At 62.8% G+C, this 115,343-nt stretch carries 102 protein-coding genes, 1 tRNA gene and 3 pseudogenes (2 of these 106 only partly in view); 55 read left to right on the top strand and 51 right to left on the bottom strand.

Features of this window, described 5'->3' with window-relative positions; all coding sequences use genetic code 11:
• The 4 genes from IE071_RS03090 to IE071_RS03105 form a co-directional block, all read right to left on the bottom strand.
• Positions 1–454, bottom strand: the 5' portion of a protein-coding gene (locus IE071_RS03090) for a class I SAM-dependent methyltransferase (protein WP_189439698.1). Its footprint begins 668 nt before the window's first position; only the first 454 of its 1,122 coding nucleotides appear in the window; it begins with the start codon at positions 452–454; its stop codon lies off the left edge, out of view.
• A gap of 172 nt (positions 455–626) precedes the next feature.
• Entirely contained in the window at positions 627–2,009 is a 1,383-nt protein-coding gene (locus IE071_RS03095) for a PhoH family protein (RefSeq protein WP_189439699.1), read from the bottom strand.
• Positions 2,010–2,142: 133 nt separating this feature from the next.
• Positions 2,143–2,604, bottom strand: a complete 462-nt coding sequence (locus IE071_RS03100) for a peroxiredoxin (RefSeq protein ID WP_189439700.1) — start codon at positions 2,602–2,604, stop codon at positions 2,143–2,145.
• 219 nt (positions 2,605–2,823) lie between these two features.
• Entirely contained in the window at positions 2,824–3,420 is a 597-nt protein-coding gene (locus IE071_RS03105) for a glycine cleavage system transcriptional repressor (RefSeq protein WP_425503418.1), read from the bottom strand.
• A 104-nt stretch (positions 3,421–3,524) separates the two neighbouring features.
• Between IE071_RS03105 and dapA the strand changes: the two genes are divergently transcribed.
• A complete protein-coding gene (gene dapA, locus IE071_RS03110; RefSeq protein WP_189439701.1) occupies positions 3,525–4,421 on the top strand; it encodes a 4-hydroxy-tetrahydrodipicolinate synthase in 897 nt (298 codons plus the stop codon).
• 33 nt (positions 4,422–4,454) lie between these two features.
• Positions 4,455–5,054: a hypothetical protein gene (locus tag IE071_RS03115; RefSeq protein ID WP_189439702.1), complete on the top strand. Its 600-nt coding sequence runs from the start codon at positions 4,455–4,457 to the stop codon at positions 5,052–5,054.
• 104 nt (positions 5,055–5,158) lie between these two features.
• Here the strand turns inward: IE071_RS03115 and fdxA are convergent, their stop codons facing one another.
• Both fdxA and IE071_RS03125 read right to left on the bottom strand, forming a co-directional pair.
• Positions 5,159–5,482, bottom strand: coding sequence for a ferredoxin FdxA (gene fdxA, locus IE071_RS03120; protein WP_189439703.1), 324 nt, complete (start codon positions 5,480–5,482; stop codon positions 5,159–5,161).
• Positions 5,483–5,656: 174 nt separating this feature from the next.
• Positions 5,657–5,732 (bottom strand) — tRNA-Glu (locus IE071_RS03125).
• Between the two features lie 189 nt (positions 5,733–5,921).
• Here IE071_RS03125 and pcnB point away from each other — a divergent pair.
• The 5 genes from pcnB (at position 5,922) to panD (ending at position 9,974) form a co-directional block, all read left to right on the top strand.
• Positions 5,922–7,283 carry a polynucleotide adenylyltransferase PcnB gene (gene pcnB, locus IE071_RS03130; protein WP_189439704.1) on the top strand — a complete coding sequence of 454 codons (1,362 nt, stop codon included), beginning with the start codon at positions 5,922–5,924 and terminating at the stop codon, positions 7,281–7,283.
• Entirely contained in the window at positions 7,280–7,765 is a 486-nt protein-coding gene (gene folK, locus IE071_RS03135; protein ID WP_189439705.1) for a 2-amino-4-hydroxy-6-hydroxymethyldihydropteridine diphosphokinase, read from the top strand. Before pcnB ends, folK begins: the two co-directional genes overlap by 4 nt.
• Before the next feature lie 30 nt (positions 7,766–7,795).
• On the top strand, positions 7,796–8,626 hold the full coding sequence (gene panB, locus IE071_RS03140) for a 3-methyl-2-oxobutanoate hydroxymethyltransferase (protein ID WP_189439706.1): 831 nt from the start codon (positions 7,796–7,798) through the stop codon (positions 8,624–8,626).
• An 18-nt stretch (positions 8,627–8,644) separates the two neighbouring features.
• Positions 8,645–9,490 carry a pantoate--beta-alanine ligase gene (panC, locus tag IE071_RS03145; protein WP_189439707.1) on the top strand — a complete coding sequence of 282 codons (846 nt, stop codon included), beginning with the start codon at positions 8,645–8,647 and terminating at the stop codon, positions 9,488–9,490.
• 97 nt (positions 9,491–9,587) lie between these two features.
• On the top strand, positions 9,588–9,974 hold the full coding sequence (gene panD / locus IE071_RS03150; RefSeq protein ID WP_189439708.1) for an aspartate 1-decarboxylase: 387 nt from the start codon (positions 9,588–9,590) through the stop codon (positions 9,972–9,974).
• Between the two features lie 16 nt (positions 9,975–9,990).
• Here panD and queG read toward each other — a convergent pair whose 3' ends face one another.
• Entirely contained in the window at positions 9,991–11,088 is a 1,098-nt protein-coding gene (gene queG, locus IE071_RS03155) for a tRNA epoxyqueuosine(34) reductase QueG (protein WP_189439709.1), read from the bottom strand.
• Between the two features lie 15 nt (positions 11,089–11,103).
• Here queG and IE071_RS03160 point away from each other — a divergent pair, with 15 nt between their 5' ends.
• The 6 genes from IE071_RS03160 to IE071_RS03185 all read left to right on the top strand — a co-directional run bounded on the left by IE071_RS03160 (position 11,104) and on the right by IE071_RS03185 (position 18,512).
• Positions 11,104–12,600 (top strand): NAD(P)H-hydrate dehydratase, encoded by a 1,497-nt coding sequence (locus IE071_RS03160; RefSeq protein ID WP_189439710.1) that lies wholly within the window; start codon positions 11,104–11,106, stop codon positions 12,598–12,600.
• Complete coding sequence (tsaE, locus tag IE071_RS03165; protein WP_189439711.1) at positions 12,597–13,079, top strand: tRNA (adenosine(37)-N6)-threonylcarbamoyltransferase complex ATPase subunit type 1 TsaE; 483 nt, start codon at positions 12,597–12,599, stop codon at positions 13,077–13,079. Before IE071_RS03160 ends, tsaE begins: the two co-directional genes overlap by 4 nt.
• A 173-nt stretch (positions 13,080–13,252) precedes the next feature.
• Entirely contained in the window at positions 13,253–14,806 is a 1,554-nt protein-coding gene (locus IE071_RS03170; protein WP_189439712.1) for an N-acetylmuramoyl-L-alanine amidase, read from the top strand.
• A 62-nt stretch (positions 14,807–14,868) separates the two neighbouring features.
• Positions 14,869–16,677, top strand: coding sequence for a DNA mismatch repair endonuclease MutL (mutL, locus tag IE071_RS03175; RefSeq protein ID WP_189439713.1), 1,809 nt, complete (start codon positions 14,869–14,871; stop codon positions 16,675–16,677).
• A 34-nt stretch (positions 16,678–16,711) separates the two neighbouring features.
• Positions 16,712–17,617 (top strand): DUF1684 domain-containing protein, encoded by a 906-nt coding sequence (locus IE071_RS03180; protein ID WP_189439714.1) that lies wholly within the window; start codon positions 16,712–16,714, stop codon positions 17,615–17,617.
• A complete protein-coding gene (locus tag IE071_RS03185) occupies positions 17,601–18,512 on the top strand; it encodes a DUF1684 domain-containing protein (protein WP_189439715.1) in 912 nt (303 codons plus the stop codon). Before IE071_RS03180 ends, IE071_RS03185 begins: the two co-directional genes overlap by 17 nt.
• A 101-nt stretch (positions 18,513–18,613) precedes the next feature.
• Here the strand turns inward: IE071_RS03185 and IE071_RS03190 are convergent, their stop codons facing one another.
• Entirely contained in the window at positions 18,614–19,396 is a 783-nt protein-coding gene (locus tag IE071_RS03190; protein WP_189439716.1) for an enoyl-CoA hydratase-related protein, read from the bottom strand.
• Between the two features lie 166 nt (positions 19,397–19,562).
• On the opposite strand from IE071_RS03190, the gene bamJ reads away from it, so the two are divergent.
• From bamJ to IE071_RS03205, 3 genes and pseudogenes are all read left to right on the top strand, one after another.
• A complete protein-coding gene (gene bamJ / locus IE071_RS03195) occupies positions 19,563–20,300 on the top strand; it encodes a BamJ family beta-barrel-assembly machinery protein (protein WP_189439717.1) in 738 nt (245 codons plus the stop codon).
• A 27-nt stretch (positions 20,301–20,327) separates the two neighbouring features.
• Positions 20,328–21,109 (top strand): annotated as a pseudogene (locus IE071_RS03200) (NUDIX hydrolase).
• A complete protein-coding gene (locus IE071_RS03205; protein ID WP_189439718.1) occupies positions 21,106–21,954 on the top strand; it encodes a sulfurtransferase in 849 nt (282 codons plus the stop codon). The pseudogene IE071_RS03200 and the gene IE071_RS03205 overlap by 4 nt, the downstream one beginning before the upstream one ends.
• A 37-nt stretch (positions 21,955–21,991) precedes the next feature.
• Here the strand turns inward: IE071_RS03205 and IE071_RS03210 are convergent, their stop codons facing one another.
• The 3 genes from IE071_RS03210 to IE071_RS15965 all read right to left on the bottom strand — a co-directional run bounded on the left by IE071_RS03210 (position 21,992) and on the right by IE071_RS15965 (position 24,566).
• A complete protein-coding gene (locus IE071_RS03210) occupies positions 21,992–22,750 on the bottom strand; it encodes an enoyl-CoA hydratase/isomerase family protein (protein WP_189439719.1) in 759 nt (252 codons plus the stop codon).
• Between the two features lie 22 nt (positions 22,751–22,772).
• On the bottom strand, positions 22,773–24,245 hold the full coding sequence (locus IE071_RS03215) for a DUF4139 domain-containing protein (protein ID WP_189439720.1): 1,473 nt from the start codon (positions 24,243–24,245) through the stop codon (positions 22,773–22,775).
• Positions 24,246–24,350: 105 nt separating this feature from the next.
• Positions 24,351–24,566: an acyl-CoA thioesterase gene (locus IE071_RS15965; RefSeq protein WP_308427770.1), complete on the bottom strand. Its 216-nt coding sequence runs from the start codon at positions 24,564–24,566 to the stop codon at positions 24,351–24,353.
• A gap of 292 nt (positions 24,567–24,858) precedes the next feature.
• Here IE071_RS15965 and IE071_RS03225 point away from each other — a divergent pair, with 292 nt between their 5' ends.
• The 6 genes from IE071_RS03225 (at position 24,859) to IE071_RS03250 (ending at position 36,973) form a co-directional block, all read left to right on the top strand.
• A complete protein-coding gene (locus IE071_RS03225; protein ID WP_189439721.1) occupies positions 24,859–26,220 on the top strand; it encodes a LexA family protein in 1,362 nt (453 codons plus the stop codon).
• 771 nt (positions 26,221–26,991) lie between these two features.
• Positions 26,992–32,628, top strand: coding sequence for an autotransporter outer membrane beta-barrel domain-containing protein (locus IE071_RS03230; RefSeq protein ID WP_189439722.1), 5,637 nt, complete (start codon positions 26,992–26,994; stop codon positions 32,626–32,628).
• A 149-nt stretch (positions 32,629–32,777) separates the two neighbouring features.
• A complete protein-coding gene (locus tag IE071_RS03235) occupies positions 32,778–34,034 on the top strand; it encodes a TIGR03032 family protein (RefSeq protein ID WP_189439723.1) in 1,257 nt (418 codons plus the stop codon).
• On the top strand, positions 34,031–34,543 hold the full coding sequence (locus tag IE071_RS03240; RefSeq protein ID WP_189439724.1) for an EF-hand domain-containing protein: 513 nt from the start codon (positions 34,031–34,033) through the stop codon (positions 34,541–34,543). Before IE071_RS03235 ends, IE071_RS03240 begins: the two co-directional genes overlap by 4 nt.
• 47 nt (positions 34,544–34,590) lie before the next feature.
• Positions 34,591–35,124, top strand: coding sequence for a hypothetical protein (locus IE071_RS03245; RefSeq protein WP_189439725.1), 534 nt, complete (start codon positions 34,591–34,593; stop codon positions 35,122–35,124).
• 175 nt (positions 35,125–35,299) lie between these two features.
• The gene (locus IE071_RS03250; protein ID WP_189439726.1) at positions 35,300–36,973 is read left to right on the top strand and encodes a M4 family metallopeptidase; all 1,674 of its coding nucleotides are present in this window, start codon (positions 35,300–35,302) and stop codon (positions 36,971–36,973) included.
• A 105-nt stretch (positions 36,974–37,078) separates the two neighbouring features.
• Here the strand turns inward: IE071_RS03250 and IE071_RS03255 are convergent.
• From IE071_RS03255 to uvrA, 3 genes and pseudogenes are all read right to left on the bottom strand, one after another.
• A pseudogene (locus IE071_RS03255) lies at positions 37,079–37,264 on the bottom strand (cupin domain-containing protein); the annotation flags it as partial.
• A 45-nt stretch (positions 37,265–37,309) separates the two neighbouring features.
• A complete protein-coding gene (locus IE071_RS03260; protein ID WP_189439727.1) occupies positions 37,310–37,795 on the bottom strand; it encodes an acyl-CoA thioesterase in 486 nt (161 codons plus the stop codon).
• Positions 37,792–40,728, bottom strand: coding sequence for an excinuclease ABC subunit UvrA (gene uvrA, locus IE071_RS03265; RefSeq protein ID WP_189439728.1), 2,937 nt, complete (start codon positions 40,726–40,728; stop codon positions 37,792–37,794). Before uvrA ends, IE071_RS03260 begins: the two co-directional genes overlap by 4 nt.
• Before the next feature lie 145 nt (positions 40,729–40,873).
• On the opposite strand from uvrA, the gene IE071_RS03270 reads away from it, so the two are divergent.
• The 4 genes from IE071_RS03270 (at position 40,874) to cgtA (ending at position 43,324) form a co-directional block, all read left to right on the top strand.
• Positions 40,874–41,386: a DUF2059 domain-containing protein gene (locus tag IE071_RS03270; RefSeq protein ID WP_189439729.1), complete on the top strand. Its 513-nt coding sequence runs from the start codon at positions 40,874–40,876 to the stop codon at positions 41,384–41,386.
• A 158-nt stretch (positions 41,387–41,544) separates the two neighbouring features.
• Positions 41,545–41,859, top strand: coding sequence for a 50S ribosomal protein L21 (gene rplU / locus IE071_RS03275; protein WP_007806107.1), 315 nt, complete (start codon positions 41,545–41,547; stop codon positions 41,857–41,859).
• 18 nt (positions 41,860–41,877) lie between these two features.
• Positions 41,878–42,135 carry a 50S ribosomal protein L27 gene (rpmA, locus tag IE071_RS03280; RefSeq protein WP_189439730.1) on the top strand — a complete coding sequence of 86 codons (258 nt, stop codon included), beginning with the start codon at positions 41,878–41,880 and terminating at the stop codon, positions 42,133–42,135.
• A gap of 109 nt (positions 42,136–42,244) precedes the next feature.
• The gene (gene cgtA / locus IE071_RS03285; protein WP_189439731.1) at positions 42,245–43,324 is read left to right on the top strand and encodes an Obg family GTPase CgtA; all 1,080 of its coding nucleotides are present in this window, start codon (positions 42,245–42,247) and stop codon (positions 43,322–43,324) included.
• 42 nt (positions 43,325–43,366) lie between these two features.
• Here cgtA and IE071_RS03290 read toward each other — a convergent pair whose 3' ends face one another.
• The 3 genes from IE071_RS03290 to IE071_RS03300 all read right to left on the bottom strand — a co-directional run bounded on the left by IE071_RS03290 (position 43,367) and on the right by IE071_RS03300 (position 46,906).
• The gene (locus IE071_RS03290) at positions 43,367–44,974 is read right to left on the bottom strand and encodes a carboxyl transferase domain-containing protein (RefSeq protein ID WP_189439732.1); all 1,608 of its coding nucleotides are present in this window, start codon (positions 44,972–44,974) and stop codon (positions 43,367–43,369) included.
• Between the two features lie 156 nt (positions 44,975–45,130).
• Positions 45,131–45,559: a hypothetical protein gene (locus tag IE071_RS03295; RefSeq protein WP_189439733.1), complete on the bottom strand. Its 429-nt coding sequence runs from the start codon at positions 45,557–45,559 to the stop codon at positions 45,131–45,133.
• Between the two features lie 162 nt (positions 45,560–45,721).
• Positions 45,722–46,906 carry an acetyl-CoA C-acyltransferase gene (locus IE071_RS03300; protein WP_189439734.1) on the bottom strand — a complete coding sequence of 395 codons (1,185 nt, stop codon included), beginning with the start codon at positions 46,904–46,906 and terminating at the stop codon, positions 45,722–45,724.
• Positions 46,907–47,128: 222 nt separating this feature from the next.
• On the opposite strand from IE071_RS03300, the gene IE071_RS03305 reads away from it, so the two are divergent.
• Positions 47,129–49,972: a S8 family serine peptidase gene (locus tag IE071_RS03305; RefSeq protein ID WP_189440870.1), complete on the top strand. Its 2,844-nt coding sequence runs from the start codon at positions 47,129–47,131 to the stop codon at positions 49,970–49,972.
• Positions 49,973–50,046: 74 nt separating this feature from the next.
• Here IE071_RS03305 and agaR read toward each other — a convergent pair whose 3' ends face one another.
• The 3 genes from agaR to IE071_RS03320 form a co-directional block, all read right to left on the bottom strand.
• Entirely contained in the window at positions 50,047–50,844 is a 798-nt protein-coding gene (agaR, locus tag IE071_RS03310; RefSeq protein ID WP_189439735.1) for a transcriptional repressor AgaR, read from the bottom strand.
• A gap of 12 nt (positions 50,845–50,856) precedes the next feature.
• Positions 50,857–52,068: an amidohydrolase family protein gene (locus IE071_RS03315; RefSeq protein ID WP_189439736.1), complete on the bottom strand. Its 1,212-nt coding sequence runs from the start codon at positions 52,066–52,068 to the stop codon at positions 50,857–50,859.
• Between the two features lie 157 nt (positions 52,069–52,225).
• On the bottom strand, positions 52,226–53,131 hold the full coding sequence (locus tag IE071_RS03320; RefSeq protein ID WP_229792716.1) for a class I fructose-bisphosphate aldolase: 906 nt from the start codon (positions 53,129–53,131) through the stop codon (positions 52,226–52,228).
• Positions 53,132–53,236: 105 nt separating this feature from the next.
• On the opposite strand from IE071_RS03320, the gene IE071_RS03325 reads away from it, so the two are divergent.
• From IE071_RS03325 to IE071_RS03350, 6 genes are all read left to right on the top strand, one after another.
• The gene (locus tag IE071_RS03325; protein ID WP_229792717.1) at positions 53,237–54,400 is read left to right on the top strand and encodes an SIS domain-containing protein; all 1,164 of its coding nucleotides are present in this window, start codon (positions 53,237–53,239) and stop codon (positions 54,398–54,400) included.
• Positions 54,397–55,320 carry a carbohydrate kinase family protein gene (locus tag IE071_RS03330; RefSeq protein WP_189439738.1) on the top strand — a complete coding sequence of 308 codons (924 nt, stop codon included), beginning with the start codon at positions 54,397–54,399 and terminating at the stop codon, positions 55,318–55,320. The genes IE071_RS03325 and IE071_RS03330 overlap by 4 nt, the downstream gene beginning before the upstream one ends.
• Positions 55,317–56,246, top strand: a complete 930-nt coding sequence (locus IE071_RS03335) for a 1-phosphofructokinase family hexose kinase (protein WP_189439739.1) — start codon at positions 55,317–55,319, stop codon at positions 56,244–56,246. Before IE071_RS03330 ends, IE071_RS03335 begins: the two co-directional genes overlap by 4 nt.
• Positions 56,247–56,435: 189 nt before the next feature.
• Positions 56,436–59,489 (top strand): TonB-dependent receptor, encoded by a 3,054-nt coding sequence (locus IE071_RS03340; protein WP_189439740.1) that lies wholly within the window; start codon positions 56,436–56,438, stop codon positions 59,487–59,489.
• Between the two features lie 127 nt (positions 59,490–59,616).
• Entirely contained in the window at positions 59,617–61,680 is a 2,064-nt protein-coding gene (locus tag IE071_RS03345; RefSeq protein WP_189439741.1) for an alpha-galactosidase, read from the top strand.
• 167 nt (positions 61,681–61,847) lie between these two features.
• On the top strand, positions 61,848–63,710 hold the full coding sequence (locus IE071_RS03350; protein ID WP_189440872.1) for a beta-galactosidase: 1,863 nt from the start codon (positions 61,848–61,850) through the stop codon (positions 63,708–63,710).
• Positions 63,711–63,815: 105 nt separating this feature from the next.
• Here IE071_RS03350 and IE071_RS03355 read toward each other — a convergent pair whose 3' ends face one another.
• The 4 genes from IE071_RS03355 to IE071_RS03370 all read right to left on the bottom strand — a co-directional run bounded on the left by IE071_RS03355 (position 63,816) and on the right by IE071_RS03370 (position 67,451).
• Positions 63,816–64,973, bottom strand: coding sequence for an isovaleryl-CoA dehydrogenase (locus IE071_RS03355; RefSeq protein ID WP_189439742.1), 1,158 nt, complete (start codon positions 64,971–64,973; stop codon positions 63,816–63,818).
• A gap of 290 nt (positions 64,974–65,263) precedes the next feature.
• Positions 65,264–66,367 (bottom strand): Glu/Leu/Phe/Val dehydrogenase, encoded by a 1,104-nt coding sequence (locus tag IE071_RS03360; RefSeq protein WP_189439743.1) that lies wholly within the window; start codon positions 66,365–66,367, stop codon positions 65,264–65,266.
• A gap of 278 nt (positions 66,368–66,645) precedes the next feature.
• Positions 66,646–67,011: a YXWGXW repeat-containing protein gene (locus IE071_RS03365; RefSeq protein ID WP_189439744.1), complete on the bottom strand. Its 366-nt coding sequence runs from the start codon at positions 67,009–67,011 to the stop codon at positions 66,646–66,648.
• A gap of 113 nt (positions 67,012–67,124) precedes the next feature.
• Positions 67,125–67,451, bottom strand: coding sequence for a YXWGXW repeat-containing protein (locus IE071_RS03370; protein ID WP_189439745.1), 327 nt, complete (start codon positions 67,449–67,451; stop codon positions 67,125–67,127).
• A 144-nt stretch (positions 67,452–67,595) separates the two neighbouring features.
• On the opposite strand from IE071_RS03370, the gene IE071_RS03375 reads away from it, so the two are divergent.
• Entirely contained in the window at positions 67,596–68,198 is a 603-nt protein-coding gene (locus IE071_RS03375; protein ID WP_189439746.1) for a TetR/AcrR family transcriptional regulator, read from the top strand.
• 11 nt (positions 68,199–68,209) lie between these two features.
• On the top strand, positions 68,210–69,145 hold the full coding sequence (locus IE071_RS03380; protein ID WP_189439747.1) for an alpha/beta fold hydrolase: 936 nt from the start codon (positions 68,210–68,212) through the stop codon (positions 69,143–69,145).
• An 84-nt stretch (positions 69,146–69,229) separates the two neighbouring features.
• On the opposite strand, the gene IE071_RS03385 is transcribed toward IE071_RS03380, so the two are convergent.
• Positions 69,230–70,072, bottom strand: coding sequence for an energy transducer TonB (locus IE071_RS03385; RefSeq protein ID WP_189439748.1), 843 nt, complete (start codon positions 70,070–70,072; stop codon positions 69,230–69,232).
• A gap of 374 nt (positions 70,073–70,446) precedes the next feature.
• On the opposite strand from IE071_RS03385, the gene IE071_RS03390 reads away from it, so the two are divergent.
• The gene (locus tag IE071_RS03390; protein WP_189439749.1) at positions 70,447–73,908 is read left to right on the top strand and encodes a methylmalonyl-CoA mutase family protein; all 3,462 of its coding nucleotides are present in this window, start codon (positions 70,447–70,449) and stop codon (positions 73,906–73,908) included.
• A gap of 21 nt (positions 73,909–73,929) precedes the next feature.
• On the opposite strand, the gene IE071_RS03395 is transcribed toward IE071_RS03390, so the two are convergent.
• From IE071_RS03395 to IE071_RS03415, 5 genes are all read right to left on the bottom strand, one after another.
• Complete coding sequence (locus IE071_RS03395; protein WP_189439750.1) at positions 73,930–76,902, bottom strand: RNA-directed DNA polymerase; 2,973 nt, start codon at positions 76,900–76,902, stop codon at positions 73,930–73,932.
• 46 nt (positions 76,903–76,948) lie between these two features.
• Positions 76,949–77,779, bottom strand: a complete 831-nt coding sequence (locus tag IE071_RS03400) for a restriction endonuclease (protein ID WP_189439751.1) — start codon at positions 77,777–77,779, stop codon at positions 76,949–76,951.
• 182 nt (positions 77,780–77,961) lie between these two features.
• Entirely contained in the window at positions 77,962–78,459 is a 498-nt protein-coding gene (locus IE071_RS03405) for an SRPBCC family protein (RefSeq protein ID WP_189439752.1), read from the bottom strand.
• Positions 78,460–78,538: 79 nt separating this feature from the next.
• Positions 78,539–78,895: an ArsR/SmtB family transcription factor gene (locus tag IE071_RS03410; protein ID WP_077445046.1), complete on the bottom strand. Its 357-nt coding sequence runs from the start codon at positions 78,893–78,895 to the stop codon at positions 78,539–78,541.
• Between the two features lie 302 nt (positions 78,896–79,197).
• Positions 79,198–79,638, bottom strand: coding sequence for a winged helix-turn-helix domain-containing protein (locus IE071_RS03415; protein WP_189439753.1), 441 nt, complete (start codon positions 79,636–79,638; stop codon positions 79,198–79,200).
• A gap of 510 nt (positions 79,639–80,148) precedes the next feature.
• On the opposite strand from IE071_RS03415, the gene IE071_RS03420 reads away from it, so the two are divergent.
• On the top strand, positions 80,149–80,655 hold the full coding sequence (locus IE071_RS03420) for a hypothetical protein (RefSeq protein WP_189439754.1): 507 nt from the start codon (positions 80,149–80,151) through the stop codon (positions 80,653–80,655).
• Between the two features lie 192 nt (positions 80,656–80,847).
• On the top strand, positions 80,848–81,114 hold the full coding sequence (locus IE071_RS03425; RefSeq protein ID WP_189439755.1) for a hypothetical protein: 267 nt from the start codon (positions 80,848–80,850) through the stop codon (positions 81,112–81,114).
• 53 nt (positions 81,115–81,167) lie between these two features.
• Here IE071_RS03425 and IE071_RS03430 read toward each other — a convergent pair whose 3' ends face one another.
• The 4 genes from IE071_RS03430 to IE071_RS03445 form a co-directional block, all read right to left on the bottom strand.
• Positions 81,168–82,115 (bottom strand): M90 family metallopeptidase, encoded by a 948-nt coding sequence (locus IE071_RS03430; protein ID WP_229792718.1) that lies wholly within the window; start codon positions 82,113–82,115, stop codon positions 81,168–81,170.
• The gene (locus IE071_RS03435; protein ID WP_189439756.1) at positions 82,010–83,596 is read right to left on the bottom strand and encodes a peptidoglycan-binding domain-containing protein; all 1,587 of its coding nucleotides are present in this window, start codon (positions 83,594–83,596) and stop codon (positions 82,010–82,012) included. Before IE071_RS03435 ends, IE071_RS03430 begins: the two co-directional genes overlap by 106 nt.
• A 32-nt stretch (positions 83,597–83,628) precedes the next feature.
• Positions 83,629–84,072 carry a lysozyme inhibitor LprI family protein gene (locus tag IE071_RS03440; protein ID WP_189439757.1) on the bottom strand — a complete coding sequence of 148 codons (444 nt, stop codon included), beginning with the start codon at positions 84,070–84,072 and terminating at the stop codon, positions 83,629–83,631.
• Positions 84,073–84,236: 164 nt separating this feature from the next.
• Entirely contained in the window at positions 84,237–84,719 is a 483-nt protein-coding gene (locus IE071_RS03445) for a lysozyme inhibitor LprI family protein (RefSeq protein WP_189439758.1), read from the bottom strand.
• A 197-nt stretch (positions 84,720–84,916) separates the two neighbouring features.
• On the opposite strand from IE071_RS03445, the gene IE071_RS03450 reads away from it, so the two are divergent.
• Positions 84,917–85,198 (top strand): type II toxin-antitoxin system RelE/ParE family toxin, encoded by a 282-nt coding sequence (locus tag IE071_RS03450; RefSeq protein WP_189439759.1) that lies wholly within the window; start codon positions 84,917–84,919, stop codon positions 85,196–85,198.
• Between the two features lie 16 nt (positions 85,199–85,214).
• A complete protein-coding gene (locus IE071_RS03455) occupies positions 85,215–85,505 on the top strand; it encodes a HigA family addiction module antitoxin (RefSeq protein WP_189439760.1) in 291 nt (96 codons plus the stop codon).
• Between the two features lie 327 nt (positions 85,506–85,832).
• Here IE071_RS03455 and IE071_RS03460 read toward each other — a convergent pair whose 3' ends face one another.
• Both IE071_RS03460 and IE071_RS03465 read right to left on the bottom strand, forming a co-directional pair.
• Positions 85,833–87,167 (bottom strand): peptidoglycan-binding domain-containing protein, encoded by a 1,335-nt coding sequence (locus tag IE071_RS03460; RefSeq protein ID WP_189439761.1) that lies wholly within the window; start codon positions 87,165–87,167, stop codon positions 85,833–85,835.
• A 47-nt stretch (positions 87,168–87,214) separates the two neighbouring features.
• Positions 87,215–87,733 (bottom strand): lysozyme inhibitor LprI family protein, encoded by a 519-nt coding sequence (locus IE071_RS03465; RefSeq protein ID WP_189439762.1) that lies wholly within the window; start codon positions 87,731–87,733, stop codon positions 87,215–87,217.
• Positions 87,734–87,982: 249 nt separating this feature from the next.
• Here IE071_RS03465 and dsdA point away from each other — a divergent pair, with 249 nt between their 5' ends.
• Both dsdA and IE071_RS03475 read left to right on the top strand, forming a co-directional pair.
• Positions 87,983–89,344, top strand: a complete 1,362-nt coding sequence (gene dsdA / locus IE071_RS03470) for a D-serine ammonia-lyase (protein ID WP_189439763.1) — start codon at positions 87,983–87,985, stop codon at positions 89,342–89,344.
• A gap of 186 nt (positions 89,345–89,530) precedes the next feature.
• Positions 89,531–90,241 carry a hypothetical protein gene (locus IE071_RS03475; protein WP_229792719.1) on the top strand — a complete coding sequence of 237 codons (711 nt, stop codon included), beginning with the start codon at positions 89,531–89,533 and terminating at the stop codon, positions 90,239–90,241.
• A gap of 48 nt (positions 90,242–90,289) precedes the next feature.
• Here the strand turns inward: IE071_RS03475 and IE071_RS03480 are convergent, their stop codons facing one another.
• Together IE071_RS03480 and IE071_RS03485 are read right to left on the bottom strand one after the other, a co-directional pair.
• Positions 90,290–90,646: a hypothetical protein gene (locus IE071_RS03480; RefSeq protein ID WP_189439764.1), complete on the bottom strand. Its 357-nt coding sequence runs from the start codon at positions 90,644–90,646 to the stop codon at positions 90,290–90,292.
• A complete protein-coding gene (locus IE071_RS03485; protein WP_189439765.1) occupies positions 90,643–91,173 on the bottom strand; it encodes a bactofilin family protein in 531 nt (176 codons plus the stop codon). Before IE071_RS03485 ends, IE071_RS03480 begins: the two co-directional genes overlap by 4 nt.
• Positions 91,174–91,623: 450 nt before the next feature.
• Between IE071_RS03485 and IE071_RS03490 the strand changes: the two genes are divergently transcribed.
• The 5 genes from IE071_RS03490 (at position 91,624) to IE071_RS03510 (ending at position 94,958) form a co-directional block, all read left to right on the top strand.
• Positions 91,624–92,601 (top strand): VOC family protein, encoded by a 978-nt coding sequence (locus tag IE071_RS03490; protein WP_229792720.1) that lies wholly within the window; start codon positions 91,624–91,626, stop codon positions 92,599–92,601.
• Between the two features lie 13 nt (positions 92,602–92,614).
• On the top strand, positions 92,615–93,478 hold the full coding sequence (locus tag IE071_RS03495) for a helix-turn-helix domain-containing protein (protein ID WP_229792721.1): 864 nt from the start codon (positions 92,615–92,617) through the stop codon (positions 93,476–93,478).
• A gap of 61 nt (positions 93,479–93,539) precedes the next feature.
• A complete protein-coding gene (locus IE071_RS03500) occupies positions 93,540–94,004 on the top strand; it encodes a helix-turn-helix transcriptional regulator (RefSeq protein ID WP_189439767.1) in 465 nt (154 codons plus the stop codon).
• Complete coding sequence (locus tag IE071_RS03505) at positions 94,001–94,444, top strand: VOC family protein (RefSeq protein ID WP_229792722.1); 444 nt, start codon at positions 94,001–94,003, stop codon at positions 94,442–94,444. The genes IE071_RS03500 and IE071_RS03505 overlap by 4 nt, the downstream gene beginning before the upstream one ends.
• A 34-nt stretch (positions 94,445–94,478) precedes the next feature.
• Positions 94,479–94,958, top strand: a complete 480-nt coding sequence (locus IE071_RS03510; RefSeq protein WP_229792723.1) for an iron chaperone — start codon at positions 94,479–94,481, stop codon at positions 94,956–94,958.
• A 26-nt stretch (positions 94,959–94,984) separates the two neighbouring features.
• Here the strand turns inward: IE071_RS03510 and IE071_RS03515 are convergent, their stop codons facing one another.
• Both IE071_RS03515 and IE071_RS03520 read right to left on the bottom strand, forming a co-directional pair.
• Positions 94,985–96,310 carry an MFS transporter gene (locus IE071_RS03515; protein WP_229792724.1) on the bottom strand — a complete coding sequence of 442 codons (1,326 nt, stop codon included), beginning with the start codon at positions 96,308–96,310 and terminating at the stop codon, positions 94,985–94,987.
• A gap of 67 nt (positions 96,311–96,377) precedes the next feature.
• A complete protein-coding gene (locus IE071_RS03520; RefSeq protein ID WP_189439768.1) occupies positions 96,378–96,845 on the bottom strand; it encodes a hypothetical protein in 468 nt (155 codons plus the stop codon).
• A gap of 221 nt (positions 96,846–97,066) precedes the next feature.
• Here IE071_RS03520 and IE071_RS03525 point away from each other — a divergent pair, with 221 nt between their 5' ends.
• The 4 genes from IE071_RS03525 to IE071_RS03540 all read left to right on the top strand — a co-directional run bounded on the left by IE071_RS03525 (position 97,067) and on the right by IE071_RS03540 (position 102,397).
• Positions 97,067–97,414: a YciI family protein gene (locus IE071_RS03525; protein ID WP_189439769.1), complete on the top strand. Its 348-nt coding sequence runs from the start codon at positions 97,067–97,069 to the stop codon at positions 97,412–97,414.
• Positions 97,415–97,416: 2 nt separating this feature from the next.
• Positions 97,417–98,667, top strand: coding sequence for an RNA polymerase sigma factor (locus IE071_RS03530; RefSeq protein WP_189439770.1), 1,251 nt, complete (start codon positions 97,417–97,419; stop codon positions 98,665–98,667).
• Between the two features lie 93 nt (positions 98,668–98,760).
• Positions 98,761–99,219: a DUF3617 domain-containing protein gene (locus IE071_RS03535; RefSeq protein WP_189439771.1), complete on the top strand. Its 459-nt coding sequence runs from the start codon at positions 98,761–98,763 to the stop codon at positions 99,217–99,219.
• 265 nt (positions 99,220–99,484) lie between these two features.
• Positions 99,485–102,397, top strand: a complete 2,913-nt coding sequence (locus tag IE071_RS03540; protein ID WP_189439772.1) for a ligand-binding sensor domain-containing diguanylate cyclase — start codon at positions 99,485–99,487, stop codon at positions 102,395–102,397.
• Between the two features lie 47 nt (positions 102,398–102,444).
• Here the strand turns inward: IE071_RS03540 and IE071_RS03545 are convergent, their stop codons facing one another.
• The gene (locus IE071_RS03545) at positions 102,445–102,831 is read right to left on the bottom strand and encodes a hypothetical protein (RefSeq protein ID WP_189439773.1); all 387 of its coding nucleotides are present in this window, start codon (positions 102,829–102,831) and stop codon (positions 102,445–102,447) included.
• 208 nt (positions 102,832–103,039) lie between these two features.
• On the opposite strand from IE071_RS03545, the gene IE071_RS03550 reads away from it, so the two are divergent.
• From IE071_RS03550 to IE071_RS03560, 3 genes are all read left to right on the top strand, one after another.
• Positions 103,040–104,152 carry a sensor histidine kinase gene (locus IE071_RS03550; RefSeq protein ID WP_189439774.1) on the top strand — a complete coding sequence of 371 codons (1,113 nt, stop codon included), beginning with the start codon at positions 103,040–103,042 and terminating at the stop codon, positions 104,150–104,152.
• Positions 104,149–104,937, top strand: coding sequence for a LytR/AlgR family response regulator transcription factor (locus IE071_RS03555; RefSeq protein ID WP_189439775.1), 789 nt, complete (start codon positions 104,149–104,151; stop codon positions 104,935–104,937). Before IE071_RS03550 ends, IE071_RS03555 begins: the two co-directional genes overlap by 4 nt.
• Positions 104,938–105,162: 225 nt before the next feature.
• Positions 105,163–107,046: a M61 family metallopeptidase gene (locus IE071_RS03560; protein ID WP_229792726.1), complete on the top strand. Its 1,884-nt coding sequence runs from the start codon at positions 105,163–105,165 to the stop codon at positions 107,044–107,046.
• A 92-nt stretch (positions 107,047–107,138) separates the two neighbouring features.
• On the opposite strand, the gene IE071_RS03565 is transcribed toward IE071_RS03560, so the two are convergent.
• The 9 genes and pseudogenes from IE071_RS03565 to IE071_RS03605 form a co-directional block, all read right to left on the bottom strand.
• Positions 107,139–107,702 carry a peroxiredoxin gene (locus tag IE071_RS03565; RefSeq protein WP_189439777.1) on the bottom strand — a complete coding sequence of 188 codons (564 nt, stop codon included), beginning with the start codon at positions 107,700–107,702 and terminating at the stop codon, positions 107,139–107,141.
• An 81-nt stretch (positions 107,703–107,783) separates the two neighbouring features.
• A pseudogene (locus IE071_RS03570) lies at positions 107,784–108,071 on the bottom strand (GGDEF domain-containing protein); the annotation flags it as partial.
• A gap of 281 nt (positions 108,072–108,352) precedes the next feature.
• On the bottom strand, positions 108,353–108,571 hold the full coding sequence (locus tag IE071_RS03575; protein WP_189439778.1) for a hypothetical protein: 219 nt from the start codon (positions 108,569–108,571) through the stop codon (positions 108,353–108,355).
• A gap of 194 nt (positions 108,572–108,765) precedes the next feature.
• A complete protein-coding gene (locus IE071_RS03580; protein WP_189439779.1) occupies positions 108,766–109,593 on the bottom strand; it encodes an SAM-dependent methyltransferase in 828 nt (275 codons plus the stop codon).
• 222 nt (positions 109,594–109,815) lie between these two features.
• The gene (locus tag IE071_RS03585; RefSeq protein ID WP_229792727.1) at positions 109,816–111,531 is read right to left on the bottom strand and encodes a GGDEF domain-containing protein; all 1,716 of its coding nucleotides are present in this window, start codon (positions 111,529–111,531) and stop codon (positions 109,816–109,818) included.
• Between the two features lie 77 nt (positions 111,532–111,608).
• Positions 111,609–111,941: a hypothetical protein gene (locus IE071_RS03590; protein WP_229792728.1), complete on the bottom strand. Its 333-nt coding sequence runs from the start codon at positions 111,939–111,941 to the stop codon at positions 111,609–111,611.
• A gap of 169 nt (positions 111,942–112,110) precedes the next feature.
• Positions 112,111–112,938, bottom strand: a complete 828-nt coding sequence (locus tag IE071_RS03595) for an SAM-dependent methyltransferase (RefSeq protein WP_189439781.1) — start codon at positions 112,936–112,938, stop codon at positions 112,111–112,113.
• Between the two features lie 98 nt (positions 112,939–113,036).
• Entirely contained in the window at positions 113,037–113,258 is a 222-nt protein-coding gene (locus IE071_RS03600) for a helix-turn-helix transcriptional regulator (RefSeq protein WP_189439782.1), read from the bottom strand.
• A 4-nt stretch (positions 113,259–113,262) separates the two neighbouring features.
• Positions 113,263–113,733 (bottom strand): DUF2178 domain-containing protein, encoded by a 471-nt coding sequence (locus IE071_RS03605; protein WP_189439783.1) that lies wholly within the window; start codon positions 113,731–113,733, stop codon positions 113,263–113,265.
• 277 nt (positions 113,734–114,010) lie between these two features.
• On the opposite strand from IE071_RS03605, the gene IE071_RS03610 reads away from it, so the two are divergent.
• Positions 114,011–114,811, top strand: coding sequence for an SGNH/GDSL hydrolase family protein (locus IE071_RS03610; RefSeq protein ID WP_189439784.1), 801 nt, complete (start codon positions 114,011–114,013; stop codon positions 114,809–114,811).
• Positions 114,812–114,875: 64 nt separating this feature from the next.
• On the opposite strand, the gene IE071_RS03615 is transcribed toward IE071_RS03610, so the two are convergent.
• On the bottom strand, positions 114,876–115,343 hold the 3' portion of the coding sequence (locus IE071_RS03615) for a class I SAM-dependent methyltransferase (RefSeq protein WP_189439785.1). It continues 432 nt past the right edge of the window; the window shows 468 of its 900 coding nt (coding positions 433–900); the start codon falls outside the window, past its right edge; the stop codon is at positions 114,876–114,878.

A 115,343-nucleotide genomic window follows, 5' to 3' on the forward strand; every position in this document is an offset into this window, starting at 1 on the left:
TCATCAAGGCGCTGACCTGACGGGCCTGTGCTGTGATGGCTGCGCGACGCATCAGAGCCGGGTTGAAATCGATACAGATGATGTGTGCCTGCACTCCCGCAGCCTTAAGTTGTTCGGCCAGAGCCACCTCCATATTGCAGGCGCCGGCACCAACGCTCAGTACGCGTACGGGCGTGTCGCCATTCGACGCATTTCGCAGGATACGATTGAAGAAGAACGCTTCCGGCGAGTCAATGCCCAAGCGATGCGCGTCAGGCGCTAGAAAACGGCTCGACCAGTAGCCAAAGATCGGTGGCAGTGTCTCGCCCTGATATTGCGGGGTCATGTTGAACGCGGCGCGTTCTGCTAATGCGCGCAGTCTGCGGCTGGCTGCGGCCGGCAGCACCTTGGTAAGTGCGGCAATGATCTGTTTAGCGATAAGGCGATGGCGGTAGGCAAAGGTGTTCAGAGACATGGAGCAGACTTTATCTGATCACGGCCTGAGGCAGCATGAATCATGCAGTGGATCGAGTCGGTCAGTGCCTCGGTATGTATGCACGTAATGGTTTCGGGCGGGTCTGGACCCCTGCGCCACTGCCGGCATCGGAGCCGGCAGTGGATGCTGTATGCGTCGCATGCAGTCGGACTTAAAGCGCCTCTGCCGCGAAATCCGCCAGCCGCGAACGTTCGCCTCGTCGCAGTGTGATGTGCGCCGAATGCTCCCAGTTCTTGAAGCGATCGACCGCGTAGGTGAGACCGGAGGTGGTTTCGGTGAGGTAGGGCGTGTCGATCTGTTCGACGTTGCCGAGGCAGACGATCTTGGTGCCGGGGCCGGCACGGGTGATCAGGGTCTTCATCTGCTTCGGGGTGAGGTTCTGCGCCTCGTCGATGATCAGGTAACGCGACAGGAAGGTGCGTCCACGCATGAAGTTGAGCGAACGGATCTTGATGCGCGAGGCGAGCAGGTCGTTGGTCGCCTGACGTCCCCAGCTGCCGCCGTCCTCGGGATTGGCGAGCACCTCGAGGTTGTCGGTCAGCGCGCCCATCCATGGCGTCATCTTCTCTTCCTCGGTGCCGGGCAGGAAGCCGATGTCCTCACCCACCGAGACGGTGGCGCGGGTCATGATGATCTCGCGGTAGCGCTGCTGGTCCATCACCTGCGCCAGGCCGGCGGCGAGGGCCAGCAGGGTCTTGCCGGTGCCGGCGTTGCCAAGCAGGGTGACGAAATCGACGTCCGGGTCCATCAACGCGTTGAGCGCGAAGTTCTGCTCGCGGTTGCGCGCACCGATGCCCCATACGTGGTGGTTGGCATGCGAATGGTCGTCCAGCAGCACCAGCGTGGCGGTGGTGTCGTCGATGTGCAGCACGCGCAGTTCGATCTCGTTTTCGCCGGGCAGGAACAGGCACTCGTTCGGATACCAGGCGTCTTCCTCGCGTCGATCCACCTTGTAGAACGTGCGCCCGCGCTCGGTCCATGACTGCACTTCCGGATGCTTATCCCAGAAGTCCTCGGACAGTTCGGTCGAGCCGGTGTAGAGCAGAGAGAAATCGTCGAGCGCGCGATCGTTCTCGTAATCCTCGGCGACGATGCCGTTGATGCTGGCCTTGATCCGCAGGTTGATGTCTTTGGTGACCAGGATTACCGCGCGGTCGGGATTCTGGTCGCGCAACTCGATTACCGCGGACAGGATCTGGTTGTCGGCTTTGGTGTGGCCATTGCTGCTGGTGCGGTGCTGGAAATACAACCGTCCGACGGAGCCGCCGCGCTTGAGCTTGATGCCTTGCGGGTTGCTCAGCTCCAGTCCTTCGCCAAGGTCGTGCTGCTTGCCCAGCTCGACCAGCTCGTTGAGAAAGCGGCTGACCTGGCGGCCGTTGCGCGAAACTTCCGAGGCGCCCTTCTTTTTTTCGTCCAGTTCCTCCAGCACGGTCATCGGGATGAAGACGTCGTGTTCCTCGAAGCGGAACAGCGAGGTCGGGTCATGCAGCAGGACGTTGGTGTCGAGAGCGTAGATGCGCTTGCTTCCGGTCATGCGGAAGTGTCCTCGCTGGTGGGTGGATGAAAGAACCGCGGCGTACGGCGATCCGCGGGGAGGTGATGTCGGTGCGGATCGTCGGCAGGATGTCGGCAAGCGGCGCCGGTAAAAAGCATGACGGCCGGGATGGTCACTTGGCGGGGATGCTGTCGAGCACGGTCTGGGCGTGGCCAGGTACTTTCACGCCGCGCCACTCATGGACCAGTTTCCCGTCGGGGTCGATCAGGAAGGTGCTGCGCACGATGCCCAAGTGACGTTTTCCGTACAGCACCTTCTCGTGGATCACGTCGAATGCCTGGCACCAGGTCTCATCGGGATCGGAAACCAGTGGAAACGACAGTTCCTGCTTGGTGGCGAAATTGGCATGCGATTTTACGGAGTCGCGTGACACGCCGATGACTTGCGCGTTGCGTTGGCGGAATGCCGGATACAGGTCGCGAAAATCCTTCGCCTCGTTGGTGCAGCCGGGTGTGCTGTCCTTGGGGTAGAAATACACCACCACCCATTGCCCCTTCAGGGTGGCCAGCTTCAGCGTGCTGCCATCGCCGATGACGCCATTGAGTGCGAGGACTTTCTTGCCGACTTCGGGCATGACTACTCCTGCACAGCGAGTGGCCGCTGCGCATGCATGTGGAAAGAGGGATTCAGGGACCGGCTGACGGCAAGCATTGCGGGTGGTACGCAGAAAGCGATCGGATTGGATCGACACACTGACGGCAATGCAGCGTTCCTCGGTAGTCCTGGGAGCAAGACTAGCGCGTGCAGACCCGCCGATAACAGCCCTTGTCAGATGCGCCGGTTCGCGCGATGCTCAGAACTTCACCGGATCCATGATCGCATCCAGATTCAGGCCGTCGCACAGCTCGAGAAAATCGTCGCGCAGCGCGGCAATATGGATCTCCGCCGGAACGCCGATGGTGAACTGGGCCTGGAACATCTCCGCGCCGGTCTGCATCGCCTGATAACGGGTGGAATTAAGCTGCTCCACACTGATCTCGTGCTGCGTGAAGAACTCCACGATCCGCGCCACGATGCCCGGCCGGTCGGCCGCCACCACTTCCACCAGGTACGGCAGCAGGTGCGAGCTGTTTTCGCGCGGGCCGGTGCGGTAGTGCACCAGTCGCAGGCTCTCGTCACGGGCCAGTTTGGTCAGTGCGGTTTCCAGCTTGGCCAACGCGTCCCACGCGCCACTGGCCAGCAGCATCAGCGAGATTTCTGTGCCGATGGTCGACACGCGTGATTCGGAGAGGTTGCAGCCGGCGTCGGCAATACGCTTGGCCAGTGCCAGCAGCGGCGACTTGCTCGATGGCGTGAGTGCCTGGATCAGCAACTGATTGTCGTTGCCTGCACGTGCAGCCGCGGGAGAAGAGGCGGAAGTGGGTTTCAAAGGTTCTACCTGTGGCGGCATGCCGCGTGCTGCGGAAACGACGAGATTACTCCGATCGAGCTTACTTGCCCGTATCTCAAGGCGGCAAGTAACATGCAGGGCTTGATCTGGAGCGGAATCGAGTCTTGAACATTCGCGGAAGCATCTGCGCGCTGGTCACCCCGTTTGCAGCCGATGGGGGGCTCGACCTGTCGGCGTTCGGCCGCCTGCTTGACCATCAGTTGGCCGGCGGTACGCAGGCGCTGGTGGTGGCTGGTTCCACCGGCGAAGCACACATGCTGGAGCACGACGAGTTCGATCGGCTATTGGCATTTGCGGTCGAACACGTGGCCGGTCGCGTGCCGGTGATCGCCGGTACCGGTGAAGCCGGTACCGCCAAGACCGTTGCCTTGACCCGTCGCGCCAAGGCGCTGGGAGCTGATGCCGCACTAGTGGTGACGCCGTATTACGTGCGTCCGACCCAGGAAGGCTTGCGCCGCCATTTTCTTGAAGTGGCCGAGCACGGTGGCCTGCCGGTCGTGCTGTACAACGTGCCTACCCGAACGGGTTGCGACCTGCTGCCGGAGACGGTGGCCGGGTTGCGCGAGCATCCGGCGATCATCGGCCTCAAGGAGGCGCGTGGCGATCGCGAGCGGATTTCGGCGCTGGCGGAACTTGTGCGCGCGGATTTCGTCTATCTGTCCGGCGACGATGGCAGCGCCGGTGTGGCGATGCTGGCCGGTGCGGCCGGTACCATCTCGGTGGTGGCCAATCTGGTGCCGCAGGCATTTCGTGCGTTGTGTGACGCGGCTACCGGTGGCGATCAAGTCGCTACCGAGCGGTGTCATGCGGCGCTCGATCCGTTGGTGCAGGCGCTGAACTGTGCGCCAAACCCGATCGCGGTCAAGGCTGGTCTGCCCGTTCTGGGGCTGGGTCTGGCGCTGCCGAGGTTGCCGCTGGTGGAACTGAACGACGGTCCGGATCGCGCCCGATTGCACCAAGCGCTGTCCAGTCTGGCATCCTTGGCGACTGCGGCCGGTTGACGGTTGCCTGACTTACTCACGGAATCTGACTACATGAAGAAAACCTCGCTCCTCGTGGCCCTGCCGGCTGTGGCCCTCAGTGGCCTGCTGCTTACCGGCTGCGGCATGTTCCGCTCGCACAAGGCGTGGGACACCGCCCAGCAGCAATCGCCGCTGGAGATTCCGCCGAGCCTGGATCGTCCTTCGACCAGTGATGCGCTGGTGATTCCGCCGCCGGGTGCCAACCAGCCGACATCCAGCGGTGCGACGGCCAGCGTGGGCGGTGTTGCCGGCCAGATGGGCCAGGTTTCCGATGGTTTTGTGCATGCGGGCAGCGTTGACAGCGTCTACGCCAAGGTGGGTGAGGCGCTGGCAGGCGGCACGCTGGGGCAGTTGGTCAGCCATGACGATGCGGCGCATAGCTATGTGGTCGCCGTGACTGCCGCCGCCGGCCAGAAAAAGAAGGGTTTCTTTGGACGCATGTTCGGGCGTGACAAGAGCGATTCCGCCAGCACGGTGGGAACGCCGCATCAGGTTCAGATCAGTATCAACAGCAGTGGTGCGGACGGCAGCGAAATCCGCGCGCAAAGCGACTCCATCGCGGCGGTGGCGAAGGTGATCGACACCTTGAAGTCGAGCATCGGCAAAAAGTAACCAACGAAGTGAGCATGGAGCCTGTCGTCGCTGGTTTGGGCAGGCTCTAATGGAAACGCCGCCTTGATGGCGGCGTTCTTTTGTCTGGCTATCTGGGAGGCGGGTCAGCGCTGGAGCAATTCAAGCTTGCCCGGCTTGCCTTCCCAGTCCTTGGCGTCGGTCGGGCTGTCCTTGCGCTCAGTGATTACCGGCCAGCCCTTGGCCAGTTCGGCGTTGAGCGCCACGAAGGCTTCCTGGCCGGCCGGCACGTCGTCTTCCGGATAGATCGCGTTGATCGGGCACTCCGGCTCGCACAAGGTGCAGTCAATGCACTCGTCCGGATCGATCACGAGGAAATTGGGGCCTTCATGGAAGGCGTCGACCGGGCAGACCTCAACGCAATCGGTGTACTTGCACTTGATGCAGTTGTCGATGACGACGAAAGTCATGGGCGGCTTTGGCCTGCTTGTGAGAGGTATGCCAGGCGGCCCGGTAAATCGGCGCGTCGGCTCTTGTGAAAAGTGCGGCCATGGATGGCCGCTTTTGATCCAGCCAGTGGCGCCGAGCTGCAATATGACGCTAACCGACCCGACCGGAGCAATCACGGAAGATTGCAAAAGCAATGGTGCTCCCTACGAGACTCGAACTCGTGTTCCCGCCTTGAGAGGGCAGTGTCCTAGGCCACTAGACGAAGGGAGCGTTATGCTGTGAGGCGCGCTAGTATAACGGAATTGTTTCGTGCGGCAATGCTTGGCATGCATTGGCCTGCGCTGCTCGGAGCATGCCCCGTCGATGCACGTGCCATGCGTTCCACGGGATGATCCGCGGCGCCGCGCGCCGCGATATATTGCAACCAAGGGCAGCTTCGCCCGCAAGGATTCCGACCGCTTGAATCTCGAATCAAGGACCGACCTGACGCCAGCGCTGCGGATCATTCCGCGCGACCAGCACATCATCTCGCGCAAGAACGTCAGCAAGGCGGCGCTGCGGGTGCTGTATCGCCTGAACGAGGCCGGTTATGCGGCCTATCTGGTCGGCGGTGCGGTGCGTGATCTGCTGCTGGGCCTGCAGCCGAAGGACTTCGATGTCGCCACCGATGCGACGCCGGACGAGGTGAAGAAGCTGTTCCGCAACTGCCGCCTGATCGGTCGGCGCTTTCGGCTGGCACACGTGGTGTTCGGCCCGGAAATCATCGAGGTGGCGACGTTCCGCGGCCTCGGCGAAGAAGGCGGCGAGGGCGACCGGCATATCGTCGACGGTCGCATCGTGCGCGACAACATCTGGGGCACGATCGAGGAAGACGCGATCCGCCGCGACTTCCGCGTCAACGCGATGTATTACGACATCAGCGATTTTTCGGTGCGCGACTATGTCGGTGGCATGCAGGATCTGCAGGATCGCGCGTTGCGGCTGATCGGCGATCCGGATACCCGTTATCGCGAGGACCCGGTGCGCATGCTGCGTGCAGCGCGTCTGGCGGCCAAGCTCGATATGCGCATCGACGCGGCCGCGATGGCACCGTTCGAGACGCTCGGCCCATTGCTGGCCGATGCCGCACCGGCACGCTTGTTTGACGAATCGCTGAAGATGTTCCTCAGCGGCAACGGTCTGAAGAGTTTCCGCATGCTGGAACAGTGCGGTCTGCTGAAATTCCTGTTTCCGGCGACTGCGCGGGCGCTCAAGCGCGGCGACGAGGCGCTGCGCTCGCTGGTCGAGCACGGTCTGGCGAATACCGATGCACGCATTGCCGAAGGCAAGTCGGTCACCCCGGCGTTCCTGTTCGCGGTGCTGTTGTGGGGCGAGGTGCGCGATGTGGCGCATCACTGGATCGCCCGTGGCCAGGAAAGCACCGAGGCGTGGGCACGTGCTTCGGCCCAGGTGGTCGGCGAGCAGTGCCAGCGGGTGGCGATCCCGCGTCGGTTCACCTTCACCATGGAAGAGATCTGGTCGCTGCAGCCGCGTTTCGAGCAGATCCAGCGCAAGCGGGTATTCCGCCTGATGACGCATCCGCGCTTTCGCGCCGCGTTCGACTTCCTGCTGTTGCGCGCGGATGAATCGCCGGCGATGCGCGAGCTGGGTCAGTGGTGGGCGCACGCGCAGCAGTTGCCGCAGGATGTGCTGGCAGCGGCGCTGCCGGCTGGTGGTGGTAGCAGTGCCAGTGACCATGTCGTGGCGGCGCCGGTAGCCGGCAAGCCACCGCGCCCGCGCCGCCGCCGTCGCAAACCGGGCGGAAAATCGGGTTCCGCGTGACGCTGGCTTACGTCGCGCTGGGCAGCAACCTCGGCAATCCACAGCAACAGTTGCTCGACGCGATGGACGCGCTGGCAAACCTGCCCGATACCCATCTGCTGCAGCGTTCGCATCTGTATCGCACACCGCCATGGGGCATGCTGGAGCAGCCGCCGTTCGTCAACGCCGTGGTGCAGCTGGATACGATGCTGTCGCCACATGCGTTGCTGGATGCGCTGCTGGCGATCGAGCAGCAAGCCGGCCGGGTGCGCGCCGAGCGCAATGGTCCGCGCACGCTGGATCTGGACCTGCTGCACGTCGACGGCGTGCAGCTCGACGATCCGCAGCTGACCTTGCCGCACCCGCGCATGGCCGAGCGTGCATTCGTGCTGCTGCCCTTGCACGATGTCGCGCCGGCATTGCCGTTGCCCGGGTACGGCACGGTGGCAGAGCGGCTGATGCAACTCGATCTTGCCGGTTGCGTAAGGCTGCTTGAGCCATAATCGGCGCCCGCCATCCCATCAGGAATTGCCGTGTACGTGCAGAACGCGAATGTCCCCGAACGCAAGCCGGTTACCGTGCCGGGCCTGCATGCGATGAAAACGCAGGGGCAGCGCATTGTCATGCTCACCGCCTATGACGCCAGTTTCGCCTGGCAACTGGAGACGGCCGGGGTCGACATCGCGCTGGTCGGCGACTCGCTCGGCATGGTGGTGCAGGGACATCGCAGCACGCTGCCGGTGACGCTCGATCACATGGTCTATCACACCGCCGCGGTGGCCCGTGGACTCACGGCGACGCTGCTGGTCGCCGACATGCCGTTCATGGCCGATCGCGATCTCGCGCACGTGCTGGAAGCCGGCGCACGGCTGGTCGGCGAAGCTGGCGCGGCGATGGTGAAGATCGAAGGTGCCGCGCCGCATATTCTCGAGGCGATTGCCGCGCTGACCGCACGCGCGATTCCTGTCTGCGCGCATCTGGGGCTGACCCCGCAGTCGGTGCACAAATTCGGCGGTTTCCGTATCCAGGGCCGCGAGCAGGCGGCCGCCGATCGCGTGCTGGCCGAGGCATTGGCGGTGCAGGCGGCTGGTGCGGATCTGCTGGTGCTGGAGGGCGTGCCGGTCGAACTGGGTCGACGCGTGACCGAGGCATTGACCATTCCAGTCATTGGCATCGGCGCCGGCCCGCATTGCGACGGACAGGTGCTGGTGATCCATGACATGCTCGGCATCACGCCGGGCAAGCGACCCAAATTCAGCAAGGATTTTCTGGCCGGGCGCGACTCTGTTGGTGCGGCTATCACGGCATATGCCGCGGACGTGCGCAGCGGTGTGTTCCCGGCACCCGAGCATTGTTTCAACTGAGCAGCGAGTCGACGCACCATGCAGACCGTACAAGACGCCCCCGCCTTGCGCGCCGCGATTCGTGGCTGGCGCAGCAAGGGCCTGACGGTGGGCTTCGTGCCGACCATGGGCAACCTGCACGCCGGCCACCAGTCGCTGATCAAGCTGGCGCGGGCGCGTACCGACCGGGTGGTCGCCAGTGTGTTCGTCAATCCGACCCAGTTCGGCCCGAATGAGGATTTCGAGCGCTATCCGCGCACCTTGTTGCAGGATCAGACGGCGTTGACCGAGCAGGATTGCGACCTGCTGTTTGCGCCGGACGTGGCGACGATCTATCCGTTCGGGGCCGAACACAGTGTCAGCCTGCGCGTGCCGCAAATCACCGAGACACTGGAGGGCGCGCATCGGCCCGGGCATTTCGATGGCGTGGCCACCGTGGTATGCAAGCTGTTCAACCTGGTGCAGCCGGATCTGGCCGTGTTCGGCCAGAAGGATTTCCAGCAGCTGAAGGTGATCGAGCGGATGGTGCGTGACCTGTCGTTGCCGGTGATGGTAATGGCCGCGCCCACCTTGCGTGCTGATGACGGCCTGGCGCTGAGTTCGCGCAACCAGTACCTGTCCGCCGCCGAGCGTGCGCGGGCGCCGTTGATCCACGACACCTTGCTGAAGATGCGCGAGTTGCTGGGCAAGGGGCATCCCTGGCAGGCACTCGAGCAGACCGCCGCCGCACGCCTGATTCGTGCCGGATTTGTGCCCGATTACACGGTAATCCGCCGTGCCGAGGACCTGGCAGAGCCGGCCGAAGGCCAGCGCGACGGCCTGATCGCCCTGATTGCGGCACGCCTCGGCCAGACCCGCCTGATCGACAACTTGCTGTTCGACTGAGGCGCCCGCATATCGCGGACGAGGCCGCTGATGTTGCAGTGCAGCGTCATCGGTTCGATAATCGCCGACTTTGCAGAACCCTGCGGGACAGAACGTCATGCACCTGAACATGCTCAAGGCCAAGATCCACCGTGCCACGGTGACCCACGCCGAGCTGCACTACGAAGGCTCGATCGCGATCGACGGTCTGCTGCTGGATGCGTCGGGTATCCGCGAGTACGAGCAGATCCACGCCTGGAACGTCAACAGCGGCCAGCGCTTCGTCACCTACGCCCTGCGCGCCGAGGAAGGCTCCGGCATCATCTCGGTCAACGGCAGTGCCGCGCGCAGCGCCCAGGCGGGCGACATCATCATCATCGCCGCGTTCGTGCAGTTGAATGAAGCCGAGCTGGAGCACTATCAGCCGGTGCTGGTCTATGCCGATGCAAAAAATGGCATCTCGCACACCAACCGTTCGATTCCCAAGCAGATGGCCGCGGCCTGAGCTGATCCTGCCGCGTTCAGCGCCGCTGCTTCGCCAGCGCCCACGCCACATGCTCGCGCACGATCGCCGAAGGGTGATCGACGCGGGCTTCGAGTGATTCGCGTACGCCTGTTGACGGCGGCGCATTGCCCAGTGCCACCGCGATATTGCGCAGCCAGCCTTCGTAGCCGGTGCGGCGGATCGCCATGCCTTCGGTGCGCTTGAGGAATTCCTGTTCGCTCCATGCAAACAGCTCGACCAGCTTCGCGCCGTCGAGGCTATGTCGTGGCGCGAAATCCGGCTCGGCGGTTTCCTGCGCGAACTTGTTCCACGGACACACCAGCTGGCAGTCGTCGCAGCCGAAGATGCGGTTGCCCATCGGCACGCGCAACTCTTCCGGGATGCTGCCCTTGAGCTCGATCGTGAGATAGGAGATGCAACGTTTCGCATCCAGCCGGTACGGCCCGAGGATCGCCTGTGTCGGACAGATCTCGATGCAGCGGCTGCAACTGCCGCAGTGCGCGCTGGCTGGTGCGTCGACCGGCAACGGCAGGTCGGTGTACAGCTCGCCAAGAAAGAAATACGAGCCGGCGCGGCGGTTGATCAGCACGGTGTGCTTGCCGATCCAGCCCAGCCCCGCGTTGCGTGCCAAGGCCTTTTCCAGCACCGGCGCGGAGTCCACATAGGCGCGATAGCCGAAGTCGCCGACCACGGTGTGGATACGTTCGGCCAGCTTCTGCAGGCGGTTGCGCATCAGCTTGTGATAGTCGCGGCCCAGCGCGTAGCGCGACACGTAACCGGCTTCGGCATCCTCCAGTACGCCCCAGGCGTTGGCGGTGCCAGGCGGGATGTAATCCATGCGCACCGAGATGACCCGCTGCGTGCCGGGTTCCAGTTCGGCCGGCCGCGCGCGCCGGTTGCCGTGCCGGGCCATGTATTCCATCTCGCCGTGATGGCCATCTTCGAGCCAGCGCTCGAGATGCTGCTCGTCCTCGCCCAGATCGGTGCCGCTGATGCCGGCTTCGGCAAAGCCCAGTTCGATCGCCCAGCGTTTGATGTCGCGGGCGAGGGTGGCGTAATCGGGCGTGCTGCGGATGTCGGTGCTGGACATCCGACTATTGTAGAGGCGGCCCATGCCTATAATTCACGTATGCCAGCCCACCCGTACAGTCGCGATCTCCATACCGTTGCACAGCTGCGCGTGATGGAAGGCACCGCGCTCGCAGCCCTGGGAATTTCCGGCCATGAGCTGATGCGTCGCGCGGCGAATGCCGCGCTGAACAGCTTGCGCCGACATTGGCCGCAACTGCGACAGATCTGCATCCATTGCGGCCCTGGTAACAATGGCGGCGACGGCTTCCTGTTGGGCGTGCTGGCGCGTGAAGCCGGGCTGCAGGTCGAACTGGTGGCGCTGAGTGCGACGGCGCACGGTGAGGCGGCGCTGGCGCGTGCGGCGTGGGAGGCCGGCGGCGGCAAGGTGCAGCTGTGGGACACCAATGGCGTACTGCCTACGGCTGAACTGCATGTGGATGCGTTGTATGGCATCGGTCTCAATCGAGCGCCCGAGCCGGCGGCGGTGCGACTGATCGATCTGATCAATCACAGTGGCCGGCCGGTGCTGGCACTGGATGTACCCAGCGGCTTGAATACCGATAGCGGCGACTGTCCCGGTGCGGCGATCCGTGCCGATGTCACCGTCACCTTCATCGCCGGCAAACGCGGGCTGCATACGGGCCGCGCTGCCGATCAGGTCGGCGTGCTCGAACTGGCCACTCTGGGTGTGCCTGAAAGCGTATACGCGGATACGTCGCCCGACGCGCGGTTGTTGGTCGCCGAGGCGTTGCCGTCGCGCGCGCGCTACGCCAACAAGGGCGACAACGGTCATGTGCTGGTGATCGGCGGTGAGCACGGCATGGCCGGCGCGGCGCGGCTGGCGGGCGAATCGGCGTTGCGTGCCGGTGCCGGTCTGGTCAGCGTGGCGACACGCGCCGAGCATGTGTTTGTACTGAATGCTGCGCGGCCGGAACTGATGGTGCATGGCGTCGATGGTCCGCAGGCGCTGGCACCGCTGCTCGAACGTGCCAGTGTGCTGGCACTTGGGCCAGGTCTGGGGCAGGCCGCCTGGGGCCACGCGCTGTGGTTGACCGCGCTGGACGCGAACAAGCCGCTGGTACTCGATGCCGACGGTCTGAACCTGTTGGCACGCGAACCGCGTCAGTTCACGGCACCGACGGTATTGACGCCGCATCCGGGCGAGGCGGCGCGCTTGCTTGGTGTTTCCACCCGCGAGATCGAGCAGGATCGTTTTGCCGCGGTGCGCGAGTTGACCAGGCGATATGCCGCGATCGTCGTACTGAAAGGCGCCGGTAGCTTGATCGCCGATCCGAATGGACGTCTGGACGTCTGTCCGTGGGGCAACCCAGGCATGGCTTCCGGTGGCATGGGCGATCTGCTCACCGGCATCATCGCGGCGCTGCTTGCGCAGGGTTGCGGCGTATGGCAGGCCGCCTGCCTTGGCGTGGGTCTGCATGCGCGCGCCGGTGATCGTGCCGCGCAACAGGGCGAACGCGGGCTGCTGGCAAGTGACCTGCTGGCGCCACTGCATGCGTTGGGCAACGGCATATCGAACTGCGAGCGTGATGCATGACCGGGCATATCGAATCCGGACGGGAATGGTCATTGCCAGATGAGGCGGCTACTGCTGCGCTGGGTGCGCGGGTAGCGGACGTACTGGACGACGGGCTGGTGCTCTACCTGCATGGCTCGCTCGGCGCCGGCAAGACCAGCTTCGCGCGTGCCTTGCTGACCGCGTTGGGCGTGGGCGAACGGGTCAAGAGCCCCACCTACAGTCTGGTCGAGGGTTACATGGCAGAGGGGCGACCGGCGTGGCATCTGGACCTGTACCGGATCGCCGATCCCGGCGAGCTCGAATGGCTGGGTCTGGACGCGCTGGCCGATCCAGCCGCGTTGGTGCTGGTGGAATGGCCCGAGCGTGGCGCTGGCGCGTTGCCTGCAGCGGACCTTGAGTTGCGCCTGGACTACGCCGAGCAGGGCCGCCAAGCTTTGCTGCGAGCCTTCACTCCGCGCGGCGAAGAGCTGCTCGCGCGACTGGGTGAGCGCAGCTAAGTATTGATTTCTCCTTGAGAAATTGGCGATCCAGCCATTTTGGCAAGGATCTGTTCGGAATGCGCGACTTGCGGTCGATAACTTGATATCGCCTGATAAATAGTCCGCAGGTTATGGATATTCAAGGAAAAAGTCGCTTGCATTCAATGATTGACTGCGTTTCAATGCGGCTCATGAGGGGCTACCTGAACAATCTGGGTGGATTTGTCGCCGTCGCAATCATGGCGATCGCCCCATTGTGTGCGGCCCAGGCAGCCGATCTGAAGGACGCGCGCGTATGGGCCGGCCCGGATTACACCCGCGTGGTGCTCGATGCCTCCGGCCCGCTGCGCTACACGGTCAACCAGAAAGACGGCCAGATCGTGATCGATCTTCCCGACAGCGGCGTGAGCCATGATTTTTCCGATCCGGCTGCGCAAGGCCTTTTTCGGGGCATGAGCCATGCCCGTATCGGCGATCACCTGCAGCTGACCGCCAAGGTCGATCCGGCCAGTCGCCTGAAGAGCTTCGTGCTCAAGCCGGCCAGCGGCACGGATTATCGGCTGGTGCTGGATCTCTACCCCGGCAATGACGGCAAGAGTGACCGCGCCAGCGTTGCTGAAACTGCCCCGACTGCCCCGGCTGCACCTGCACCAGAGGCTCCTGCGCCGGTCTTGGTTCCCAAGTACAGCAATCCCAGCCACAGCAGCCGTGTCGCCACCGAGCAGGCCGCGGCCATGCTCAACGGCCAGCGCGCCGTGGTGGTAGCGATCGATGCCGGCCATGGCGGCAAGGATCCCGGTTCGCACGGTCCTGGCGGCACACTGGAGAAGGATGTCACCCTGGCTGTGGCGCGCAATCTCGCGGCGGAAATCAATCGCCAGCCGGGCATGAAGGCGGTGCTGACGCGTGATGGCGACTTTTTCATCCCACTCACGCAGCGCTATCGCATTGCCCGCGAAAACAATGCGGACCTGTTCGTGTCGATCCACGCCGACGCTTTCACCAGCGATGACGCCAAGGGCTCGTCGGTGTGGGTGCTGTCGCCGCGCGGCAAGACCAGCACGGCCGCGCGCTGGCTCGCCGATAGCGAGAATCGCGCCGACCTGATCGGCGGCATCACGCTGGACGACAAGGACGACGGCTTGGCCAAGGTCTTGCTGGATCTGCAGCAGGGTTGGGCGATGCAGGCCAGCGACATGGTCGCCGGCAACGTACTCAAGGCGCTGGGCATGCTCGGGCCGACCCATCGTGGCTATGTGGAACGGGCGAACTTCGTGGTGCTGCGTTCGCCGGACGTGCCGTCGATCCTGGTCGAGACCGCTTTCATCAGCAATCCGGCCGAGGAGCGCAAGCTGCGCGATCCGGCACACCAGAAACAGCTCGCCGAAGCGGTGATGGGCGGCGTGAAGAATTATTTCGAATCGACGCCGCCGCCTGGCACCTGGTTCGCGGCGCAAGCTGCGCGACGTAACGGCAACAGTGTCGAGCTGGCATCGGGCAAGCCGGCAAGTGTCGACAAGAGTCCTGCTGCGAAATCGGTCAGCACCAGCCGTGTCGCACAGACCAGCAATCCGGCACCACCTGCGGATGCCGGCGTACGTGATCTGCACCGGGTCGGCCCGGGTGAAAGCCTGCGCAGCATTGCCCGCCAGTACGGCATCAGTATCGGTGCGCTGAAGAGTGCCAACCAGCTGAGTACCGATACGGTGCGTGCTGGCACCATGCTGGCCATTCCCACCGGTTGATCTCATCCGGTCGGCATCGCGGTGACGACGGCTTCGCGGTCGTTCGCTGCTAAAGTTCGCGGATGACTGTGATCCGCCTGCTTCCCCCCGAACTCATCAACCAGATCGCCGCCGGCGAGGTCATCGAGCGACCGTCTTCGGTGGTCAAGGAGCTGGTCGAGAACAGCCTCGACGCCGGTGCCACCCGCATCGAAGTGGACATCGAGGCGGGCGGCACCCGCCTGATCCGCGTGCGCGACGACGGCGGCGGCATCCATGTCGATGAGCTGCCGCTGGCGGTCGCTTCGCACGCGACCAGCAAGATCGGCAGCTTCGATGATCTGGAGCATGTCGCCAGCATGGGTTTTCGTGGTGAGGCGCTGGCTTCGGTCTCGTCGGTATCGCGTTTCGCACTGACCTCGCGTGCACGCGATCAGGACGCTGCCTTCCGCATCGAAGTCGATGGCGGCAAGTTGCAGGCGGCACGCCCGGCGCAGCATCCGCAAGGCACCAGCGCCGAAGTGCGCGACCTGTTCTACAACGTGCCGGCGCGGCGGAAATTCATGCGCGCCGAGCGCACCGAATTCGCGCATATCGATGACCTGCTGAAATCGCTGGCACTGGCGCGCGGTTCGGTGGAATTTCGGCTCAGCCACAACGGCAAGCCGGTGCGTATCTGGAAAGCCGCCCGCGACGAGCAGGCTGCGCTGCAACGTGTGGCTGAAGTGCTCGGTGAGGAGTTTCCGGCGCAGAGCCTGCGTATCGATCACGCGATGGCCGGGCTGCATCTGTCAGGCTGGGTCGGTCTGCCGACCGCCTCGCGTGCGCAGGCCGACTCGCAATATTTCTACGTCAACGGCCGGCTGGTGCGCGACCGCATCGTTGCCCACGCGGTGCGTCAGGCCTATGCCGACGTGCTGTTCCACGGCCGTCACGCGGCATTCGTGCTGTATCTGGAGCTCGATCCGGCCGGCGTCGACGTGAACGTGCATCCGGCTAAGCACGAGGTGCGTTTCCGCGAGCAGCGGCTGGTACATGATTTTTTGTTCCGAACCCTGCATGAGGCATTGGCACAGACGCGAGCTGGAATGAGCAGCTTGCCGACGAGCGAACCGGCACTCGTGCCGGGTAGCTCGTATGTTGCACCCACATCATCCGCGGCAACGGCGTGGCCAAGCCAGTTCAGCCAGAACCGATTGAACCTGGGCGTGCGCGATGCACCCTTGGCGGGTTATGCCGCGTTGCTCGGCGAATCGTCGCCGGCAGCAACTTCATCCGTATCGATGCCGATGGCGGAAGAGGGGGAGACACCACCGCTCGGTTTCGCGATCGCGCAGCTGAAGAGCATCTTCGTGCTGGCGGAGAATGCGCACGGCATGGTGCTGGTCGACATGCACGCCGCGCACGAACGCATCACCTACGAGAAACTGAAATCCGGTCGCGCCTGCAGCAACCTGCGCTCGCAGATGCTGCTGGTGCCGCTCGGCATTGCGGTCAGCGCGAAGGAGGCGGCCGCAGCGGAGGAACACGCCGAGGCATTGGCCGAGTGGGGCCTGGAGCTGTCGCGCAGCGGCCCGGCGACAGTCGTGGTGCGGCGCATTCCGGCCTTGCTGGAAGGCGCCGATGTCAGCCAGCTCAGCCGCGACGTGCTGTCCGAACTGGCCCAGCACGGCAGCTCGCGGCGTCTGCAGGAGCTGGAGAACGAACTGCTCTCGACCATGGCCTGCCATGGCTCGGTGCGTGCCGGACGGCGACTGAGCATCCCCGAAATGAACTCGCTGTTGCGCGAGATGGAGGCGACCGAGCGCTCCGGACAATGCAATCATGGTCGTCCAACCTGGATTCAGCTGAGCCTGTCCGAGCTCGACAAGTTGTTCATGCGCGGCCGTTGACGCGCTATCTGTAGTTGTTTCGCTGGAGATACCGATGATTCGTACCAGCCTGTTTATTGCCGCCGCCATTCTGGGAGTTGCTACCGTGCATGCCACCGATACCGACAATTACAAGCAAAGCATCGAGCAATGGCACGCTGGTCGGGTCGAGCGGCTGACGGCGCCAAACGGGTGGCTGAGCCTGATCGGTCTGGAATGGTTGAAGGATGGCGCCAACCGCATCGGCAGCGCGGCCGACAACGACATCGTGCTGAAGGCTGGCCCTGCGCATCTCGGTGTGGCGAACCTGGCTGGCAATGGCGACGTGCATCTCGTGCTGGCCGGCGACAGTGGTGCGTTGATTGACGGCAAGCCAGTGCACGAGGCCACGCTGATCGATGACATGAAAGCCGGCACCGCCACGCCAACGACAGTGAGCTTCGGTACCGCGAGCTTCTACGTGATCAACCGCGATGGCCGCAAGGGGCTGCGCGTCAAGGACAGTGAAGCGCCCGGCCGCAAGCACTTCCTCGGCATCGATTCGTTCCCGATCGACCCATCGTGGCGGATCGAGGCGACCTGGGTGCCGGCCGCGCCGGGCGAGACGCTGGAAATGGGTTCGGTGATCGGCACCATCGACAAGTATCCGGTGCCGGGCAAGCTGGAGTTCACGCGTGATGGCAAGCACTTCGAGATCCTGCCGGTGATTGAGGAGCCGGGCGACACGCAGTACTTCATCGTGTTCGCCGATCGCACCAGCGGCAAGGAAACCTATGGTGCTGCGCGCTTCCTCTACATCGACCCGCCGAAGGACGGCAAGGTCGTGCTGGATTTCAACAAGGCGTACAACCCGCCGTGCGCGTTCACACCGTTTGCCACCTGCCCGCTGGCGCCGCCGGAAAACCGGCTGGACCTGCGCGTGACCGCGGGCGAGAAGAGCTACCGTGGCTCGCATCACTGAGTGGTGCGCGGTTATCGCGCTGACGCTGTTGGCATCATTCGATGCGTCCGCCGCCACGCCCGACGGCTATGCCAGTTCGGTGACGAAGGCGCGCGTCGCTCGCGTCGATGAGCTGAAACGTGCGGACGGTTATCTGGCGCTCACCGCCTCGGGCTGGTTGTTGCCTGGCGACAACACGGTGGGCAGCGCGGCGGACAACCGCTTCCAGGTTCCTGCTGCACCAGCGCATCTGGGCGTGCTGAATCTGGATGCGCATGCGCGGGTGCGCCTGCACCTGATCGAAACGCATGGCATCCGTGTGGATGACCAGCCGGCGACGGCGTCGATCAGCGAGCTGCGCACGCAGGGCGATGCGGGCAAACAGCAGCCTACCCGCGTGAGCTTTGGCAGCAGCTATCTGTATGTGGTCGAGAACGGCACGCAGCGTGGTCTTCGGGTGAAAGACAACGACACGCCGCTGCGTACGCATTTCCCGGGCTTCGATTATTTTCCGATCGATCCGTCATGGCGGATCGAAGCGGAGTGGGTGCCGTTCGCGCAGCCGCATGCGTTGAAGATGGCCTATGTCACCGGCACCGAAAGCGACACGCCGATCGCCGGCAAGGCGGTGTTCCAGCGTGACGGCCACACCTACGAGCTGTTGCCGATCGACGAGGATGGCCACTTGTTCTTCGTGTTCACCGATCGCACGGCCGGCAAACTGACCTACGGCGGCGCGCGGTTTTTGTATGCGGCGGCACCGAAGGACGGCAAGGTATTGCTGGATTTCAATCTCGCGCAGAATCCGCCATGCGCGATCACGCCGCATGTGGTGTGCCCGCTGGCGCCACCGGAGAATCGGTTGAAGCTGTCGGTGACGGCGGGCGAGAAGAAGTTTGATGAAGCCGGAAGATAGGGCGGGCACTGCCCGCCGCCATGCATGAAGCAGAAGTTGACTGCTGAACAAGCAAAGATCAAAGCTTGATGTCTGATTTTGATCGCTGCGAGACGCAGCGATCAGCGTCCCTTGAACTCCGCCTTGCGCTTTTCCAGAAACGCCGTGGTGCCTTCGCGCATGTCCTCGGTGGAGAACGCCAGCGCGAAGCCCTGCGTCTCGAACTCCAGACCCTGATCGATGCTGGTCTCGCCACCTTGCAGCACGGCGTCGAGAATGCCGGCGGCGGCCAGCGGCGCGGCGGCCGCGAGTTGGTCTGCCAGCGCGTTCACCGCGTCATCCAGCGTCTCCGGTGCGACCACGCGGGTGACGATACCCAGCTCGTATGCACGCTGCGCGTTGATCGGTGCGCCCATGAGGCACAGTTCCAGCGCCGCACCTCGGCCAGCCAGACGCAGCAGGCGCTGGGTGCCGCCAAAACCGGGGATCAGGCCGAGGTTGATTTCCGGCTGGCCGAACTTCGCCTTCTCGCTGGCCACGCGCAGGTGGCAGGCCATGGCGAGTTCCATCCCACCACCGAGCGCGAAGCCCTGGATGCGCGCGACCACCGGTTTGCCGAGCCGCTCGATCGAGCTCATCAGGCGCTGGCCGGTGCGCGAGAAACCCTGCGCCTGCACGGGCGTATAGCCGTTCATCTCGGCGATGTCGGCGCCGGCAACGAAGGCCTTCTCGCCCGCGCCGGCGAGTACCACCGCGCGCACGGCGTCATCCTGCGCGGCCTGTGCAAACGCGAGGGTCAGTTCGTTGAGGGTGTCGCGATTCAGCGCATTGAGCTTGTCGGGGCGATTGACAGTGATCGTGCGCACCGCGCCGCGGTTGCTGATTTCCAGGTTGCGATAAGCCATGAGCGACTCCCGATGGATGCAAAAGCGCGATGGTAGCAGCGGGAACCTTTGTCGCCGCGGGGTTTCTCAAGCCACAAGCGCCATCGCTGCACGAATCCGGCGAACCGCTTAGGATGATCCGTCAGGATCGATTGTCGCGATAGGGAAAGGCCCGGTGGAGAAAGGCATGACACATCTGCGTAGCGGGTTGCTCGGCATGCTGCTGTTGCTGGGCGGCGTGGCGCATGCGCAGAGTCAGGTGCCGGCGACCGTCACGCCGGCTGTGCCAGCGAAGCCCGACAAGGCGAAGCTGTCGTACGCGATCGGTTACCAGATCGGCAGCCAGTTTGCGGACGGCAAGCCGGACGTGGATATTCCCGTGCTGGTGCGCGCGATCCAGGACGCTTACGCCAAACGTCATCCGACGGTGTCGATGCAGGACATGCGCCTGCAACTGCAGCGCCTCGATCAGCAGATGCACGCCGATGCGCTGGCCGAGTTCAAACGCATCGCTGCCGCCAATGCGCGCAAGAGCGATGCCTACATGGCGCGCAACCGGCAGCGGCCCGGCGTGGTGCAGCTGCCGTCGGGCATCCAGTACGCCGTGTTGAGTCAAGGTTCCGGTACGGTCAGTCCCACGGTGACCAGCGTGGTTACCGTGAACTACCGCGGCATGCTGATCGACGGCACCGAATTCGACAGCACCTGGGCACATGGCGCGCCGGTGAGTTTTCCGGTGAACGGAGTCATTCGCGGCTGGCAGGACGTGATTCCGCGCATGCACATAGGCGATCGCTGGAAGGTGGTGATTCCGCCGCAACTGGCTTATGGCGGAGACGGCATGTTGCCGCGGATCGGTCCGAACGAGGCGTTGGTGTTCGAGATCGAATTGCTCGACATCAAGTCCGCTGTCGACAAGCCCTGATTCGCGCCAGTGGTAACATGGCGGGGCATGTCGAACGCTCCGAATCCCGCCGAAACGCTTCCATTGACCCCTTGCATCGGCATCTGCCGGCTGGACGAGCGCGGCTATTGCGTGGGCTGCCAACGCACCGGTGAGGAGATCGGCCGCTGGCGCGCGATGAGCGATGCGGAGCGGTTGTACGTCATGCAAGTGATCCTGCCGAGTCGCGACGTGCCGTGATGGAGGCGCTGACCAACGCGCTGCTGCCGCTGTCGGCACCACCGACGGGGCCGGGCTGGAATCACGCGGACATGACCGAGTTGCTGGGCAACACGCAGCGCAAGCCAGCGGCCGTGCTGCTTGGTTTTCGCGAGGGCGTGCAGCCGCGGCTGGTGCTCACCGTCCGCACCGATCATCTGCAGTCGCATGCCGGTCAAGTGGCGTTTCCCGGTGGCCGCAGTGAGCCGGCCGATGGCAATGCGCTGACCACCGCCTTGCGCGAGAGCGAGGAGGAGATCGGCCTGGATCGCACCCTGGTGACGCCGCTCGGTTACCTGGATTGCTTCGAGACGATCAGCGGTTTCTGCATCACGCCGGTGGTGGCGAAGATCGCTGCCGAGGCACAGCTGTATCCGGCGCCGGACGAGGTGGCCGAAGTATTCGAGGTACCGCTGGCCTTCCTGCTGGAACCGGCCAACCTGCGCCGCTACACAATGGAATTCCGCGGCCATCAGCGGTCGATGGTGGAGTTCGTCCATGGCGGCCATCGCATCTGGGGCGCCACCGCCGCGATGCTGCTCAATCTACTGCAGAGGATGGGACGCGCATGAGTCTGAAAACCACTCTGATCGATGTCGCCACGTTGGCGGCGTTGCCGACAGACGAGGTACTGATCGTCGATTGCCGCGTCGACCTGGCCGACCGCACGCAGGGCGAGCGCAGCTATCTGGCTGGACACATACCTGGCGCCCTATTCGCTGACCTGGAACGTGACCTTTCCGACCTGTCGCGGATCCCGGAGGGTTTGGGGCGGCATCCGTTGCCGTCGGCAGCGGCCTTCGGTGCCTTGCTCAGTCGCTGGGGCTGGGTTCCAGGATTACAGGTGGTGAGCTACGACGCCGGGTTGAGTGCCTTGGCCGCGGCACGGCTGTGGTGGCTGCTACGGCTGGCTGGCGTGCGGGAGGTGGCGGTGCTCGACGGTGGTTTTGCCGCATGGCAGGCGGCCGGGCATCCGGTTGAAACCATCACGCGACCACGCCCGCCCACCAAGGTGACGCTGGCTTACGATGCGCGGCAGGTGATCGTCGATCATGCAGCCCTGCATGCCGAGCCATCACCCTTGCTGGTCGATGCCCGCGCCGCTGTGCGCTACCGCGGCGAAGTCGAGCCGCTGGATCGCGCCGCCGGCCACGTGCCTGGAGCACGCAACCGGCCGTACGCCGACAACCTGCTTGCCGATGGGCACTTCAAGCCGCCGGCGCAATTGCGCGAGGAATTCGCCGCGGTGCTGGGCGACGCAACACCCGACCAGGTCGTGCACATGTGCGGCTCCGGTGTCACGGCTTGCTACAACCTGCTGGCGATGGAACATGCCGGCCTGCACGGCTCGCGGCTGTACGCCCCGTCGTGGAGCGGCTGGGTCAGCGACCCGGCGCGGCCAGTCGCCAAGGGCTGATCTTGCAGGAGCCCGTGAATGGACTCCTGCAATGCGATCATTTTTTCTCTTTCAGTCGCGCCACCAGCTGCTGCAGCACTGCCTGCGTCTGTGGATGGAAGAACGCATCGGTAAAGGCTTCCAGCGGCAGCGCATCGAGATCGGCGTAAGCCTCGGCGAGGTCCGCACGCGCCAGCGTGCGAGTGGCGAGCATCGCGTGCGCCGGCAGCGCCAGCAATTCACCCAGCCAGTGCAGTGAGCGCGTGGTGACCTGGTCGACACCGGTGAGTTCATCGACGAAGCCGCAGGCCAGCGCTTCGGTCGCATCGATCATGGCGCCGGAAACCAGCAACCGTTCGGCGCGGTAGGTACCGACTACGCGACGCAACGCCAGCTGGATCGCCTCGGGCACGATCAGCCCCACCTGCACTTCGTTCAAGCCGATGCGGTATGGACCTTCCGCCATCACCCGGTAATCGCAGAACAGCGCCAGCACTGCGCCGCCGGCCGGGCTGTGGCCGGTGATCGCTGCGACCAGCGGAATCGGTGCGCGGGCCAGGGTGCCGCACAACGAGAAAAATTCGCGCCAGTACTCGAGTACGCCAGCGCGGTCGCGCGCCAGCAGTGCCGGTACGTCGACGCCGGCGGAGAACAGCCCCTGTGCGCCGGATAGCACGATGCCATGCACGCCTTCGCGCACGCTGTCATCGATGGCGGCATGCAGTGCACGCAGCAGCTCCAGGTTCAGCGCATTGACCGGCGGTCGGGCCAGCTGGATCTCGCGGATGCCGTTGTCGTGGTTGGTGATGTTGAGCATGGGGAACTCCGGCTCGGATGATTTACGGTTGGGGATGGTCGGCGTCGGTCCAGCTGTAGCGCACGGCATAGTCCAGCGTGGCCTTGCCGTTGGCCGGCACCTCGATGCGGAACTCCAGCGTGTCCGGTGTTTGCTGGCTGGGTTTGCTGCTCGATGAAGTCAGCGTCCACTGCCGCCAGCGCGACGGATGTTCGCGTACGGTCACCGTGCGCGTGCTGTCGCCCGCATTGCTGAGGTTGATACGGAACGCTTCGTCCATGGTACGGCCGGCCTTGTCCGCGCTGAAGCTGGTACGTGTGCGCTCGGCACGCAGATCGAAGGCGGTACCCAGGGTAATCGTGGCGTCGCTGCCTTTCGGGGTGTCGTTGATGCGGCCTTCGCCGATGAACTGCGGTGTGCCGTTGCGGTCGGCAGTGAGCACGCGCAGATAGCCGGCCGGCAGGCTGTCGAACGCCTTCAACTTCAGGGTGCTGATGATCGCGCTGCCGCCGCCCTGGCTGAAATCCCGGCTCAGGATCGGCTGCTGCGGCTGGTAGCTGTTGCCGTTCTCGTACAGTGCAGTGCGCTCGCAATCCAGTGCGCGGCTCGCATACAGCGGCACCTGGCTGACGCTGCCGTCGGGCAGGTCGACGGCACCGGGCAAGGTGTAGCTGCGGTAGTCGCCGACACTGTCCTGTTGCGGCATGTCGGCACTCGCGGCCTTGGCGTTGAAGCCGCGCGCCATCGCCATCATCGGGCGTGGCGCCGATTCCTTGGCCATGTTCGGCTCGCCCGCAATCAGGGTCAGCTGCGCATCGCGCCAGTCGCGGCCGCTGCGGTTGGCGATGCTGGCGCGCGATTCGAATTGCATGCGGCAGGATGCGCCCGATTGCAGCGTCGCCACGTAGGCGGCGCGCCAGCCGAGGCCGGAGGTGGGGTAGCTGAGTACGGCCCTGGTCTGGCCTGCGCGTACGGCATCCACCCGCAGGTTCAGGCTGGCACCGGTCGGGAAGTCCGCGCCGCTGGTGCGCACGGCCGCATAGTTGCTGACCAGGGTGGTATTGCCGTTGTTGTCGCGCACCAGCAGGCCGTCGCCCGCCCGCAGCAAGGTGCCGCTGGCCAGCGACAGGCCGCCGGCGCCGAGCACGTCCACGGTGTGACCGGTCAATCCGGTCAAGGCCGCACTCGCGCCCTGCGCCAGCAGCAGCCGTTGCGAGACCACCTTCGCATCGCCACCAGGAAACCCCAGGGCCAGCGCTTCGGGATCGAGGAAGCCAGGCAGGTCACCGATCACCACGTCGTGCGTGCCCGCGGCCAGAGTCAAGGCACGCTGCTCGCGCACCACCGCATAGCCGTCATCCACATTGCCGCCACCATTGCTGGCGTACAGCGCGGCACTATCGCTGCGGTACAGGGTGAGTTCGGTGCCGTCGGCGGCATGGGCCGGGGACGTTCCAGCCAGGGCGGCGACACAGGCGGCGGCAAGGGTGAGGGCGGTGCGATGTGCTGTCGTCATCGGGCGAATTCCATCGTGAGACCGGATCACCATCATAGCGACGGCGTGTGCATGCCGTGCGTCGATTCTGTCATTCCGTACGAGGACTCCCGTGCCGGATGACGCTCAGCCGCCTACGTGACCTGCGGCCGCCGCGCGGATCGTCGCGGGCAGCGGCACCGGTTTGCCGGTGGCCGGGTTCATCCACACCATCACCACGTGGCCATCGCTGTACAGGCGGCTCGCGTCATCGGCATCGACGATGCGATGGGTGATCGTCATCGAGCTGTTGCCCAGCCGGGCGCAGCGCAACTCGATATGCAAGGAAGCGGGCCATTCGATCGGGCGCCGTTAGTGCAGTTCGTTGGCGGCCAGCACCGGCATTGCGTGATCATCGAACCACGGTCCGGGTACATGGCTCAGCCATCGGTTGGATTGCGCAGAAGGGAAGTGGCGGGTGATGGGAGCAGTGAATCGCGGAGCCATCTCATCCCGCGAAGTAGCTTCTCCGGATGCTGGGGCTGAAGTCGAAGCCGGATGCGTTCGCGCGCCAAACCCTTGATCTGTCTCAAGTGATTCGGCATGACTTTTCTCATCTTTCATTTTCACCCATTTAGGTGAAACCATGCGAACCATGACCATTCAGATCACCCACCGTCAATCGAACGTCCTCGCTTTCATCCGTGCTCGGATCGAGCGGGATGGGCAGGCACCTACGCTTGAAGAAATCGGCGAGGCCATGGGGATTGGCCACGTCAGTGCGGTCCTCAAACACGTCCGAGCACTGGAAGCGAAAGGGCGGCTGACGATCGAGGCCGGTCAGGCTCGCGGTATCCGGTTAGTGGACGAAGCGCGTGAGTTGCTGGTTTCCGGTGTTGACCTCAGTGAGCAGCGCAAGATGGCGAAATTGCCGCATGAGCCCGGCCCATTCTCGAGCGCGGAGGCCGCAGAAGCGTCACATGACAGGAACACGAGACCTGATGGCCGCGCCACATCCAACTCACTGGGTGCTCTGGGTGTCAGTGAATGGGAAGAGCAAGCCTACGGCGCCATTTTGGTCCATCACAAAGCGACTGCGGAGAAAGTGGCGGCGTTGCTTTCCTCGACCCTGGAAGAAACAACGCTCTTGCTGGAAAGCCTCGAGAACAAGGGGCTCGCCATCCATACACCGGAACAGCCGCGACGATACATAGCCACGCCTCCGGAATTTGCCGCTGAATTTTTGACCAAGCAGCGTCACGCTGATCTTGATCGGGCGCGTTTGAACATGCGCAATATGCAAAGGCTCCGTCCAAATGAGCAGGAGCCGCTGGAGCAATCGGTGGAAGTCATTTCCGACCCGACGATGCTCAATCAATTTATCCGCCATTTGGCTCGATGCGCCAAGGAGGAGGTCCTCGTCTTTCAGCGCGCACCCGTTTCATTCAACAGCACCAACGACGGAAAACGGGATGACTTGAAAGTACGGGTGGTTACGGATGCCACTCTGCTCGACCAATATGGTCCGGATTTTATCTGGCAAGGTGCGGAAGCTGGCGAGGAGATACGGTTTTTCCGTTCACTGCCGGCGAAACTCATCATTGTGGATCGGGAGATCGCCGTTATCCATGTGAGCACCAATAGTGCCCTTGAGGAGACTCGTTTGATTGTTCGGCGGCCCTCCGGGTTGCTCGACGCGCTGCTCGTGCTGTTTGAGCTGGTCTGGGACCGCGCATCCCCGATGGCGCCAGACGGAACGCCAGGGGTTGATGAGGAGATTCCTGAACCGCCCAAGTCCGTTGACCAAGTGATCACCTGGCTGTCCATGGGGCTTAACGACAAGGCGATCGCTCACGAAGCTGGAGTTTCGGCATCCACGATTACCCGGCGCATCGGTGATTTGATGGAGTCCTTTGGCACGCGGTCCCGCTTCCAGTTGGGCTGGCGCGCGGCGCTGGACGCGTTTTCGGACCGGCTGGATGCGAGTGGAAAAGATACAAGTGAAAAAGGCCGCTGACTGCAACAGGTTCTTTGAAGAATCTTTGGCTTGTTTCCATCGGCATCTGCTGTTGCTGGCTACGCCCGGCGCGAACGTGTAGTTGCAGCTGGGGATTGACGCTACTCGGAATCTGCGAAAGGCCAGAGTCCGAAGCAGGGCGTTGGGCGTTGCAAAGCCGGGCGGCGGAATCGCAGGCGCGTGCCTCTGGATAGAGCTTGGACAGGCTTGCTGACGAAATGGCATCAGCCGACCTGAAGAGGTCCGACTCTGCTCAACCCCTGCTCTCTCACTCTCACTCTCTCTCTAACGCTGACCGTGTTGGTAATGCAAAGAGCCGCGAGCCTGCAGTACACGCATCACACGCGTCCATGTGTTTGCGCGTCCGGCGCAGTGCGCACTTCACATACACGGCAGCAGTTCTGCATCTGCGAAAGCGCATGACGCATGACGCATTTTGCGCAATGACGTAAGAACGTCCGTTAACGCCATTGATTCAGTCTCCAGCCGAGGCCAAGCTCAGGGCGTTCCGTTTTTTCTTGCGGGCATACCACGGCTGGTTCGCCAACAGACGGTAAATCCGCGGGAAATAGCAAGCTGCTGCTCGTGGCATTCGGCCGTTGAGCACGCGACGGACGTCAATTTCGGGGGCTACTTCCAGTGGTTCACAGATCTCGGGTGCCGCCGATTTTGGCGTGACCCGCAAAGATCTGCGGACTGGGTGACGTTTTATTTTGCGACCGGGGGTCGCGTTTTCAGCCGGAGCGATCCGGCACTTGAGGGGACTTAAAGATGAGTGGATCGAAGACCAAGACGGGCGCCAACAAGACCCGGCAGGGGCAGGCGCGGACCTATCGAGTTTCACCTCTGGTGCGCGCCATGCGCATGACCTTTGCGGCCTCGCTGGCCCTCACGGGCACCGGCATGGCCTTTGCCGGTACGTGCACCGTGCCGTCACCCAGCAGTGTCGACTGCACCGGCGTTTTCAACGCCAGCATCGTCTACCCGAACGTCCCCGACCTCACCCTGGTGCTCGGCGCGGGCGGCGTGCCGACCAGCGTGGTCCCCGCAGCCGGCGCCATCGGCGTCGATGTCACCTCGCCCGGCAATATCGGCATCACCAGCTACGCTGGCATCAGCACCGATGGCGCCGCCGGAATCCATACATCGGGTTCCGATTCGGCCATGGTTCTCAACGCCGGCAATATCTACAGCCGCAACGCGATGGCGATCGACGCCAGCTCGGCCGGCGACGTGTCCGTCGTCAACACCGGCGCGGCCACGGTTTACGGCGTTTACGACGTGACCGCCGTGCGCGCCGAAACCACCGGCGCCGGCACCGTCGCCAGCATCGACAACCAGGCGACCGGCAGCGCCACGGCGACCAGCAACTACGGCAACGCGATCGGCCTGTACGGCTATGCGACCGCTGGCGACATCAAGATCAACAACGATGGCGCCGTCTCGGCGACGTCCACCTACGGCTTGGCCGACGGCATCTTCGCCTCGGGCGTGAATGTCGATGTGACCAATGGAGCCACCGGCAGCATCACGGCGAGCGGCTTCAACTGGGCGGCGGGCATCGAGGCGCAGAGCTACGACCTGAGCACGGTGACCAACAGCGGCGACATCAGTGCGACCGCGACGGCCAACGTCAATGCCGATCCCTACTACGGCACGGCCGGCGTCTACGGCCACGCCTTCGGCATCTATGCCACCGGCGGCGCCGCTGGCGTCAACGCGACCAACAGCGGCCATATCACGGCCGATGGCGTGTATGCGACCGGCGTGCTGGCCCAGGGCGGTGGTCCGATCACGGTCAGCAACAGCGGCGACATCACGATCGGCAGCAGCGGTGCGCTCACCACCTACTACGCGACCGGCATCCAGGCGTCGAACAACTACGAGAACAGTGCGATCGCGGTGAGCAACACCGGCAGCATCGCCGGCTATGGCGCGTTCGCTGCCACCGGCATCGCCGCCACCGCCACCGGCAACGGGTCGGCCGTCAGCGTCAGCAACGCCGGCGGGATCAGCGTGGCCTCGGCGGGGTCCAACTACAGCAAGGGCACCGGCATCTTTGCTTCCGGCGATGCAGGCGCTTATGTCCACAACGCCGCCAGCGGCACGATCGCCGCCAGTGGCAATGGCTTTGCTTATGGCGTGCAGGCGCTGACCTTCAACGGCGACGCCCACGTGGTCAACGACGGCAGCGTGACGGCTTCGGCCGACGGTGGCGCGAAGTACTCGGCCCACGCCGTCGGCGTGCTCGCCAGCTCGTTGAACGGCAATGCCACGGTGAGCAACACCGGCAGCATCTCCGCCCACGCCTACAGCCAGGGCGGCGCGACAACCCGTGGCATCTACGCCGCCGGCGTGGGCGCGGACGTGGTCAACAGCGGCACGATCACCACCGACGGTGGCAGCAGCCTCGGCATCGGTGCGGTCGGCAGCACCGGCGATGTCACGGTCCTCAACCAGGGATCGATCCATGCCTCCGGCAACAAGTATTCCAGCGGCACCGGCATTTCCGGCGCCTCCACCTACGGCGACGTGAGCCTGACCAACAGCAGCGGCGGCGATATCGTCGCCTTGGGCGTCTTCGGCGCCAACGGCATGCAAGGCCGATCGTTTTACGGCGACGCGAACGTCGTCAATGCCGGCACCATCGAGGTGGGTTCAAGCGACCTGTCGAAGTTCTCTCAGCCGAATGCCATCGGCATCTATGCGGCTTCCCGCACCGGTAATGTCTCGGTGGTCAACAGCGGCACGATCCTGGCGCAGACCAAGTCCAACCCGATCGGGATCGAGGCATTCACCACCGGCGACGGTACGACGACCGTCGACAACAGCGGCGTGATCCAGGCGATCGGTCAGAAAGTCAGCGTCTGGGGCATCTACACCGGCGGCAAGGGCGGTGGCGACATCAGCGTGCACAACAGTGGCGCGATCGAGGCCTCGACCGGAGCGTTCCATGCGACCGGCATCTGGGGCTACGCGGGCACGTACGACTACTACGGAAACAGCTCGGTGACGGGCGATATCAGCGTCGTCAACGACGGCACGATCACCGCCTTCAGCGGCAATCCCGTCGGCAAGCCGTCGTTCTACGGCCTGAAAGGCAGCCGGGCGAGCGGCATCTGGGTGTACGGCGACCATACCGACGTGGCCAATACGGGCAGTATCAAGGCGGACGGTTTCGCTTGGGCGTCGGGCATCGAGGCGAACGGCACCGACCAGGTCACCGTGACCAACAGCGGCGACATCAGCGTCATCGCGACGGCCGACGATGCCACCCGCCGGATCTACGGCCAGGCCTTCGGCATCAAGGCCACCGGCGGTGCCGGTGGCGTCAGCGTGACCAACAGCGGCGCGATCACCGCCACGGCGCCATTCAACGCGATCGGCATCTATGCTGCCGCAGTCGACGGCGACATCAGCGTCAGCAGCGCCGGCGCGGTCTCGGCGACGTCAACCTACGGGGTGGCCAACGGCATCCTCGCCTCGGGTGTAAACGTAGGTGTGACCGGCACGGGCAACATCACGACGAACGCGCTGGGCGATGCGTTCGGCATCAACGGTGCGGCGACGACAGGTGACATCAGCGTCAGCGGCGGCGCAGTCTCGGCGACGTCCACCAATGGCATGGCGAATGGCATCTTCGCCACGGGCGCGAACGTCAGTGTGACTGGCACAGGCAACATCACGGCGACCGCTCTGGGCGATGTGTTCGGTATCCACGGCGTCGCGACTGCCGGAAACATCAGTGTCAACAGCGACGGCACGATCTCGGTGACGTCGAGTGCCGGCAACGCCAACGGTATCCTCGCGTCGGGCGTGAACGTGGGAGTGACCAGCACGGGCAGCATCACGGCGAGCGCGCTGAACGATGCGTTCGGCATCAACGGTGCCGCGACGACAGGTGACATCAGCGTCAACAGCGCCGGCGTGGTCTCGGCGACGTCGAGCGCCGGCAAGGCCGACGGCATCCTCGCGTCGGGCGTGAATGTGGGCGTGACCAGCACGGGCAACATCACGGCGACCGCGCTGGGCGATGCGTTCGGTATCCACGGCGCCGCGACCACGGGCGACATCAGCGTCAGCAGCGCCGGCACGATCGCGGCGACGTCGAGTGCCGGCAACGCCGACGGCATCCTCGCGTCGGGCACGAACGTAGGTGTGAACAGCACCGGAAATATCACGACGACCGCGCTGGGCGATGCATTCGGTATCGACGGTTCCGCGACCGCCGGCGACATCAACGTCAGTAGCAGCGGTACGGTCTCGGCGACATCGAGCGCCGGCAAGGCCAACGGCCTCTTCGCCTCGGGCACAAACGTGGGTGTGACCAGCGCCGGCAGCCTCGCGGCGACCGGCTACAACTGGGCGGCGGGTATCGAGGCCCTGGGCAGCGGCGCGGCCTCGGTCAGCAACAGCGGCAACATCAGTACGTCCGCGACAAGCGCGACCGGCGGCCAGGCCTTTGGCGTGTATGCCAGCGGCGGCACCGGCGGTGCGACGGTCAAGAACACCGGCACGATCTCCGCATCGACCACGCAGGCCGGCGACACCGCGATCGGTGTGCTGGCCCAGGCGACGGGCCCGGTGCTGGTCAGCAACACCGGCACGATCTCGGCCTCGCAGCCGAATCAGGCCGTGGCGGTCAGCATGGCGTCGGCGGCCGGCTCGACGCTGATGAACACCGGCACGATCACGACGGTGTCGGCGCTGGAAGGCAACATCGCCGTCCAGGGCGGCGCCGGCGACACCACCATCCAGAACTTCGGCGACATCAACGGTGCGTTGGTGCTGGGCAGTGGCAACGACAGCTTCTACAACGGCAAGGGCGGCGTGTGGAACGTCGGCAACCATGCGACCGACTTCGGTGCGGGCGACGACACGATCAGCAATGCGGCCGGCGGCACGATCAATCTGGCCGATGCGGCGATCCGCCTGGGCAGCAGCGGCAGCGTCGGCAATGCGTTCAACAACGCCGGCACGATCAAGGTGACCGGTAACAGCCTGATCGACATGGGCGCCCGTGACAGCGCGGTGCCGCTGGCGGCAGCGTTCACGGCGACGGCGGTGCCTTCGCTCAATGCGCAGCCGCTGACCAACAACGGCGTGATCGACTTCCGTGACGGCCAGCCGAACGACATCCTGACCGTCAACGGCGATCTCGCCGGCAACGGTCAGATCAATCTGGATGTCAGCCTGCTCAACCACACCAGCGACCTGTTGTACGTCAATGGCAACATCGTCAACGGGGCGTCGCAGAAGGTGAACGTGTCTTTGGACGGCGGACTGCCGACCACGGAGCACACACCGATTCAGTTCGCGCACGTGAGCGGCGATGCGACCAGCAGTTCGTTCGTGAAGGGTCAGGTAACCGATCTGAGCCCGCGCAACTTCCTCGACATGCAGGTCAACGTGACCAGCAAGATCGACCCCAGCAACGCCAGCGCCGACGCGTTCTATGTGGATCTGGATGTGGCCGGCCTGAACGACTTCGGCACGCTGGCCGCGTCGATCGTCCCGGGCGCCACCAGCCTGATCAACAGCGAAGTCGGCACCTGGCGCCAGCGCATGGGCGTGGTGCCGCTGGCTGACGGTGACAAGGTCAGCGTGGCGCCGTGGGTGCGTGCGTTCGGCGACAGCGGTAGCGTCGACCCGCGGCACACCGCCGACAACTTCGGCCAGGGCGGCAACTTCGGCTACGACCAGTCCAACTCGGGTCAGGAGCTGGGTCTGAACCTCAACCTCCAGAGCGGTGTCAGCGTGGGTGCGTTGCTCGGGCAGTCCGAGGGTCATCAGAACCTCAATGGACAGGGCACCGGTTCGGATCGGATCAACGCCAACACCTACGGCCTCTACGGCACCTGGATGTCGCCGAAGGGTTTCTACGTGGACGCGTCGTACCGCCGGGTGGATTTCAAGGCCAACCTGCGCTCGGTCGGCGGTGAGCAGCGTGCCAACGGCGTCGGTGACGTGTTCAACCTGGAAGCGGGCTATACCGCCTGGACCATGCCCGGTGGCGTGGACCTGACCCCGCAGTTCCAGTACAGCTGGACCTCGATCCACAACATCGACACGCTCACCAGCGACCGCTTCAGCTTCACCTCGGACGGTGGCGTCTCCTGGCGCGCCCGCCTCGGTCTGGCCTTCAGCAAGACGATCAACGCGGCCGGCATCGTGTGGACGCCGTACGGCTCGGTCAACGCGATCCAGGAGATGGACGGCCAAAGCCGTTACCTGGTCGCCGATCAGTTCACCGGTACCACCAGCACCAAGGGCACCAGCGGCATGGTGGAACTGGGTCTGGGTGCGCAGAAGGGCAAGCTGTCGGTGACCGGTGGCGTGAACTGGACCGACGGTGGCGCGCAGCAGAACGTCTTCGGCGGTCAGGTGGTGCTGCGTTACACCTTCTAAGTGAAAAGGACGCCCGGTGCACGTTCGTGCACCGGGCCGATTGACCCGGCAGGACGTGCCGGGCACGGACGAGCCAACACTTCCCATGGATGGGCGCCCATCAACTTTTGGCCGGTGCGGTAAGCACCTCGCCATACAGGAGTAGCGACATGGCAAGAAAGAAGAATGACGACAAGACCACGCAGCCGCAGGACACCGCGGCACCGCAGGACAAGGCAGAGCTGGCTACCGGTCTGGATGTGGTGACGGCGGACACGTTGGCCGAAGCCGAAACAGGCACGCCGCCGGAGGCACCGGTGGAAGTGGCGCAGAACCCGGCACCGCCGCCGGCACCGACCGCGCCGCTGGACATCACCCAGCTCAAGGTCGACAAGAGCTGCTCGCGCAACCTGGCCACGTGGCTGGCCAGCAATCATCTTTCGCTGGCGATCTCGTCCTATCAATCCGGCCGGCTGTACCTGGTCGGCAGCGACAAGCAGGGACGCGTGTCGTTCTTCGAGCGCATTTTCGAGCGGGCCATGGGCATCGTCGGCAACGCCCAGCGCATCTACCTCGGCGGCCTGTATCAGCTGTGGCGCTTCGAGAACGTGTTGCGCTCCAACGAAGTCATCCATGGCCAGTTCGACAAGTGCTACGTGCCGCGCAACGCGCAGACCATCGGCGATGTCGACATCCACGAGCTGGGCATTTGCGCCGATGGCAAGGTGGTGTTCGTCAACACCAAGTATTCCTGTCTGGCGGAACTCAGCCAGACGCACAGCTTCAAGGCGATCTGGAAACCGAAATTCATCAGCAAGCTGGCGCCGGAAGATCGCTGTCACCTCAACGGCCTGGCGATGGTCGATGGCAAGCCCAAGTACGTGACCGCCGTCTGCAAGAGCGACACCGTCGACGGCTGGCGCGATCGCCGCCATGACGGCGGCGTGGTGATCGACGTGGAGACCGACGAGATCGTCTGCGAAGGCCTGTCGATGCCGCATTCGCCGCGCTGGGCCAACGGCAAGCTGTGGGTGCTCAACGCCGGCACCGGCTATCTGGGCTGGGTCGACTTCGCGACCAAAAAATTCGTGCCGCTGGCGTTCTGTCCGGGCTTTGCGCGCGGCCTGTCGATCATCGGCAACGTCGCCGCGGTCGGTTTGTCCAAGCCGCGCCATCAGCGCTTCGAGGGGCTGCAACTGGACGCGGAACTGCGCCAGCGCGACGCCGATGCGTGGTGCGGCGTGCAGATCATCTCGCTGACCAATGGCGATGTCCTGAACTGGATCCGCTTCGAGGGCGATGTCACCGAGTTGTTCGACATCAGCTTCCTGCCCAATGTGCGCAACCCGATGATGATCGGCCTGCGCACGACCGAGATCCGCGACCTGATCACCTTTGAATCCACCGTCGGGAGTGCAGCACCATGATGCCGACCAAGTCCGTTGCCATCCTGTTCACCGCGGCGCTCGCGCTGGCGGCCGCGTCGGTGGTGGGTGCACAGAGCGCCGGCGGTGTCGCCGCCACGCCCACGATCGCCGTCGGCGAGCCCGACCCCACGGCGCATCGCCTGCCTGTGCACCCGCAGCAGCAGGAGCAGCAGGTCGAGGCCACCTTCGACGCGTGGGATGTCGACCACAACGGGTCCCTCTCGAAGCAGGAGTTCATCAACGGCTGGCGGCAGCTGCGTCAGGAAGGTGCCGTGCTGCAACAGTTGCGCGCGCAGTTCAACGCGCTCGATGTCGACAAGAGCGGCTCGCTCGATGCGCATGAGTACGCCCAGATGGCACTGGTCAAACGCCTGGGAAAGTCGGCGCCGTCATTTTCCAGCTTTGATGCGAACAAGAACGGACGGCTGGAATTTGCCGAGTACGTGAATGCCGTGCGCCAGCTGACGGCGGCGAAGCCGGCCACGGCCACAACGGCGAAGCAGCCATGACCGCCGGCGCCTCGTCGCGACGGCGCGACACGCAAAAGGACACCCCCGTGGTCTTCAAAGTCATCCCGGTCTGGAAGCAGGTCACGCCGGAACTGAAGGCGGAGCTGGTCGATTTCTGGAAGAACAACAAGGCGATCGGCGATCCGGCGCGTGCCGCCGCGCGCACGGAGCAGGCGATCTGCATCGGCCGCGATGCCGACGGCGCGATCTGTGCGGTCGGCACCGCCCTGATTCGCGTGCTGCCGCGGCTGCTGCAGCCGATGTACTACTACCGCCTGTTCTTCGCCAAGAGCGTGCGCGGCCAGAAACAGATGCCGGCGTTCTTCAACCGCTGCCGGGAGGTGCTGCAGACCTACAACGCCTCGCTGCCGACGCCGGAAAGCCTGGGCGTGCTGATCGAGCTGGAGAGCGGTTTTCTCTCGACGTTCTACAAGCAGGCGCACGTGGCCGAAATGAATTCGACCTTCATCGGCTATTCGCCGCGTGGCTTGCAGTTGCGGGTGTCGTATTTCGACGGTGCGACGTTGCTGCCGCCGGTGACACCGGCGGGATTGCCGTTGACGCGCGTGAATCGGCCTTGACTGTCGGGGGATAGCAGGGCCAGTGGGGGAGGGTGAATCGGAACTCAACCTCGGTAAGCAAGCGATAGCGCGAGTGACGCGTGGCAGCACGGTCACTCGGCTATCGGGACACGGACGTGTTTTTCGCCTCAGCGGGTCTGGGGTCATTCATCACATACATTTCGGGGATATCGTTATGCCACTCCAGTCTCGCTTGTTGAGCTTCGCCATTGTTTCATCGCTCGCCGCCGTCTCCGCGCCGGCGTTTGCCTTCAACCCCAGCTTGGCAGGTCCGCCGGTCAGCGCCCTGCAGGCGCAGCTCGCGACGGCGCGTGCACGCACCTTGCTCGATGGTCCGGCCGCACCGGCCATCAAGCGCGCTGCTGCTGACGCGCTGGTTGCCGGTGACGTCAGCGTCGACAAGGACGGCACCGAGCACGTCCGCTTCAGCCGTACGTTCAACGGCCTGCCGGTCATCGGCGGCGACTTCGTGACGCACACCAAGGCCGGTCAGCTCAAGAGCATCAACCAGACGCTGTCGACCGTCGCACGTCCGGATGTGGTGCCGACGATCAGCGCTTATGAGGCGACCGTGCAGGCCGGCGCCCAGTTCGGTACCAAGTTCACGACCATGCCGGCCGCGAAGCTGGTGGTGTATGCGCTGGGCAACGCGAGCGCGAACCCGGTGCTGGCGTATGAGGTGACCTACTCCGGCATCAAGGCCGACCAGACGCCGACCGACATGCATTACTTCGTCGACGCCAAGACCGGCAAGATCCTGAACCAGTGGGACACCGTCGAGACGTTCCAGCCCGGTCCGGATCCCACCGGCGTATGCAAGGGCGCCGTGGCGTCGGTTGGCACCGGCAATTCGCTGACCGAAGGTGTCATCCCGGTCGACACCGTCCAGTGCGGCACCCAGTACCAGATGTACGACCTCACCCGTGGCAACGGCTTCGTCACCAACATGGCCCAGCTCACCAGCGGCAATGGCAGCATCTACGTCAGCACCACCGACGTCTGGGGCAACGGCGGCCTGACCAACTCGGCCACCGTGGCGGCGGACGCGCATTATGGCGTGTCGATGACCTGGGACTTCTACAAGACCAACTTTGGTCGCAACGGCATCGCCAATGACGGCAAGGGCGCGATGAGCCGCGTGCATTACGGCCGCAATTACGTCAATGCGTTCTGGTCGGATACCTGCTTCTGCATGACCTTCGGCGATGGCGACAACGGGGTGACCTACAACCCGCTAGTCGCGCTCGACGTGGCCGGCCACGAGATGTCGCACGGTGTGACCTCGCGCACCTCCCAGCTGGCCTACAGCGGCGAGGCCGGCGGCCTGAACGAGGCCAACTCGGACATCATGGGCACGATGGTGGAGTGGTTCGCCAACAACCCGAACGATCCGGGCGACTACATCATCGGCGAGAAGGTTTACGCGAAGAACCCCGATGGCACCAAGGGCCTGCGCTGGATGTTCAAGCCGTTCCTCGATGGTGCCTCGCCGGATTGCTACAGCAGCACCATCGGCCGCAAGGACGTGCATTACAGCTCCGGCGTGGCCAACCACTTCTACTACCTGCTGGCCGAAGGCGCGGTGGTGCCGGACAAGTTTGGGGCAGGCACGACCTTCAACCTCACCCCGGCGAGTCTGGTCTGTAACGGCAACACGGCGATCGTCGGCATCGGTCGCACCGACGCCGAGCAGATCTGGTACCGCGGCATGACCGTCTACATGACCACCAACACCAACTATGCCGGTGCCCGTGCGGCCACCTTGAGCGCGGCAACCGACCTGTTCGGCGCCACCTCGACGCAGTACGCCGCGGTGGCAGCGGCGTGGTCGGCAGTGCTGGTCAACTGAGTCACCGTTGACGTGAGCAACCCGAAGTGTCCCGCACAAGCGGGACACTTCATTGAAAAGAAAACCGCGCATGCAGCGCGGTTTTTTTATGGGGCATTCAATGCTTCAGGCGCGGCCGTAGACGTCGTCGAAACGCACGATATCGTCCTCCCCCAGATAACTGCCGGACTGCACCTCGATCAGTTCCAGTGGTGTCTTGCCGGGATTGCGCAGACGATGTTTGCTGCCGAGCGGGATGTAGGTGCTCTGGTTTTCGCCGAGCAGGAATACCTTGTCGTCGCAGGTGACTTCGTTTGCTGGCGCAAGGTACGGGCAGCCGGGACATGCATGAACCGGCTACGCGGTGGCGGCACGTATCGCTTCGGGCAATGGCACCGGCTTGCCGCTGGCCGGGTCCATCCACACCATCACCACGTGCCCGTCGCAATACAGCTGATCAGGATGTTCGGCGTCAATTACCCGATGCGCGATTGTCATCGAGCTGTTGCCCACCCGCTCGCAGAACAGCTGTACCTGCAACTGTGCAGGCCATGCGATGGGGTGGCGGTAGTTGATCTGGCTGGCGGCCATCACCGGCATCGCGTGATCGTCGAACCACGGTCCGGGCACGTGACTCAGCCACTGCAGCCGGGCCTCTTCCAGGTAGGTGAGGTAGTTGGAGTTGTTGACATGGTTGAACGCGTCGAGGTCACGCCAGCGCACGCCGAGTGAGGCGACATACAACGGAGTATCGGTGTCGGCTTTCGGCGCCATCCCGGTGGCATCGTGCGCAACCGGAGCATCGGCGGCCTTGGTCTGTGTGGTGGACTTGCGTGGACTCATGAACTTTTCTTCTTCTTCCCGCTTCCGCGCATAGGTTTGTACTTGTCGGCCGAGGCGATGTGTTTGGTGGCGGCCTTGACGCGCTTGGCGGTGCCGGGCTTTTTCGGCTTGGCCGGTTTCAGGTGCGGCGCCAGAAAATGACCGGTATGCGATTCGGTGCTGGCCGCCACGGTTTCCGGGGTGCCGGCGACCAGAATGCGACCGCCACCGGCGCCACCTTCGGGACCGAGATCGACGACCCAGTCGGCGGTCTTGATCACGTCGAGGTTGTGCTCGATCACCACCACGGTGTTGCCCTGATCGACCAACTGGTGCAGCACGTCGAGCAGCTGCTCGATGTCGTGGAAGTGCAGACCGGTGGTGGGTTCGTCGAGAATGTACAGAGTGCGGCCGGTGTCGCGTTTGGACAGTTCCTTGGACAGCTTCACGCGCTGCGCCTCGCCACCGGACAGCGTGGTCGCGCTCTGGCCGAGCTTGATGTAATCGAGGCCGACGGCTCGCAGTGTATCGAGCTTGCGTGCGATGGTCGGCACGTTCTCGAACAGCTTCAGCGCATCCTCCACCGTCATGTCGAGCACATCGGCAATCGTGTGGCCCTTGTACAGGATCTCCAGTGTCTCGCGGTTGTAGCGCTTGCCATGGCAGACGTCGCAGGGCACATAGACGTCTGGCAGGAAGTGCATCTCCACCTTGATCATGCCGTCGCCTTCGCACGCCTCGCAGCGGCCACCGCGCACGTTGAAGCTGAAGCGACCCGGCGTGTAGCCGCGTGAACGCGCTTCCGGCACCTGCGCGAACATCTCGCGCAGCGGGGTGAACAGGCCAGTGTAGGTGGCGGGGTTGGAGCGCGGCGTGCGGCCGATCGGCGACTGGTCGATGTCGACCACCTTGTCGAACAGATCCATGCCGGTGACCGACTTGTACGCAGCCGGCTGCGTGCTGGCGCCGTTCAACTCCGTCGCGGCGAGGCGGAACAAGGTGTCGTTGACCAGGGTCGACTTGCCCGAGCCGGAGACGCCGGTGACGCAGGTGAACAGGCCGGCCGGAATCGCCAGGTCGACATTTTTCAGGTTGTTGCCCTTGGCGCCTTTCAGATGCAGCCACGCATCGGCGTCGGCAGGCTGGCGGCGCACGGTCGGCACTTCGATCGCGCGTGCGCCGGACAGGAACTGACCGGTGACCGAGCGCGGCGAATCGAGCATGTCCTGCACGGTGCCCTGCGCCACGATCTCGCCACCGTGCACGCCGGCACCGGGGCCGATATCGAGCACGTGGTCGGCCATGCGGATCGCATCCTCATCGTGCTCGACCACGATCACCGTGTTGCCGAGATCACGCAGACGCGTGAGCGTGCCGAGCAGGCGTTCGTTGTCGCGCTGGTGCAGGCCGATCGAGGGTTCGTCCAGCACGTACATCACGCCGACCAGGCCGGCACCGATCTGCGAGGCGAGGCGGATGCGCTGCGCCTCGCCGCCGGAGAGCGAATCGGCCTGCCGATCCAGCGTGAGGTAGTTCAAGCCCACATCGTTGAGGAAGGTCAGTCGCTCGCGGATTTCCTTGACGATCTTCACCGCGATCTCGCCGCGCCAGCCGGCCAGCTTGAGATCGGCGAAAAACGCCAGTGCGTCGTCGATCGAGCGATGGGTCAGCGACGGCAGTGCGTGATCGGCGACGAACACGTTGCGCGCCGAGCGGTTCAGTCGCTGGCCTTCGCAGGCCGGGCAGGGCTGGTCGCTGATGTACTTCGCCAGCTCCTCGCGCACGGCGGCGGATTCGGTTTCCTTGTAGCGCCGTTCCAGGTTCGGCAGGATGCCCTCGAACGGATGCTCGCGGGTGACCTTGCCGCCGCGTTCGGTGATGTAGCGGAACGCGATCTTGTCCTTGCCGCTGCCGTACAGTATGGCCTTCTGGACGTCCGCGGGAAGCTTGTGCCACGGCGTGTCCACGTCGAAGCCGTAGTGCGCCGCCAGCGACAGGATCAGCTGGAAGTAGTGCGCATTGCGCCGGTCCCAGCCGCGCACGGCGCCGTTGGACAGCGGCAGTTCGGGGTGGCCGACCACGCGCGAGGCATCGAACACCTGGGTCACGCCGAGGCCATCGCAGGAAGGGCAGGCGCCCACCGGCGAGTTGAACGAGAACAGGCGTGGCTCCAGTTCGGGCAGCGAGTAGTCGCACACCGGGCAGGAGTAGCGCGAGGACAGCATCTGCTCGGTGCCACCATCCATGTCGGCCAGGATCACCAGGCCGTCGCCCAGCCGCAACGCAGTCTCGAACGATTCGGCCAGCCGTTGCTTGATGTCGTCGCGCGGACGGAAGCGGTCGATCACCACTTCGATGGTGTGCTTCTGGCGCAGCGTCAGCGGCGGCACGGCGTCGAGATCGAACACGGTGCCGTCGACGCGGGCGCGCACGAAACCCTGAGCGCGCAGCTGGTCGAACACCTGCACGTGCTCGCCCTTGCGTTCGCGGATCACCGGCGCAAGCAGCATGAGGCGCTTTTCCGGATCCAGCGCCAGCGTGGTGTCGACCATCTGGCTGACCGTCTGCGCCTCCAGCGGGATGCCGTGGTCGGGGCAACGCGGCGTGCCGACGCGAGCGTACAGCAGGCGCAGGTAGTCGTAGACCTCGGTGATCGTGCCCACGGTGGAGCGCGGGTTGTGCGAGGTGGATTTCTGCTCGATCGAAATCGCCGGCGACAGACCTTCGATATGGTCGACGTCGGGCTTTTCCATCATCGACAGGAATTGCCGCGCATAGGCCGACAGCGACTCGACATAGCGGCGCTGCCCTTCGGCGTAGATCGTGTCGAATGCCAGCGAAGACTTGCCGGAACCGGACAGGCCGGTGATCACGATCAGCTTGTCGCGTGGCAGGTCGAGGTCGATGTTCTTGAGATTGTGCGTGCGTGCGCCGCGGATGCGTATGGTGTCCATTGCGCCGAGATATGGGGGAGAACCTTTACTATACCAAGGAGTTTCATTAGTTCATTGTGCCAATCGGTCCAGCGGCCCCGTCACGGTTTCCTTTGCCGTGGTGGCTATGGCTAAATGACCGGCTTCAGCCATACGGAGACGAGTCATGCGCAAATGGATCGGGATCGCGGCAGGAGTGGGATTGGCACTGGGCGTGGCCGGGCAAGCCGTGGCCGCTCAGCCCAGCGAGCAGCAGGTGCGCCAGCTGTTCGAGGTGATGCACATGAGCCAGATGTTCAGCCAGATGAACTCGCAGATGGCCGGCGTGATGGGGCAGGCGGTGCCGTGCGTACCGGCTTCCTACTGGCAGGGCTTCATCGACGCCAACGGCAGCCAGGAGTTGCTGGGCCGCATGGTGCCGATCTACCAGAGCCATTTCACCGCCGATGATGTCGCCGGTCTGCTGAAGTTCTACCAGTCGCCGCTGGGCCAGAAGGTGATCACCCAGATGCCGCTGACCATGGCCGAGGGCATGAAAGTCGGCCAGCAGTGGGGGCGTGAGCGCGGTCAGGCGATGATCCAGCAGTTGCAGCAAAAGGGCACGCTGGACGCCCAGGGACGCTGTCCGGCCAGCCCGGCAGCCAGCGCGCCGAAGCCGGTGTCGAAGTCCGGCCATTAAGGCCCGCAACCCCCGGCCGGTGGCGATTCAGGCCGGGTGACGGGTTTGGCATGGTCAGTATTTGACCAGTGCGCAGACAGGTCGTTATAATCCGCGGTTCGCCAGACCTGAATTGGTCATGGCGATACCCAAGAGAATAACGACAGAAGGGCATTCCCATGAGTTACGCAGTCATCAAGACCGGTGGCAAGCAGTACCGCGTCATGCAGGGCGACGTCCTGCGCGTGGAGCTGTTGACCGCCGAAGAAGGCGCCACCGTGAGCTTCGACCAGGTGTTGCTGGTTGGTTCCGGCGAGTCGGTCACCGTTGGTGCGCCGGTTGTCGAAGGCGCCACCGTCAGCGCCACCGTTCGCAAGCACGGCCGTGCCGACAAGATCCGCATCATCAAATTCCGCCGCCGCAAGCATTACAAGCGTCAGCAGGGTCACCGTCAGCATTTCACCGAAATCGAGATCACAGGCATCAACGCCTGAGCACTGGAGCATTGAGTCATGGCACATAAAAAAGGCGTAGGTTCCAGCCGCAACGGTCGCGATTCGAACCCGAAATACCTGGGCGTGAAGATCTACGGTGGCCAGGCCATCGAAGCCGGCAACATCATCGTGCGTCAGCGCGGCACCCAGTTCCACCCGGGTAACGGCGTCGGTCTGGGTCGTGACCACACGCTGTTCGCGCTGGTCGACGGTACCGTCCAGTTTGCAATTCGCGGCGACAAGAATCGCCGTTTCGTCGACGTCGTGCAGGCGTAAGCCTTTCGCGATGCGATAGCGAAGGCCCCGCTTCGGCGGGGCTTTTGTTTTCTGAAGGAACCACTCGGTTATCCTTCTTCCGATTTTCAAGAATGCCGGATCCATCACCATGAAATTTGTCGACGAAGCCAATATCAAGGTCCAGGCGGGTGATGGTGGCAATGGCTGCATCAGCTTCCGCCGCGAGAAATTCATCCCGTTCGGCGGCCCCGACGGCGGTGATGGCGGCTATGGCGGCTCGGTCTGGCTGGTCGCCGACGAAGGTCTCAATACCCTGGTCGATTTCCGTCACCAGCGCAGTTTCAAGGCGCAGCGCGGACAGAACGGCATGGGTAGCCAGATGTACGGCAAGGGCGGCGACGACACCACGATTCGCGTGCCGGTCGGGACCATGATCACCAATGTCGATACTGATGAGGTGATCGGCGACCTCACCGGCCACGGTCAGCGCATGTTGGTGGCGCAGGGTGGCAAGGGCGGTCTGGGCAATATCCATTTCAAGACCTCGGTGAACCGTGCGCCGCGCAAGGCCACGCCGGGTACGCCGGGTGACGCGCGTGAGCTGAAGCTCGAATTGCGCCTGCTGGCCGACGTCGGCCTGCTCGGCTTTCCGAATGCCGGCAAGTCCACGTTCATTCGTGCCGTTTCTGCGGCCACACCACGGGTAGCGGATTATCCGTTCACCACGCTGGTTCCGAATCTGGGCGTGGTCAGCCTGGGCACCGATTCGAGCTTTGTGATCGCCGACATCCCAGGCTTGATCGAGGGAGCTTCCGACGGGGCGGGACTCGGCATCCAGTTCCTGCGTCACGTGGCCCGCACCAGCCTGCTGCTGCACCTGGTCGACATCGCACCGATCGACGGTTCCGATGTGGCAGCGCAGGTGCGTGCGATCGAGCTGGAGCTGGAGAAATTCAACCCGGAGCTGCTCGAGCGTCCGCGCTGGCTGGTGCTGAACAAGGCCGACATGCTGGCCGAGGATGAGCGTCAGGCCGTGGCGGAGAAGATCATCGCTGAATTGAACTGGACCCAGCCATGGTTTCTGGTCTCGGCGATCGCCCGCGAAAACACCATGGCCGTGTGCCAGCAGGTGCAGCGCTTCTTCGAATCGCAGCGCGAGGAAAGCGTCGAGCGCGTCGACATGCTGCCGAACGATGTACGGCTGCGTGGTGATGCGCCGCACGTCTGATGCAGCACGTGTCGGCAAACACAGCTGACACCTGCCATCTGGCTACATGCGGAACACGCCGTAGCGTTGCGGCTCGATCGGCGCATTGAGCGAGGCCGAGATCGCCAGGCCGAGCACGCGGCGGGTGTCGACCGGGTCGATGATGCCGTCATCCCATAACCGCGCGCTGGCGTAGTAGGGGTGACCCTGGCGCTCGTACTGGTCGCGGATCGGTGCCTTGAACGTTTCTTCCTCTTCGGCACTCCAAGTCTTGCCGGCAGCTTCGATGCCGTCGCGCTTGACCGTAGCCAGCACCGACGCGGCCTGCTCGCCGCCCATCACGCTGATCCGCGCATTCGGCCACATCCACAGGAAGCGGGCGCCGTAGGCGCGACCGCACATCGCATAGTTGCCAGCGCCGAAGCTGCCGCCGATCACCACGGTGAACTTCGGCACGTGCGAGCAGGCCACTGCGGTGACCATCTTCGCGCCGTCTTTGGCGATGCCGGCCTGCTCGTACTTCTTGCCGACCATGAAGCCGGTGATGTTCTGCAAGAACACCAGCGGTACGTTGCGCTGATTGCACAGCTCGATGAAGTGCGCGCCCTTGAGCGCGCTCTCGGCGAACAGAATGCCGTTGTTGGCGATGATGCCTACGGGATAGCCGTGGATGTGCGCGAAGCCGGTGACCAGGGTCTTGCCGTAGCGCGCCTTGAATTCGTGGAACTCCGAGCCGTCGACGATGCGCGCGATCACCTCGCGGATGTCGAACGGGCGGCGGGTATCCTGCGGGATGACGCCGTACAGTTCCTCGGCCGGGTACTTCGGCTCGGTCGGCGTGCGCAACGCCAGCGGCACGTCCTTCTTGCGATTGAGGTTCGCCACGATATCGCGGGCGATCGAAAGCGCATGCGCATCGTTCTCGGCATAGTGGTCGGCCACGCCGGAAATGGAGGTGTGCACGTCCGCGCCACCGAGTGTTTCGGCATCGACCACTTCGCCGGTGGCGGCCTTCACCAGCGGCGGACCGCCGAGGAAGATCGTGCCCTGTTCGCGCACGATGATCGTCTCGTCGCTCATTGCAGGCACATAGGCGCCACCGGCAGTGCATGAGCCCATCACCACCGCGATCTGCGGAATGTTCAGCGACGACATCCGCGCCTGGTTGTAGAAGATCCGGCCGAAGTGTTCCTTGTCCGGAAACACCTCGTCCTGCAGCGGCAGAAAGGCACCGCCGGAGTCGACCAGATAGACGCAGGGCAGGCGGTTTTCCAGCGCCACTTCCTGCGCGCGCAGGTGCTTCTTCACGGTGATCGGGAAATAGGTGCCGCCCTTGACGGTGGCGTCGTTCGCAACGACAACGACTTCGATCCCGTTGACCCGGCCGATGCCGGTGATGATGCCGGCAGCGGGCGCCGCATCGTCATACATGCCATGGGCAGCCAGTGGCGACAGTTCGAGAAACGGCGAGCCCGGATCGAGCAGGGCGCGGATGCGTTCGCGCGGCAGCAGTTTGCCGCGGGCTGTGTGCTTCTCGCGCGCCTTGGCGCCGCCACCTTCCGCGCTGCGAATCAGTTCGCGCTGCAGGTCGTCGACCACCGCACGCAACTGCGCACTGCTGGCTTGGAAGTCGGGTGAACGAGGATCGATCTGCGAAGCGATGACGCTCATGGATGCGGGCTCACGGGTACGGGTCGCCGGCACGGCGAAACCAAGGATGATAGCGGGCGTCGGGCCGCGACCAAAATCACCGGATAGGGTGACGAGTGATGGACGAAAAAAAACGGCCGCACTAGGCGGCCGTTTTTCTGGAAACCAGTAAAAGGATCAATGCCCCTTCATGGCGTCCTTGGCTTTGTCAGCAGCGTCTTTCGCGTTGCCGGCAGCGTCTTTGGCAGCGTCGGCAGCCTTGCTGGCAGCATCAGCAGCGTTGCCGGCAGCAGCCTTGGCCTGGTCCATGGCGCCAGCAGCGGTGGAAGCTGCAGCCGGAGCAGCCATCGCAGAAGCTGCGGTGGCAGCCTGCTGAGCCTGGTCAGCAGCCTGACCAGCAGCGGAGGCCGCAGTGGCAGCCTGGGTGGCAGCCTGCTCGGTCGCCGTGGTCGGAGCTGACGCGGCAGCCTGCTGCGCCGTATCGGCAGCTTGCTGTGCGGTATCAGCCGACTTCTGGGCGTCCTGCGCGGAATCCTGCGCGCCATTGCTGCATGCCGCCAACAGCGCGACGAGCGCGGCGGCGAGTAGGGTACGCGTAAACTTCATGGTGAATCTCCTTTGCCGTGGAATGCCGTTTGGCCGTGTATTAATAACGCTTTCGTGGAAATTGCGCCACTTTTTTATAATAGCGCTTCAGCGCGTATTAAAAACCGATTTAACCAGCCGTCATGTGAAAGTCATGAAATGATCGTGCATCGATGAACCTAGTCAATCGAGGCACTCCACCGCAATGGCGGTCGCCTCGCCACCACCGATGCACAGGCTGGCAACACCGCGCTTGAGGCCGCGCGTTTTCAAGGCATTGAGCAAGGTCACCACCAGCCGGGCACCGCTGGCACCGATCGGATGACCCAATGCACAGGCGCCGCCGTTGACGTTGAGCTTCTCGTGCGGAATGCCGAGTTCCTTCATCGGTGTCATCGCGACCACCGCAAACGCTTCGTTGATTTCGAACAGGTCGACATCGGCGACCTTCCAGCCGGCCTTGTCCAGCACCTTCTGGATCGCACCGACTGGCGCGGTAGTGAACCACTCGGGCTCCTGCGCATGCGTGGCATGCGCGACGATACGCGCCAGCGGTTTCAGGCCGCGCTTGTTCGCGTCATCGGCAGACAGCAGCACCAGCGCAGCAGCGCCATCGGAAATGCTGGATGAGCTGGCCGCGGTGATGGTGCCGTTCTCCTTGCGGAAGGCCGCCTTCAAGGTCGGGATCTTGGCGATGTCGGAGCGACCCGGCTGCTCGTCGGTATCCACTTGCACGTCGCCCTTGCGGCCGCTCACGGTGACCGGAACGATCTCGCCGGCGAATGCGCCGTTCTGCTGCGCCGCCTGCGCACGCTTCACCGACTCGATCGCGAACGCGTCCTGATCCTCGCGGGTGAAGTGGTACTTGTCGGCGCACAGCTCGCCGAACACGCCCATCGACTTGCCGTCGTACGGATTGGTCAGACCATCCCAGGCCATGTGGTCGACCAGCTGGCCGTCACCGTAACGGATGCCGGTGCGTGCATTGACCATGTGCGGCGCGTTGGTCATCGACTCCATGCCACCGGCGACCACGACGGTCGCCGAACCGGCCTTGATCAGGTCATGGCCCAGCATGATCGCCTTCATGCCCGAACCGCACACCTTGTTGATCGTGGTGCAGCCCGTGCTGGCCGGCAGGTCGGCACCCAGCGATGCCTGACGCGCCGGTGCCTGGCCGAGGTTGGCCGGCAATACGCAGCCCATGATCACTTCGCTGACATCGGCGGGGGCAACGCCGGATTGTTCCAGCGCGGCGCGGATGGCAGTGGCACCGAGCTTCGGGGTGGGGACGCCGGTGAACTGGCCGAGGAAGGAGCCGATGGCCGTGCGCTTGGCGCCGACGATGACTACGCTGACATCCGACATGGATAACTCCGCTTGAAGACTGAAGGGGCGCGAACGCCCGGCAGATAACCGGCTGATTATCGCAGCCCGTCGCGGACCTCGGCAAACGATGGTCATTCCGTGTCGGGGTGCGACCTGCGCCTTGTTTCATTGGATTTTCGTTGTGCCAAGATGATCAACGGGGCATCACGGCGTACCGGTACGTCGGTGTTGCAGACATGGAATGCAATGGTGGGGTGCATGATGAAAGCGCTTGGTTCGGGGTTGCGGTATCGCAAAATGGCATGGCTGATAGCCATGGCGCTGGGTCTGAGCGCTTGTGGTGGTGGCGGTGGCAACGTCAAGCCGACGCCTCCGCCGACCACGCCGGCATCTCCCCCGCCGACCACGCCGCCCCAGCCGCCACTGGACGCCCAGCTTGCGATCACCAATGCCTACGCGGCGCACAATCAGGGTTACACCGGCGCCGGGGTAATCATCGGCGTGGTCGACAGCGGCATCATGCGCAGCAATCCGACCGTGGCCGGACGCGTTACGCAGGAATTGATCTATGTCGATCCGGCCAGCAACAACACGGCTGTCGACGACGTCGTCGGCCACGGCACCTGGGTATCAGAGATTGCTGCCGGTACGCCGTTTGCACAGTTTCCCGGCGGCATCGCGCCAGGGGCGTCGCTGGTTTCCGCGCGCATCATCAGCGACGTCGAGCCGAAAGACGACGGTTCGGGCCAGGGCAACCCGGTCACCGCCGCCGATGCCGCGTTCTTTGCCCAGACTCTCAATCCGGCCCTGATCAGTGCCGGTGTGCAGGTGATGAACAACTCCTGGGGTGGCATCTACTGGGATACCACCAATGCCTCGATCAACCAGGCATTTGCTGCGGCCTATGATCCGTTCGTGCTGCAGCATGGCGGCCTAGTCGTGTTTGCCGCCGGCAACGATTCGGCGGCCAATCCCAGCAACATCGCGGCCTTGCCCAGTCTGGCGCCGGAACTGGAGAAAGGCTGGCTGGTCGCGGTTGCGGTCAACAGCAATAATCCGACCCAGCTGGAGGGTTATTCCAACAAGTGCGGCGTCGCGATGAACTACTGCCTGGCCGCACCAGGTGATGTCATCGTGCTGGACAAAGGCACCACGGCCAGCACCACCAGCCCGAGCTATTACATCGTGGAAGGCACCTCTTTTGCCGCGCCAGAGGTGTCGGGCGCGGCGGCGCTGGTATGGCAGGCCTATCCGTATTTCACCAATGACCTGGTGCGACAGACGCTGTTGGGCACCGCCGACCCGCTCGGTGGATCGCAACCGAACCCGACCTTCGGCTACGGCGAGCTGGATGTCGGCAAGGCGGTGCACGGGCCAGAAAAATTCGATTGGGGAACCGTTTCGGTCACTAACAATATTGATTCGACCTGGAGCAATCCGATTAGCGGAGATGGTGGTCTGACCAAGAGCGGCACCGGCACACTGACATTGAGCAATACACTCAGTTACAAAGGGACGACCACAGTGATGCAGGGCATTCTGTCGGCACAGTCCATACCTGGGGATCTAGTTTTGTACTCGCGTGGCGCCGTTGTCAGTGGTGCCCATAGCATCAATGGCTCCGTGCAAAATGCGGGATCGCTCGTCGTAGCGGGTGGCGATGTGCAGATAGGTGGAAATTACGTCCAGAACGGGTCATTTGGCCGGCCTACAAGTTTTGTCGGACAGATGATGCTGGAGTTAGGTTCCGCTTTGCATGTGAGTGGTACGGCGAACATCGGCGGCGACCTGATAGTGACTGGCGCCAAGCAGGGTTATGTGGCCAATTCGCATACCGATGTGCTCACTGCATCTGGTGGTCTCACAGGCACCTTCGACACGTTCTTCGCACAGTCGAATGTCATGCTTACAGCATCGCTTAACTACGATGCGAACGATGCATGGCTCAATGTGCAGCAGGTGCAAGTCACCGCAGTCCAGGGTCTGGCGTATACCGCCGCTTCGTTTGGTGCCGCGCAGCGCGTACAGAATGCATTCGGCCAGATTGACAGCCAGCTCGCGACGACGGTGCCGCCGAGCACGACCACTCCGGTCAATGCTGGTTTTATCCAGGGCGCCGCCAGCCTGCAGCAGTCGACCAGCGTTGCCGCCGTGCAGAGTTCGCTGGAAAGCCTGTCCGGCCAGTTGCATGCAGCCAGCGCCGCGATGACGTTCGAGGCGATCGACGCCGGCACGCGCGCGCTGTCCGATCGTTTCGACCATCTGCTCGATACGCCATTGGCGGGTGGCTGGACGCAGAGCATCGGTTATCACGGTGACATGTCGCGCAACGGTTACAGCAATGTCGGCTACGACCTCAGCGGCGTCATGGTCGGTGCGGATCAGCGCATCGGCAGCAACGGCTTTGCCGGTTATGCGCTGAGCCAGAGCCAGGGCTTGGGCCAGCTCAGCGAAAGTGCGGACCATGGCTACAGCCACGCTCTGGAAGGCATGCTGTATGGCGGCGTGATCCGCGGCTCGTGGTACACGATGGGTCGCTTCGGGTTCGGCGATTACCGCGAGAACATGCGCCGCCAGCTGCAGCTGGGCGGCGCATCCGCCGGTGTCGGCAGCGACAGCAACGGCACGTATGGCGTCGCTTATGGAGAAAGCGGTTATCGACTGGCGCTGGGCCGCACCCAGGTTACGCCTTACGTGAACCTGCAGTACGCGCAGATCCAGCGCGATGGCTTCGATGAGTTGGGTGCCGACGGTTTCGGTCTGAAGTCAGGCGCACAGACTGTTTCGCGCTGGCAGGCAGGCGTGGGCCTGCGTGCCATGCGCGAGTGGACGCTGGCTGGTGGAAGCACTCTCAGCTTGCAGACGCGAGCGCTGTGGCAGCAATCGTTCGGCCTGCGTGGCGAGGTGTTCGATGCCAGCTTCAGCGGGATCAATCAGTACGCGCCGCTCGGCGGCATCGGCCTGTCGCGCTATGGCGGTGTGGTCGGTACCTCACTGGGCTGGGGCATCACGCCGCGTGCCAATCTGCAGCTTGGCTACGACCAGTATCTCGGTCAGCACCAGCAGGCGAAGATGGCCACGCTGAATTTCAGCTGGGCGTTCTGAACGCGGATGCGTTGGCGACGTCGCGTGCTTCGGCGGCGGCGACGCCGGTCAGATGACGTGCGACGACATGCAGGTCAGACCAGCACGACCTGTACGCCGGCGGCACGCAGCGTTTCGACCGTTTCGGTGGGGGCGCTCGTGTCGCTGATTACCATGTGCAGATTCTGCACCGGGGTGATCACCGACAGGCTGCGCTGGCCCATCTTGCTGGCATCGAGCACGGCAATGGTCTGGCGCGAGACGCGGATCATCAGCGCATTCAACGCCGCTTCGAGCGGATCCGGCGTGGTCACGCCCACTTCGGGATCGAGTCCGTCGACGCCGAGAAACAGCCGGTCGGCGGAAAGCTTCGCCAGTGCCTGCTCGGCATCCGGGCCGACCAGCGAATACGAGGTCTGGCGGAGCAGGCCACCCAGCATCATCACGCGGATCTGCGGCATGCCGGTCAATTCCATCGCGATATTCAGCGCGTTGGTGATCACGGTCAGCGATTCGAATTTCATCTGGCGGATCTGTCGGGCGATCTCCACCGTGGTCGAGCCGGAATCGAGAATGATCGTCTCGCCGTCCTGGATCATCTTCGCCGCGGCATGGCCGATGCGCAGCTTCTGCGCATGCCAGCGGGTTTCCTTGATATTGAGTGGCGTGTCGTTGGTTGCCGACGCCACCGGCAACGCGCCGCCGTGCGAGCGGGCTATCGCCGAACTGCGCGCGAGCGCGTCCAGATCGGCGCGGATGGTGACGGTGGAGGTGCCGAAGCGGCTCGCGAGTTCTTCCACCGTGGCGCGGCCCTGCTGTTCCACTAGGTCTACGATCAGGCGGCGGCGTTCTTCGACCAGCAGGCGGCGGGAGGCGATCGGGGCTTCACTCACGGGTCGTTTCACTCATGGGTCGATATTCAGAAGTCGGGCGGCGTTGTCATGGTAAACCTTGCGCAGCACTTCGTCCGACAAACCGAGTCCGTAGATCGACCAGCGCCCCTGTGGCGGCGTCGGCGCCGGCGCGTAATCGAAGTATTCGTCCTCGGTTTCCAGAAAGCGGTAGTAGATCTCGTACAGCTCGTCGCCGAACAGTTGCTGCGGCACGTCGTCGCCATACGGTGAGGGCACCGCATCGGTGCCGAACAGGATGCGGTCCTGGTAGCGATCGAAGAAGCGCTGCGCGATGCGCGGCTGGCGACCCAGCTCACCGACGCGGGCGCTGATGTCGATCACGGTATTCGGGTAGCGATCCAGACAGGCGGCGACCGCGGCCAGGTTCTCGGCGTTGTTGCCCACGTGCAGCAGGGCGAAGGTGGTTTTCGGGTGGCGCGCGATCAGGCGGTCGCGCGCAGCGAGCAGCTCCGCGTTGCTGGGGAACTCCGGGCCGTAGAACGACCAGTCCGGATGGTTGGCCAGTTCCTCGTAGCGCTCGTTGGTCGCGTCGGTGGGCAGGAAGAACGCCTCTGGGTCGGAGACATGCAGAAACACTGGCATGTCGTGCGCAGCGCACGCCTCCCACATCGGATCGAAACGGCGGTCGTCCACCGCCACCAGCGGACCTTCATCGATCCGCTCGCGCAGATACAGCCCCAGCGTCTTAAGCAGTTTCAGTCCACGCGCACCAACCCGTTTGGCATGGGCGATCGCATCGCCCTGCAACTGCGCGTAGTTCGGCTCGGGAAAGTGTTCGTAGGATGGTTCGGTCAAGGTGAGGAAGCGTCCAGGCGCGGCCTGGTCGAAGCTGCGAATGCTTTTTTCCAGGCCGGCACCGACGCCACCGGTGAGGTTCACCAAGGTGCGGATGCCCTTGCGATCCATCACCGGTAGCAGATCCTCGGGCTGGGCAAACAGGGTGATCTCTTCACCTACCGAGATGCCGTTGCGTACATTGCTCGACCAGGTCAGGTGCGCGTGCACGTCGATCACCGGAAAACGCGGACGTTCGATGTGCGTCTTCGGCACGTGCAGCATGCTGCGAGGCTGGAAGTCCTTCAGCCGCAGCCCGCTCTTGCCGGTATCCGGCTGGGTCTGCAGCGGATTCTTGCTGCTTTCGACGCGAACCGTGCCGGCACCGGTGGGCGGTGCGCAGCAGAGGCAGGATTTTTGCTGGTTCATGGCGTCGTCTCGGTTTTCTTCCTCTCCCCTCTGGGGAGAGGATTGAGGTGAGGGGGCGGGTACTCGCGAAAACCGTAGATCAAAGCGCTTTTCGATGAGAGCTTTCGCGAGGTTGGCCCCTCACCTCGGCCCTCTCCCCAGAGGGGAGAGGGGGAAGTCAGCGCGGATACTTCGCCATGATGTCATGCACCTGCCGCGTCAGCGCTACGGCCTGATCGAACGGACGCAGCCACATGTTGCGGCCGAACATCACGCCATTGGCGCCGGACTGCATGTAGAACTCGACCTTGCGCAGTACGGCTGCGTCATCGTCGTTCTTCTCGCCGCCGGAGAACAGCACCATCGTGCGGCCGGCCGAACGCACCACGCGTGCGCAGCGGGCACCGGCATCTTCCTGCAGCTTGTCGTACGGCGCCGGCACATTGGCCACGCTGTCGTTCGGCTCGTGCAGCTTGACGATGTCGGCACCCATTTCCAGCGCGACGCGGGCAGCATAATCCTGTGCATACAAGGTATTCGTGCCGCCCTTGGCGTTGACGGCGCCGCCACGCGGATACGCCCACATCACCAGCGGCATGCCGTAGCGCTCGCAATCCTGGCGCACCTTCTCGAACTGGCGGAACTCGTCGTGCTGGCGCGGCGAGCCCACGTACATGGTGTAGCCGACCGCATCGGCACCGAGGCGCACGGCATCCTCGACCGAGGCGAACAGCGGCGAGGTGGCCTCGGCGTCGCTGGCGATATTGGTCTTGCCGTTGAGCTTGAGGATCAGCGGCACCCGGCCGCAGTACTCGGTCATGTACTTCTCGGCCAGGCCAATGCCCAGCGCGATGGCAGAAAAACCCCCGGCCGCGGCGAGCTCAAACTGGTAGCTCGGATCGACGGCCGGCGGGTGGGGAAAGAAATCGGTGGGACCATGCTCCAGTCCCTGGTCAAGCGGCAGCACCAGCAAGCTGCCGTTGCGCGGGCCGTGGCCGTACAGCAACCGCCACAGGCGGGTGCGCTTGCCGTGGGACAGGGCGAGCCGGGAAAGTTGGCTGCCAGTGTTCGAAACCTCTTGCAAGCTTTGTTTCATTTCGAATACTCTCGGTTCAGAAGCTACATACTTTCATATTCAATCGAATTTGGCAAAATGTCAAAATTAGGCAAACAAACGAAAGATTCGGTGATGCTGGATGTGCTGCTCGCGGCTCCGCTGGCGGAGCAGCGAGCGCGCGGCTATGCCGATACCTTGCGCGAGATCCTGCAGCAGCCGACGACTTGGTTGGGTACGGCCGATCTGCTGTGCCAGCCGCGGCTGCGCGAGCAATTGCAGGCAGCGCTGGTACCGCGACCGAGCCATATCGTGCTGACCGGTTCGGGCAGCTCGATGTATATCGGCGAATGCCTTGCACCCACCTTGCAGCTCGGCCTGGGCATCCCGGCGCAGGCCATCGCGGCCGGCACTTTGCTCACCCACTGGCGCAGTGTGCTCCCGTCCGGCGCCGGCTTGCTGATTTCGCTGGCGCGCTCGGGCGACAGCCCGGAAAGCTGCGGTGTGGTGGATCGCCTGTTGGCGGATGCGCCCGACTACCGCCATCTGGTGATCACCTGCAACGCCAACGGCAAGCTCGCCACCAGTTACCGCAGCGATTCGCGGGTCACCGTGCTGGTGCTGGACGAGCGCACCAATGACCGCAGCCTGGTGATGACCAGCAGCTTCACCAACCTGTTGCTGGCCGGCTTCGGTCTGGTTCAGCGCGAAAGCAACGATGCGATCGACGCAGTGAACCGGCTGGCGCGCAGTGTCCAGCACGTCTTCGATGCACAGGCTGATGCACTCGCGACGGTTGCTCGCGGTGAATTCAGCAACGTCGTCTATCTCGGCAGTGGTGGCGCGCTCGGCGCGGCCCATGAGTCCGCATTGAAGATGCTGGAGATGAGCGGCGGCGCGGTGGTGACGATGGCGGAGACTTATCTCGGCCTGCGCCACGGGCCGATGTCCAGCCTGGACGAGCAGACCCTGGTGGTCGGTTTCCTGTCGCCGGACCCGGCGGTGCGTGCATACGAACTCGACCTGCTGCGTGAACTGTCACGCAAGCAACTGGGCATGACCCGGGTGTTGGTGGGCGAAGGCATTCCTGCCGATGTGCTGGGTCCGAACGACGTGGCGGTGGACTTGGCGGGCCTCGATGCGATCGACGATGCGCTGCCGTTGCTGGCGGATGTGGCGGTGGGGCAATTGCTCGCGTTCTTCCGTTGCCTGGAACTGGGCGGCAAGCCGGATACGCCGTCGCAGGGCGTGCTGACGCGCGTGGTCGAGCACTTTCCGATGCATTCGGGGGCAGCATGAAGCGCATCCTGGTCGTCGGCGAAATCAACGTCGATCTGGTCTTCAAGCATTGCCATGCGCTGCCCGCGCCAGGCCGCGAGGTGCTGGCCGACGATTTCTGCATGACACCAGGCAGCTCCTCGATGATCTGTGCGATGGGGCTGGCCCGACTGGGCAATCCCGTCGCCTTCCGCGGCAAGCTCGGTGCCGACAGCTGGGGCGCCTATTGTCTCGATGCGCTGCGTAACGCCGGCATCGACATCACCGCCGTGCAGCCGGACGCGACCTTGCGCACCGGCGTCACCGTCTCGCTGTCGACGCCGCAGGATCGCGCCCTGGTGACGTTCCCCGGCGCGATCGCTGCGTTGCGTGCGGACGAAGTGGACGACGCGTTGCTGGCCGGCGCCGATCACCTGCATGTTTCCTCGTACTACCTGCAGCGTGCGCTGCGGCCCGATTGCCGCGCGCTGTTCGCGCGCGCGCATGCCGCCGGTCTGAGCACCTCGCTCGATCCCGGCTTCGATCCAGAGCAGACGTGGGCGTCCGACCTGCTCGGCACGCTGGAGGAAGTCGACCTGTTCCTACCCAACGAGATGGAGCTGGCGGCCATCACGGGCCGCGAGCGGGTACTCGATGGCTTGCGCGCGCTGCACAACGGACGCACGCAAACCGTGGTGAAGCGCGGACAACTCGGCTGCGCCAGCCTGGATCAGGGACAGCTGCTCGAAGTGCCGGCGTTTGCCGTCAAACCGGTCGACAGTACTGGCGCCGGCGATTCGTTCGACGCCGGTTTCCTGCATGCGTGGCTGCGCGGCCAGACGCTGCATGACTGCATGCGCTGGGGCAGTGCCTGCGGCAGCCTCTCCACGCGACGCACCGGTGGTACGGTTGGCCAGGCCAGCGTGTCGGAAGTGGACACTTTGTTGGCGAACGTGCCGTGATCACCGTCATCGGTTTCAACACCGCGATCGACCGGCTCATCCGGCTGGACACGTTGCGTCCTGGCGAAGTCAGCCGCGCCCTCGACGAACAGGCGTATCCCGGCGGCAAGGGCTTGCACGTGGCACAGACGATCGCCGCGCTGGGCGAGCGCGTGCAACTGGTCGGCCTGGTCGACCCGGCGCACCGCAACATGATCGGTCGGCTGATGTGCGAGCGCGGCGTGCTGTTCCACGGCATCGAAGTCGCGGACAACCTGCGCACTTGCATCGCGCTGCAGGATGCGAGCGGCCAGATCACCGAGATTCTCGGTCAGGGCCCGCTGCTGGATGGCGCACAGCAAGAGGCACTGCTGCGGGCATTCCGTCGTGGCGTCGATGACAGCGATCTGATCGTGCTGTCCGGCAGCCTGCCGCGCGGCTTTGCGCCGACCACCTATGCCGAACTGGCCGCGCATGTGCACGATGCCGGCAAACGTTGCCTAGTTGATGCCGGCGGCGAGCTGCTGCAGCGCGCCGTGCAGGCCAAACCATTTCTGGTCAAGCCCAATCGCGACGAGATCAGCGAGTTGCTCGGTCGCGCGATTGGCGATCTCGCGGCAGCCACCGACGCGGTTCGCGAACTGCATGCGCGTGGCGTCGCGATACCGGTAGTGACGATGGGCGCGCTGGGCGCGGTGGCTGCCGATGCGAGTGGCGTCTGGCACGCCGCGATCGAGCTGGCACATGTGCGCAACACGGTGGGCTCGGGTGACTGCCTGCTGGCCGGCATCACGGTAGGCATGGCGCGGAGCATGAATTTGGAAGAGACCTTGCGTTTGGGCGTTGCTTGCGGCGCGGCCAATGCGCAGGGTGAGGAAACCGGTTTCGTCGAACGGCGGACGGTAGAGGCGTTGCTCTCTCAGGTACGAGTGCACCGCCTGGCTTGACTGAAAAGCAGGGAGTCAAACCGGATCACCGACCGGTCCGGCGGAGACGCTTGTGCCAAAAATTTTGATGAAGGTGCAAACAAGTTCGTGGGCAGGAGGCGTTTCCACGAGTAACCACAACCGCCTTGCAGCAGAGGGGAGAAGTCGTATCTGTGCAGGGCGATAGCGAACCACGGGAGAGGCATTCCAATGCGTATTGAAAAGAATGATGGTTTTGCGGTCGAAGGCAAGGCGCGCAGTTTCAGGCGAACCATGCTCGTCATGGGGTTGCTGGCTGCGCTTGGTGCGAACACCGTACACGCGCAGTCGACCACCAGCACCATTTTTGGCCGTGCTCCGGTACAGGCAGGCGAAACCATCGCTATTCGCAACAGCTCCGGCCTTGCACGTACCGTCAATGTCGATAGCCAGGGGCGATACAGCGCGACCCAGCTTCCGATCGGCACGTATTCGATCACCTTGATGCAGGACGGGAAGGTCGTGCAGACGCGTGACAACGTGGTGCTGCAAGTGGGCATAAGTGCGGAGATTTCGTTCAATGACAGTGGCGCTGCAGCGGGCGCGGGAAATGCGAAGCAACTGGCGGGGGTGAACGTTTCGGCCAACGCGCTGCCGCCGATCGACGTCAGCTCGGTGGACTCGCGCACGGTTCTCACTGCCGACCAGCTCGCCAAGCTGCCGCTGGCGCATTCCGCGGAAGCGGCTGCGTTGCTGGCGCCGGCGACCAACCTCGGTGCGGGCGGCGCGAGGAGCACGACGGGCCAACCGCTGATCAGCTTCGGCGGTTCGTCGTCCACGGAGAACGCGTACTACCTCAATGGATTCAACACCACCGATCCGAACCTCTCCCAAGGCGGCATCACCTTGCCGTATGGCTCCATCGACCAGGAGGAGGTCTACACCGGCGGCTACAGCGCGCAGTACGGGCGCAGCGATGGTGGCGTGCTCAACATGATCGGCAAGAGCGGCACCAACGACTGGCATTTCGGTGGACAGTATCTCTACCAGCCGTCGTCGATGGTCGCGAGCCAGAACAGCACCTACTACGCGAATGGTCTGCCGCCATCGCCTGTGGCCGGCCGCCTGTACGACCCGAGGAACCAGAACAACAGCTGGACGTCCGTTTACGACCTCTACGTGGGCGGCCCGCTGATCAAGGATCGCCTGTTCCTGTTCGCCTCGGCGGAAATGACCCACACGGAAGGAAACTCGGTCAACAGCGTTTCTTCCGGCACCGACTCGCACTACAAGAGCACGCTGCCCAAGTGGTATGCCAAGGTCAACTGGAACATCAACGACAGCAACCTGCTGGAGCTGACCGGGGCGTCCGAGAAGAGCGAGGGGAGCGGCTCCGTCTACAAGTACGACTACAACACCCTGAGCGATTCGGGCTTCAAGTCCTACGCCAACAACACCAAGCATGGCGGCGACATGTGGTCGGCGAAGTTCACCAGCTACATCACGGACAAGCTGACCCTGACCGCCTTGTACGGCAGCATGAAGACGCGCAGCTACAGCCAGTCCCCCGCCTACGATCCGAACCTGACGTACATCGGCAACTACACGGCCCAGAATCCGGCACTGAACGGCGGAACGCCGATCAGCAACAACCAGAACGTCAACCAGATCACCAACCCGGGCATGAATTTCGTGTCCACCAATTTGCGCGTCGCGCTGACGTATTCCCTGGGCGACCACACGATCACCGCCGGCATCGACAACCTGCGCACGGCGGCCAGGAATCAGGACGAGTTGACCTCCGGGCCGGGCTACCAATGGATTTATGGTTATGTGACGCCCGCGAATCAGCCGCTGTTTCCCAGCCTCGGTGTGGGAGCTCCGGCCAGTTACCCGAACGGGGCGAGTGGCTACTACGCCTACAAGTACATCTTCAACCAGGGCGGCAACCTGTTCTCCAGCGAGCGCGCCGAGTACATCGAGGACCAGTGGCAGTTCAACGACCGACTGCTGTTCTCCATCGGCCTGCGCGACGACGGCTTCACCAACACCAATGCCAGCGCCAGCGCCTATATGCGCCAGACCAAGCCGCAGTGGGCGCCGCGCCTGGGCTTCAGCTGGGACGTGTTCGGTGACAGCTCGTTCAAGGTGTTCGGCAATGCCGGGCGTTACTACCTCGGCTCGCCGATCGCCCCGGGCGATCCCGCCAACGGTTACGTGGCCACCTCGCAGTTCTACACGTACAGCGGCATCGCGGCGGACGGCACGCCAACCGGCCTGACGCAGATGTCGCCGCCGGTGTCGCCGAACGGTGCCTACGGCCAGACGCCCGATCCACGCACCATGACAGCGACCAGCCTCAAGGCGATGGATCAGGACGAGTTCATGCTCGGCTTCAGCAAGACCGCCGGTCCGAATTGGGTTTATGGTGCCAAGCTCACCCGGCGCATGCTGCGGCACGTGATCGACGATTGGTGCGACGTCCAGGCGGTGGTGGACAAGGCGGCTTCGGAAGGCATCACCGACGTCAACACCGCCACCTGCTACTACATCAACCCGGGCCACGCCAACACCTTCTCGGTGCAGGATCCGAGTGGCGCCTTCCACAGTGTGACGCTGTCCAACACCGACATGCAGTTCCCGCGTGCGGTGCGCCGCTATTACGCACTGGAGACCTTCCTCGAGCATCCGTTCGACGGCAAGTGGTACGGCAAGGTCAGCTATGCCTTCTCGCGCAGCTACGGCAACAGCGAAGGTCAGGGTCAGTCCGACATTCAGGCCATCGGCGGCACGCAGAACGAGGACTGGGATTTTCCGGAACTGATGGCTTACGCCAATGGCCCGCAAGGCAACGATCATACGAACGTGATCAAGGCCTATGGCTACTACGCAGTAACGCCCGAGCTGCTGGTTTCGGCCAACCTCAACCTGACCTCGGGTGGACCGAAGTACTGTCTGGGCTACTACGGGCCAGGCCAGACTGATCCGGACGGTTACGGCTCCAACTATCACTGGTGCAACGGCCAGCCGTCGCCGCCGGGAGCCACCGGACGCCTGCCATGGCTGAAGCAGCTTGACCTGGGCATCCACTACCGCCCGGCGTTTGCCGAACACAAGCTCGGTTTCAGCCTGGACGTGTTCAACGTGTTCAACGGTCAGGCGCCGCTCAACCTGTCGCCCGACTACAACGGGAACAGCGCGGGCACGCCGAACCCGCTCTACGGCACGCCGATGGTGCTGCAGTCGCCGCGTTATGTGCGGGTCGGCGTTACCTACGACTACTGACCCAGGACGGCGGCGATCCATGCCGCCTTGCGGTAACCGCCGCCGCCCGGCCATGCCGGGCGGCGCCATTGAGTCACGCCGACGGGGCGCTTCCGTCGATCCAGTCAAATCATCACAAGAGGTAGTCATGCCAGCATCGCGTCTCCAATCCTTTCGCTCGCCGTGCGTGAATCTGCTGGCTTCCTGCCTGCTTGCTGCGCTGGTGGGTTTCAGCACGGCGCATGCCGAGAACAGCGTCGCCACCGACAAGCGGGTGCTCGATCCCGGCACGGCGGCGTTCGTCGACCAGCAAGGCGCGGAGAGCTTCGGCAACGCCGCGATCGAGGCGCGCTGGAAGCTCGACGGGCAGCATCTCGTCGATATGACAGTGGCCGACCGCGTGCACGGCCGTACGTTTTCCGTGCCCGCACCGTTCACGCTGGTGCTGGCTGATGGCAGCACGCTCAAGGCGTCCGACATGAGCCTGCTGTCGTCGCCGCGCGTGGTGGCGTTGCCGGTAGACGCGCAGGCCTCGCAGTTTTCCGCCCGGCTTCCCGGCAAGGCGGTCGAGGCCAGCTTCGGTGATGCGGACGGTCGCTTTCGCGTGGACTGGAAACTCGTGCAGCGCGACGGCTCGCCCTATCTGCGCGAGGAGGTGAGCATCAGTGCGCTGAAGCAGGACGAGAAGATCGCCAAGGTATCGCTGCTGCAATCGCAGGTGGGCGATGCCGAGGTGGTGGGCACGGCCAACGGTTCGCCCGTGGTGGCTGGCGATGTCTACCTCGGCTTCGAGAACCCGCTATCCGACAGCACGGCATATCACCATGAAGCAAAGCTCACGTTGTCGCGCACGTTGCCGCTGGAGAAGGGCAAGACGGTGGACTACTCGGCGGTGGTCGGCGTGGTGCGCGACGGCCAGCTGCGCCGCGACTTCAACGGTTACGTCGAGCGCGAACGCGCGCATCCGTACCGCACGTTCCTGCACTACAACTCCTGGTACGACATCGGCTTCTTCACCCCGTACACCGAGGCGGAGGCGCTGGATCGCATCAACACGTTCGGCGAGGAACTCAGCGTCAAGCGCGGCGTGAAGCTCGACTCGTTCCTGTTCGACGACGGCTGGGACGACCGCAGGGGCAGCTGGAATTTCAGCAAGGATTTTCCGCACGGCTTTGTGCCGCTGCGTGAGGCGGCCGCGAAGTACGACGCAGCCCCGGGCGTGTGGTTGTCGCCGTGGGGCGGCTACAGCAAACCGCAGCAGGAGCGCCTGCAGAACGGCAAGGCCGCCGGTTACGAGATCAACGAGGGCGGCTTCGAGCTGTCCGGTCCGAAGTATTACCAGCGCTTCCACGATGTGGTGCTGAGTCTGCTGGACAAGAACGGTGTCAATCAGTTCAAGTTCGACGGCACCGGCAACGTCAGCAGTGTGTTTCCGGGCAGCCGCTTCGACAGCGACTTCGCCGCGGCGATCCAGTTGATCAACGATATCCGCAAGGACAAGCCGAACACCTTCATCAACCTGACCACCGGCACCTGGGCCTCGCCGTTCTGGCTTCGTTACGCCGACACCATCTGGCGCGACGGCGAGGACGACTGGTACACCGGCGTGGGCACGATGCGCGAGCAGTGGATCACCTACCGCGACCAGCAGACCTACCAGAACATCGTGTTGAAGGGACCGCTGTTCCCGATCAACTCGCTGATGCTCCACGGCATCATCTACGCGCAGAAGAACCCGCGCTTGAACACCGATCCGGGCCACGACTTCGCCAACGAAGTGCATTCCTACTTCGCCACCGGCACCGAGCTGCAGGAGATGTACATCACACCGTCCTTGTTGGCCAAGGAAGACTGGGACACGCTGGCGGAGGCCGCGAAATGGTCGCGCGCGAATGCCGATGTGCTGCGCGACACGCACTGGATCGGTGGCGATCCGGGCCGACTCGATGTCTACGGCTGGGGCGCGTGGTTGCCGAAGAAGTCGATCATCACGCTGCGCAATCCGGATGCGAAACCGCAGCTGGCGGTGATCGATCTGCAGCGGCAACTGGAGCTGCCGCAAGGGGCGGTGCGCAGTTTTCAGGTGAAAAATGTCTGGAAAACCGGCGTTAGCAACGTACCGGGTCAGCTGGATGCGGATCATGCAAGCACAATCCAGCTCGCGCCGTTTGAGGTGCTGACTCTGGAGCTGACCCCGACGACATCGCACTGATGAGGCCGACCAGCAGCATGGGTCGAAAAATCCGATGCCGGTTTCCCCGGCATCGGGTCTGGCAGGCAAGCTGATCGACCGATTTTCACTGAAGTGAAAACCGAAGTGATCGCAGCGTAGGTCAACATTTCTCGCATGGCATTCAACATTCCCGAGAAGAGGTCGTGATGCAACGCAGAGAGTTCCTGAAACTGTCGCTGCTGGCTCCCAGCCTGGCATACATGGGTCCGGCCATCGCGGCGAATGTGCTGGCGCGCCGCCTCGATCACGTGGCCCTGCCGGATGGACGTCCGCACCGGTTCGAGTTGGGCAAGCGGCAGTTCCTGCTGAATGGGCTGCCGTTCCAGATCCGCAGCGGCGAGATGCATCCGATCCGTATCCCGGTCGAGTACTGGCGTCAGCGCATTCGGATGGCCAAGGCGATGGGGCTCAACACCATTGCGATCTACCTGATGTGGAATTCGATGGAGTCCGAGCCCGGCGTGTTCGACCTGAGCACCGGCAACCGCGACTTCGCGAAGTTCATCCGGCTGTGCCAGGAAGAGGGCATGTGGGTGTATCTGCGCCCCGGCCCCTACGTCTGCGGCGAGTGGGATCTCGGCGGCCTGCCCCCGTACCTGTTGCACCACCCGCACATCCGCCTGCGCGACAAGGACGACGCCGACTACATGGTGGCGGTGAGCCGCTACATCGGCAAAATCGCGCCCGTGGTGAAGCCGCTACTGGCGGAAAACGGCGGCCCGATCCTGATGGTCCAAGTGGAGAACGAGTACGCCTCGTTCGGCCATGACCTTGCGTATCTCAAGGCCGTTCAGGCGTTGTGGCAGCAGAACGGCATCCACGGGCCGTTCTCGATCGCCGATGGCCTCGGTCAGGTGCGCGAGGCCAGGACTTATCTACCTGGCGCGGCGCTAGGCATCGATGGCGACACCGATTTCGCGGGCGCGCAGGCCATTGCGGGCGAACTGCCGGTGTGGATGGGCGAGGGTTATCCCGGCTGGATCACCCACTGGGGCAAGCAGGAATTTTCGCGCGGCGATTTCGCCGGCACGCTGGCCAAGCTGATGGCCGAAGGCCGCTCATTCAACATGTACGTGGTGCACGGCGGTACCAACTTCGGCTTCAGCGCGGGCGCCAACGTGGAAGACGACCAGACGCAATTCCAGCCTGTCATCACCAGCTACGACTACGGTTCACCCATCAACGAACACGGCGCTCCCACGGCGGACTATCACGCCTTCCGCAAACTGATCGCCGCGCACCTCGCGCAGCCGCTGCCCGAGTTGCCGCCCGTGCCGCCGATGGCGAGCTTCCCGACCATCACGCCGCAACCGCATGCCTCGCTGTGGGACAACCTGCCCGCGGCGAAGCAGGTGCAACGCCCGCAGGCCAACGAACTGCTGTTCGCCCAGGATCACGGCATGGTGCTGTACCGCCGTGCGTTGAAGGGCGGCGGCGAGCTGGTGCTGGACGGCGTGCGTGACTACGCCACGGTGTTCCATGGCGGCCGCTACGTGGATTATGTCTCGCGCATGCAGCACCCCAAGTTGCGCGCGGGCAACAAGCTGCCACTGCCGGCGGGCGGCGAGGCGTCGCTGGAAGTGCTGGTCGACAGCTTCGGCCACGTGAACTACGGCCGCGCCATGGCGGACCGCAAGGGCCTCGTTGGCGAGGTGCAGCTCGATGGCAAGCCGCTGCAGGATTGGGAAGCCGTGAGCCTGCCGCTGGACGATGCATGGCTGGCCGCATTGAAACCGTTGAACGGCAAGCCCGCACGCCCGGGTGTGTTCTTCAAGGGCGTGCTGTCACTTGCGCAGTCTGGTGATTGCTATCTCGACATGGCGGACTGGGCCAAGGGCTACCTGTGGGTCAACGGCCACCTGCTCGGTCGCTACTGGAACATCGGCCCGCAGCAGCGCCTGTATTGCCCCGCGCCGTGGCTGCATGCCGGCGACAACGAGGTGCTGGTGTTCGACCTGCATCGCACAGAAGGAGCGGCGATCCGCAGTGCGGCCTCATTGAGCGCCTGACGATATCCCGGGAAATATTTTCACAGGGCATGCCCATGCGCGATGACTCGGGCTTTGGTCAAACGCCGGGGTCATTGCGCATGTGTCTCGAAGGAGAGCGTGCCGTCACGCCTTGCCGTGAAACAGCTCGCGCCCGATCAGCATGCGCCGGATCTCGTTGGTGCCGGCGCCGATCTCGTACAACTTCGCATCGCGCAGCAGGCGGCCGGCCGGGAACTCGTTGATGTAACCGTTGCCGCCAAGCGTCTGGATCGCTTCCAGCGCCACCTGCACCGCGTTGACCGAAGCATTGAGCAGACAGGCGGCCGGATCGATGCGCGACTTCACGCCGTTGTCGAACTGCTGCGCCACCATATAGGCGAAGCCGCGCGAACTCTGCAGCGCGGTGTACATGTCGGCGATCTTCGCCTGCATCACGCCGAACGTGCCGATCGGTGCATTGAACTGCTTGCGCTCGCGCACATAAGGCAGCGCGAGATCCAGCGCCGCCTGCATCAGGCCGATCGGGCCGCCGGACAGCACCAGCCGTTCGGTGTCCAGCCCGTTCATCAGCACGCGCACGCCTTCGTTGACTTCGCCGACGATGTTCTCGGCCGGGATCTCGCAATCCTCGAACACCAGCTCGCAGGTGTTGGAGCCGCGCATGCCGAGCTTGTCCAGCTTCTGCGCCGTGCTGAAACCCTTCATGCCCTTCTCGACGATGAAGGCCGTCATGCAGCGGCTGCCGGCGGTACGCGGCGCGGTGCGCATGTAGACCAGCAGCACGTCGGCGTCGGGGCCGTTGGTGATCCACATCTTGGTGCCGTTGGCGACCCACACGTCACCGCGCAGTTCGGCCTTGCAGCTCATCGAGCCAACCACGTCGGAGCCGGCGCCGGGTTCGCTCATCGCCAGCGCGCCGACGTGTTCGCCGCTGCACAGCTTCGGCAGATATTTTTTCCGCTGCGCTTCGTTGCCGTTGTGATAGATGTTGTTGACGCACAGGTTGGAGTGCGCGCCGTAGGACAGTCCGACCGAGCCGGATGCGCGCGAGATTTCCTCCATCGCCACCATGTGCGCCAGGAAACCCATGCCGCTGCCGCCGTACTCCTCGGCCACGGTGACGCCGAGCAGGCCCATCTCGCCGAACTTGCGCCACAGGTCGGCCGGGAACAGGTTGTCGCGATCGATGCGGTCGGCGCGCGGGGCGATTTCCTTTTCCGCAAACGCGTGCACGGACTCGCGCAACAGGTCGATGTCTTCTCCGAGCGGAAACGGACGCATCACGAACTCCTTGGGTATGCAGATGATCATTTTAGCGCGTGATGCGCTGACTATGCCGTTTGGCTCCCTCCCCTGCGTGCCCCAAGGGACTTCCTTCGGTCGCAGGGGAGGGTTGGGGAGGGGGCTCTTGCGATTGACTGGGTCTTTAAGCTGCAGAGCAAAAGCACCCCCTCCCAGCCTCCCCCTGCTTGCAGGGGGAGGGGTAAAGGAGAAAACAGTCACGCCAATCAGAAGCGCAACAAAAAAGCCGCCAATCAACCGGCGGCTTCTTCTGTAACGGGGCGTGTCGCTTACTGACCGCGCATACGGCCCTGGAAACGGGTGCCGTTGTTGCCCATGTGCGCCAGCTTGATCTTGCCGATCGCGTTGATGCGCTCTTCGGCCAGACGGTCGGCAGCCTTGTAGGTCGGGATGCTTTCGTTTTTGCTGATCTCGAAGATGCGGCCGAGGTTGTAATAGATCGTGCGCATCATGCGCATCGCGCGCTCGCGGTTGTAGCCGTCGATTTCCAGCGACACGTTCATCACGCCGCCGGCGTTGACCGCGTAATCCGGCGCATACAGCACGCCGCGGCGCTGCAGCTCGTCGCCGATCTCGTCAGTGGCCAGCTGGTTGTTGGCCGGCCCGCAGATGATCTTCGCCTTGATGCGGTCGATGGTCTGCTCGTTGACGGTGCCGCCCAACGCGCACGGCGAGTACACGTCGGCGTCGACATCGTAGATCTCGTCCAGGCCGACCGCTTCGCAGCCCAGCTCGTCGACGCAGCGCTGCACGGCTTCCTTGTTGATGTCGGTGACGAACACCTTGGCGCCCTGTTCGCGCAACAGCTTGATGTACTCGCCGCCGACGTGACCGCAACCCTGCACGGCGTAGCTGTACTTGCCCACGTCTTCGTTGCCGTTCTTGAACTGCAGCGCGGCCATCAGGCCCTGCAGGGTGCCGTAGGCGGTAAACGGCGACGGGTCGCCCGAACCACCGTGCACCTGGTGCACGCCGGTGACGTACTCGGTTTCACGGAACACGTATTCCATGTCGTTGACGTCGATGCCGACGTCCTCGGCGGTGATGTAGCGGCCGTTCAACGAGTTGACGAAGCGGCCGAACGCGCGGAACAGCGCTTCGGACTTGTCCTTGCTCGGATCGCCGATGATCACGGCCTTGCCGCCGCCCAGGTTCAGACCGGCCACGGCGTTCTTGAAGGTCATGCCGCGCGACAGGCGCAGCACGTCGTTCACCGCCTCCTGCTCGGTCTTGTACGGCCACATGCGCAGACCGCCGAGCGCAGGGCCCAGCACCGTGTTGTGAATCGCGATGATGGCCTTCAGGCCGGCGTCCTTGTTGTGGCAGAAGACGACTTCTTCGTGACCCGTGTTGGCGATGGTTTCAAAGATCATTGGAACGGTGACTCCATGATTTATGGTGCCGGAGGGCATCTACAAATGGGCGGCGGAGAGTGTTGTCGGGACCCCGCCAGAGGGCTGTCAAAACGCCGGAAACTCATCGCCCCGACCGAGGCCGGGGCGAGAATCAAAGCGCGAAGTTTAATACTTCGCCCCGGCAGATGGTGACGCGGCGCAACAAACCGCAGGCGTATGGAATGCCAGTCCGGATGAAGAAACGCCCCGCAAGCGGGGCGTTTCTTGCCATCAGGCCAGGTCGAATCGACTCGGGATCAGCCGGTCACCCAGACACCGGCGCGCCAGTGCCAGCCGTCGCTGCGCTGTTCCCAGTGCGGGTGCGCATAGTGGTGGCCGGGTCGGATCGGCTCCCAATGGCCGCGTTCAGCCACGTAGTGGCGGCCATCCCAGCGCCAGTAGCCACGGGCCCAGACAAAGCCGGGTCGCTCCACGACGTTTTCCACGAACATCGGCGGCGGCGGTTGTGGTGCCACCACTTCTTCGACGTACTCGCGCTGCACGACAGGCCGCTGTTCGTAAACCACCGGCGGACGCGGGCGCGGGGCCGGCTCCACCACACAGCCAGCCGCCAGAGCGGTCACGGCAGCAAGGGAGGCTAGGGCAACAAGGCGAATGGACATGGTCAGCAGTCTTCCTGATCAGGGTTGAGGATGTGCCGCGGTGATGCGTGACGTAGTGTCACGGGGCGGACGCCTGCATGGCAGCTGTCCGCCCTTCGCAGGTTGTTGCGCGTTCAGCGGCCCCAGTAGCCCTGGTGGAAGCGCCAGCCGCGATGACCGTGCACCCAATAGGCCGGGCGATAGTGGTAACCCGGACGGGCACGGACCCAATAGCCACCGGCCCACACATGGCGTCGGCCATCCCAGCGCCAGTAACCCGGTGCCCACACGTAACCTGCGCGGGGCGGCGGCACACGCTCGAAGCGCGGTGCCGGCGGCCCGACGTTGATGCCGACGCCGACCGAAACCTGGGCCGCGGCCGGCGGCGCGTAGGTCAGGCCGGCACAGGTCAGGCCGAGTCCGGCGAGCAGTGCCAGCTTGAGCGGCAGCGTGTTTTTCATGGTGTTCTCCGTCAGCGCCGCAACACGCGGCATGCAGTATGGAAAAACGAGACGCGTGAAAATTTGTTGACCTTGTCCGGCCGCCTTGTTCAGGTTCGGGTTGGGCTGTTGAAATAAAACGAACGGTCGTGCTATTTTTAGTTAATGACGACCACTACCGCTCCCGGCAAACGCGCCAACACGCGCGAGACCATCCTCGACCACGCCTATGCGCTGGCCCGCCACGACGGGCTGGAAGGCCTGTCGATCGGCACGCTGGCGGCAGCTGTGGGGATGTCCAAGAGTGGTGTGTTCGCCCATTTCGGTTCGCGTGAAGAGCTGCAGCTGGCCGTACTTGATGCGGGCGGACAGCGCTTCATGACCACGGTGCTGCTGCCTGCGTTGAAGCAACCGCGTGGTCTGCCACGCCTGCGAGCCATCGTCGCCAGCTGGTCCGAATGGGTGCGCGAGCATCAAAGCGGCTGTGTGCTGCTTTCCGCGGCCAGCGAATACGATGGACGAAATGGTGCGCTGCACGATAAGGTGGTTTCACAGCAGGTCGATTGGCGCGGCGGGTTGCAGACGGCCATCGCGCAGGCCGTGACGGAAGGGCAGCTGCGTGCCGATACGGATACCGCCCAGCTCGCGTTCGAGATCTACGCACTGATGCTCGGCCTGCACCACGACGCCGGGTTGTTCGGGTTCGACGAGGCCGGCCAACGCGCCGCGCAGGCCTTCGAGCGTCTCTGGCGCAGCTGGCAAAGCTGAGGAAGACAACCATGTCCTCCAAATCCACCACCGCGATCCATCGTCCCGGTTTCGCCGCCCGCTTCAAGCTGGGTACCGTGCGTGCCGGTTTTGCTTTTGGCAGCCGGCTGGCGCCGCAGCGCACGGTGAATCGCGCCGCGCAGCTGTTCGCCACCCCGTTCGCCAGCAGCCGCACTCGTGCGCAGGCCGTGCAGGGCGATGACGAGATGCAGCGCAGCCAGCTTCAGATCAACGGCGAAACCATCGCTACCTATGTCTGGGGCGATCCGGTGCTGCAACCCTACGCGTTGCTGGCGCATGGCTGGTCGAGCTTCGGCCTGCGTTTCCTGCCGTGGGTGGCCCGGCTTCGCGCAGAGGGTTTCGCCGTGGTCACGTTCGACCAGCCGGGGCACGGCTACAGCAGCGGCAAGCTGTGCACCTTGCCGGAATTCACCGAGACCGTGCACGCGATCGGCCAGTACTACGGCGAGGCCGCGCTGGCGATTGGCCACTCGCTCGGTGGCGCTGCCATCACTCTGGCGCAGGACCAGGCCTGGCACGCCCGCAAACTGATCCTGGTGGCGCCCGCCATCGACATGGCCGCCGCCGCGGGTCGCTTCTTTCGTTTCGTGCATCTGGGCGAAAACCTGCGCGAAGCGTTCTACCTGTGGCTGCTGCGCCGCACCGGCGTCAGCGTGGAGCAGTTGCAGGTGCATCGTCATCTGCCCGCGCTGGGTGTGCCTGGCCTGATCGTGCACGACCTCGACGACGAGGATGTGCCGTGGAGCGAGGGTGAGCGTTACGCCCAGTTCTGGCCTGGTGCACGGCTGTTCACCACTGAAGGACTTGGCCACCGCCGCGTGCTGGATGCACCCGAGGTGATCGATGCCGCGCTCGCCTTCGTGCGCGGCGGGTCGGTGGGCCAGCGCGTGGTGGGTTCGCTCAACCTGCCATACGGCGTGGCTTAAAGCCTCGGTTGGCGCACAACAATCTGCACGCCATGGCGGGGCGGCAGCGCCCGTCCTGACCCAACGGACGGGCGCTGCAGCGTGTCAGCTGTGGTTGAGCGGGGAGAGCAGGGTAGGGCCTGCGCCGTCGGTCTGCACGCTATCGTCGACGAGAGCGTCGGCTGCGTTCATGTCGGGCTTGTCGACCCAGGGCGCCGGTGTATACGGCCCGGGGATGTAGCTCACCCAGGTGCGATTGGGTTGGGGCGCATTGACTACATTCAATGTGTAGTTGACAGGAACATGCGCGGTCCAGCTGTCCTGCTTTGCCAGCGGTCCCGTCGTTGGGATCGCGTAGCTCCACTGGCGCGCCGCCTTGAGGGCCGACTCGGCCAGGATCGCGCGATATTGCTTGATTATGCGATCAGGGCCGGTGTTGCCGAGGTTGACCTGTTCGGCGGTGGCATCGACCACGTGACCGCTGCGATCCACGCGCAACGCTAGGTACACCGTTCCCTGCACGCGGCCGCGTACTGCTGCCTCGGGATATCGCGGCGGGATTCTCTTGTTTTCCTCGGTAGTGTGCAGCGTATCGGTGGAATCCGTGCTGCTGTCGCCGAACGTGGCGCCCTTGATGCGCGCACTGTAGTTGCCGTCGGATGTCTTCTTGAGCACGACCCGGACATGCATGCTGCTCTTGGCGACCACGGGTTCGTCATGGCGCAGCACGGGGTGGAATCGCCACTGCAATGCAGCGTTGCGCACCAGGTCCGCGATGGGCTGCCCGTACTTGGCCGCGTCGTCGATGACCGCAGTCTGCACCGTGCCGTCCTTCGCGAGCACGATGGTTCCACTGACGACGGCAGAGGACTCGATATCCTCGATGGAGCTGGCCTGGGCGGTCATCGTCGCCATGGCGAGAAGTGCGCCGAGCATTGCTTTCTTCATGCGTGCTTTCCCCTTGTGAGGTTGCGTGAACTCAATCAGTCCTGCGCGGCATGCGGGCCAGTGGGACCCGATGGGGCCGGTGCCCGAGCCGCTTTCGGCAGCCATGCTCCCGTTTGCGCCGCGCTCGACAACGCCATCCCGGTCATGGTGGCTCGCTCTGCCTTTTCGTGACTTCCCCTAGGCGGGCATCCGATGGATGCCGCATCGTCGGCGTCGAGTATGCAAGCAAACTGTGGCTTGCGTAAGCCAGTCCGGGTGTGTCCGAATTCCGTCGAGATCATCGCGTCCATACGCTCCGGTACGCGCAGCAGCAAACCCTTGGCACCGATCCCCATTAGAATCGACAAGTTCAAGCACACGATGCCGGAGTTGCCATGAGTTCCCCCGCCAAGCACGTTCCCGCCGGCGCCACGCAGGCTGAAGCCACGCCGCTGCGTTTCGTTACCGCCGCCAGCCTGTTCGATGGCCACGACGCGGCGATCAACATCATGCGCCGCATCATCCAGTCGCAGGGCGCGGAGGTGATCCACCTCGGCCACAACCGCTCGGTGGAAGACGTGGTGCGCGCCGCGCTGCAGGAAGACGCCGACGCGATCGCGCTGTCGTCCTACCAGGGCGGCCACGTCGAGTACTTCAAGTACATGGTCGACATGCTGAAGGAGCGCGGCGCCGGCCACATCCGCGTGTTCGGCGGCGGCGGCGGCACCATCACGCCGGAAGAGATCAAGGAGCTGCAGGCCTACGGCGTCGAGCGCATCTACCACCCGAACGACGGTATGAAGCTCGGTCTCACCGAGATGATCGAGGACGTGATGCATCGCGCCGGTTCGGCCGCGATCAAGCGCGCCGAATCCGAAACCAGCGCCGTACCCAAGGTCGACATCGACGACGAAATCTCGATCGGCCACATGCTCTCGGCGATCGAGGAAGGCAAGCTCAGCGACGCGGAACTCGAACACCAGCGCAAGCAGTGGAAGCTCGCCGGCAAGCACACACCTGTGCTCGGCCTCACCGGAACCGGCGGCGCCGGCAAGTCGTCGGTGGTGGACGAACTGCTGCTGCGCTTCCTGCACGCGTTCCCGCAGATGCGCATTGCCGTGCTCGCGGTCGATCCCACGCGTCGCCGTTCCGGTGGCGCGCTGCTCGGCGACCGCATCCGCATGAACTCACTGCGCAGCCATCGCGTCTACATGCGCTCAATGGCCACCCGCCGCCAGCACGCCGCCACCAGCATCGTGCTGCACGACTGCATCGATTTCCTGAAGAGCCAGCCGTACGACCTCGTCATCGTCGAAACCGCCGGCATCGGCCAGAGCGATTCGGAGATCGTCGACCTGGTCGACTTCCCGGTCTACGTGATGACCAGCGAATACGGCGCCGCCAGCCAGCTCGAGAAGATCGACATGATCGACTACGCCGAGCTCGTGGTGCTCAACAAGTTCGACAAGCGCGGCGCCGAAGACGCGCTGCGCGACGTGCGCAAGCAGTGGAAGCGCAACCGCACCGCCTTCACCCTGAAAGACGAAGACGTGCCGGTGTATCCCACCATCGCCAGCCAGTTCAACGATCCGGGCGTGACCTGGATGTTCTCGAACCTGTGCCGCCTGATGCGCGACAAGCTCAAGCTGCCGGAAGAGAAATGGTCGCCGCAGCTCGACACCACCCTGAAATCGCCGCGCGCCACCGTGCTGATTCCCGGCTCGCGCGTGCGCTACCTCGCCGAGATCGCCGAGCAGGGTCGCAGCATCAACAGCGGCATCGAGCACCAGGCCGTCTACGCCAGCAAGGCGCAGCACTACTACGAAGCGCTGAAGGAACTGGGCGACGACAAGCTGCCGCGCGCACTCGACCTGTATCACAGCGTCGACCTGCACGCCGAAGGCGACCGCTCGTTGATCACCCTGCGCCAACGCTACAACGCCGCGCTGAAAGAACTCAGCCACGAAGCCATCCACCAGCTGCGCGAGTGGCCGGCGCTGTACAAGTCGGTCACCGCCGACGTCAACGAATACAAGGTGCGCGACAAGGTCATCCGCGTCGAGAACTACCGCGACTCGCTCAGCCACCAGAAGATTCCGAAAGTGGCGCCGCCGAAGTCGAAGGACTGGGGCGAGCTGGTCAGCTTCCTCGGTCGCGAGAACCTGCCGGGCCATTACCCGTACACCGGCGGCGTGTATCCGTATCGCCGCAGCGGTGAGGATCCCACCCGCATGTTCGCCGGCGAAGGCACGCCCGAGCGCACCAACCGCCGCTTCCACTACCTCAGCCAGGGCGGCGCCGCCACGCGTCTGTCCACTGCGTTCGACTCGGTCACGCTGTACGGCGAAGACCCCGCGCCGCGTCCGGACATCTTCGGCAAGATCGGCAACTCCGGCGTCAACATCGCCACCCTGGACGACATGAAGAAGCTGTACTCCGGCTTCGACCTCAGCGCGCCCAGCACCTCCGTCTCCATGACCATCAACGGCCCCGCACCGATGATCCTGGCGATGTTCATGAACACCGCGATCGACCAGAACGTCGAGAAGTACCTGCGCGCAGACGACGCCCGCTGGGCCGCCGCCGAAAAGAAGATCGCCGCGATCTACAAGAATGTGCAGCGCCCGCAATACCACGGTGAACTGCCCAAGGGTAACGAAGGCCTGGGCCTGGGCCTGCTCGGCGTCTCCGGCGATGAGCTGGTGGATGCGGAAACCTACGCGCGCATCAAGACGGAAACCCTGCAGGCGGTGCGCGGCACCGTGCAGGCCGACATCTTCAAGGAAGACCAGGCGCAGAACACCTGCATCTTCAGCACCGAATTCGCGCTGCGCATGATGGGCGACATCCAGCAGTACTTTGTCGACAACAAGGTGCGCAACTTCTACTCGGTGTCGATCTCCGGATATCACATCGCCGAAGCGGGCGCGAACCCGATCAGCCAGCTCGCCTTCACCCTGAGCAACGGCTTCACCATCGTCGAGTACTACCTCGCGCGCGGCATGAGCGTGGACGACTTCGCGCCCAACCTCAGCTTCTTCTTCTCCAACGGCATGGACCCGGAATACACCGTCATCGGTCGCGTCGCCCGCCGCATCTGGGCGCGCGCCATGCGCGAGCGCTACGGCGCCAGCGCACGCAGCCAGATGATGAAGTACCACATCCAGACCTCCGGCCGTTCGCTGCACGCGCAGGAAATCCAGTTCAACGACATCCGCACCACGCTGCAGGCGATGTACGCGCTGTTCGACAACTGCAACAGCTTGCACACCAACGCCTACGACGAAGCCATCACCACGCCCACCGAAGAAAGCGTGCGCCGCGCCGTGGCGATCCAGATGATCATCAACAAGGAACTGGGCCTCAACTTCAACGAGAATCCGTGGCAGGGCAGCTACGTCGTCGACGTGATCACCGACCTGGTGGAAGAAGCCGTGTACAAGGAGTTCGAGGCGATCAGCGAGCGTGGTGGCGTGCTCGGCGCGATGGACACCATGTACCAGCGCGGCAAGATCCAGGAAGAGTCGATGTACTACGAGCACAAGAAACACGACGGCTCGCTGCCACTGATCGGCGTCAACACCTTCCTGCCGAAAGACCACGGCGGCGAGATCGCCACCGAGATCGAACTGATCCGTTCCACCGAAGAAGAGAAGGGCCAGCAGATAGCCAACGTGAAGCGCTACGGCGAGGCACGCAATGCGCTGGCGTCAGACAGTCTCAAGGTGCTGCAGGTGACGGCGCGTGATCGACGCAATGTGTTCGAGCAGCTGATCGAGGCGGTGAAGTACAACTCGCTGGGGCAGATCTCGCATGCGCTATATGACGTGGGCGGGGAGTATCGGCGGAATATGTAGGGCGTGCATGTAAACCCTTTTCTATTTTCGCATAGGTGATTTTTTATAGCCTATTGGCCACGGCTTAAAGGGTTTGCCGGGCGGCCGGGTCGCGCTCTGATATTTTCTTAGCGCGCGATAATCAATTTTTGCAGAAACAAAAAAGTCGTTTGTCCCACCCTTGATTCGGATTAGGTCCCGCTCGTAGTCAATTTTTCGGGGTACTCGTATCCGGCTATCACCGTAAGTTCGGTTATTAACCTGGATAACATAAGAGTGTAGATCGAGAGCGGTGGATTCAACTAGCGAACCAAAAGTCTCAGTATCTGGGTTCCACTCGAGAACAAACAAAGCGTCTATATGTCCTTGGTAGTGAATTCTATTTTCGAGGGAAGTCAAATCACTGCACAGAAGAACCCCAAAAAAGAAGTCTCCATGGACGTATATTGCACGCGCGCTATCTAGATCATTTGCGCCGGATAGCGGCGGTCCGCCGGCAGCTTTAATTAGCTTCGCCTCATTGTGCGCAGGGAGAATTTTCTGTTGCTTTATCCAGACAGATGCTGAATACCCGGGCCAGTTGGTGGTTAGCGATAAGAAAGCATCACTAACCATTTTGGGTTTCTTAGTGATTTTGTCTTTAGAATGTTCGTATTCTAGACCACAAATAAAAGATATTCCCTTTTGGGCAAGCTTTTGAGCGGCACTATGCGCCCATCGAGCAGGCACGCTGCATTCTGGAAGGACGATATAAGTTGGTCTGACTTCATCTACTAAAATTTTATTTATTAAAGATTTAAATTTTTTGTATCTCTCATAGGATAGGTCGTGGCGGTTATTCACGCTCGCCTCCCACTGCGCATCAGTGGTTTCCCAGCTAGTAATAGTAACAACTAGATCTTTGCTGTGGCGTTTCGGGATTAAGACATGATCGGGTGAATCTGGGGGCTGCAAAACCTCCAGATTGGGCGATTTAAATCGCGCTATTCTGGCGCCGCGAAGCGCAAATATCGCGGCTTCTAGTAGCCTCGAGCGTTTGATAAGGCTTGGTGCTACTAGCGTAATTTCTGCGATCGACAATGGCCTGGTAGGAAAGACTAGAGCCGGCCACCACGGCTCCGGTAGCTGCGCTGCTTTTCTGAAGTTGCGAATCGCACCTAAACGCAGCGCCCTCCTAATCTCCAGCTGTTTGGGCACCAGCGGCGGGTTGACGTCTTTTTGAGTGCTCGTTAGCCAATGCTCGCGATAAGATCGGCGGCCCCAGTCTGCTAACAAGTATCTTTTCGAAATACCTCTGGCTTGTTCGATAGTTCGTGGTGCTCGGACTGCACTTATCAATGCAACTGCTTTTAGACAAGTGAGATAATTCTGGTTGAAGGGAAAACGAGCGACGGTGGAAGCTTGAATCGCCACCTGGGAAAAAGCTTGCGCGTAATACTGCAGACATAGCTCAAACTCTGTCGCCTTCTCAGAACCAGCAGTGCTAGTCTCTTTTAAAACTCTAACCACGTTGACGAAGTTCTGAATGAAGATGTCCGCATCAGAGTAGTCTCGACACGCTACCATTAACCCAAATACTCGATGGCTGTAGCTGAAGAATTCGAAGAAGCCTATAGGTGTAATTACGTGACGCTGCACTATGCCGTAGAATTTTTTTCTGAGTGAACGCCATTCGATTGGCTTCAAATCTCTGGCATAGGATTCAACGTCCCTCAACAAAAGAGAAAATCCCAGTCTTTTAATTGAGACGACGTCTGCCTTGCGTAGAGCGTCTGCTACAAGACTTGCGTTCGGCGTTGCGAGAAGAGACTGCGCGACCATCTCCGTACTGCTTTCCGGGAGCTCTGGAAGCAATCTATGCTCGCTCGACTGGACGCGAATATGCTCTGAGATATTTTTAATTAAATCTAGTCCGGAGGCTCCGTCGAGATTGAATATGCGCTGCTTCTTCGAACTGAAGATGATGCTCGACTTATGGGCGTAATCCAAGTTTACGGCTATATCTTTTCCAGTTATTCGAAGAAGATTTGGCATGCATGACGTAATCCATGTCATAACTTCCTCAGACGAGCTAAAGTCGGTATGTGATTCGATAACAAGAAAAATGTCGTCTACGTATCTTCCATAATACAAAGGCTTCAACCGCTTTACGATTTCGTCGTCAAACTCTTTCAATAAGACATTTGATATCACTTTTGAAGCTGAAAGACCTACGGGCAGCGACGAATCGGTAGGCGACGAATTTGGCAGGGACGCCTGATGCCATGTATGAATCGCTTTTTGCAGATTTTTTGTAAATTCGTACTGATTACTATTTAAATTTAAGCCTATCTTTTTAAGAAAAACTGGGTCGGTCAGAAATTCGGGGTTTATTTGATGGTAAAAACTCTTGGCGTCCATCGTTATTGCAATAATTTTTTTATCTTCGAGCAGCGCCTCGCGCATTATTGTCAAACCCTTTTCTCGCCAAGCCTTATACGCCGAATAATAGGGTGTAAAGAGGCCGTTTGCGTCAAGGTTTAGTGCGTGATCGAAACCGATGCGTCTCAGTCTGTTCCCATACGAACAGAAACTGCTCAATTTTTCGTCGTATAGATGTCCGACTCGAATTATCCAAAGCGCAGATATTATTTGCATATCTACGGTTGGCGAGATGACCAATCTAAACGACGCATTAAAGCGCGTAAATCCGTTTGCTTGATATTTTTGCACCCAATCTTTTTCAGCATTGGAGGTGCTAAAGTGTGATTTTGATTCCTGCTCGTTAGCGTTACTGTTTTCGTGATCAACGCTTTTTGGGCAATACAAATGCGACCCTATTCGCAACGGATTTGTGGTCCATTTTGAGCCATTTTTATTGAGTTCGGCTTTCAGTTTTCTTAAATTGACGGCGAGTTCGCGTTCGTATTCAACAAAAGCATTTGCGGTGAAGTGCGAGCTTTCGTAGAAAGCGTCTGCTTTGGCTTTTTTATATGCTTGATAGAGTTCGACTAATTTGAACACGAGTTCACCCACGGCAAATATTTCTTGGTAACAAAGGAGGCAGGGTTAGTCATTGCAATCATGCTGCTCTCGTACCTCGGCATGCCGGATATTTCGAGCAACCCCAAAAGTGATCTTTGGTTTGCCGATTCGACCGCTGGACCATATCGGCGCCGCACTTAGGACAGATTGGATTTGATGAAGATACCGGGTCAGGTGCGGCGGTAACGACGGGTCTGGTCGTTGCCATCGCCACTTTGGCTGGCGTCGGCGTCTGAACTTCGCGCACCATCGCAAGCAATGCCTCACCATGGATCAGCTCAATCGGTTTGCCTTGTGCAAAGCGCTGTGCGTCCACGGTGTAGTTACCTACCGCGACGATCTTCACCGCAGCGGCGCCGTGATGCGCTAGCAGACCAAACATTTCTCGTACAATCTTGACGTCGACACGCTGCGTCTTCCATTGCTTGCACTGTACGAGCATGGTCTTGCCATCTTTGCGCAGAATCAGGTCGATGCCACCATCAGCGCCGCCGAGCCCGGTTTCCTGGATCGTGTGGCCTTGGCGACGAAACGCTTCGCCTACCAGCATTTCAAATTCGCGCCAGCTCATGGCGCGCAGGCTGTCGAGTCCGGTTTGCTTTTCCAGAAGATCCCTACGCCGACGGCTGCCCATGATGGAAGCGAGCGCAGCCATCCAGCACAGAATCAGCGCGATCCATGCAAACGGGGCATAGGCCCCAGCTGAAAGTTGTCTTCCCATGGCCTGCCAGACAGGATTGTTCACCGTCGACATGTACCAGCCTATGCCGTAGCGAATCGCTACATAGGCAAAAATGCCCAGCACGAAACCGATGGGCCAAGGCATCGATGCCAGTAGCTCAATGCCGCCTTCCTTGCGCTTTGCCATTGCTCCCCCTGAGTCAATACGGCACTCCGTGCACCATACCGCGAAACCTAGCCATGAGAGGGCAAAAAGGTGTCAGGGACAATTTCTGATGGGAGATTGGCTCTTTGAATGAGCGTAAAAGGGGACGGAGGGAATTAAATTGAAATCATTGCCTCCGTCTCCTTTGTCGTGTGTCTTCTCCTTCACTGTGCAGCTTTGAACATGTCGTCGAGGCGGGTGTAGCTGTGCTCCATGCCGTCGGTCATGCCGGTGGAGACCGCGTCTTCACGCGCTTGCTTCGAAGCGAACGTCAGATTGCAGACGAGCGTAGTGACGCCGTTCTGCTCACTGAGTTCGAGTGACACGATGCATGGATCGCCAGTTGGCATGGCGAAGTCCATATCGCCCGGGTCGAAGTATTGTTCGTGGACCAGCTTCGACGGGTCGTTGACTTCGGTGAAAGTGCCGAGGAAGCCGAATCCCTTGCCGTCTTCGCGGCTTCTCCACTGCCATCTGTATTTGCCGCCGACGCGGACATCCATGTCGCACACCGGCATATCCCAGCCGTCATACCCCTGCCATTTCCGCACGAGTTCGGGGCGGGTATGCGCATCCCACACCAATTGGCGGGGCGCGTTGAAGGTACGCGTGACGCGGACTTCGCGATCACTGGGAAGTGTCACTTCTGCGGGCTTGGGCATGGTCTTCTCCTTGGTGTTTCGTCGTGATGGCGCGCCGCCATGAGGATGAACGGGCGAACAGCGCGCCGACATGTACGCGCTATTTTTTTGCTCGTTTGCGCCCGGACGGTTTGGCCTGGAGTTGCTCGATCAACGCATCGAGGCGCTGGTAGCTCTGTTCAAAGATCTCGCGGTAACGTTCGATCCAATCCACGGCCTCTTGCAATCGCTTCGGTTCCAGTTTGCGTGGACGCCGTTGCGCATCGACGTCCATCGAGATGAGGCCGGCGCGCTCAAGCACTTTCAGATGTTTGGAGATGGCTGGCTGGCTCATCTCGAACGGCTCGGCGAGTTCCGTCACCGTGGCCTCTCCCGTGGCCAGCCGCGCCAGGATGGCGCGACGGGTGGGGTCGGCCAGAGCGGCGAAGGTGAGGTTGAGACGTTCCGATGTTTGCATAGCCGCCTAGTTCCATAACTTATAAGTAATATACAAAGACCGGACTGACCGGTCAAGACCTGCGCAACAAAAAGGTGTCAGGGACAATTTCTGACAGCGGAATGGTTTCGGGGGATGAGGGTGAGGTGCGGCTCGCGCTGATCGTCAAAGGAAGGGCGCTGCGTAACCCTGTCGGACATGGCCCGACTTCCACGCTTCGAACTCGCCAGTGTTCCGTGACGCGTGGTGCAGCGGGGCAACAATCGTCTGCCGTGTTTTCTGGACGACGAGGATCGAAATTGTCCCTGACACCCTTTCGGTGGTTATCGCGCTACCAGCCGCGGCCTGAAGCGGCTGACATGCGCGGCCTCGACCCCTGTGAAGGTGTCATCGGGCGCGGGTTCGGTCACCACGTGACCGGGATGCGGCCGCCGATGCACCTCGGCCATGAAGCGATAACCGAGGGTATGCACGGTGGCGATGTAACGCGGATGGAGTGCCGAGTCGCCCAGGGCATGACGCAGCTGCGAAATGGCGTGGCTCAGTACGCCCGGGGTGACGTTGCGGTGGCCCCACGCTGCATCGAGCAACGTGTCCTTGTCGACCATAGTGCCGGCCTGCTCCAGCAGCGTCACGAGCACGGTATAGGTCTTGGGCTCCACTTGCCGGGCTTGACCGTCACGCTCCAGTCGGTGCGCGCATGGATCGACGACGAGGCCGTCGCATTGATAGATCCAGTTGTTGTCGAGTTCGGGGGGACGCATGATCGTGCCTGTCGATGACTCACCCTGCAGGCGAAGTGTGTGCCTGTCGTTGACCGGCGCCATCTGCCAGACGTAACACCTGCCGCATGGTCTGCGCCTGGTCGGTTGGGCACGATTTTTTCCCGGTGTTGCCGACGGGTCTCGAGCGGTGCGGGCGAAAACCGGCCTGGGTGTCGTGACACCTTTCCGGCGCGACGCGCAGCGTCTAGGGATGCGGTGCCAGCCATGGCGCCGGGAACGTACCAGACTGTTTTCCGGCAAGGCTGGTCGCACCCACGGGTACGGGCCAGGGAATGCGGGGCGGCGGTGCCAGCCCAGCTCCATCGCTTGAGCCGACTGGTGGCCACCATGTGGTGATGCTTCCGGGTTTTCCGGCCTGCGCATCCAGCCGGTGGATCTGCCGGAAATCCTCATGGAATCCACGCATATTCCACAGGAATCCCTCAAGCAAGCGCCGGGGGCGCGGCGCACGATCATCCAACGGACATTGGTGTCCGTCTGGAGGCTCCCATGAGACATCTGATCAGCGTCACCACCCTTGTGCTCGGTCTTGCCTGCGTCGGCGGCGTCAGTGCGGCCCAGGACCAGACGCAGGCCACCAACATGCGCAATGTCACCGTCAACGCCGTGCCCCAGTACGAAACCTACGTGGCCAACCTGGATGCCGGCTTCGCGTTGCACGCCCTGGTCGGTCACACACGCCGGCAGTTCGTGCAGGCCGAACGGACGGCCGAGAGATCGGAATCCCTGCGCAAGCAGGGCATGGCCACGCAGCCGCTCGTCGCCGTGGCTGTCGACGACTCCTCGGGCCCAGGCGTGGCGAGACAGTTCCAATTGCTCGACGCCGATAACGAGACGGTTGCCATCGTCAACGTGTATTGCAAGCGGGCCGTGCCGTCGGGAGGCCCGCATTGCAGGTTGGATCCTCTGCCCAACGGGACCGGCAGGGGCAGCCAGAGCATGGCGGCAACGCAGGCGAAGTATCTGCAGGTCGCCGAGGTGGATTTGCGTGACTAGACAGACGACAAGCGGACGGAGGCAATCAAGTTGAATTCATTGCCTCCGTCCCCTTTTTGCCGCCGTTTTGCGACGGAACTAGGGCGCTGGCGGAACGGGCTCTGACCGGTTTAATTCAAGCGGGTAACGGCGATACACGAGCGGAGCGGGGTCAACCGGGCTATCGTGCTGTCCTGATCACGAAGAAACACCATGACGAAAAGCTACGACCCACCGCTGACCACGAACCCGCATGCTCCCCTTTATCGCATCGACAAAGCTATCAGGGCAGCCCAGCAACGGCTGGATGCCGCCATCGACGCGAAGCGGCATCACACCAGCCAGAATCTGGCCCACGAAGTGATCAAAGAGGCGCGCGAAGGACTCAAAAAGTCTGAATTGTTGCGTGTGCTCAAGATCAAGGAACTGGCGCAGAAGGCGGCGGAGACTGCGGCGGCTGGAAAATTGGAGCAAAACTGACCGGGAACTGGAGTGAACCTCTCGTGCTGGGCTCCGCTCTGGAACACGAGCGCTCAGAACGGGTGCTGTCGATAAAACTGCTCGAGCTGCCGATAAACGTCCGGCAAATGCTCGCGCAAAGTTGCCGGAGTCTCGAAAAATTGCTCACTGGCCACCGCAAAAAACTCGGCCGGGCTTTCGAGCGCATACGGATCGATCGGCAATTCGACCCCGTTTCGTTGATCCTCCTTCAGGCGATCCCACGCGCTCGAGAAGACCCGCGACCACACGCGGCGATCCATGCGCCGGTGCAAGGGCGGAAAGCCGTTGGCGTCCCCGTTGAGCAGGTCGAGCTTGTGGGCCATTTCGTGGATGACCACGTTGTGCCCCGGTTTTTTCCCACTCAGCACATCCGCCCACGACAGGATCACCGGCCCACGCCCCCATGCCTCACCGGCCATTACGGTGTTGGTCTGGTGCACCACGCCCGCGGCATCGGTTTGAGTGCGACGCGGAATGAACGCGTCCGGATACACGATGATGCTGTGCCAACCGTCGTACCAATCAAGGCCCAGCTTCAGGATCGGTATGCAGGCATGCGCCGCGAGCAAGACACGATCGGCGTCGCCCAGTTCCAATCCTTGGACCGGCTCCAGCGACTTGCTCTCCAGGAACAGCGTTGCCAGCACGCGCAGCGTGGCCTGATCGGAAGCACCCAACCGTTGCGCTGCGGGACAGCGCCGCAACGCATCTTTCCAGAGCGATTCGGCGATCGGGCGCCGAGCGACGATGCGCCGTACGCGCCATTTTCTGATTTTGTCGAACATCGCCACAAGTTGGAGGGCGTCGTAGCGAAAGCAAGGGTCGGGGTGGATTCCCCCCCGGAGGGGCTCCCTTTTCCGCTTTTCTTCGATATCTACGGTGAGCGCTGCAACGCCGGCTGATCCATCTGCGAGTTTTGCATCTGCTGCATGGGCGGCGCGTTCTGGGTCGAGGCAGGCTCTTGAATATCGTGCTGCCACTGGCCGCTGCTCTGCACGAGCGGCGTGCCGATCGCCTGGCCCACGTTGACGTCGGTATAGCGCTTGAACAGGGAGCTCGTGTCGCCCTGCACGGCGAACGCCCGACTGGCATCATCGCTCAACACAACATGGTCGACCCGACTCATGCCGTGGCCGTGAGCGGCGACGGCCAGTGCCGCGGCAAGATTGTCACTGCGCTGATCCGGTGCACGTCCTTGCTGCGCATCCAGGCGATGTACGGCGTCGAGCGCCTGCCGGTAGATTCCGTTGCCGGGGTGCGTGGCATCGGCGAGAGTCGGCTGCGGCGGGTGCACGGCCATCCGCAAAGCGTTCAGCGTCTTCGGGCCGGCGACGCCATCGGGCGTCATGTGATGCGCGCGCTGGAACTGCTCGACCGCTGCCTTCGTGCATGGGCCGAAGTCGCCGTCCGGATGCAATGCACGGCCGTGTGCATCGGTGTAGCCCAGTCCCGCGAGGTTGCGTTGCAAGGCTGTCACCTCACTGCCTTTGCTTCCTTCCTTGAGCAACGATTGCGCGCCGTGCACATGGCTGGTGCGCGAATGCGTCTGACGCTGTTCCCTGCCGCCCAGTTCGGCTAGCGCCTTCAGCTGGGGATCGTCGAGGATCTTTGTGTCGCGCCCGTGATCATGCAGGTACTTCTCCAGACCGGTCTCTAGGAACGTCTTGTCTTCTGCCGACAGGCTGGCTTTCACGTTGTCGACGCCGGCCGCTTCGACACAGTGTGAGATGCGTCGCAGCACGTCCTTCGTGCCCTGGTTGTTCTGGCCGTACTGTGTTTCGAGCTTGTAGCGAATCATGTCGTCCAGACCAAACTCGCCATCCACCTTGATGGTGGCACCGGCGGAGCGCCCCGGCATGTTCATCGCTGGATCGCCCTTTGTCTTGTCGACGAATTCCTTCAGGCCATCGTTCACGGCCTTGCCATACTGATTCTTCGTATCGATGAGGATCAGTTTGGCGACGTCGCTGTGCTGGACGAAGGTCTTGTTCGGTTCCGTCGTCATGCCGTCGACGACGGCATTCATGGCTGTTACTTTTTTCTGTATACCCGGAACGAAATCGGCATCGATGGCGCGCACACCCGCGTCCGAGCTCAGTGCCGCATCGAGCTTGGGTTTCATCTGCGTGTAGACGGTGCGGTCCGCTTCCGTGAAGGTATTGAACGGCTTGTAGAGATGGCTCTTGATGCTCTCCAGTTCCTGATCGCTGATGATGCGATGGCCTTGGGCGTCCGTGGCATTCGTCGCGATCGACTCGAGCAGATGGCGACCGTCCTGATTGGCTCCTACGTCGTACTGGAACGGCCCGAAGCTGGGTCCGCTCGCTGCCGCGCCGGCATTGCCTATCTCGTAGGCACCCTTGCCGTTACGCAACTCGCTTTTCATCATGATCTCGTACGCGCGGTGCTCCATTGAACCCGGCACGAGGCCATCGCCGCCAGAAAATACCCGGTCGCTCATAGCAAACTCCTTTTAGTTAGTGATCCTTGATCTCAGTGCGATTGGCGAGCGGAAAGGCTGTTGCGCCAGTCCTCCAGCTGCTGTGCGCGGATGGCCGTGCTGTCCATGCGGCAGATCGACTCGGTGGCCGGCGCATTGTCCGAACCAAAGCGGGCAGCGCGTGCCGAGCAGTCCTTGGCGAAGAAGGCAAGCCACGCACGCTGGGCATCCACGGCCGTCTGCCTGGCTGTGCCGCTGAGACCGGTGGTCAGCGCCTTGTATGCCTTGTTGAGTCGTTCATCCTGGTACTTGAATTCGGTATCCGCGCAATCGCCCTGATCAGCCACGCGTCCTTGCGTTTCCTTAACGCATGCATCGTAGGCCGGTCGAATGCCGTAGTACTCATTGGAAATGTAGGACAGGCGCTCCACGCCGGGCACGATGGCAACGCCGTTGATCGTGTCCTGATTACCCGTGGAAGATGCCGGCGGCGACATTGCTACAGCACTCCCGACATATACCGCACACGCCAGCATCGTTAGCAAAGCACTCCGTACCTTCTTCATCGTGTTGTCCTCGTCGCTTGACCAAACCAAAATTCAAAGAAGCTTCCCGATGTATTGGAACCGCTCATGGTGTTGCTCATCCAGCGATGATGCAGTTACTGACCGCTGGCGATGGACAGGTATCTGTTCAATGTGTTGGCTCGCTCACAAATGCTGAAAATCTCGCTTTGGGTCACGTCAAGGTTGTCGATGATTTCATCGCCGTAGAGTGAATCTTCAAATGCTCCATTTTCGCCCTGCAACTTCAGCCAGGTCCGTTCGGCAATGATCAACTTGTCTTTCGCCTTGTCATTGAGCTTGCCGAGCAGCGTCTTGTACGTGCTGTTAAGCCGGCTGTCCTTTGTGGTCTTTTCAGCAGAGAGACACGCGCCGAGAGCAACGGTGTCCGAGCCGGCCTTGTCGATGCATGTATAGAACGTCGTCGTTATGCCTTTCGGCGCATCGCGCTGAATGACTTGGCTCGTACTACTGGTGTCCTTTGCGTGTGCCGAGCAGAGGAGCTGGCTGACGATCAGCGTGCCGAAAAAGAGGACGCCGAAGGTCTGACACAGGCGTATGCGAGCGGGAATGGGGAGCATGCGATCTCCTTGAAAGGCGAACCCTGAAATCCTTTGCCGGAAAGCCTAGCATCGGTACTTCGCGGCAAAATGTGAGCGTGCTCGGGAAATGACGTCGGGGAATAGCGCGATGGCGATCCCGATGACCATCATTGATAGGCAGGGTCACGCAGCTATAACGACTTGCGTCATATGACGGTTGGCGTTATGGTTTGCCCGTGATCAGAAACTTTGCCGACAAGGAAGCGGAAAAGGTCTGGGGCGGAACGCCATCCCGGCGCCTGCCTGCCGATATCCAGTCCGTGGCGCGTCGCAAGCTGCGTATGCTCGCGAATGCCTCTGTGCTGGATGATCTTCGCGTTCCTCCGGCCAATCGGCTCGAAGCCCTCAAGGGCAATCGCAAAGGTCAGTACAGCATCCGGATCAACGATCAATGGCGTATCTGTTTTCGATGGATTGACAATGACGCCTACGACGTGGAAATCGTCGATTACCACTGACACCAGCGAGTCGATCATGAAGAGCCTGCCCAACATCCATCCCGGCGAAGTGCTGCTTGAGGAGTTTCTGACGCCCATGGGCATCAGCCAGAACGCCTTGGCGCGGGCTGCTGGCGTACCGCCGCGTCGTATCAACGAGATCGTGCTTGGCAAGCGCGGTGTTACAGCGGATACCGCGGTGCGTCTGGCTGTGGCCCTGGGCACCAGTGAGCGCTTCTGGCTGGGGCTCCAGGCAGACTACGATCTGGAAGAGGCGCACCGTACGCTCGGCAACGCGGTCGACCAGATTGAGCGGATTGCGGCGTGATGGTTTACTCATCGGCTAGCGCGGTGGCGTACTCACGCGAAGGGTGAGGGGCGGGTGCTTGCGCTAAGCTTCCTTGCGACAAACTCATTCGCAAGGGATGCGAGCCCATGCCCATCATCTCGAGCTTCTTCGGCATTTACGTTCGTATGTACTTTGTCGGCCACGCGCCGCCGCATGCTCCAATGGACTCGACTTGAGTGCCGAATCATTGCATCGACGACTGCAGGAATCCGGTAGCTTGCGGCGCGATGCCGAAGCGGCTTGATCCGGTACGACGGCACGTATCAACAAGAAAGTTGTGCCCCCTTCCTGCAGTCGTGACGACATCTACGGTGAGCGCTGCACCGCCGGCTGATCCATCTGCAGGTTTTGCATCTGCTGCATGGGTGGCGCGTTCTGAGTCTGGGCAGGTTGTTGAATATCGTGCTGCCACTGACCGCTGCTCTGCGCGAGCGGCGTGCCGATCGCCTGGCCCACGTTGACGTCGGTATAGCGCTTGAACAGCGAGTTCGTGTCGCCCTGCACGGCATACGCCCGACTGGCGTCATCGCTCAACACGACATGATCGACCCGACTCATGCCGTTGCTGTGAGCGGCGACAGCCAGTGCCGCGGCAAGATTGTCACTGCGCTGATCCGGTGCACGTCCTTGCTGCGCATCCAGGCGATGCACGGCGTCGAGTGCCTGCCGGTACATTCCGTTGCCGGGGTGCGTGGCATCGGCGAGAGTCGGCTGCGGCGGGTGCACGGCCATCCGCAAGGCATTCAGCGTCTTCGGGCCGGCGACGCCATCGGGCGTCATGTGATGCGCGCGCTGGAACTGCTCGACCGCTGCCTTCGTGCCTGGACCAAAATCACTGTCCGGAACAATAGGGCGGCCGTGAGCATCATGCAGGCCGAGCTGGGCCAGCTTGGTCTGCAGATCGTGGACCCCGGCACCGTGGTCGTGCTCACGTAGCGTGCCTGCATGCTGCACTCGATCTGCGGCAGCATGATGAGTGGCTTGATGCGCGGTCTTGGCACGCGCAACCGTATCGACGGGAATGCCAGTTTCTGCGAACTGGACAAGGTCGGCCTTCTCTTGCAGCGCTCTTTCCTTCAATGCTTCCCATTGCAGTGGTGAGCGGCGGAACAGGGTTTCCGTATGATCGTGCTTGTAGTCCTGGACAGCTTCGACAATGTCCTTGTCGCTCAGCTTTGCCAGTTCGTACTGATCGCCGAACTTGGCTTTTAGCCCTTTTTCGAATATCGGTACGGTCAGGTTCCGGGTTTGAACTGCCGTACTCCACAGCGCGTCTTGCACAGCTGGCCCGCGCCCGGTGAGATCAAGACCGTCACGCTTGAGCGCCGCGACTTGCACATCGTAGTGAGTGCGCTTGATGAAGTCGTGCTGATCATCGACAAAACCATCCTGTTTCGCCATCTCCTTCCACTTTGTACTAAACGTATCGGTGCCAGGAGTTAGGCCATCGAAATCCTTCTTGTATTTCGACTGCTCCAGATACTCTCTGACGGTTCCGGACGAAGAGGAAAGTTGATACTCCCCGTAAGACACGCCGCCGTGATCATTTTGTCCTGTCGATACAGTCCCTGCGCCATGGCCGCGCGTCTCGAACCACGCCGATGTTTGACCCAATCGCCATGCTTTCTGTTCGTTATCCATGTTTGCCCATCCCTAGTTGATTCGACACACCAGCCTCTACCAAGCTGCTACTTTCGATACAGACGTGACTCCAGCTCGGTTGCTCGATCGGCCGTTTGATCAACTAGGCATTCGTCGGATTCAAGTTCCTGTCCCTGGCCGGGTTCGCTGCCCGGTGCGCAGAACTTGTCTCGGAACGAGATCCATCGACGCTCTTCTTCGCGCAAACGTTTACGGTCAGCTTCATTCAATGAGCCCATCAATTTTTTGTAGGTCTGGTTCAGTCGATGATCCTGAAAGCCATGCTCGTCGCGCAGGCAGTCGCGGATACCAGGCGTTGTCCCTTCGGCATCCTTGAGGCACGCACCTAGCGAAGGTCGAAGCCCTATGGTGCGACCATAAGCGACTGCTTCAGAACTCTTGGCGGGCAAAGGGTGGCTCGGCCATTGATCGGCGAAACAAGGGCCTGATGCCAGTGTCGCAGCGATGGACAGGGAAGCGAGCACGTTCCGTTTCTTTGATGACGGGAACGTATGGAGCGTGCTGAGAGGCCGACGCAGCCAGATACGAGTTGGAATGGGGGGCATGAGAACTCCTCGAAAGATGGACCCTGAAATCCTTTGCCGAAAAGCCTAGCATCGGAACTTCGCGCCAAAATGTGAGCGTGCTCGGGAAATGGCGTGGGGGAATGGCGCGATGAACAAGGGGCAGTGTGGTTCCGCTTGCCCGCAGGCTTGGGCACGTTGACCCGTCTTGACGGGCCGCCCTGACACCCTTTCGTTTTTTTTGCCAACATCCATGTCTCCGATAGCTTCGACTGTTCAAAGAGCAAAATCATGATTTCCGGAAGAACGCTTGAAAGCTGGTACGTCAGCCATCCGTTGATTCGCGAACTGGTCGCGCTGCAGGAAACCACCTGGTTCAATCCCGCAGTGGCCCCGGTCGCGGAGTCGATCAGTGATGTGGGATTGACGGCTGCCGATGTCGCCGATGCCAGCGCGCGATTGACGCGTTTTGCTTCCTATCTCAGACGCGTGTTTCCGGAAACGGAGGACAGCGGCGGCATCATCGAGTCGGACGTGCGTCCTTTGCCAAAGCTGCATGCCTTGTTGGGCGAACGCTACAGTCGGACCTTGGGTGGATCGCTATGGCTCAAGCGGGACAGCCATCTGCCTATTTCCGGCTCGATCAAGGCGCGCGGCGGCATCTATGAAGTGCTCAAGCATGCCGAGGATCTGGCGTTGGCGGGAAAGTTGTTGAGGCTTGACGACGATTACGCGGTGCTGGACAGCGACAAGGCACGGGCCTTCTTTGGTCAATACAAGATAGCGGTCGGCTCGACCGGCAATCTTGGTCTGTCCATCGGCATCATGGGTGCGGCGCTGGGTTTTCAGGTGACGGTGCACATGTCCGCGGATGCACGGCAATGGAAGAAAGACATGTTGCGCTCGCGCGGCGTGACGGTCATCGAGTATGCCTCGGATTACAGCGTGGCCATTGCCGAAGGCCGTAAGCAGGCCGAGCGCGATCCCGCCTGTCATTTCGTGGATGACGAAAACTCGGTCAACCTGTTTCTGGGTTACGCGGTCGCGGCCGAGCGACTACAGAAGCAATTGGCGGAAGCGGGTATTGCCGTGGATGCGCAACATCCACTGTTTGTCTATTTGCCGTGTGGCATCGGCGGCGCGCCCGGTGGCGTGGCCTTCGGCCTGAAGCTGGTCTACGGCGATGCCGTCCACTGCATTTTCGCCGAGCCCACGCATTCGCCGTGCATGTTGTTGGGCGTCTATACCGGGCTGCATGACGCGGTCTGCGTGCAGGATTTTGGCATCGACAACGTGACAGCTGCCGATGGACTCGCGGTCGGACGCGCTTCGGGTTTTGTCGGGAAAGCCATGCAGCGCCTGGTGGATGGCTACTACACCGTCAGCGATGAGGAGATGTACAGCTTGCTGGCGCTGATGGAGCGCAGCGAGGGCGTACGGCTGGAGCCGTCTGCGCTCGCCGGCGTGCCGGGCATCGCCAGAGTTCATGGTGATCAGGGCTATCTGGTTCGCGCTGGCCTGGACAGTCAGGCCATGGCGCAAGCCACCCATCTGGTCTGGGCAACTGGAGGCAACATGGTGCCGTCAGACGAGATGCAAGCCTATCTGGACAAGGGGCGTCGGTTGCTTGCGAAGGATTCGACTGCCGGGTGAGATGTTCGATTCCCGAGGCGCGGCTTCCGCAGAGAGCGTGATCCTGATCGAACGTCGATTTCCCTTCATCTCGTTCGTCGTGGAAGAGGTCCGCTCACTGACGCCTATGGCTTGGGTGCCATCGGGGACGATCCAGAAAGAGTCAGATCTTCATGATGTCTATGCGATCAGATCGGGAGAGATGAGATGAAGCAAGATGCCGGCCGCTTGAAGATGGGCGTGACGCTAAGTCTGCTTTTGGCGATAGCCGTTGCCGAAAGTTCGTCAGCTCAAAATTCGCAACATGCCTATCCGAGCATGGCGCCTCTGTCCCAATACCTGATGGCGGACCGCAATGCGGAAATCGCACTGGCGCGCAGCGCGGCGCCCGAGGCCATTTCCGGCGAAGCCACGATTCTGGTGCTCGGGCCACATGGTTACGTCACGGCGGTCGAAGGCAAGAACGGCTTTGTGTGCATGGTCGACCGGTCCTGGTCGGCGCAGTTCGATTTCCCGGAATTCTGGAATCCGAAATTGCGTGGACCGACCTGCTTCAACCCGCAGGCGGCGCGATCGGTCCTGCCGATAACCACCAAGAGGACCGAGCTGGCTCTCGCCGGACAATCCAGGAATCAAATCATGGAGGGCATCAAGAGCGCACTCGCCAAAAAACAGTTGCCACCTCTGGAACCTGGCGCGATGTGCTACATGATGTCGAAACAAGGCTACTTGAATGATTCCGTGGGGCACTGGATGCCGCACCTGATGTTCTATATGCCACTTGATGCGGATTGGGGTGCCGACTTGCCAGGCGCTCCGATCATGCTGAATCCGCAGTTTCAGGACCCTGAAAAGATAAAGGTGTTCATGGTATCGGCCGGCAAGTGGTCCGACGGAACGCCTGCGCCGGCGATGTAGGGAAGGAGCGCTGATCCGCCTTGGCGGCTTGAGAGATCGACGCGGCTATCAATGCCGCGTGCGCTTGGTGCTCGCGCTGGCGGGGGTCATCTCGACACTCAGGGTGAAAGTGCGTTGTTCGTCCGGCTGCATGGCGCCGACGCCCACCAGTTTGCGCGCGATCTCCTCGCCGCGTTCGTTGCGAATGGTCAGCACCATCGAGTATTCCCATGCGCCGCTGCCGACGGGGTTGCGAAAGCTGCCTTCCACGCGCAGTGGCACGGACGCTGGCGCCGCGGTCGCGCCGGTGGATTCACTGAAACGCAGCTTGTGGCGACAGGCGGGGCACACTTCCGCACTTTCCAGGATGGTCTCCCGGCAGTGCGGACAGGTGCGCGTCGCCCCGGCCGTGCTTGGGTTGCTCACGAAGCGGTGCCGTCGTGCCCGAGAGTCTTGTTCGCGCTGTGGCTGCTCTTTGTATCGTCCCAGCCGAACTCGGCCTGGCCGCGCATGCGCGAACCTGCCGCCACGCTGAGCGAGCCTGCTTTCAGGTCGCCGGTCAGTGCGCCGCTTTGCTGCAATTCCACGTGCGCCGCGGATTCGATGTTGCCGATCAGTTCGCCCGCGATGGTGACCTTCTCGGCGCGCACGCTGCCAGTCACTTTGGCGCCGGGTTCGATGGTGAGGTCGCCGCGCACGTTGACGTCGCCCTTGAAGTTGCCGGCGATGCGCACATGACCCTCACCTTCGATCTTGCCCTCGATGGTGATATCGGGCGCGATCAGCGATTCGGCTCTGGGCTTGCCCGGCGTGGGCGCGGGCGTGGGACGAAATGCGGGCTGCACCGGCGCTTGCGCTTCGTGCTTGGTCTCCGGGATGCCGGGTCGCGCCAGGTCGGTGGCTTCGGGCATTTCGGTGGCGGAGGTCTTGGCGGTTTCTTTCCACAGGGCCATGGCGGGACTCCAGTTCGGTCGGACGGAGGGTCAGCCTACCCCCCAAACGGCACGCAAAAACGGGGTCAGGGTCACTTACCTGTGCAAAAGCAGGGTTAGGTTCAGGTTCGCTCCCTAATTTGCTGTTTGTTATGGACTTGAGCACTTCGGCGTCGAGCGGAACGATGGTGCAGATGAACATCCCGCTCGCGCTGCGCGCATGTCGGCCGGGCACCTCAGTCGAGAGTTCAAGCTCGTCTTCGACGAGTCGCCTTGCAAGCTATCTGTTGATCCGACGCATCGAGCGCGTGTGCCGGGCAAATGAACTCGAAGCGTCACCGGGCGGCTCATCCGGGGTTCCTGCAGTTCTTCGTCGCACGAGCGCCATGACCTCCGAGGTCATGGCGCTCGTGCGCTTCCGTCGACGAAAATCGCGACACTTCCACCAAGGGACTCTCCATGCGCCGCCCGATGTTGCTCGTTCTGGCAATGTTCCTGTGTCTCGGTGCTGCACAGGCCTCGCCTCGTCCTGTTGCGGCACCTCCTGCACGACTCGACCACGTCCTGCTCTGGGGTCGCGGGATCGATCAGATCACCTCGGTCATGGCGGTCAAGCTGGGCTTTCAGGTGCGCCCCGGGCACGACCCCGACGGAGTCGCCAATCGATACGTCAGGTTTGCCGACAGCAGTTTCTTCGAGCTGCTTGGTATCACCCGTCCAGATCCGAGCTTCGATCCAGGCATGAAGGAAGACCAGCTGGCGCTCAAGGGTGGCCCGGGATCGCGCAGTTTCGGCTTCCGCTCCGCAGCGCTCGATGCGATCCACCGCTCGCTCAAGGGGCTCGGCTATGCGGTCACGCCTTTTTTCACCGGGCCTGACAGCAAGAAACCGGGTTGGCGGTTGTTTGCGTTCGATCGTGCGCCGCTGTCGAGCAACACCTTCTTCATCGACTATGCCGCCAACTACGCACCCGACCAGATCGATCCTGCCAATGCGGACGATTACCGCGTGACGCGCGAGCATCCCAATGGCGCACGCGAACTGTCGGCGATATGGCTGGTGTCGGGCGATGCCGAATCCGACCGCAGGCAGCTCGAAAAGATGGGCTTCGGTGGCGCGGTACCGACCCGGTTGCCCGCGGTCGGCGCCCGCGGTTTTTGCGTGCCAGTCGGGCCGACGGCGCTGCTGGTGCTTCAGCCCGATGGCGCTGGCGCCGCAGCCGAGGCCATGGCGGCCGGCGGGCTGCGCATTCTGGGCGTGAGTGTCGGCGTCGCCGAGCTCGGGCGTGCGCAGCGTTGGGTCGAACGCGGCTACGAGCGCAGGCTGGCAACTTATCGCGGCTTGTCCGGTGAATCCTTTCTTGCGCCGACGCGGGATGATCTAGGTCTTTCGATCGAGTTCCACGCGATCCTGCCGGGCGGTGCACCGTGTGCTGGCGCCAGCATCTAGAGATATTCTTTGCGTGGCACCGCATGAAGGATTCACCATCGCCACGCTCACAGCCCCTCTGTCCCATCCGCCGATCGGCGCCTTGCTGCGCGAGTGGCGCGCGGCAAGGCGTCTGAGCCAGCTCGACCTGGCGCTGGAAACCGGCATATCGACCCGGCATCTCAGCTGCGTCGAAACCGGCAAGGCGCGCGCGAGCCGCGACACGGTATCGCGGCTGGCCGACGCGCTGGGCATGCCGCTGAGGGAACGCAACGCATTGCTGCGCGCCGCGGGTTTCGCGGCGATGCATCCTGAGCGTTCGCTGGCGGCTCCCGCACTCGATCGCGTGCGCCAGGCGGTCGACCTGATCCTCGCGCACCAGGAGCCGTATCCGGCGTTCGTGATCAGCCGTCATTGGGATGTGCTGGCGACCAATGCGGCGGCGGTCAGGGTCGGCCAGATGCTGATGGATGGTCGGCCGGGCCGGCACGTCAATCTGCTGCACCAGATTTTCGACCCAGAAGATTTTCGTCCGGTGATCGCCAACTGGCACGAAGTGGCTGCGCGATTCATCCGGCACCTGCACGACGACCTCGCGGCCAATCCGACCGACCGCCGGACGCAGCAGTTGCTCGACGAAGTGTTTGCCTACCCCGATGTCCCGGCGCGCTGGCGCGAACGCGAGCTGGGCGACGAACCCTCGCCGATCGTCACCTTCAGCTTCCGCAGCAAGTTCGGCGAGCTGCGCTTCTTCGAAACGTTCACCACCTTCGCGGCGCCGTACGACGTGACCCTCGACGAGCTACGCATCGACTGCACCTTCCCGGCCGACGATCACACCGCCGTCGTGTGCGCCGAGCTCGCGGTAGGGGAGGCTGTGAGTTCGGCCATAGAGTAGTGGTACACACCCTGCTTCAACGGGCTTGAGCACGCCGATACCACGTGGGACGATCACGCCGATGAACAGCCGATCCGCCGCAGAGCAACACCTGCGCGACCTCGCGCGACTGCGCCGCGTGCGTGACCGGATCGACCGGGAGTACGCGCAGCCGCTGGATGTCGAAGCGCTCGCCGACGGCGTGCACATGTCGGCCGGGCACCTCAGTCGCCAGTTCAAGCTCGCCTTCGGCGAGTCGCCTTATTCCTATCTGATGACCCGGCGCATCGAGCGCGCGATGGCGATGCTGCGTCGTGGCGACCTCAGCGTCACCGAGGTCTGCTTCGCGGTGGGCTGCGCCTCGCTGGGCACCTTCAGCACGCGCTTCACGGAGCTGGCCGGGGTGCCGCCCAGCGTCTATCGGCGCGACGCGGCGGCCGCGACCGCGTGGATGCCATCCTGCGTGGCGCGGCAGGTGACGCGACCGGTCAGGACGCAACCGATCAGGAATGGAGAAGCACCGGCCCCGGAGTCGGACTTAGCATGACGGCTCCTCCCACACCGAGCATGACGGCCATGGACATCAACATTCACGCGAGTTTTCTTCCGCAAACCGACCCGGACGCCTCGCTGGCGTTCTATCGCGACACCCTCGGCTTCGAGGTGCGCAACGACGTCGGCTACAACGGGATGCGCTGGATCACGGTCGGTCCACCCGACCAGCCCGGCACGTCCATCGTGCTGTATCCACCGGCTGCCAGCCCCGGCGTGAACGACGACGAGAAGCGCACCATCGCCGAGATGATGGCCAAGGGCACCTACGCCATCATGCTGTTGGCCACCAGGGATCTCGACGCCGCTTTCGAGCGAATCCAGGCCAGCGGCGCCGAGATCGTCGAGGAGCCGACTCAGCAGCCGTACGGGGTTCGCGACTGCGCCGTGCGCGATCCCGCGGGCAATCTGCTGCGCGTGCAGGAGCGGCGCTGAGATTTTCGATGCGAATCCATGTGAGGAGTTTCCTATGAGTCCGGTTGCAAAGAAGGTCACACGCAAATCCGCCACGGCGGCCGCGAAGAGTGCGCAGACATTCACGGCTGAGGAGCGGGCCGCGATGCAAGCGCGCGCCCAGGAGCTGAAGGCGGAGGCGCGCGCGAACAGGAGCAGGGAGGAAGGGGAGCGCGAGCTACTGGCGGCGATCGCCGCGATGCAGGAGCCCGATCGCAGTATGGCGACGCGGCTGCACGCCGTCGTCAAGGCCAGCGCGCCGGCGCTGACGCCGAAGACCTGGTACGGCATGCCGGCGTACGCCCTGGACGACAAGGTCGTCTGCTTCTTCAAGGGCGCACACAAGTTCAAGGACAGGTACGCCACCTTCGGCTTCAATGACAAAGCCAGGCTCGACGACGGCGCCATGTGGCCGACTACATTCGCGCTGAAGGCCTTGAACGCCGAGGTGGAGAAGCGGATCGCCGCGCTGGTGAAACAGGCGGTGGGCAAGTAGCTCTTGGGAGATATTTCTCTTGCTGATCAAATATCGCTGCCCTCTATGGCCGTCCGCTCGCGGGCACGAGTTCTGACCAGACCCGGCTGCGTCTCCGGCATGGTCAGCAAGACAGGTATGACGGCCAGGGCGACGACGGCGATCATGGCGCCGGGCAGGGCGGTCCATCCGGTCATCCGGATGAAAAGCTCGGCGAGGAAGGGTGTCAGGCCACCGAAGATGGCGGTGGCAACGGTGACGCCCAGAGCCAAACCGCTGAGTCGCCCTTCGCCGGGAAACTGTTCGGCGGTCGCCGGCGCGCCTACCGCACTCACACCGCCGGCGAGACAGGCCAGCACGATCGCGCCAGCGGCGATGGGCAGCTCGCCGCCGCCGGCCATCAGGCCGAACATCGACAACGGCAGCAGCATGCCGGCAACGCCCAGCCAGATCAGCACCGGCTTGCGCCCGACCCGGTCGGACAGCGCACCCGCCAGTGGCGTGACCAGGATCACTGCCACTGCGGCAATCGTCGACAGCCACAGCGAACGGCCTTCGGCGAGGATGCCCGACGAGCTCAGGAACGCCGGCACATAGGTGATGCCGACGTAATAGGTGATCGAGCCCAGCGCCGAGATGGCGAAGGTGCGCAGCAGCGCAGGTCGGTGATGGGCGAGCGTGTAGCGGAGTGGGGAGTCGGGCACGCTGTGCTGCTTCAGTTGGCGCAGGAAATCCGGTGACTCTTCCATGGTGGACCGCGCGAACCACACGCAGCCGGCCAGCGCCGCGCCTACGAAGAACGGAATGCGCCAGCCCCAGCCGTCGAGATGGGCTGTGCTCATCGCACCGACCACGAGGGCGGCGATTGCCACGGCCATCAGCGCACCGATCTCGCTGGCGGCAGCTGCCAGCGAGGTGATCAAGCCGCGCCGGTCCTCGCGCGCGCCTTCCAGCAGGTAGGCGACCACGCCCGTATATTCACCGCCGACCGAGAACGCCATGAAACAGCGCAGCAGCAACAACAGCGCCCCCGCCGCCGGCCCGATCGCAGCGTAGTCGGGCAGCAACGCCGTCGCGAGCATTGCCAGCGTCATCAGCATCATCGACAGCACCAGTGTGCGCTGTCGCCCGATGCGGTCGCCGATATGGCCGAACACCATCGCGCCCAGCGGCCGCATGCCGTAGGCAATGGCGAACCCGGCGAGCGTGGCCAGCAACGAGTTGTGGCCACCACCGAAGAACACCCGCGACAGCACGGTGGCGAAATACAGGTAGAGCGTGAAGTCGTACCACTCCACCACCGTCGACAGTGCCGCGACCACCATCGAGGCACGCGAGACTTCGGGACTGCTGTGCTGTTCGGTCGAGGTCATGCGGTTGCCGGAAGCGAAAGGTGTCAGAGACCATGCCTGACGCAGCCACGGTGATGGCGATGCAGGATCAGCGCAGCGGTTCCGCCGCCAGGTCACCTTTGCATGCGATCGGCGCGCCATCCTTGCCGACGGCTTGGGTAAAGCTCGAACCGCTGCGGTTGATCACGAGGCCACCAGCGCAGTGCTGGTTTTGGTCCAGTCGGTAGCTTGCCTGTACGCGAAGCTCCTCCTGGTGCTGCTTTTCCAGGCGTATGGCTTGCGCCGCCTGATACTGCCGAGCCTGCTCATTCACCTCTTGATAGGCGTTGGACAAGTCTTCGCGCTGCTGCTTCAGACTGGCCGCCAGCTGTGCCTGGCGTTGCTGGGCCAGGGCTTTGGCCTGTTGTGCCTCCAGCGCGGCAGCGCGAGCGGAGTCGCGCGTGATCTCATCGGCGTGGCGCGCCGCGACGTATTGGGAAAGTCCATTCCAGGCAAATATGGCCGCGATCAAGGCCGCGGCGGCGGCAGCGATTTTCCACGACAACGGCATGGCCATGAAACCCAACCCCCTGCAAGACTGTGGAGAATCCCGCACATCCATACCCCGACACAACGTTCATCGAGCGTCGGTTGACGGAGTCTAGCAGTGTGAAAAAAGGTGCCAAGGGCAAACCGGTGATCCCCGATAAGATCGGCCCTGTCCAAATCGCCGAACCTCGCGCGTCATGGGAATGGCGACGCATACTGCCCGCCGATCACTCATTGCGGAGAATCCCGATGCAATATCTATTGATGCTGTACGCGAACGAGAACGGTTGGTCGCAGATGACGCCGGCCGAACAGGAGCAGGGCGTCGCGGCCTATGGGGCGTATACGCAGGCGCTGAAGACGGCGGGTGTACTGGTCGGCTCGAACCGCCTGCAAAACAGCACGACCGCGACCACCGTGCATGTGGCGGACGGCAAATCGCAGGTACTGGATGGTCCCTATGTGGACTCCAAGGAGCAGTTGGCCGGCTACTACCTGATCGACGTGCCTGACCTGGATGCGGCGCTTGCCTGGACAGCGCGTTGTCCCGGCGCGAGCCACGGCACGATCGAAGTGCGGCCGATCTGGAGCATGTAACGTTGGATAGTACGGCGCAGGCGCGCAGTACCGCGGACGCCGTCGCGCGCCGCAGCTACAGCAAGCTGGTCGCCTTTCTGGCCGCCGCCATGCGTGACGTGGCGGCGGCCGAGGATGCATTGTCCGAAGCGTTTGCCGCAGCGCTGGCGGACTGGCCGCTCAACGGCTGTCCCGCGAATCCGGAAGCGTGGTTGCTGACCGTGGCCCGGCGTAAAGGGATCGATGGCATCCGGCGGCGCCGCAGCGGTGAGGCGGCGGCCGTGCAGTTGCAGATACTGGCGGAGCTCGACGCGGCCGCATCGACGGCGATGGATGACGCGGCCATTCCGGATCGGCGTCTGGCGCTGCTGTTCGCCTGCGCACATCCGGCGATCGATGCCGGCATTCGCGCACCATTGATGTTGCAGGCCGTGCTCGGGCTGGATGCAAAAACCATCGCCTCGGCGTTTCTCGCGTCACCGGATGCCATGGGCAAACGCCTCGGGCGGGCGAAACAGAAGATCCGCCAGGCCGGCATTCAATTTGCCATCCCCGCACGCGACGAACTGGCCGGACGGTTGGCCGGTGTGCTGGATGCGATTTACGCCGCCTTTGCGGAAGGCTGGAGCGATCCCGGCGGCACCGATGTGATCCGGCGCGACCTCACCGCGGAAGCGCTGTTCCTCGCCGGCCTGGTCGCTGGACTGCTGCCGCAGGAGCCGGAAGCGCTAGGCCTGCTGGCCTGCATGCTGCACGCGGAGGCGCGGCGCCGTGCGCGCCGCAATGCCGATGGTGACTACGTGCCGCTGGCCGAGCAGGATGTCGCGCTGTGGGATGCAGTCATGATCGACGAGGCCGAAGCGCTGCTGATGCGTGCGAGCGCGCTTGGTCGCATCGGCCGTTATCAGCTGGAAGCGGCGCTGCAGTCCGCGCATGTCGAACGTCGCCGCAGCGGACGCACCGACTGGACGCCTGAAGTGCAGATTTACGACGCGCTGCTCGCGCTCTCCGGTTCGCCAGTAGTTGCCCTCAACCGTGCGCTGGCCATCGCGGAACTGCAGGGCCCGCGCGCCGCCCTCGAGATCGTGGATGCACTCGCTGCCGACGGCCGGCTCGTCGATTACCAACCCTACTGGGCCGCACGCGCGGCACTGCTGGCCAGGACCCATGCCTACCCCGAGGCTCGCGCTGCCTTCGACATCGCAATCGGCCTCGCCGGCGACCCCGCCGTCCGGCGCTTCCTGCAGGGGCGGCAGGCTGAATTGCCGCGCTGAGTCGGTCCCTGTGCGCTGATTGGAAAAGGGCTCTGCCCCCGCCTTGATCGGGAGTAGGCTACGCAGCACTTGCCTGGATAAGGAAGAAGCCTGATGAACAAGCTGATGGTTTTCGTTGTGGCTGCGCTCGCGATGCCGATTGGTGCGGCCTATGCCATCGATCACCCGCCAACGAAGGAAGGACTCTGGTTGGTCCGGACCCAGACCATTGGCAATCCGGGTGGCAAGAAGTCCGAGAACACGATGAAAGTTTGCCGCGACCATGCTTCCGAGAGAGCGGGAGAGGCGGTGATGAGAAATATGAAGGGTTGCACCATCAGCAACGAAAGCCTCAGCGGCAATGTGTATTCCCTCGCCATGCATTGTGCCATCGCAGGTATGGTGATTGACTCGAAGGGAACGACCACGTTCCAGAGTGACACGGCAGTGCACTCCGAGAGCCATGTCACCTACTCCCCCGCCATGAATGGCGAAACGGATCAAACGGCGATCAGTGACCAGACATACCTGGGCAGCTGCCCGGCCGGGATGAAGCCGGGCATCGTGCATTAGCGCCGCAGGCAGCGCCAGACGTAATGAGGTCAAAACAGGGGCTGGGGTGCCATTTCCTGGAGTCGAGGGTTGCAGGGAGTGGCCGATTTTGGCGAGGCCGTCATGACCTTGCTCAACGGCCCGCGAACACGCTCAGGCCGTTACCCTTGTCGGGATATGCGATAGTTTGTGCATCGGTCTTCCGGACCGATGGCTGACGGGGGCGTTGCCGATGGCACGGTACCGGGACGGAAACCGGATCGCAGGGGGAGCGGTTGGATTGCGCATGAATGGCTGGATCAGGGGATGGGGTTCGCTCGTCCTGGCGGTGTGTGGTTTGCTGGCGGTGTCACCGGCTCGCGCGCTCGACCCCGATCGCGCGATCGGGCAGTTGACCCATGTCTGGTACGAGAACCAGCTGCCGCAGGGCACGGTGTTGTCCATCGCACAGGGCAAGGGCGGCTCGATCTGGCTCACGACATACGGCGGGCTGGTTCACTACAGCGGTGCGGAATTCGACACCATCGATCCGCGCGTGGCGCCGGTGCTGAAGAGCACGGCGATCACCGCGGTCTATGTCGATCGCGACGGCACGCTGTGGGTCGGCACGCTGAACGATGGGCTGTACCGCCGCCGGGGGCGCGAGCTGGAGCCGGTCGCGCTGCCGGCGAGCATCAAGAGCGTGTTCGGCATCATGCAGGATCGGGGCGGCGCGCTGTGGCTGACCACCAACGCCGGCGTCGCGCGGATGGGCGCGAACGGGATCCATCTGCTCGGCGAAGAAAGCGGGTTTCCGCCGCGCGGGTTCTATCACGCGATCGTGGCCGATGCGGCGGGCGGGGTGTGGATCGCCGCCGATGATTTCGGTGTCGTGCACTGGCTCGATGGCCACGTCGAGACATTCGATACCCGGCGCGGTCTGCCGACCAATGCCGTCCACAGTCTCGCGTTCGACCATGCCGGCACGCTCTGGGTCGGCACGCAGGCCGGTCCCGCGCGCTACCGCGACGGGCACTTCGAGCGTGATCCGCGCCTGGCCGCACTGGATGGGAAGAACATCTATTCGCTGTATGGCGACCGCGACGGCAATATGTGGTTCGCGCCGCTCGGCATGGGTATCTGCCGCCTGACGGCCACGCGCTTCGATTGTGACAACACACTGAGTGGCCTGGTTGGCGAGACCGTGCGGTCGATGTTCGAGGATCGCGAAGGCAACCTCTGGATGGGTACCACCTCCAGCGGCATCCATCGCTTCAGCGATTCGAAGCTGGTCACCGTCACCGGGAAAATGGATTCCAACGCGGTGCGTGCCGTCTACCAGGATCCTGTGGGGACGCTCTGGATCGGCACCGACGGCGCAGGCCTGGCGCGTTACGAGAACCAGGCGTTGGTGCCAGCGACGGCGATCAACGCGAAGCTGTCGAGCCGGCTGCTGCGCGCGATCCAGTTCGACGCGGCTGGCAACCTCTGGGTGGGATCGATCAATGGAGCGAGCCGGATCGCGCCCGATGGCACGGTGCGCAACTTCGGCATCAGCGATGGTCTGCCCGGCACCATCGTGTTCGCGTTCGCGCCGAGTCGCGATGGCGGCATGTGGGTGGCGACCCTGCAAGGTGTGGTGAAGATCACTGGCGACAAGATCAACGTGGTTCAGGGCACGCAAGGTGATGACACGCGTGCGCTGTACGAGGATCCGGCCGGACGTGTGTGGATCGGCGAGCGCAGCGGCTTGCGCTGCCTGCATGATGGGGTGGTCGACCGCTGCGGCACCGATGGCTTGTCGGGCATCAGCGTGTTCGCGTTTCATCCGGAACCCGGTGGTGACCTGTGGCTCGGCACCAGCCTCGGCCTCATGCGTATTCATGATCAGAAGGTGCAGGCTTATACCGAGCGAGCGGGCTTCTACGGCGACGCGGTGTTCGCGATACTCGACGACGATGCGAGTAACTTCTGGGTGAGTTCGAACCGCGGCATCGCGCGGCTCGCGCGGGCCGATATTGAAGCGCTCGACCGCGGCACGGTGAAGCAGATCGAACCCCGCTGGTACGGCAAGAATGACGGCATGCTTTCCCAGCAGGCCAACGGCGCCTCGCAGACACCGGCGTGGCGCACGCGCGACGGGCGGATGTGGTTCGGCACGGCCAACGGTGTCGTTATCGTGGATCCGAAGCACGAGCGGGCGAACCGGATGCGTCCGCCGGTCGCGATCGAGCGTGTGCTGGTGGACGGCAAGGATGTTGTCCCGGACCACATCGGCCGGATCGGTCCCGACGTGGAGCGCATCGAACTGCACTATGCCGCGATGAGCTACGTGGCGCCGGCTGCGGTGCAGTACCGCTATCGGATCGAGGGCTTCGATCGTGGCTGGATCGACGCCGGCAACACCCGGGTTGCCTACTACACCAACCTTCCACCGGGCGACTACGTGTTCCGCGCGATTGCCAGCAACAACGACGGCGTGTGGAACACCGATGGCGCCAGCGTGGCCTTCACCATCGTGCCGAGTTGGTACGCCACCTGGTGGTTTCGCATCCTTGTCGCGGTGATCGTCATCGGTTTGCTGGCCGTGATCCATCGGTTGCGCGTATGGCGCCTGCACGAGCGCGAGCGCGAGCTGACCCGCGAGGTCGCGCAGCGTACCGAGGCATTGCGCAACGCGTATGCCGAGTTGAAACGCATCGCCGCACGCGACGGCCTTACCCGCATTGCGAATCGCGGCGCGTTCGACCAGCGGCTACGCGAGGCGCTGGACGAGCATGCGGCGCGCGGTGCGTCGCTGGCCGTGCTGATGTGTGACGTTGATGCATTCAAGGCCTACAACGATACCTATGGCCATCTCGCCGGCGATGTCGCGCTGACCGCCGTCGCGGGCGCGCTGACGAAAGTGCTGCGCTCGAATGCCGCGGATATCCCCGCACGCTACGGCGGCGAAGAGTTCGCGGTGCTGCTCAACGAGTGCGACATCGACGAAGCGACGGCGGTCGCGCAACGCATGCTCGATGCCGTGCGCGCGCTGGCGATCGAACATCGCTGCTCCGACGTCGCGCCGCACGTGACGATCAGTATCGGCATCGCCGCCATCGTGCCCACGGCCACGGAATCGCCGGAACAACTGCTTCGCTGTGCGGACGAGGCGCTGTATCGCGCCAAGGCAGCGGGACGCGACCGTATGGGCGGTGGTTCCATGCTCGCGGGGTGATGACTCTGACGAGGAAGCGGTAACGTCAGACTCTGGCCTTGGTTCGATCATGCTCCGGAATGTTTCGGGTTGGCGCCGTGTAGCGTCAGGCGTAGGCCACTGCTACGACAGACATCGATGCGCGGAAAGAGCTGGGTACGTCCACCGTTGAAGGTGACGCGGAGGTCGCGCAGGCATCCGCCGGCGGGAACGTCGAAGGTCATGGATGTCAGGCCGCCTTGCAGCGGTTGGCCGAGATCGATGTCCTGGAAGGCATCACGGTCGGCCGGCGCGACGGCGAGCGTGATGACACTGTCCAGCGTGGCGTTCACCAGATCGAAGTGCCGAGCGGGCCTGGGCCCTGCGTCGGCGCAGGCCGCTGATGGAACGATGAGCAGGGTGCTGAGCGCGACGGCAAACATGGCGACGAGGCTGGTGGGGTGGGTCGAATTCATGGCGGTGCTCCGGCTGAGGTAGGGTGCCGCCAGTGGCTCGTGTGCACACCGTCGGCACCGTGATATGGCCGGATGGAGCTGTCCTGCGAAAGCGGTTCGGGACGAATCGTATTGACGCGGTGGCGAATCGTAGTGGCGTCGCGGTCATGCTGTTCAGCGCCGCATGCAGCACCTAGGATGGCCACTCCAACCCACGGAACATCCCTCGATGATGGTTCGCCTCGGCAACACGCAGATCGGTCTGTTCCGCTACCTCGGCCTGTGGACGGCGGTGGCCGTGGTGTTCGCGGCGCAGGGCTTCCTGCACGATCTGATCAACCATCATACGTGGTCGCTCTTCGACTATCTGCGCTGGTCGATGATCCAGTGGTACACATGGGCAGCGCTGGCGCCGTTGGTGTTCCGGCTGGCGGTGAAGTATCCAATCCAGGCGCCGGTGCGCCTGCGCGGCCTAGGCCGACAGCTGCCGGCTAGTGTGGGCGTGACCCTGTTGGCGATGCTGATCGGTGCCTTCGTCTCCACGCTGTTCGAGCCAGGCTCGTTCGATGAGCAGATCTGGCAGTTCCTCGGCCAGCATTTCGCCGTCGGGCTGCTTACTTACTGGGCCTTGTTCGCGATGCAGCAAGCCATACAGTTCCATGCCGAAAAGACGCGCCGCGAGATCGAGGCGAGCCAGTTGGCGACAGAGCTCGCACAGTCGCGCCTGCGTGCGTTGAAGTCGCAGCTGCAGCCGCATTTCCTGTTCAACACGTTGCACGCGATCGCGACCCTGCTGGATGAGGACACGCTGTCAGCCGAAGACATGCTGCTGCGCCTGAGCGATCTGCTGCGTGCATTTCTCGAGGACTACGACGGCCAGGAAGTCAGTTTGCGGCGGGAGCTGGTGCTGCTGGATCTCTACCTCGGCATCCAGCGCATACGCTTCAAGGATCGCCTCACCACGCAGATCTACGTCGCCCCGGACACGTTGGATTGCGCCGTGCCCAGCCTGATCCTGCAGCCGATCGTGGAGAACGCCATCACCCATGGGATCAGCAAACGGATCGGCGTGGACTGCATCGAGATCGAAAGCCGGCGCGAAGGCGACACCTTGTGCATCGATGTGCGCAACCGCAACAGCACACTGGAAGCCGGGGCTGCATCCACGTCGGGGCATGGCATCGGCCTGTCAAACACCGAGTTGCGCCTGCGCGAACTGTATGGCGACATTGCGCAGGTGCGCCTGGACATGATCTGGCCCGAGGGCGTGATCTGCCGGCTGCGCCTGCCGTTTCGTGAGATCGAGGAAGCTGACGATGCGCCCGAGGTCGCGTCCATATGAGCATCGCTACCCTGGTCGTGGACGACGAGCCGATCGCGCGCCATGCCATCGTGCGCCTGCTGCGCGACGATCCCGACATCGAGCTGTTGGCCGAATGCGGTGATGGCGCGTCGGCGGTCGCGGCGATACGCAGCCAGTCGCCGGACCTGGTCTTTCTCGACATCCAGATGCCTGCCCTCAATGGCATGGACGTGGTGGCGACGATCGGTGCGGAGCGCATGCCGGCGACGGTGTTTGTCACCGCCTTCGAGCAATACGCGGTGCGGGCGTTCGAGGCGAACGCGGTGGATTATCTGGTCAAGCCGTTCAGCCGGGAGCGTTTTGCGAACACGCTGCGGCGCGTGAAGGCGCGGCTGTCCAGCGGTGAGGGCGCGGGCGGGGCCGCCTCTGTGCAGATCCTGCAAGCGCTCGACGCCTTGCGCCAGCGCGACGACTACATCCAGCGCCTTCCTGTGCGCAGCGACGAGCACATCAGCTTCATCGACGTCGACCAGATCGTGTGGATCAAGGCCAGCGGCAACACGGTGCAGATCCATCTGGCCGACGGCGTCCACGAAATGCGCGAGACCATGAGCGCGCTCGCCGCACGACTCGATCCGCGGCATTTCGCGCGCGTCCATCGCTCGGCCATCATCAACGTACGCCGGATCCAGGCCATCCATCCGTGGTTCAACGGCTACCACGTCGTCACGATGGATACCGGCCAGAAACTGCGCATGAGCCGCTACCAGCACGAAACCTTTTTGCGCCTGGCTTCGCCCAGCGGTGGGAAACGGGTGGAATAGGGCGGCGGGCGCAAACAGCAAAGCAGGGCATCGTTTCGCTTTGGCCGGATTCCCTCTCCACATTCGGGAATGGAAATACATCGGGCTACATAGTTTGCGCAGCGATGTTAAGTTGTGCGAATTCCCTGGGCCTGCCTGTCGGAGTTCATCATGTCCGTTCCCTCTCTCTCCCGATCGTCGTTTGACGCGCGTCGCAAGCTCGTACGCCTTGCTGTGGCCATATCGATGGCCATCGCGACAGGTGCCGTCTGTGCGCAGGATCCGCGAACCGACCAGGTGCCCCCGCCACAAGACACGCCCTATGCCGGCACGATCGCGCTTCATGTCGATGCCAGCGACACGGCGCAAGGCATCTTCCGCGTGCACGAGACGATTCCCGTCACGGCCGGCGCATTGACGCTGCTGTACCCACAGTGGATTCCCGGCGACCACTCGCCGACCGGCCCGATCGCCATGCTCGCCGGCCTCGAACTCCGCGCCAACGGCAAGCGGCTGATGTGGAAGCGCGACAAGTACAACGTGTACGCGTTCCATCTCGACGTACCCGCGGGCGTCTCCACGGTCGATGCGACCTTCCAGTACATGTCCGGTCGCACCGACAACGAAGGGTTCGAGATCACCGACCGCATGATGGACATGGAATGGAGCAAGGTGTCGCTCTATCCGGCCGGCTATTTTTCGCGCGGTATCACCGTTGCACCCAGCGTGACGCTGGCGCATGGCTGGCAGCTCGGCACCGCGCTCGAGACGGCCTCGCAGTCGGGCGACACCACGACCTTCAAGTCGGTCACGTTCAACAACCTGGTCGATTCGCCGATCTACGCGGGCAAGTACTTCAAGCGCGTCGATCTCAACCCGGGCGGTGACGCGCCGGTGCATCTGGACATCGTCGCCGATGCACCGAAGTACCTGGAGATGACGCCCGAGCAGTTGAACGTGCATCGCGCGCTGGTGACGCAGGCGGTGAAGCTGTTCGGCTCGCACCACTACGACCATTACGACTTCCTGTTCTCGCTGTCGGACGTGCTGGCCGGCAACGGCACCGAGCATCACCAGTCCAGCGAGGACGGCATGGGTGCCGACTACTTCACTGCCTGGAGCGACAACTCGCCTGGCCGCGACCTGCTGGCGCACGAGTACACCCATTCGTGGAACGGCAAGTTCCGCCGTCCGTCCGACCTGTGGACACCCAACTTCAACGTGCCGATGGGCGATTCGCTGCTGTGGGTGTACGAGGGGCAGACGCAGTACTGGGGTTACATACTCACTGCGCGCGCCGGCATGTGGACGCCGCAGGAGTTCCGCGACGCGCTGGCGATGGAGGCGGCCAACTACGAGCGCAACCGCGCAGGTTTCCAGTGGCGCACGCTGGAAGACACCACCAACGACGCGACCGCCGCGCGCCGCTCGAGCCTGCCGTACCGCAGCTGGCAGATGAGCGAGGATTACTACAGCGGCGGCCAGATGATGTGGCTGGAAGTGGACGCCAAGCTGCGCGCCCTCACGCAGGACCATAAATCGCTGGACGATTTCGCGAGTGCATTCTTCGGCGTCGACAACGGCAGCTACGTCACCAAAACCTACACCTTCGACGACGTGGTGGCAGCGCTGAACGGCGTGGCCAAGTACGACTGGGCGAGCTTCCTGCATGCGCGCGTGCAGACGCTCAATCCACCGCTGGAAAACGGTATCGCGGCGACCGGCTGGAAACTGGTCTACACCGATCAGGAGAGCGGGTACGAGAAGCAGTACAACAGCCGGCCGGAACCGTCCCGCCATCTGTACAACTTCGCCTGGTCGATCGGCCTGACGATGACCGACAAGGGCGAGGTCAACGACGTGCGCTGGGACGGGCCGGCGTTCAAGGCCGGCGTTAGCACCGGTGCCAGCCTGGTTGCCGTGAACGGTCAGGACTACTCAAGTGACGTACTGAAGAGCGCGATCGCGGCGGCCAAGAACAACAAGGCACCGATCCAGTTGCTGCTGAAGTACCAGGGCGGTTACCGCACGGTGCCGGTGGATTACCACGGCGGCCTGCAATACCCGCATCTGGTACGCATCGAGGGCACGCCGGATTACCTGAGCGAGATCATCGCGGCGCGCAAATAGGGCAGGGTCGGTAACGCTATCGCGACAACATGGCAGGGGTCACCTCCCGAAGAAGTGGCCCCTGCGCTATCTGGCTGTTATCGGAGCCACGTTTACTTCGCGGTGCTATCCGGTTGCTCGAGCGCTTTCACCGCATTGAGTGTCTCTTCCACATGTTTCTTCGGGCTGAGGTCCGAATAGACGTGGGTGATTTTCCCCGATGGAGCGATCACGTACGAGGTCCGGTTCGACCAGCCGGGCCTCAGCAGCAACATGGCGTCGTATTCCTTCGCGATCTTCGCGCCGTCATCGGCGGCGACCGGGAACTTGCCACCGCAGTGTTCGGTTTCCTTCGAGAAATCGGCCAGCTCGGTGATGTTGCCGGCGGTGACACCGATCACGGTGGCATGCTGCGCCTTGAACTTGTCGATGGCCTCCGAGAACAGGTGAGCCTCCACATTGCAGCCCGACGTGTGTGCGGCGGGGAAGAAATAGACCACCACGGGACCCTGCTTCAGGGCGTCGGCGAGCTTGAACGTGAAGGGCTTGCCGGCGAGATAGGCCGGCGCGGAAAAATCGGGCGCCTGCGCGCCTTCCTTCAGTGCGGCGAAAGCCGGTGACGCCAGAGTGGCGGTAACGACAAGAGCGAGTGCAGCGAGCTTCAGTGAAGACTTCATGGGAACGATCCTGGGACGGCGAGGGAGGGCATCAGCTTTATACGCCAAAAGCGCCTATCCGGATGTCGCGACCTGTAATCCTCAGGCTTCGGCCAGGCTGCCGCTCTCGGTATCGGCAATGACCCGATTGCGTCCGGCGCGCTTGGCGCGATAGAGCGCCGCATCCGCTTCCATGCAAAGCCGTTGCAGCTGGTAGCCGGAAGTGTCGGTGGAGGCCAGGCCGACGCTGGCGGAAATCGATATGACACAGTCGTCTTTTTCCATCGGCGATGTGCCGATGGCGATCCGGATGCGATTGGCGATATCCAAGCCCTGCTTGCGGGAGCACTCGTGCAGCAGGATGCCGAATTCTTCGCCGCCCAGACGGCCGAAGAAGAATGAAGAATGCTGTTCTGCTTGCTGAGTTCTTCGGTTGCCAGCTTCATGGTCAGAACCAGTAGTTGCATTACCTGCTAGGCCATCGTAAGGGCGTTAACTGAGTGTGAAAGCCATAGGCGAGCTCTTGCGCATAAAGCAAAAGGCCATGGCCGCAAAGCGGCCATGGCCAACAGTGAGTCAATAGGCGAGGCAATCTACCAACTATTGGTCTAGCAATTCTTCACCGAGATCGGATTCTTGGCGTGAATTATCGTTATCGAAATTTGCTTTGGTTAATCCTCGTCGCCCCAAAAAAACTGAGTATGAGGGGCATATATCTTCTTTTGTCCGAGTTCGTCGGCTAAGAGTGAACTGTCACCAGACAAGGTGGCGGCTTTGAGTGCACTTGATGCATCTACCTGTTCTAACGTATGTGCAAGCACATCGGTCGAAGCATAACGCAGTGTAGCGTTTTGGCCGATGGCATCCAGCAGTTCAATCGTGTCTAACATATGCTTCTCCTGTTCTATGTGACCTTCAAACATCAGGTTGATGCGAGTTGTAAGCCGAATCAAGTGAGCATTGACTTAATAAAACATCATGACAGTAGTTATCAACATGTATTGATTGAAGCGTCATCATGGTCCCGCTTTCCTGTCACGCGCCTCGCGCAGACGGGGCCCCACTTCCTTGTTTCTGTATCAGTTCAAGCGATGGAATATTCCTTGTCCAAGTCCGCCAATCGCTCACGCATGGCGAGATTTGGCTTCAAGGGTGAAGCGGGAGCCAGTATCACCGTCTCTTCCGCGGTCAATGTGACGTCGGGCAAATCGCGCAGGACGATACGGTGAATTCTTGGCTTCTGGATCGGCAAGGTGGCACAGCGATAGATGATCACTTCGTGATCAAGCGGATAGTCTTTGCTCAAGAGATCCACCAGCACCTGCCGGTACGCTGGCCCGGTGGAAAAGCGCTTCAACGACAAGTCACCGACTAGCCCGACCTGCCACAGGATCAGGTATCCGGTGGGATCGATTCGGCGCTCATAGAAAAGCAGCTGGCTGGCCTCGAAGTGCTGACATCCGAAGCGGCCCGGGTCGATGCCCAGATCGGCATAGAGACAGTCTTCGGCGGAAATGCCCGGTTCCATGTGCGCTGCGAAACCCTCGGCACGCGCGACCTCGATGACCTTGTGTGGCGACCAAGCGAAGATACCGGGGTGACCATAGAACACGCCGCAAACCTTCTTGCCGGCACGCACCTCGAACATCATCAGATCGACCCATTGCTGATACGTAATCCTCCTCGACTTGCCCTCAGCGTAGTAGGACTGCAAGCTGCGCACATCTGGATGCATGCGTTGCAGCCACATCTCCACGGTACCATCGGAAAGTGCCGCAAATACCACGTCCGCCTGCTCGATATGGCTGCGTGCCAGCGGAGTGAGGTGAGAGCCTAAGGTCATGCCCATGCCCACGCACGCCAGGCTGCCTCGTTGGGCGTCATTTGAAGTACGGAGAATAAGTTTGCTCATGCTTAGGATAGTAGTGAATATTCAACTTAGAAGGGAAGCCGTTGTAGCTAATTAGTTGGCCAGAGTGGCCTGCAATCCTTTTCACCAGATTGACGGCAGTCAATACCGAAATGTGGTTTGCCGTGTTGCAGTGCATGCATCGAAGCGTCGGCGAATCGACGTGGATAAGTTGCAAGCGCCAACCGCTGGTGGCGCGTTGACTCTAACTTGCACATTGACCTTTCAGGCCTCGACCAGGCTGTCGTTCTCAGTATCGGCGATGACCCGATTGCGTCCGGCGCGCTTGGCGCGATAGAGCGCCGCATCCGCTTCCATGCAAAGCCGTTGCAGCTGATAGCCGGAAGTGTCGGTGGAGGCCAGGCCGACGCTGGCGGAAATCGATATGACATCCCCGTCTTTTTCCATCGGCGATGCGCCGATGGCGATCCGGATGCGATTGGCGATATCCATGCCCTGCTCGCGGGAGCACTCGTGCAGCAGAATGCCGAATTCCTCGCCACCCAGACGGCCAAACAAGTCGGCGGGGCGCAATTGTTGCTGGCAGACAGCGACGGTGCGCCTCAGTACGGCATCGCCCATGGCGTGGCCATGGGTATCGTTGACCTGCTTGAAGTGATCCAGGTCGATGGATACCAGGCAGGCATGGCCGAACTTCTTCTGCAGCACATTCAGGACGCGCTCGGCCTCGCCGATGAAATGCTGATGGTTGAAAATGCCGGTGAGGCTGTCGTGATGGGACAGCCGCTTGAAGCCAAGCTGCGAGCGCTTGAGCCGGTAAAGCCAAAGTACGATGAATCCGAACGCCGCCAGCAACAGGATGATATAGAGCCGACTGGTCTCGACGGCCTTGGTGTCCAGTGCCTGTTGCAATCGAAGAATACTGTTCTGCTTGCCGAGTTCTTCGGTTTCGAGCTTGTGGGTCAGGACTTGCTGCTGGACTGTTTGATAGGCCAATGCCTGAGCAGTGGCATCATCGAGCGAGCCCTTGTCCTGGGCGACATAATGCTCGTAGTAGGCAAGCGCGGAAGTCGTGTTGCCGTGCCGCTTCGCGACGCGGTAGAGCACCTCATAGGCATCCTTGAGATAGTCGTTGATGTCGTCCGGGCTGGCCATCGCCACGGCCGCGAGCGCGGCCTTCCGGGCGTCTTCGTCTTTACCTAGCTGTTCATACGCCTGAGCTCGCTGCACCTGCGCGGATAGCGTGTGCGGGTAGTAATGGTTGACCTGGATGCCAGGTGCTATCTGGTCGAGCAGCGACAATGTTTTGGCAGGCTGGTGTTCTTCGAGGTGGAGGGTGCCAAGGATGAGCTGCATGGCTGTTGCCACGATGGGCTGTCGAGACGCTTCGCACGTATCGATGGCCTGCTTCAGTTCCGGGCTGGAAGAAGTCAGCCGCTTGGCGTTCCAGAGCGCGGCAACCAGCTTGGAGCGCGGGTAGCACGAGGTCATGCCTGGAGGAACGGCGTCCTCCATCATGTGGGCGTACTTGATCGCCAGATCCGTCTGTCCGGCCAAGTTCAACACCTGCGACAGGTAGCCGAGGACTTGGAGGCGGACTGTCTTGTCCTGAATCCGGGGCAGGTCGATCGTGAGCTGTTGAGTCAGCTTGAAGGCGTCTTCGTAGCGACGACCGACCGCCAGGTTGTTCATGAGAAGTGCCGATGCCTTGGCGGCTAGCATCGGATCGCCCGAATGATCGATCACATCGCGCAGCGGCTGCTCCGCGGCGACGTATTTGCCATCCAGCGAAGACTCAAGTGCATCGAGATAGCGCAGGTGCCATTGGTCGGCTGTGCTAAGCGTGGGCGACTCGCGGTGGATTTGCTCCAGCCGTTGGATGAACTGCCGGTGGTCCTTGATGCGCAGGCTTTCGGTTTGATCGAGGAATGCGCTTGCGTCGCTAATCTTGGCTGTGTCGGCGGCGTAGTTTGCCTGCATCAGGGCGCAGAGAAGCAGGCCCGCCAAAGCGGTTCCCGGTCCCCTGCGTTGCCGGCCGATGGACATAGGGCGTGAAACTACTGTTTGTGCGGCTTGTGGTGATCGGGTTCAGATGGATGATGCGGCTTGTGGTCGCCGTCATGGTGCTCCTCCTCTTCCTCCTCTTCCTCATGCCCCGGCGCATTGGTGATCTGAGGTGCATGATTCGGCTTGTGCCCGAGTTCTTCGAACAGAAGCGAGCTGTCGCCAGCAGCGACGGCTGACTTGAGCGCTTCGGACGCTTTTGCCTGTTCGAGGATGGGCGCAAGCTCGTCGGCGGATGCATGGCGCAGCGTGGCGTCCTGGCCAATCGCATTCAGCAACTCAATCGTGTCTGACATGTGTTTTCCCCTGTTCCCCGTGATTTTCAAGCATCAGGTTGATGCGGATTGCAAGCCGGGCCATGCGGCCATGGGCTTGATAAACATCATAACGGCGGTCATCAATATTTGACGATCAAACGGCGCGCCATCGAAACTCTGTTTCCCCTGTGATGCGCCATGTATGGAAGGCTGCACTCCTTCGTTACCCATGTTTGTTTCAAGCGACGGAATATGCCTTGTCCAGCTCCATCAACCGTTCACGCATGGCTAGATTCAGCTTCAAAGGCGCGGCTGGAGGCAGTACCACCGTTTCCTCTGCGGTCAATGTAGCGTTGGGTAAATCACGCAGCACGATACGGTGGATGCGTGGTTTCTGGATCGGCAAGGTGACGCCGCGGTAGATGATCACTTCGTGGTCGAGCGGATAGTCCTGGCTCAGCACGTCCACCAGGACCTGTCGATACGCTGGCCCGGTGGAAAAGCGCTTCAACGACAAGTCGCCGACCAGCCCGACCTGCCACAGGATCAGATAGCCGGTGGGATCGATGCGGCGCTCATAGAAAAGCAGCTGGCTGGCTTCGAAGTGCTGGCAACCGAGGCGGCCGGGATCGATGCCAAGATCGGCGTAGAGACAGTCTTCGGCGGAAATACCCGGTTCCATGTGCGCTGCGAAACCCTCCGCACGCGCAACTTCGATGACCTTGTGCGGCGACCAGGCGAAGATGCCGGGATGGCCGTAGAACACTCCGCAGACCTTCTTGCCGGCACGCACCTCGGTCATCATCAGCTCGACCCACTGCCGATACGTGACCATCCTCGACTTGCCCTCCGCGTAGTAGGGCTGGAGGCTGCGCACATCAGGATGCATGCGCTGCAGCCACAGCTCCACGATGCCATCGGAAAGCGCGGCAAATACCACGTCCGCCTGCTCGATATGGCTGCGTGCCAGCGGGGTGAGGTGGGAGCCCAGGGTCATGCCCATGCCGACGCAGGCCAGGCTGCCGCGCGGGGTGTCGTTCGATGGCGGGGTAGTCAATGTGTCCATCGTTCGATAGTAGGACAACTTCGGCGCTGGAGCGCACCTAGAGCGAATGACAAAGCCGATGGATGGAGTGAGCTGGCCCGGGTTTGATGGACACCTTCTCAATCCCCGTTTCGATCATCTCCGCCCGGCTGCCAGTGGAACACGTCGTCGATCCCCTTGCCGAACACATGGGCGATACGGAAGGCGACATCCAGCGACGGCGAATAGCGCCCTTGTTCGATCGCGGCGATGGTCTGGCGGGTGAGGCCCACGCGCTTGCCGAGTTCCGCCTGCGTCATGTCCTGCGCGAGGAAGCGCAGCAGACGCACCTCGTTGGTCATCGTTTCAGTGGGCAAGACGTGGCTGCCGGTAGCCGATCAGAATCAGTGCATAGCGCGCCGTCTCGGTCAGCACGATGAAGAACAGGGCAGCGTTGACGAGCTCCCAGCCGCTGTTGTTGAACGGCATGACCATGCCAACCACGATCATGCCCGTCAGCAGGATGAAATAAGCCGTGCGGGTCGCGCGTCCGTCGATGGCGCGGTCGCGCTCGTCCTCGAGGAGCGGCTCGCCAGCTTCATGCCGCTTGATCACCAGCAGGCCGCAGATATAGGCCACGGCATGAAGGCTGGCCACCACGGCGAGGCAGGCGATGCGTTCCAGCATCGTCGGCTGCAGGTACGGAAGCCCGATCTGGGCCACGAAGTAGACGCAGTAGACGGGGCACATGCTCCACAAGGCGAGCCATGCGCGCTTTTGAAGTGATGACATGATGTGGACCGTTGAGTTAGCTATGGTGTACGTAATGTCAAACATATCTAACATCATGTCAAGAAAATTAACCAAATCGAGCCAGATTGAGCCGGTATCCGTCAGATGAGCCCATGGTTCGGCGCCGTGCCGCAAGTACGCCCCGTCCTGAGCGAGCGACACTTTGAAGCGGGCTGTCTCCCGCTTTTTCCACCTCGGCCGGGACATCGCGGCCGCTGGCGAGCCTGGTCGAACTGTCGGTGTACGAGTAGGTTCCGACATCACCTCTCGCGCTGCCGGCACCTACCCAATGGCAGCGCGGGTCACGCGAGGAGATTTGAGCATGAGCTTCCCGTCATCCTTGGTCGCGGCCTTTGTTCTGCTCGCTGGCATCCCGCTTGCGCTGCATGCCAGTGGTCAAGTGGCCGGATCGGCACCTGTCGCCATCAATCCGCTGTACACGGCGCCGCCGGCCTCGCTCAGCACGGACCAGGTCGCGTCCATGCAGCAGCAACTGGCTGACTGGCCGCAGTTGAACCGCTATCGCGCCGACAATGCCCAGCTCGCGCCGCCGGCACCCGGCCAGGCACGCGTGGTCTTTTTCGGCGACTCCATCACCGATGCCTGGGGGCGCGTCAAAGGCACCACGTTCTTCCCCGGCAAGCCGTACATCAACCGCGGCATTTCGGGGCAGACCACGGCCCAGATGGTGTTGCGCTTTCGCCAGGACGTGATCGATCTGCACCCTGCAGCGGTAGTCATTCTCGCCGGCACCAACGACATCGCGGGCAACACGGGCCTGGCCACGCTGCCGATGATCGAGGACAACTTTCGCGCCATGACGGAACTGGCGCAGGCCAACCATATCCACGTCATTCTCGCCTCGGTGCTGCCGGTCAGTGACTATCCCTGGCAGCCCGGTTTGCAGCCGGCTGGGAAGATCCGCACGCTCAACGCGTGGCTGCGCTTGTACGCCGCCTCGTCTGGCGCCACGTATCTCGACTACTACCGTGCGCTCGCCAATGCGCAAGGCGGCATGGACAAGCATCTCGCCAGCGACGGCGTACATCCCACAGCCACCGGCTACGCGGTCATGGCACCGCTGGCGCAACAGGCGATCGATCAGGCCCTGGCGCACCAGTGACCAAACCGTGGTCAGGGTGCATCTGCTCCAGGACGTTGATGCCGGTCGCGGTTTTGGTGTGGCCTCAGCGCCGGGTTGCCAGCACGCCGTCCAGCGCGAGCTGCGCCTTGAAGCCGGCTTTTTCCAGGCGTTTTTCCACCTCGCGCGGCACGTCGCGGCCGCTAGTGAGTTTGTTCGGGCTGCCGGTGTAGTGGAACAGGCGTCCGCCGCGGCGTAGCACGCGCGCAAGCTGATCGTAGAAAACCTGCGAGTACAGCTCGCCAGCGATGCCGAAGCGCGGCGGGTCGTGCAGCAGCGCGTCCACTGAGGCGTCGGCGATCTGCGTGATCGCCTGTGACACGTCGGCATGGGTGAGCTGCAGGCGGCCATCGCTGATGGCCGCGTCGGGATCCGGCGACCACGGGTTGAGCGTGCGCAGCCACAGCACGTCGGCATTCTTCTCGAACGAGTGAATGCGGGCCACACCGGCTTCCAGGCAGCAGGCCGCGAAGTAGCCGAGACCGCCACAGGTATCGAGCACGACCTTGCCACG

The sequence above is a fragment of the Rhodanobacter panaciterrae genome, from assembly GCF_014651895.1.
GTDB lineage: Bacteria > Pseudomonadota > Gammaproteobacteria > Xanthomonadales > Rhodanobacteraceae > Rhodanobacter > Rhodanobacter panaciterrae.

Coding starts and splice junctions, on each gene's coding strand:
- IE071_RS03095 (WP_189439699.1), bottom strand. CDS start 2,009: ATGACCGGAAGCAAGCGCATCTACGCTCTCGACACCAACGTCCTGCTG.
- IE071_RS03100 (WP_189439700.1), bottom strand. CDS start 2,604: ATGCCCGAAGTCGGCAAGAAAGTCCTCGCACTCAATGGCGTCATCGGC.
- IE071_RS03105 (WP_425503418.1), bottom strand. CDS start 3,420: ATGCCGCCACAGGTAGAACCTTTGAAACCCACTTCCGCCTCTTCTCCC.
- IE071_RS03115 (WP_189439702.1), top strand. CDS start 4,455: ATGAAGAAAACCTCGCTCCTCGTGGCCCTGCCGGCTGTGGCCCTCAGT.
- fdxA (WP_189439703.1), bottom strand. CDS start 5,482: ATGACTTTCGTCGTCATCGACAACTGCATCAAGTGCAAGTACACCGAT.
- panC (WP_189439707.1), top strand. CDS start 8,645: ATGCAGACCGTACAAGACGCCCCCGCCTTGCGCGCCGCGATTCGTGGC.
- panD (WP_189439708.1), top strand. CDS start 9,588: ATGCACCTGAACATGCTCAAGGCCAAGATCCACCGTGCCACGGTGACC.
- queG (WP_189439709.1), bottom strand. CDS start 11,088: ATGGGCCGCCTCTACAATAGTCGGATGTCCAGCACCGACATCCGCAGC.
- IE071_RS03160 (WP_189439710.1), top strand. CDS start 11,104: ATGCCAGCCCACCCGTACAGTCGCGATCTCCATACCGTTGCACAGCTG.
- tsaE (WP_189439711.1), top strand. CDS start 12,597: ATGACCGGGCATATCGAATCCGGACGGGAATGGTCATTGCCAGATGAG.
- IE071_RS03170 (WP_189439712.1), top strand. CDS start 13,253: ATGAGGGGCTACCTGAACAATCTGGGTGGATTTGTCGCCGTCGCAATC.
- mutL (WP_189439713.1), top strand. CDS start 14,869: ATGACTGTGATCCGCCTGCTTCCCCCCGAACTCATCAACCAGATCGCC.
- IE071_RS03180 (WP_189439714.1), top strand. CDS start 16,712: ATGATTCGTACCAGCCTGTTTATTGCCGCCGCCATTCTGGGAGTTGCT.
- IE071_RS03190 (WP_189439716.1), bottom strand. CDS start 19,396: ATGGCTTATCGCAACCTGGAAATCAGCAACCGCGGCGCGGTGCGCACG.
- bamJ (WP_189439717.1), top strand. CDS start 19,563: ATGACACATCTGCGTAGCGGGTTGCTCGGCATGCTGCTGTTGCTGGGC.
- IE071_RS03205 (WP_189439718.1), top strand. CDS start 21,106: ATGAGTCTGAAAACCACTCTGATCGATGTCGCCACGTTGGCGGCGTTG.
- IE071_RS03210 (WP_189439719.1), bottom strand. CDS start 22,750: ATGCTCAACATCACCAACCACGACAACGGCATCCGCGAGATCCAGCTG.
- IE071_RS03215 (WP_189439720.1), bottom strand. CDS start 24,245: ATGACGACAGCACATCGCACCGCCCTCACCCTTGCCGCCGCCTGTGTC.
- IE071_RS03225 (WP_189439721.1), top strand. CDS start 24,859: ATGACCATTCAGATCACCCACCGTCAATCGAACGTCCTCGCTTTCATC.
- IE071_RS03230 (WP_189439722.1), top strand. CDS start 26,992: ATGAGTGGATCGAAGACCAAGACGGGCGCCAACAAGACCCGGCAGGGG.
- IE071_RS03235 (WP_189439723.1), top strand. CDS start 32,778: ATGGCAAGAAAGAAGAATGACGACAAGACCACGCAGCCGCAGGACACC.
- IE071_RS03240 (WP_189439724.1), top strand. CDS start 34,031: ATGATGCCGACCAAGTCCGTTGCCATCCTGTTCACCGCGGCGCTCGCG.
- IE071_RS03250 (WP_189439726.1), top strand. CDS start 35,300: ATGCCACTCCAGTCTCGCTTGTTGAGCTTCGCCATTGTTTCATCGCTC.
- IE071_RS03260 (WP_189439727.1), bottom strand. CDS start 37,795: ATGAGTCCACGCAAGTCCACCACACAGACCAAGGCCGCCGATGCTCCG.
- uvrA (WP_189439728.1), bottom strand. CDS start 40,728: ATGGACACCATACGCATCCGCGGCGCACGCACGCACAATCTCAAGAAC.
- IE071_RS03270 (WP_189439729.1), top strand. CDS start 40,874: ATGCGCAAATGGATCGGGATCGCGGCAGGAGTGGGATTGGCACTGGGC.
- rplU (WP_007806107.1), top strand. CDS start 41,545: ATGAGTTACGCAGTCATCAAGACCGGTGGCAAGCAGTACCGCGTCATG.
- rpmA (WP_189439730.1), top strand. CDS start 41,878: ATGGCACATAAAAAAGGCGTAGGTTCCAGCCGCAACGGTCGCGATTCG.
- cgtA (WP_189439731.1), top strand. CDS start 42,245: ATGAAATTTGTCGACGAAGCCAATATCAAGGTCCAGGCGGGTGATGGT.
- IE071_RS03290 (WP_189439732.1), bottom strand. CDS start 44,974: ATGAGCGTCATCGCTTCGCAGATCGATCCTCGTTCACCCGACTTCCAA.
- IE071_RS03295 (WP_189439733.1), bottom strand. CDS start 45,559: ATGAAGTTTACGCGTACCCTACTCGCCGCCGCGCTCGTCGCGCTGTTG.
- IE071_RS03300 (WP_189439734.1), bottom strand. CDS start 46,906: ATGTCGGATGTCAGCGTAGTCATCGTCGGCGCCAAGCGCACGGCCATC.
- IE071_RS03305 (WP_189440870.1), top strand. CDS start 47,129: ATGAAAGCGCTTGGTTCGGGGTTGCGGTATCGCAAAATGGCATGGCTG.
- IE071_RS03315 (WP_189439736.1), bottom strand. CDS start 52,068: ATGAACCAGCAAAAATCCTGCCTCTGCTGCGCACCGCCCACCGGTGCC.
- IE071_RS03325 (WP_229792717.1), top strand. CDS start 53,237: ATGCTGGATGTGCTGCTCGCGGCTCCGCTGGCGGAGCAGCGAGCGCGC.
- IE071_RS03330 (WP_189439738.1), top strand. CDS start 54,397: ATGAAGCGCATCCTGGTCGTCGGCGAAATCAACGTCGATCTGGTCTTC.
- IE071_RS03340 (WP_189439740.1), top strand. CDS start 56,436: ATGCGTATTGAAAAGAATGATGGTTTTGCGGTCGAAGGCAAGGCGCGC.
- IE071_RS03345 (WP_189439741.1), top strand. CDS start 59,617: ATGCCAGCATCGCGTCTCCAATCCTTTCGCTCGCCGTGCGTGAATCTG.
- IE071_RS03350 (WP_189440872.1), top strand. CDS start 61,848: ATGCAACGCAGAGAGTTCCTGAAACTGTCGCTGCTGGCTCCCAGCCTG.
- IE071_RS03355 (WP_189439742.1), bottom strand. CDS start 64,973: ATGCGTCCGTTTCCGCTCGGAGAAGACATCGACCTGTTGCGCGAGTCC.
- IE071_RS03360 (WP_189439743.1), bottom strand. CDS start 66,367: ATGATCTTTGAAACCATCGCCAACACGGGTCACGAAGAAGTCGTCTTC.
- IE071_RS03365 (WP_189439744.1), bottom strand. CDS start 67,011: ATGTCCATTCGCCTTGTTGCCCTAGCCTCCCTTGCTGCCGTGACCGCT.
- IE071_RS03370 (WP_189439745.1), bottom strand. CDS start 67,451: ATGAAAAACACGCTGCCGCTCAAGCTGGCACTGCTCGCCGGACTCGGC.
- IE071_RS03375 (WP_189439746.1), top strand. CDS start 67,596: ATGACGACCACTACCGCTCCCGGCAAACGCGCCAACACGCGCGAGACC.
- IE071_RS03380 (WP_189439747.1), top strand. CDS start 68,210: ATGTCCTCCAAATCCACCACCGCGATCCATCGTCCCGGTTTCGCCGCC.
- IE071_RS03385 (WP_189439748.1), bottom strand. CDS start 70,072: ATGAAGAAAGCAATGCTCGGCGCACTTCTCGCCATGGCGACGATGACC.
- IE071_RS03390 (WP_189439749.1), top strand. CDS start 70,447: ATGAGTTCCCCCGCCAAGCACGTTCCCGCCGGCGCCACGCAGGCTGAA.
- IE071_RS03400 (WP_189439751.1), bottom strand. CDS start 77,779: ATGGCAAAGCGCAAGGAAGGCGGCATTGAGCTACTGGCATCGATGCCT.
- IE071_RS03405 (WP_189439752.1), bottom strand. CDS start 78,459: ATGCCCAAGCCCGCAGAAGTGACACTTCCCAGTGATCGCGAAGTCCGC.
- IE071_RS03410 (WP_077445046.1), bottom strand. CDS start 78,895: ATGCAAACATCGGAACGTCTCAACCTCACCTTCGCCGCTCTGGCCGAC.
- IE071_RS03415 (WP_189439753.1), bottom strand. CDS start 79,638: ATGCGTCCCCCCGAACTCGACAACAACTGGATCTATCAATGCGACGGC.
- IE071_RS03420 (WP_189439754.1), top strand. CDS start 80,149: ATGAGACATCTGATCAGCGTCACCACCCTTGTGCTCGGTCTTGCCTGC.
- IE071_RS03425 (WP_189439755.1), top strand. CDS start 80,848: ATGACGAAAAGCTACGACCCACCGCTGACCACGAACCCGCATGCTCCC.
- IE071_RS03435 (WP_189439756.1), bottom strand. CDS start 83,596: ATGAGCGACCGGGTATTTTCTGGCGGCGATGGCCTCGTGCCGGGTTCA.
- IE071_RS03440 (WP_189439757.1), bottom strand. CDS start 84,072: ATGTCGCCGCCGGCATCTTCCACGGGTAATCAGGACACGATCAACGGC.
- IE071_RS03445 (WP_189439758.1), bottom strand. CDS start 84,719: ATGCTCCCCATTCCCGCTCGCATACGCCTGTGTCAGACCTTCGGCGTC.
- IE071_RS03455 (WP_189439760.1), top strand. CDS start 85,215: ATGAAGAGCCTGCCCAACATCCATCCCGGCGAAGTGCTGCTTGAGGAG.
- IE071_RS03460 (WP_189439761.1), bottom strand. CDS start 87,167: ATGGATAACGAACAGAAAGCATGGCGATTGGGTCAAACATCGGCGTGG.
- IE071_RS03465 (WP_189439762.1), bottom strand. CDS start 87,733: ATGCCCCCCATTCCAACTCGTATCTGGCTGCGTCGGCCTCTCAGCACG.
- dsdA (WP_189439763.1), top strand. CDS start 87,983: ATGATTTCCGGAAGAACGCTTGAAAGCTGGTACGTCAGCCATCCGTTG.
- IE071_RS03475 (WP_229792719.1), top strand. CDS start 89,531: ATGAAGCAAGATGCCGGCCGCTTGAAGATGGGCGTGACGCTAAGTCTG.
- IE071_RS03485 (WP_189439765.1), bottom strand. CDS start 91,173: ATGGCCCTGTGGAAAGAAACCGCCAAGACCTCCGCCACCGAAATGCCC.
- IE071_RS03490 (WP_229792720.1), top strand. CDS start 91,624: ATGTTGCTCGTTCTGGCAATGTTCCTGTGTCTCGGTGCTGCACAGGCC.
- IE071_RS03500 (WP_189439767.1), top strand. CDS start 93,540: ATGAACAGCCGATCCGCCGCAGAGCAACACCTGCGCGACCTCGCGCGA.
- IE071_RS03505 (WP_229792722.1), top strand. CDS start 94,001: ATGACGGCTCCTCCCACACCGAGCATGACGGCCATGGACATCAACATT.
- IE071_RS03510 (WP_229792723.1), top strand. CDS start 94,479: ATGAGTCCGGTTGCAAAGAAGGTCACACGCAAATCCGCCACGGCGGCC.
- IE071_RS03515 (WP_229792724.1), bottom strand. CDS start 96,310: ATGACCTCGACCGAACAGCACAGCAGTCCCGAAGTCTCGCGTGCCTCG.
- IE071_RS03520 (WP_189439768.1), bottom strand. CDS start 96,845: ATGGCCATGCCGTTGTCGTGGAAAATCGCTGCCGCCGCCGCGGCCTTG.
- IE071_RS03525 (WP_189439769.1), top strand. CDS start 97,067: ATGCAATATCTATTGATGCTGTACGCGAACGAGAACGGTTGGTCGCAG.
- IE071_RS03535 (WP_189439771.1), top strand. CDS start 98,761: ATGAACAAGCTGATGGTTTTCGTTGTGGCTGCGCTCGCGATGCCGATT.
- IE071_RS03540 (WP_189439772.1), top strand. CDS start 99,485: ATGAATGGCTGGATCAGGGGATGGGGTTCGCTCGTCCTGGCGGTGTGT.
- IE071_RS03545 (WP_189439773.1), bottom strand. CDS start 102,831: ATGAATTCGACCCACCCCACCAGCCTCGTCGCCATGTTTGCCGTCGCG.
- IE071_RS03550 (WP_189439774.1), top strand. CDS start 103,040: ATGATGGTTCGCCTCGGCAACACGCAGATCGGTCTGTTCCGCTACCTC.
- IE071_RS03555 (WP_189439775.1), top strand. CDS start 104,149: ATGAGCATCGCTACCCTGGTCGTGGACGACGAGCCGATCGCGCGCCAT.
- IE071_RS03560 (WP_229792726.1), top strand. CDS start 105,163: ATGGCCATCGCGACAGGTGCCGTCTGTGCGCAGGATCCGCGAACCGAC.
- IE071_RS03565 (WP_189439777.1), bottom strand. CDS start 107,702: ATGAAGTCTTCACTGAAGCTCGCTGCACTCGCTCTTGTCGTTACCGCC.
- IE071_RS03575 (WP_189439778.1), bottom strand. CDS start 108,571: ATGTTAGACACGATTGAACTGCTGGATGCCATCGGCCAAAACGCTACA.
- IE071_RS03580 (WP_189439779.1), bottom strand. CDS start 109,593: ATGAGCAAACTTATTCTCCGTACTTCAAATGACGCCCAACGAGGCAGC.
- IE071_RS03585 (WP_229792727.1), bottom strand. CDS start 111,531: ATGCAGGCAAACTACGCCGCCGACACAGCCAAGATTAGCGACGCAAGC.
- IE071_RS03595 (WP_189439781.1), bottom strand. CDS start 112,938: ATGGACACATTGACTACCCCGCCATCGAACGACACCCCGCGCGGCAGC.
- IE071_RS03600 (WP_189439782.1), bottom strand. CDS start 113,258: ATGACCAACGAGGTGCGTCTGCTGCGCTTCCTCGCGCAGGACATGACG.
- IE071_RS03605 (WP_189439783.1), bottom strand. CDS start 113,733: ATGTTTGACATTACGTACACCATAGCTAACTCAACGGTCCACATCATG.
- IE071_RS03610 (WP_189439784.1), top strand. CDS start 114,011: ATGAGCTTCCCGTCATCCTTGGTCGCGGCCTTTGTTCTGCTCGCTGGC.